Raw genomic sequence first — 115343 nt, 5'->3', positions numbered from 1 at the left:
TTTTACTAGAAAAAAAATAATTTTTTATGCATTTTTATAAGAAATCATTAATTGCTTTGTTGAAGCATCATGATTTGATGTTTTTACATCTTCAAAATCGCTAAGCACTTGTTTAGCAAGCTGTTTACCAAGCTCTACACCCCATTGGTCATAACTATAGATGTTCCAAATAACTCCTTGCACAAAAATTTTATGTTCATACATAGCGATTAATGCTCCTAAAGTCTTTGGAGAAAGCGCATCTATAAGATACGTAGTGGTAGGTTTATTACCTTCAAAAATTTTGAAAGGGGTTAGTTGCTCTATACGCTTTCGCGAAAGCGTACTTCCCTCAAATTCCGATAGTACTTGTGCTTCAGTTTTACCATTCATTAATGCCTCTGTTTGCGCAAAGAAATTGGCCATTAATTTATCATGGTGATCTGTATTTCCGTGTAAGCTTTTCTTAAATCCAATAAAATCTGCTGGAATTAATTTGGTTCCTTGATGAATTAATTGAAAGAATGCATGTTGAGAATTGGTACCTGGTTCGCCCCAAATAATATTTCCAGTTTCATAAGAAACAGGAGTTCCATTACGATCTACACTTTTACCATTACTTTCCATAATAGCTTGTTGTAAATACGCTGGCAATCTGTGTAAGTATTGTGTGTAGGGAATGACAGCTTCGCTTTCGGCTCCAAAGAAGTTGTTATACCAAACGCTTAACAATGCTGTAATCACTGGAATATTTTCGCCGAAAGGCTGTTCTTTAAAATGAACATCCATCTCATGAGCTCCTTTAAGCAGTGCTTCAAAATGATCATATCCCACTGCAAGAGCAATAGAAAGTCCTACCGAACTCCATAAAGAGAAACGGCCTCCCACCCAATTCCACATGGGAAAAATATTCTGTGAAGCAATTCCAAAATTCTGAACAGCTTCTAAGTTTGTAGACACCGCTACAAAGTGACGTTCTACAGCTTCTTCTCCTAATCTATCTACAAACCACGTACGTACTGTCGTAGCATTACTTAATGTCTCTTGGGTTGTAAATGTTTTAGACACAATAACAAAAAGTGTTGTTTCTGGATCAAGGTCTTTAATGGTTTCCATCACATGATCTCCATCTACATTTGAGATAAAATGCGTAGTGAGGTGATTTTTATAATATTGTAAAGCCTCTACAATCATCACTGGACCTAAGTCTGATCCTCCAATTCCTATATTTACAACATCGGTAATTGTTTTTCCAGTAGCGCCTTTGTGAGTGCCTTCTATAATGCTTTTAGTAAATGTTTCTATAGAAGAACGTACTTGTGCAACTTCTTCTTTTTGAAAAGCAGTACCTGAAAAATCTCTCAACGCTGTATGCATTACAGCACGATCTTCTGTCGCATTAATGGCTTCTCCTCCAAAATAGCTTGTAATAGCCTCAGCAAGCCCTACTTCTTCTGCAAGTTCTACTAAAAGCTCTTTTGTCTCTTCTGTGATTCTATTTTTACTATAATCTACAAGAAAATCCTGCCATTGTATTGTAAATGTAGCTGCTCTATTAGTATCTTTAAAAAGCGACGTAAGATGTGTATCCTTTATGGTTTCAAAATGCGCTTGTAATTTCTTCCACGCATTTGTTTGAGTTGGGTTGCTATTTTTCATGGGGTAGTTATTTACCGTAGATTATAAATCTTGTTCTTGTAATGTAGTAGAAGCATCTATATCTTCACTTTCTGAAGCGAAAGGAATTCCTTCAAGTTGTCTTTGCAAAGGTTTCATTATGCTATCATATATAGGTTTCAGATCTTCTGCCAGTGGTTCTGAAGCGGGAAGATCTTCTTTAAACGGATCTACTTGGCGTCCATTTTTCCAAAAACGGTAGCACACATGAGGTCCTCCCGTATTTCCTGTCATACCTATAGTACCTATAACCTCACCTTGTCTTACAAAATCACCTACTCTCGCTATACGTTTTTGCATATGTAGGTATTGCGTTTCATAGGTTCCGTTATGACGTATTTTTACATAGTTACCATTACCTCCGCGACGCTCTGATTTAGTAACTGTGCCATCTGCTGTAGCAAGAATTGGTGTGCCAATAGCACCAGCGAAGTCTGTTCCTTTGTGTGGACGTACTTTATAACCGTAATATTTTATACGTCTCTTTAAATTATATCGGGATGAGACTCTATTAAATTTAAGAGGTCCTTTTAAAAATGCACGTCTTAGATTGTCTCCTTTTTCATCAAAATAATCAGATCCTCCAGGCAATGAATCATTCTCAAAAAGATATGCGTATACAGGTCTTCCTTTATGTTCAAAAATACTTGCTTTTATTCTTCCTATTCCTGCAGCAATACTATCGTTAACATAACGCTCTTCATAAATTACTTTAAACCGGTCTCCCTTTTGTAATTTAAAGAAATCTATCGTCCATGCATAAATATCGGCCATTTTATAGGCTACAAGAACATTTGTGTCTAATTCATCAAATGTAGAAGACAAATTACTATTTATAACGCCAGATACTTCTCTTTCTACAATGGTAACTGGATGTGATTTTTCTTCGGCAATAACTTCATCTTGAAAGTCTACAACAACATAATCTTCTTTATTTTTTTCATAAATAAAAACCTTTGCTGTTTCTGTTGTGTCTTTTGATTTTAGTAAAACATAAGGTTTGCCTACTTGTATCTTACGCGTATCAAAAACTTCTTTTATAGTATCTGAAATTTGCTGAATAGTTCCATAGTCTACATGGGATTCAAAAAGTATTTTCCCAAAACTATCTCCTGATTTTACAGTGTCACGCTCTACAATATAGTCGTCAAGCACATACCCATAGACTTTACTTGGTGGTAACACCTCAACGGGCTCCACTTTTTGAACGGGTGCTTCTTTTTCTTCTTTGTCACCACAAGCAACAATGCTTATAGCGAGTAATGATATGGCTAATATGATTCTTACTCTCACAGGTTTTAGTGTCTATGCTTTATACATCTTGCCCCCAGTTTGCTAATTCTTCGGTTGTCCAAACATCTGGAAAGAATATTCTACGCTGATATTTAGGGTGCATATATTTTGTCCATTCACTCCCTCCTGTTGCTTCTACTACTTCCTTCCCATTATTTAAATAATGGTTTGCTGTATGGTAGTGTGACATCACCCAAGTAACGTTCACTGTATAATCATAATGTCGCATTGCTTTTCGCAAGGCTGGATCATTTTGATCTGCTTCTGGTAGGGACTTGAATTTAGCGTACAAATTTATAGTATTATATTCTTTTGTGAATGCGATAAACTCATTTTTATATTTTTCTTCAAAAGCATATAGTAAATAACTCTTTTTTCCTGTTTGGTAATTCTTTCCAGCTGCCTGCCAATACAAGTGTTCTAACGCATGTTCATAGGGAGTGTTTCTATCTATGGTTTCGCGAAAGCGCGCATCTATTAAATTAATTAAATCTGTACTCGCAAATTCTATCTTTCTATATTGAGCGCTTTGAAATCCACTAGCTGGCGTTAATGTTTTCCTGAATTTCATATATTGATCTAGATCCATACCGTCTTTCATAATGCTAAAAGACGAGGTAAGCATATCAAAATAGCGGCTTATGCGATCTAAACGCGATGCAAAAAATGTTGCTGTTAGGTTTTTATGATGTGCTATCTGTTCGATTTCCCATAATACCATCTTAAATAAAATCTCTGTGAGTTGATGATACATGATAAATACATTCTCATCAGGAAAATTTGTACGTGGTAATTGGAGATTTAATAAGGCGTCTGTATGTATGTAATCCCAATAAGTAATGGGTTTACTTTGTAATAATCCTTCCAGATGATCGTCAAGATCTTGATCTATTTTTTCATATTTATCATCAAGAGCGTCTATAATACGCTCAATATCTGGTTCGATTTTTTTCTTCATTAGTGTTTGGTTAATTATCTACTACAATTCTAAAAGAATGTTTGAGTCCTTTAAATGCTTCTAAATCTGCTTTAAGAGATCCTACAGCCAAGCTGGCTTTAATACGAATAGGCACTTTATTTTCATCATCGCTCACCCAAACAGTAAGACTTTCTTTTTCTTTAAATACTCGACCCGACTGTACCAAAGGTCTAAATTTAAGACATCTTATTTTACCAAATTCTGTATTCATCACTTCACGTCCTAAAAAACGAAGTTTAAAAGGGTAGTTTTCTTTATCAAAAAACATCGTTAAGGTAGTCTCATCTCCTTCCTTAAGATTTGTCGCATCTATATGATTACGTAAGTAATAAAATGCCGAAACCATATCTTGCACATTAATAGCTGTATCTACAGTATCACGGGTATTATGCTTTCTATTAAATATATGTGCTTTATGGTTTTGCTGATCAAAATCAATGACTTTATCTTTGGTATGCCCACCTTCATCTATTTTACGAATAAATTGATAGGGTAGGTCTGTATTCTTATCTATATAGCTTTCGTAATAATCTTCCACCTTAAAAAACCATCTAGATACACCACTTGTTTCTCCATATCCTTTTACGTGATATACTGGAATATCATTATACTTTGAATCTTCTACTGTAAGTGTTGCATATCCAGCTGTAATCAATCCATAATGTACTCTAAACTTAAACCACTCTCCTTCTTTATAGGCTGATTCAATCTCTTGTGCATTTACAAACGTAGTTACTAAGGTCAGGACTCCTATTGAGAGCAATTGTCTTATATGTTTTACCGATGTTCTCATTCGTGGTAAGATTTGGTTATTTAGTAGGAGTATTTACAATAGTTATTCCAAAAATACTATAATAAAAAACTTCGCCCTATAAAGGACGAAGTTTTTGTGCAAATATTGTGTTAAGTACTTTATAAAGTTATTATTGAGCTATCTGTGATTACCTATTAAAATAATTCTAAATCAGAATAACACTTACACTATAGAATCATTTTTTCAACAGTCTAATTTTTTAGAGTAAATAATCTTCGAATCAAGCTTATGAGGCATTCAACGGCTTCTCATTTTAAATCATTCACGCTTTACTAGCGGAGCAAAGCTCAAGGTATTAAACTCTCCTTAAATAAATAAAGTTAGTATTTTAGAAAACTAAATATGCATTCTAGAAAACATTTATATCTAATTCTATTTTATTTAAGATATTTGAGAAACTTATGAACGCAAAATGCCTACACGATATTTAATCTTCTTTTTTATTGTCTTTGTTCATACTACTGTGGTTTCACAACAGAAAAAACTAGATAGTGTTCTCGAAATAATAAATCCGCTACCTACTTCAGAAGAAAAATTAAAAGCACTTTTTGATGCCACAACATTTTACAGAGATCAATACCCAGAAATAAACAAATACTTTGCAGAATATGGCATAGCTGAAAGTAAGCGTAAAAAATCTAACACCTACAAAACATTTTTTAATAAAGAGCTAGGTATTTACTACAGAAGAAAAAACAACTTAGACTCTGCGTTATACTATTATAACCGTGCAAAAAATATAGCAATCGTTGCAAAAGATTCATTTAATATTTACGGACTCAAAGGAAGTATCGCAAATGTGCACAAAGCACAAGGAAATTACAAAGAGGCCATTCAAAACTTTTCTGAAATAATTTCCTATGCTCAAAAGAATAGTGACAATAAACAATTATTAATTGCACATGTTAACTTGGCGGCGTTATATATAACAATGAAAGAGTCTTCAAAAGCAAAATCTATACTTCTGAAAGGTCTTAACATAAAAAGTGAAGTTTCTAACATTGCAAATCCAAAAATATACAACAACTTAGTTGTCGTATATCTTGATCTCAAAAAAACAGATTCTGCTTTATTTTACGCGATAAAAGCTGAAAAACTTATTACATCAAAACGAAGTTTAGCAAATCTAAACACTAATAAAGGAATCATCTACAAAAGACAAAAGAAGTATTCTTTTGCTAGTGAATCTTATAGAACGGCATTAGATTATTACAAAGAACTTAATAGTAATACAGGAATTATCAAGAGTTATAATAATCTCGCACAAATAGCAATCATCCAGAACAATTTAGCAGAGGCAAAAGAATATCTTGACAAGTCATATTACCTTATCAAAAACTCAAAAGACATTTCTTACAAAAATTATTTTTACGAATCACAGATTGAATATTTCATAGCAAAAAAGGAATATAAAAAAGCACTAGAAACTACTCAAATATTAAACATATTAAAAGATAGCATTTTAGGAATTGAAAAACAAAATGCTATTTCAGATATTGAAATTAAGTACGAAACAGAGAAAACCAAACAAGAAAAAATCACAGCACAAAATCAAGCTGCCATTGCACAATTAGAAAGCTCTAAAAATCGAAATCTATTTATAGGTTCATCTATTATCGCCGCACTTGTACTAATTTCTTCTTTATTCTTTTTTGGAAGAATAAAGGCTCAGAAAAAAGCAGAGCTAATTACCGTAAAATTAAAAGAAACACAGAAACGTCTTGCTTTAGAAAAACAATATCGCAATAGCGAACTCAAAGCACTAAAAGCACAAATGAATCCACATTTTATTTTTAATGCACTCAATTCTATACAAGAATATATCATTCTCAACGAAAAAAACCTAGCGAGTGATTATTTAGGCAAATTTGCAGATCTTATACGTAAATACCTTGATCATAGCGATGCTGGTTTTATTACAGTACAAGAAGAAATAGAAAGTCTACAAATGTATCTTGATTTAGAAACATTGCGATTTGAAGACACACTAACCTATAAAATAAATATAGGTAAAAACATACAAACAGATATTGTAAAACTCCCTACCATGCTTATACAGCCTTATGTAGAAAATGCATTAAAACACGGATTGCTTCACAAAGATGGAGAACGTATACTACACATTTCTTTCACACAGTCTAAAAAGGAAATTATATCCTGCGCCATACAAGATAATGGGATAGGCAGGAAAGCTTCGGCGATTATGAAAGAACAACAAGGAGTCATGCATCAATCATTTGCTACACAAGCAAATGAAAACAGATTGCAACTCTTAAATTATAAAGAGAATAAAAAAATAGGTGTGGAAATTATAGATCTATATGATCAATTAGGTAATGCGCAAGGCACAAAAGTAACACTAGACATACCTCTTTTAAAATCGTAATACATGAAAGCAATAGTTATAGATGATGAGAAACGAGCTCGTAACCTTCTACACATACTTATTACAGAAAACTGCCCTAAAATAAAGGAAATATATGAAGCTTCTAATCTATTGGACGGTATTGATATTATTAAAAAAGAAGAACCTAATATTGTTTTTTTAGATATCGAAATGCCAAAACATTCCGGGTTAGAGATTCTCAATTTTATAGATAAAGACATCTTAAACTTTGAAATCATATTTACCACTGCATACAGTGAATATGCTATAAAAGCTTTTCAACTAGCAGCTATAGATTACTTATTAAAACCTATACGCCCCAATCAAGTTAAAGAAGCTGTAAATAAAGCAATTAAAGTAATTGGTAAGTCAGAAATTCATCTAAAATTAGAGGCCCTCAAAGAAAGTTTTACTAAAAAGTCATTTGAAAAAATTGCACTCCCTGTAGCAAATAGCATCAAATTTATGCCTTTTGACGCTATTATCATGTTACAAGCAGATGGTATGTATACAAAAGTATATACACGAGATGAAGGCACCATATTGATCACAAAACCTTTAAAACACTATGTAGATCTATTCAAAAACAATCATCTCTTTTATAAACCGCATCGCTCATTTCTAATTAATTTATCGTGTATTAAAGAATACGTCAAAAGTGATGGTGGTTATATTATAATGGATAATGAAGAAAATATCCCCATTTCTAGAGATAAAAAAGAAGAGTTCCTTACGCTAGTGACCAATCTCTAATAAAGATATTATACACTATCATACTTTTTTGATATATACGGGACTGTTTATAAATACGCTTTCGCGAAAGCGTATACTACAATCCAACCATTAAAGTAGTATTATGTACTAAAAAACGTTGTTTAGAAGTAAATTAAGTGATTCAGAAACTTCTTCAATATCTAGACAGGCTCTCCAAGTATTTTCGTGGTCAGAAAAACTAAAACCATTCTTTTAATCATGAAGACCATTAAATTCCTTTCTATCCTTTGCTTTGCTTTTATAATAATGCTTAGCTGTGAGCAAGACGATCTTATAGAACACGAAGAAGCTCTTATTACAGCAAATAGCACCACAACAACCAATGCTGTCATAATTGGAAATCGTAATAGACTTAAACAAAGACCAAGACGTAATTACAAAAGTGTCATTGTAGTAGACGATCCAACAAACTCTGTTACAAATGCGGTGGTACAATACACACCTATAGACGGAGAAAATCCATTTCCAGAGCCTTTTGAAATGGAAGTATCTAGCATACGTAAAAGCATCCGTAAAATGCAAAAAACACAATCCATGCTTAACGACAATCATTTGTTTCCAGTTGGAAAACCTTTTCAACAAACAGCTACTTTATATAATGAACTTGGAGAGCCCGTTGGAGATCAAAGTGAAACATGGGTAACGGCACAAGATAATGATGGGACCGATATAAATCGTATTGAAAGTCTTTACCTATCACCAAGCAGTGTATCAATTCCACTACGTTTACGTACAGATCAACCAGAAGGCATTACCGTATTTGCCCGTGTAGAGTTGTATGGTAGAATTCTCATTAAAGGAGAACCTTTAGAAATGGAGATGACTGCCTATGATGAAACAGATGGAAATATAGGGCTTACAGGAACTGTCATAGCACAACTCGCCGAGCTTACAGGAGGTAGTGATATCTTACCTGGTGACGAGTTGCAAATTTCTATTACTACAAAAGATGTAAATGGTCAAACCATTGATGAAGATTATTTTATAACTCCTGTAACCCTTTCACCCAATTCAAATACCATAAGAAACTCAGCGTCATTTGTTTTTGGACAAACCATGTATGTAGAAACACGAGTAACTGCTGAAACCGGTTCTAATATAGACAAATTAACGACTGTTGTCATGCCATTAGAAGGACAAGGTTTTGAGCCTTTTGAACTTGAATTATTTCCTGTTTCAGAAAATGAAAATACTATTAAGTTTAGATCTATTGGGCATGAAAATCCAACGTTTGTAGGTGCTGTAGAAGCCGCACAAAATGTAATACATCAAATGACCATTATAGATACTGATGGAAACATTATAGAAGAGGCCGTACAAAGTGCCGTTACACTACTTGAAGGAATTACTCGTAATCCTAAACACATTATAAGACCTAATGGAACGACTCGTATCCGTATGAGGCTAAAGAATCCTATTTCGCAAGACGTTGCCTATGCTACAATGCAGATTCCGTCAGGAATTATCTCTGGAGACACAGAAGAAATTGTTTTAGAAAGTCAAGATAATGGAGAAATAGGTATCGAAGACAAAATTTTTCGTATAGATGGTGATTTTGTATACACTTATGTAAGTAACAATCCCGACGGTACAGACTATACAACTCAGGTAACTACATATAACTCGGCAAATGAGCCTATAGGAGTAGAAGATGTGACTTTTACAATAGAAGATAGACAAACGCCATATGAATTTACTCAAACAGTGATTACTAAAAATAGTACAGGTGTTATTCGTATTAAAGGTCAAGTCGAAGCAAAGCCTACTGCTGGAGCACCAACTAATAGTTCTGGTCCAATAAATAGCCGTATTATCATACCAGAAGGAAATCTAGATGGTACTGCTTTAGAAATGACCTTAGTATTGCAACCTGATGCAAACAATCCAGATCTTTATAATTTTGATGGAATCTATGGAGATGTCAATACAGATGTATTGAGTACGCAATATGAAACCGAGGCGACACTCCTGAGTGAATCAGATGAAGTACTGGGCACCACAAATGTAGTTTTTGATGTTGAAGAAGGAGAAATCATAGGAATCACACAAGCATCTCTAACTCAAAACGATGATGGAGAGACATTCACGCTCTCCATGGAGGTATCTGGAAACAGTATTGAACTAATAGAACAAGTAGCTATCTTTCTAACGCCACAAGACGGTGGAAGTGATGCCGACCCTGAGGATTTCATCTTGGAATACATAGACAACACTTTTGATGGAAGGCTATATATCAACAATTTTGTAACCTTTGCAGACCCAGAAAGTGTTATAGATATGCTCTATGAAGCAGAAATTACTGTAAGCATTGAAGGCAATAATGGACCATATCTTCCTTTATTACTAATATACAATTTAACAGGAGAAGAATAACCAACGTATACATTAGAAACGTGTTGGGGGACACGTTTTTTTTAAAAGAAGGCTTACCTATAATGAGGTAAGTCTTTTTTATTTAATCAAATACGTTCAGATACTTTTTTGATTATACGCTTTCGCGAAATCGAACTTGCGAAACCTGCGGGCAGACAGGCAGGTTCACGACCAGAGGGAGAGTAAAACGGTAAAGCGTAAAAAAACAAATACTATATCATCAAAAGATACTCTTTAGAAGTAAATACGGTTACTCAGAAAGTCTCCATCTAATTGTTGTCCATTAGAAAATACTTTAGCCTCAAGAAAACAAAACCATAATACAATGAAAACAATTAATTTTTTAACCATACTCTTATCGTTTAGTATAACAGTAACTGCACAACAATCTTTTTTTGAAACTATAGATGCTCATGGACCAAATGCTAGATATCAAGTATATGGTGATTTGTATAAAAATGACAAAGGAGAACCAGCAGCACAAGAAGTGACGACTTATAAAAATACAATCGAAAAACATCAACACCAAGGGCTTCCTTCTGGATTCACTATTAACAAAGTTTTAGACAATGGTAAAACTGCATTGTCAAGTAACTACAATGGCATTAGTATAAGCGCCATCAAGTATGTAGGATTTCCAAACACTTCAATCCTTCACCATACAGGATACAATAGAGGATACGTTGCCTTTGATAATTATGTCTTCTTCCTTCATGGCATCTCTAAAGATCAAACCAGTTTTAGTGAAATACGATCTATCATGATTTTAGATGGAAGCGCATCAAAAACAGGAAAGAAGAAAAAGAAAGGAAAATTCTGGAAGCAACTTAAAGAAGCTGCACTTAACGAAAGACCCAATGGTGAAGGTAGCAGTCCTGAGTATAAAGAATTAATGGCAAAAGATCCTGAAAAATTAGTAAGAGAGTATCTAAAGAAAATGAAAGCAAAACAGGATACATATGTAATGACTTCTCAAGATGAAAAAAATCTTAAAATACTATATAACGGTGCAAAAGCAGACGATGCGTATGCTAAAAAGAAAAATGATGAATACTGGGCAAGTGAAGAAGGACAAGCCATCCTAAAAAACAGAGCAACTATAGACAAAATGGAAGCAGAGCACTTACGCACATGTAGACTTGCTGTTTGTGATAATAGTGCACATAATTAATAGTAATTACATAAGAAAATATCGATTGTTTTGAGGGAAACACCTTGATGCTTTAAAAAACTATTTCATTTAGAAATAGCAATAATTATGTCATCGCTTCAGACATCTATAAATAGAAGCATTTTATCTCACTAAAACAAAAGCGGCTACTTTTTCAAGTAGCCGCTTTTACTTTTTAAAAATATACGATTTCACGAAAGTAAAACTACAAGGTACCCCTTTGTTCTTGCTCACGCTCAATAGATTCAAAAAGCGCTTTAAAGTTTCCAGCTCCAAAACCTTTAGCACCCATGCGTTGAATAATTTCAAAAAACAGGGTAGGTCTATCTTCTAATGGCTTTGTGAAAATCTGAAGTAAATACCCATCTTCATCAGCATCTACAAGGATAGAAAGTTCCTGTAGTTTTTCTATATCTTCTTTCATCACCTTCATATGCTCTCCCAATCGTTGTGGGATATCATCATAATAGGTTTGTGGTGGTGGCGGTAAAAATTCGATACCTCTCGCTTTCAATTGTGCTACTGTTTTAATAATATCATCGGTAGCTAAAGCAAGATGTTGTACCCCTGCACCTTCATAAAAATCTAGATATTCTTCAATTTGTGATTTCTTAGCAGCTTCTGCAGGTTCATTGATTGGAAATTTAATACGTCCATTTCCATTACTCATCACCTTACTCATTAATGCAGAATATTCTGTATGGATTTGCTTGTCATCAAAAGACAAGAAGTTTACAAATCCCATCACTTCCTCATAAAACTTTACCCACGTATTCATCTGATTCCATCCTACATTCCCCACCATGTGGTCTATGTATTTTAATCCTGTAGGTTCTGGATTATAATCTGATTTCCATTCTCGAAAGCCTGGTAAGAAGGTACCCTTATAATTCTTACGCTCCACAAACATATGTACGGTCTCGCCATATGTATAGATTCCTGCGCGTACCGTTTCTCCATCTTCATCTGTTTCTACAAAGGGCTCGCAATATACCTTTGCTCCTCGTTTTGTAGTTTCTTCAAAAGCACTACGGGCATCTTCTACCCACAATGCTACTACCTTTACACCATCTCCATGTTTTACAATATGGTCATTAATGGATGATTTACTATTGAGTGGTGTAGTCAAGACAATTCTGATTTTGTCTTGCTTTAATACATAACTCACTTCTTCTCTAGATCCTGTCTCTAGCCCTTTATAGGCATAAGATTGAAATCCAAAAGCTGTTTTATAAAAATGAGCAGCTTGCTTAGCATTCCCCACATAAAACTCAACATAGTCTGTCCCTAATAAGGGTAAGAAATCTTGTGCGCCTTCAAATATTTTTTCCAGTCCGTAATTTACGGGTTGTATATCCTTACTCATACTATTGGTTTTCTATAATTTCTACTTCTTTTATTTCCTTAATCGTTGTGGTATCTATCATCAACGTATCTTTTTCTACTTCTTCTACTTCTTCTACTTCTATTTGTTCAATCTTATAACTATCTTCATAATCATAATTCAAACTATCTGATTCTTCATAATCATACGTAGTTTCATCAATATCAAATCCACCTCCCTCATCTATAGCATCATAAATATTATAAAAAAGAGTTCCAAAGAACAATAAGAATACTAAGAGAATCAAAACCACAATTCCATTAAATACTACAGAGATGATATTAAGTACCTTCCCCATAGAAACATTACTTCTACTACTTTCTGAATATCCTTCTGGGTTTTGACCGTATATTCTTAAACTCTTATTTGCCGTTACAATTCCTACAATAGAAACTACTAAAGGAACAATGGCTGTAATTCCAGAGGCAAAGCAACATCCGCCTACACCTACTATAATCCCCATAATTCCTAATATTAAGGCTAATGGATCTGCTGGTAATTTATTTTCTGACATGTATGTTTGTTTTTATACGCTTTCGCGAAAGCGTATACTTTATTTTTTATAATTAATTAATGATCTAACCATGATTTGTGATACCCCTCATCAGCAATTCCCATCGCTGCCTCACATACTTTTAAAGGCTTAAACGTATCGACCATAACTGCTAGTTCCTCAGTACCTTCTTTGCCTATACTTTTCTCTACTGTTCCTGGGTGTGGACCATGAGGAATTCCTGCTGGATGCAATGATATATGCCCAGCTTCCACATCCGAACGGCTCATAAAATCACCGTCTACATAATACAACACCTCATCACTATCTATATTACTATGATTGTAGGGTGCTGGAATACTCTGTGGATGATAATCGTATTTACGAGGTACAAAACTACACACAACAAAGGCATCGGTTTCAAAAGTTTGATGTACTGGTGGTGGTTGATGGATACGCCCCGTAATAGGTTCAAAATCATGAATGCTAAATGCATATGGATAGTTATATCCATCATACCCAACTACATCAAAAGGGTGAGACGCATAGACCATTTCAAAAATATCGTCTTGCTTTTTTACTTTGATTAAAAAGTCTCCTTTTTCATCATTGGTTTCTAATTCATATGGCTGACGCAAATCACGCTCACAAAATGGAGAATGCTCTAACAATTGCCCAAACCAATTGCGATAGCGTTTAGGCGTATAAATTGGCCTACGAGATTCTACAATAAACAGTCGGTTATCTTCTGTATCGAAGTCTATTTTATAAATCACACCTCGCGGAATTAATAAATAGTCTCCATACTTAAAATCCAAATTTCCTAGGTGTGTTCGTAATTTTCCAGAGCCTTTGTGTATAAAAATTAACTCATCAGCATCGGTGTTTTTGTAGAAATAGTTTTGTGTTCTTTGCTTGGGTGCTGCTAAAATGATTGTACAATCACTGTTGGTTAAAACAGGCTTGCGGCTCTCCAAATAATCTTGTTCGGGGGCGATTTGAAACCCTCTAAAACGATAGGATTTTATACTGTTTTCTAGCGCAACCTTAGGGGCTACAGAATACTGTTTGCGTATTTCTTTGACCTGTGTAGGTCGTTGCATATGATAACTATTGGTACTCATTCCATCAAAACCAATGGTTCCAAATAATTGTTCTGAGTACAGCTCTCTGTTGGGTTTACGGAATTGAGTATGACGTTTAGGAGGGATTTCTCCTAGTCTATGATAAAAAGGCATGGTATAGTAAAAATTTAGATTGCTTTTAAAGGTACTTAAAATCAGGCAATCAAAGACTATTCTGGATTTCTCTTAATGAGAAATTTCAGTAATAAAGGTAAGTATGTCCAACTTTTATTTGACATCGAGGTAAAGATACGGGTTTTTTATACGTTTTCAATAGGTGTTATATACGCTTTACCGCTACGCTCTCCTTTTCAGTCGTGAATCTCGTAAACTTCGATTTCGCACTTCGGCAAACTCAGTATAAACTTCTACGTCATAAATTCCTTGAAAGCGTATAAAGCATGATTATTTTTCTAAAACTCAAACCGTAATTGTACATCAATTTCCTTTTCTTCAGGTTCGGTTTTTGTTTTTTTCTTATCTTCTGTATTTAGATTAGAAAGTGAAATTCCCAACAAGCGAACACTATTTTTCATCTTTTCCTGATATAAGAGTCCCTTAGCAGTTTCTAGAATAATATCCTTAGACCGTATGTAATAATCAAGCGTTTTACTACGTGTCTGAAGTGTGAAATCAGAATATTTAATCTTAAGTGTTACCGTTTTTCCAGCCACTTTACTTTTTGATAAGCGCTTTTCAACTTCTTCTGCAATATGATCTAATCGTTCCATCATAAAAATTTCTGATGTAATATTTTCAGAAAAGGTACGTTCGGCGGCAAGTGATTTTCGAATTCGATTCGGTTTTACCTGACTGTATTGAATCCCTCTTACAATATCATAATAATAGGCACCACTTTTACCAAAATGTTGTTCCAGATATTCTCTGGACTTCTTTTTCATATCGAGTCCTGTAAAAATGCCTTTTTGATACATCTTTTCAGCTGTTACTTTCCCAACTCCATAAAATTTCCGAACATCCAATTCTTCTAAAAAAGGAATCACCTCTTCTGGAGGAATTGTTTTTTGACCATTGGGTTTATTAATATCACTAGCCACCTTAGCGATAAATTTATTGATACTTATACCCGCCGAAGCATTCAAGCCTGTTTTTTCTTTGATTTTTTGTCGTATCCATGTAGCAATTACCGTAGCGCTAGGCATTCCGACTTTATTTTCGGTTACATCTAGATAGGCTTCGTCTAATGATAGTGGTTCTACAAGATCCGTATATTCATGAAAGATTTCTCGTATTTGTTTAGAGACTTCATTATATCTAGCAAAATCAGAACGCACAAAAATAAGCTCAGGACATAATTTACGAGCCAAGACACCACTCATCGCACTTCGCACACCAAATTTACGTGCTTCATAACTCGCGGCACTTACCACACCGCGATCTCCACCACCACCTACAGCAATCGCCTTCCCTCGTAAACTAGGGTCATCTAGCTGCGCTACAGAAGCATAAAATGCATCCATATCTACATGAATAATCTTGCGTACGGGTAAGGAGGTTTCCATTACTTGCAAGGTAATAATTTTTGAAAATTGTTATACCTTGTAAATACCAATTTTCAGATATGAAAAAGTTATTATTATTACTATTACTATATAGTTATATGGGTTTTGCCTGTACTTGTAATCCTGTTAATAGAAAACCAATATTTAAAAAATTTAATGCATTTACTGAAATATTTCAAGGTCGACTTATTAAAAAAGAATTCAACACTTCTTCTCACTTAGTCAATTATTATCTCAAAGTAGAAGTAGCTTATAAAGGAGTCATCGAAAGTGAGATTTTTGTCATACAAACAGAAAGTAGTGCTGCAGCTTGTGGTCAATATATTGACGATGAATCTTCTTGGATCATTTATGCAACAAACGGATATACATCGGCTTGTGCTTTAAATATAAACATCACAAAACTAAAGGAAAAAACTAATTTTACAAGTATTGAAAAAACATACGATGAAATACACAAAAACCTTCTTGAGAATCTTTCTACTTTGAAAAACTCAAATATGATCGTAGAAACCAATAAAAAAGGAGATACTATAGCTTTTGGCAAACTTAATATTAATAAACAGCCAATAGGATGTTGGAAATATAACATAAGAGAGAATACACATACAACAACAAAAACCGAATACACAGAATATTATGATACTAATGGATGTTTAATAAAACATCCACCTTATAAAATTTGTAATTAATGCCAAAAACAGCTATCATATTAGGAGCAACAGGTCTTACAGGAGGCCTCTTAACAGGGCTTCTTATGAAAGATGCTAACTATTCTAAAATCAAACTCTTTACACGAAGACCTACGGGGTTTTCTGATCCTAAAATCGAAGAAATCCAATGTGATGTACTCGATCTTGAAGCTTCAAAAGACAATTTTACTGGCGATGTGATTTTTTGTTGTATTGGTACTACTAAAGCCAAAACACCAGATAGACACTTATACCATAAGATTGATTATGGCATCCCAATGGAAGCTGCCCAACTTGCAATAGAAAACAGCATAGATACTTTTTTAGTCATTTCTTCTGTAGGCACATCAGACAAAAGTACTTTTTTCTATGTACGTACCAAAGGAGAAATGGAACGTGACCTTTTAAAAATTGGAATTCCTCACACATACATTATGAAACCTGCTTTTATTAATGGTCGTCCAGATGAAGATCGAAAAGGTGAAAAAGGATTAAAACTTCTAATGAAGATTACCGACTTTTTTATGATGGGTCCGCTTAAAAAGTACAGATCTACCCACGCATTACAAATTGCAAGAGCCATGGCGTATCTAGGAATACATCCACATAAAAATGCCAACATTAGTAATGATCAAATCAAAACCTTAAGTCAACAGTATGAACCTTAATCAAGTCACTATCCCTTCGGTAGCTGTAGAAACGTCTGTAGCTTTTTATAAAAAAATAGGGCTTCACCTTATCGTACATGTGCCAGAACAATATGCACGTTTTGAATGCCCTAATGGAGAGAGTACTTTTTCTATTCATAAAGTAGAAAAAGTAGCTTTAGGCGAAGGGGTAATCGTCTACTTTGAAGTAGAAAATGTGGATAAAAAAGTAAAAGAATTAGAAGGACTCCAGCTACATGGAAACACAACAACTTTTGATCTTCTTCCTACTGATCAACCGTGGTTATGGAGAGAGGCTAGATTGAAAGACCCAGATGGGAATCAACTCATCTTATTTTATGCAGGTGACAATCGAAAAAATCCACCATGGAGAATAGAGGAAGATAAGGTTGAAACTATGGAAGATTCCCGCCTTCGCAGGAATGAAAGCAACTCTTTAGAAATCGAACGTAAATTTTTAGTGACTTTAGACGCTTTCAAAAAAGAAGCACATACCCAAACCCGTATCAAACAAGGATACCTCAGCACTGATCCTGAGCGTACCGTACGTGTTCGTATTAAGGGAGAGAAAGGATATCTCACCATAAAAGGAAAGTCAAACGAAACAGGTACGACACGTATTGAGGTTGAGGAAGAGATCGCTTTCGCGAAAGCGGAAACATTACTCAAACTTTGCCTTCCCGGAATCATAGACAAAACTCGATATGAAGTCTCCATAAATCAACATACTTGGGAAATAGACGAATTTTATGGGGATAATGCTGGATTACTACTTGCCGAAATAGAACTCTCTAATGAAAATGAATCGTTTACAAAACCCGCATGGATTGGAAAAGAAGTGACGGCTGATAAAAAATATTACAATTCTTATATTAGTATGCACCCTTTTAATACTTGGAATGAAAAATAACTAACATAACATCCTTCATTATGAAATCGCTTATCCTAATTTGTTGTCTATTATTTATGTGTATTTCTTGTGTTCAAAATACACCAGAGAAAGAAGATGTAATTCTTGAAGAAGAGATGGTTGAGAAAAAGGGTTCTGTCGCTTCTCAAATAGCGACATTAAAAGCAGATGGTTTTCAGATTTTTGATTATGTGGACCAAGCAACAGGAGATACGGTGATTATGCAACAGTATTTTATGGCGTTTTTAAAAAGCGGTCCCAATCGTAATCAATCGGAAGAAGAAGCAGCTAAATTACAAGAAGCACATCAAGCGCATTTAGGACGCATGTATGAGTTAGGATATGCAGATATTTCAGGTCCTTTTGGAGATGATGGAGATTTACGTGGTATTACTGTCTATAATGTTCCTACTCTTAAAATGGCAGATAGTCTAGCAAATCTAGATCCTATGATGAAAGCTGGAAGACTGATGGTTGAAATCAAACCTTGGTGGGCTGGAAAAGGGTATCCATTGCGGTAGTTATATGTTAAACCTAATTAAAGAATGACAAAAAACAAATACGAAAAGATTTTATTCAAATACCATAGCAATGTATTAGATGAATTGACCGTAGAAACGATGTGGGCAGAAGTAATAGATAAAAAGAGTGGTATTTATAAACTAGACAGTATTCCATTTTATGGACCAATGATTGCAACAGATGACGAATTTTATGCGGAATTTGACGAATCTGAACAAATGCTAACTTATCAAAAAACAACTAAATTTTCTGGAAATTCGATTGTATTAGTTGTTATCACTCAAGACGGATTTGATAAAGAAATCATTCGAGACCAATTTAAAGATTTGAATTGTACATCTGAAGGGCTAAATGACTCCTACTTTTCTATGGAGGTTTTGGAAAAAGTAGATTATTTTAGAATTAAAGAGATACTAACTGAATATGAAAAAGACGGAATTTTAGAATATGCAGAACCATGTCTTTCAGAAAAACATCAATTGGACGTAGCAAATAACTAGGTACAATATGGTTTACAATACCCTCATCACACCTCTTTAAGCAAACGCTTATCAAATATAATAGGAAGCTCATCTATGATTTTGACTTTAGAAAAATCTGGATGTCTTGGATTCAGCAACACATTCTCATCGATAGGATTAATTGCAGATGGCACCTTAAGACATAAAAATTCTGATTGTACTACAAATTGATCTCCAATATCTAAAACTGTAGGATGCTCTGATCTATGTACCCAATCTATTGGTAAATCATCTAATGTAATTTGTCCAATACTCATTGTATCAGGAAATTCTAGCACTGTAATTTTTAAATCTTTTGGAAATACATACGGCGGAATATGCACCAATTTTTCCAGCATCGCGAGTGAACTATTTCCAGCCGTATACAGCACTGAAGTCCCTCTACGATTCCATCTCCCTCCATAAAGGCGAGCGCCTTCTCCAGACAAATCCTGAGCATACTTCCCTTTTGCAATTCTATATACACGCATGCTACACTACAATACCATGAGCCATTCTATCCAATAGCGTTTCTACAGATGCTATCCCGTATTTTGTATCAAGCATAGACAATGGCGTTTGATTCTCAAAAGCGTAGTTAGGAATGTTAAGCCACTTTCTAAAATTTTCTTTGCTCTCAAAAAAGTCCCAACCTTTTTCAAATAAGATAGAAACTTCAAGAATGCGTTCTGTGTGAGGCGTAGATAATCGTTTTTTATCTTTATGTATACGTTCTAACGTACGTTCAGAAATATGAAGTAACTGCGCCAACTCTTGTTTTGAAAAATCAAATGCTTCTACGGCAAGTAAAAATTTTGGATACGATAATCCTTCTCTAGAAATATGAACTAATCGTAATGTAGAACGATCACTCAATGGATCATCACGCATCACTACTGCAGGTTCTGAAACTCCAGAAACTTCAATATCACTACCTGAAACCAAATTTTGAACAAGGTTTCTAGGTGTGTTATAAACCATATCATCACTCATGACATTTTCAATTTTATACAAATATATGAATTTTGTCGTAAATAAAACGACATTTTTACATATTTAAAATTTTGATATTTTTATTTGTTGTTTTAATTGATTCCCATCTGCATCCACCACAGTGATCATATAGTCTCCTTCTACAGGCAAAACAGCAAGTTCATGAAATGTTTCTGTATCTCCTATAAATGTATCGTTAAGGTACCAAAATACTTTCGTATCTGGATTACGATGTGCCAGTTTAAGAATAAGATCATTACGTTTACCATCAAAGTCCTTAGGCAGTATAACATCTTCATTTTTCTTTGGATATATAAAAGACATGGGTTGCTCTCCTAAAATAGTACAATCAGGATGCAGTGGCGGTAATTCTTTATAGTCAGGATGTTTATTTGCATAATAGTATGCTACAGCTGGGGACACCACAAATCGTATTTCAGATTTCATTTGATCCAATTCATAACACGCTGAATTGACACGGTAATTCCCAGAAGTAGTTACATAGATTTGTTTGTGATATGAGCAGGCTTCACTATGAATTCCCGCTTCTGGAGCTAAGATCATTTTTGTGTTTTGACAATAAATACTTGCTGCATCACCAGTATCTGAACAAACTTTAATTTCTGTAAGGGCATCATAAGGTGTAGCAAACCAACTTCCATCATTAGGTAGTTCACGTAATACATCAAAAAACAAAGGAGCCGCTGCTTGCATTCCTGTAATACCAGGTCTTCCTTCTCCATCAGCATTTCCTACCCAAACACCAATTGCATATTGAGGAGTCACTCCTACTGCCCAAGCATCTTTAAAGCCATAACTCGTTCCTGTTTTCCATGCAATAGGCTGTGCATCTTCATAAAATTGCCAGTTTTCTTCCCCAGTAGGTCTATTTACATTTCGTAAGGTTTCTAAAGTATTATAAATTGCTCCAGCATCATAAACAGGCGGATCCGAAAGAAGTTGAGTCGCTATCTCAGGATTCTTAGAGGTATATGAATACTCCTGAAAAGCAGTATGACTATACTCACTAGAAGAATTCGTGTATGTGTTTAAGGTATGCGCTAATCCAGCATAGGTTTTGGTCACTTCCCATAAACTACTTTCAGCGCCTCCTAAAATAAGTGACAATCCATAATAATTTGCTGATTTATCAATATGTGCCACTTCCATATCTTGTAAATCGCCATAAAATTTATCCAACCCATATTTCTGCAACATTCGAACAGCTGGTACATTAAGAGATCTTGCCAAAGCGCTACTCGCCGGAACTATACCCTGAAACTCTTTATCAAAATTTTGTGGTTGATAGCCATTAATATAGGTTGGAATATCAACCACTAAACTTTCTGGTAAAATGGTACCTGCATCCAACATTCCTGCATATAACAAAGGTTTTAATACACTCCCTGTACTTCTAGGACGTGTAACAATATCAACATCTTTATGATGCAACGCTGAAGTAGGCGCATTGCCCACATACCCAATCACTTCTTTTGTTTGCACATCCATCACAACAATCGCAAGGTTATAAATCTCATTTTGCTGTAATTGCAAATGATGTTCCTTCGCCAAACGATTCAATTGCAATTGCACATCACTATGAACTGTGCTTTTAATACGTTTTCCTTTATATTCTTTTCGTATACGCTCTGTAAGATGTGATGCTATTTGAGGTAATGGATAGGGTTTTCCAGGGAGTTCTTCTAAAATAGAAAGTTGATACGTAGCTTCATCAATAATCTCATTCTCCCATAACTTCTTTAAAAGTTGATTCCGCTTTCGCGAAAGCGTACCCTCATTTTTCCCAGGCCTAACCATCGCTGGATGATTAGGTAAGACCGCTAATGCTGCACTTTGCCCCCAACTTAATTGATGAGCAGGAAGTCCGTAATAACGCCAAGATGCTGTTTCTAGCCCTACGACATTTCCGCCAAAAGGAGCATACGTAGCATATAAATTAAGAATCTCATCTTTAGAATATCGTGTTTCTAAACGTGTTGCCTTTAGAAGTTCTATCAATTTTTCTGCATAGGTACGTTTTGTGTTTTTCCTAGAAAGCCGAATCACTTGCTGTGTAATCGTACTCCCTCCACGTCGCTTATCAGTCATGATATTACCATACAATGCTTTTCCCATGGCTACTGGATTAAATCCAGGATGTTTGTAGAAGTACTCATCTTCAAAAAGCAGCACACATTGCTCAAAACGATACGGTACACTATCTAATGCTGGAAATCGCCATTGCCCATCATCAGCGATACGGGCTCCCAATAATTCTCCTGTATGGCTTTCAACTACTGTAGATGTCGTTTCTTTAAATAGTGTTGTAGGCAAGCAAAACAACCAATACACAAACACCAACAAAAAAATCGAAAGCTTGATTTTATGCTTTTTAAGTTTTGTGATGATATGTTGTTTTGTGATTTTCACTTTTTATATAAACTATTTTTCATATTGTATTTTAGCCCCTTCCGATAATAGTTACGCTATCACTATTCTCTACTCCTTGTGCTACCCCTTCCGTCAATTGTTACGCTATCGCTTCTCAATCGCCACCTTCCCCTCACAGGGGAAGGAGCCACTTTCTAAGTGTTTTTTTTAGATCAGTTGTCAAATGCTATTTGCATTTGAATTCTAAAGAGCTCCCCTCCTTGAAAGGGAGGGGTGGCGTTCGCCTAAGCGAATGACGGGGTGGGTCCCTTCATAATCTTATTTTTCAACCTTTCTATTCTCTATAAAATGATCTTCTATATCTTTTAATACACTTTGCAACAAATCAAACACCATTTTATTTTCAAATCGAATCACTGTCAACCCTTTTGATTCTAGAAACTGTGTTCGTTTCTCATCTCTTTCTTCTGCAGTCGGATTTATATGTGGTTCTCCATCTAATTCTATAACCAATTTCTCAGAAGCACAATAAAAATCAACAACATAATGACCAACTCCGTGTTGTCTTCTAAATTTTCTACCAGACAATTTTCGCTCTTTCAAATGATTCCACAAAAACGCCTCTGCTGATGTCAGACTATTACGTAATGATTTCCTAAAATCTTTTGTATACACTGGATCATGAAGCTTTGATTTTTTACTTTTCAAAATTGTTCTTTATTCTTTTTAAATCTCACTTATCTCACTCTTCCTGTCAATTTACTGTTCTATCCCTTCCGTCAATTGTTACGCTATCGCTTCACTATTGCCACCCCTCCCTTTCTGGGGAAGGAGCTGCTTACAAATGTTATTTTGTTCTCAAACAGAAGTTATTTACTTCTGACTAAGCATTCTTTTTTAGAGCTCCCCTCCTTGAAAGGGAGGGCTGGCATTCGCCCAGGCGAATGACGGGGTGGGTCCCTTCATAACTATTTTACTTTTGAATAGTAACCCAAGCCCCTTTATTACGTGCATAATACGTGTTATCATACATCGCTTCCACTTGTGTGCCTGGCAAGTAATACCTTCCTAAATAGGACGCATTTAATCGCACAGTAAAGGTTTTAGTACTTGCCTTATTCATATCAAAATAGAAGTTAACACGGTCATCACGTATATCAGTATATCTAGCAGCGCCTTCTGTACCACCATTAGCATCTGTAAATCGTGTATTTACAATTTCCCATCCACTAGGGAAGATTTGTGTAAGTGCTATATTATCCACAAAATCACGACTATCATTACTAACACTGATTTTAGCAACAAATTCTTCTCCTTGCTTAAGGTTAGAGATATCAATACGGTCTCCATTTGTTCCTGCAAAAACTGTTGTTACTTTGAGTTTACTACTACTTGCTAACTCTTCTCCTAAAGGTAATTTGCCACTTTGTACAAGTCGTACAAATACTACATTATCTTTTGTGTTTTGAAGCGTTACTGTATTATTCCCGTCTTGTGTAGACAGTTCTCGTAAAGCAATAGCTTGTTGGGTTTCAATCGTCATTGCTTTTCCATCTTTGGTATATTGCAATTTAATAGACTTCCCTCCATTTTTAATGACCATTTTTGCCATGGCTAATAACGCATAACTCGTTTCTTGTGTACTTAACCAACGATCTGATGATAAGGTTTTAGCTATAGAAATAGCTAAGTCTTTTTGTTTACTATCTCCCATAGCCACCATGGTCTCTAATGCCATAGCACGATTACGGAATACAGAACCATAGGTATGGTAATTATATCTATTAGGCTGAAAGTCAATATTTGAAATAGACGCTAATTCTTCTGCTGCTTTTGCCTGACCTGCCAATGCATAGGCACCTGCAAGGCGCCATTTAGCATCATTACTTAGGTTTCTGTTTTCGCGTAAGCGGTTCATTGCAGCTAAGTCAGGTTGCCCAGCCAATGCCAGTGTATATAAGCGATAGGCTTGTATCAAGGTTGTATTATAAGCCGTTTGACCAGATCGCCACTCACGAGCGGCTTTTTTCTGAAAACGTAACCAATTACTCATAAATGTAAGTGGTAAGGCATATCCTTTTTTCTGCGCTTCAATCATAAAATGACCAGCATAATTGGTTCCCCATACATCAGCATTGGTTTCGCCTTGCCAATATCCTAAACCTCCATCTGCATTCTGAAAACGGCCTAGTCGCTCTATTCCTTTTTTGATATTTTCTTGTGCTTCTCGCTTTTGCTCATAGGTCAAATCAAAAATATCATCCATAAATAATTGTGGAAATGCACCCGAGGTGGTTTGCTCAACACACCCATGTGGATAACGTATCAAGTATTGCATACGTTTTGTGAAATCCATAGGAGGTAAGGTCGAAAATTCTATCGCCGACTCGTTAGATCCTGCAACGCCAAATGTTGTATAATCGATCGCTATGTTTCCTGAAGCAGGTAACTCATAATCAGTCATTTTTTGGGTGATCGGATTCGGATTCTCTACATCTATTTCGACTTGATAGGTCGCTCGTTCTCCATTTCCTTCGGCAATAATCTCTATGGTTTGGATATCAGTTACAGCCGTGACATCAAACTCAAAAGGAACAATTTGTTCTCCTATAGAAGCAAACCTAATAGTCTTGGTTGTGCCTTCTGTTGCTTTAAATGCTTCCGACGTTTTTACAGTGATTTTTGCTTGCTTCACTTTAGGCTCCATCGCAAATACCGTTACTGGTAATGTTACGTGTTCTCCCGGAGACAGTTTTCGCGGAAGCGAACCTAATACCATTAAAGGTTTACGTACAGGTACTGTTTTTTCTGAAGCTCCATAGGCTGATGCTTTATGATCGCCTGCAACGACCATTGCTCGTACCGAACCTACATAATTAGGCATTTGTAATGTATGTGTTTTGGTTTCATTTTCGCTTAAAGCGAAAGGGCCCAAATAGGTAACCACTGGTTTAAATCGTTCTGCTTTTCTATTTTTAGCAGCCGCAGCAGCATCACCTCCTCCAATCGCATAAATATTATCTACACTTCCAGAATAAGCACCAATCACATCATCAAACATATCGAACGTTTTTACGCCCAATGCTTCTCTACTATAAAAGTGTTTATGAATGGCAGGGGTTTTATAACGCGTCAAATCTAAGAGTCCTTCATCGACCACAGCAATAGTATAGGTCATCGCTTTTGCATTTGCCTCACTTACTTTTACCGTATAGGATGTTTCTGGTTTGAGCACATCTGGCATCGTTATTTTGGGCGTAAGGATCGTGTTCTGATCTTCTACCAGTAACGGAATCACTCCATACAAACGGATAGGCAAATCATTTTTGACTTGCTCATGCGCTTGTAGTAAAGAGATGTTTACATAGACATTAGGTGCCATTTCTGAAGTCACAGGAATCTTGAATTGTGTGTCGCCATTTTGTGTATCTACCCACCAACTGTCCAATACTTGAGTTCCATTTTCTAGGCTCACTAACGCTCGCGAACTATCACCTGAAGGGAACGTAATAGTTGCATCATCACCTACTTGATATTTTTCTTTATCTGAAGAAAACACGAGCATTTTTGCACTTTCTGAGTCGCTTTGCAATCCACTCCAATTACGATAGAAATAGGCTATACGACCCGTTGCATGTCCGCTTTCTGGATCGATTACTCGTATTAAGTAACGACCACTTTCTCTTTCTGGAATATTGACGGTAAAACTCGTCTTTCCATTACCACCCGTAGTTACTTTGAAATCTTTTACAGGTGTATGAATAGTTCCGGTTTCATATCGAGAATAGTTATCTCTCCCACGGCTCCACCACCATCGCCAACTCATTTTAAAGACTTTGACTTCTAAGGTTCTGTTTCCTGATGCTTTTCCTTGTGCATCTGTAGTCACAACATCAAACTCTGTATTGTCATCTGTAAAATAACTTCCATAGGCACGACCTTTAGGGGATTGTAATCCTACAAAATGATCAAAGGGTGCGATATCTTTACTCACCACATCTAATGAAAAATCCCCTCCACCTTCATAAGCTTTCGTCACAAACGTGGCTTTAAGCATTCCAGGCGCGCGTTTTCCTAAATCTAATTCTTTATTAATTTGTGTAACTCCTTCTTCATTTAATTGTCCATCCAATATGGTCAAATCAAACTGATCAAAACTGCGAATAGGATCAAAGAAATTATAGTTAGGATAGGTTTTAAATCCGCTATTAGAACTTCGTATCGTAGCGTCTGTTTTTATTTTTAGATTTCGTGCAGGAGCTCCATGTAACCATGCTACTTTTACACTCCCTTCTATATTATCACTAGCACTTATAATCTCATTTTCAAAGGCTAAATTGACTTTTAAGCGGTTGGGTTTTATCGTTTCAACTTTTAATGTCTTCGAGAAGCTAGCACCTCCCACACTAATCGTTGCATTCCAATTTCCTGTAGGCGCTGTGGGCGTAGTGGTAACAGGAAAATAATACACATTATTTACCGCCTTTCCAGTTCCGTTTTGTGAAGTTGTATTTGTACTTAATACTTTACGATAGGTGAGTTTTCCTCTCGCATCAGTGACTTCTAATTTTACAGGATGGTCTTTAGGTAATGGATTGTTAGCATCATTAAGGACAAACGAAAGGTGAATACTATCGCCTGGACGATGCACTCCGCGCTCTGCATAAATAAATCCTTTTAATCCTTTTTGTAATTGCTTTCCTGAGATGTCAAACTTACTCATAGAAAGTGCATTCCCATCTTCTATTTTAAGATAGGCGTAGTTTGCTCCTTTTTGAGCGACTGCAAATACCGCATATCCGTCGGGAGTTACTGTTGCAAGACCTGAAGCATCTGTCGTTACGGTTCCTATGGGTTGTTTTTGATAATTATATAAGGTAATTTTTGTATTGGCTTCTGGTGTGGTAGACACAATATCTGTCGCAGCAAAGTGATAGCTATTGTCTTTTCCTTTTTTAACGATCAGTCCAAGGTCAGAGCCTAAAATATTACTGCTTATAAATTTACTGTCTTGGTAGTATGCTGGATGACAAGGATTGTCTTCTTGTCTCCAATTATATACTTGATCTCGCCAACGATAGATTCGATTATCCCAATATTGCTCTTCGCGTTCATCTTCATCAGCACTCTCGGCTTCTACATAATCACCTTCATAATATTCATCTTCGTAATAATAATCGTCATAGGTATCTTCCTCTACCTGTGCATCATCATCTACACATTCATACGCCACATAGCTTTGCTTATAACTTATTTCTACACGATATAAAGCGCCTGGGTCTGCCTGAAACATGTTAGATAAATCTATTCCATGTACACGCCACTGACTATCACTGATATCTCCCGACTGAAAACTATTTTCTTGCAAGTTGATCGTTTGTTTGGCAACACGTCTTCCTACTTGTTTTAATCCGTAAGAATTGTTGCTACTCAAATTATTTTCTTGTAAATATTCTAGTACGTTATTCTCAAATATCTTAATAATACGCACATCAACATGGCTTAAATTAACCGATTCAAAATAGAACGGATTGCTACCTGAATTTGGTAAGATCACCCCATTTGTGATGGCACGTATGCCAGGTTTTAATTGCTCAAAAGAAACGGTTTCTGAAAAAGGTATTTTTAATTTATAGCCATCGGTACTTTTAATTCCTTGAAAAACTTCGACGAGTGATTTTCCTACAATCTTGTTTTCAGGATATACGTGAAGTACATTTCCATCTACTTCAAAGCGTAAGTCACCTGCGCGTTGTATCGCCACTAATCCTTTAAAGTTTTGATTTTCTTGTAAAGGATCCGAAAAATTAAGCGCTACCGAAGCATTTGCCCCTAACGTCTGATTAATATTTACAATTTTAAAATTATTACGTCCAGGAATCAGCACTTCATTATCACCTTCTGTCTCATCAGCACCAATCGATTTTCCACTCCATGAGACTTGAATCTTTGCATCTTCTTCTTCTCTGAGAATACTATCTATTTTAAATACGTGATATCGAGCTGCTTTTTTATCACTTAACCACGTTATGGATAATGGTTTTCCATTTTGAGTTGCGTTTATAAGTTGTTTTGCTTTCGCGAAAGCGATCACATCAGCACCCTCTATCTGACCTTCTAAATACTGATAACTTCTATCATACGACTGAAGCGCTCGAAGATCTACTTTAAAATCTGGTGTAATGGTTTTAAAATTAAAGGTATATGCACGCATCTCTTTTGGGAGATCATCATAGAGCTTGTCTAAAAGTAATGTTACCGAATACTCTGTATCAGGAGTAAGATGCTCATCGGGTATAAAAGTTAACGTACGTTGTCCAGAAACTCTCAATTTTCCTGATGTTTTAGGAATAATCTCAAAAACATCTGAAGGAATTTCTTGATCCAATTCAAACTGCGTTAATGCCTTTGCTACCTTTACATTAATTGGATTTGCTATAGATTGCCTACCACTCGTAGCATACGATATATACTCTTTGTATTTGAATAGGTTATCAGTGGGTTGATCAGCACCTTTTTTATCACAAGTGATCAAAAAAAGACTTAGTACTGCGGTGAGAAAAACATGGATGTTACGCATAATGATGGTGTTAGGTAGCCCTCTCTATCTTTTATTCTAAATTGAATAAAATTAGATAAACAGGTATTCAAAATATGCTACTAAAGATAACAGATTTTAAACGGATTAATATGAATTTAAAATGATGCTTTTTATAGATTGAGATTGGTCAATTCAACCTATAAAAAAAGGTATAGAAAATCGAGTGGTTTTTGAAATTATTTCTATTTTTTTTGATTCACTCCGAAATACTCCTTCCCATCCCTTTCTCATCTTTTTATTATTCCATAATACACACTATGAAATGCAAAAAATATTTTGAAATGAATAGAAATCAGTTATTTCTCATAGGAACCAAAAAAACAAAAATGATTTCATAGGGCTAACGTAACTGTTAAAATTTCTAGTATATGAATTTTAACATTTGTGACGGATTTAACAGTTTTACTTCCTCTGTCCTTTAACCAAGCGTTTATATAAGTACTTTAATGTGCCAAACTATTTCTATAAAACAAGAACACCTCTCTTAAACATATAAACGATTTACCTTTTAACTATAGCTATTAAAGTGCAGAAAAATCGTAGTGCCGTTCTACTTTACAAATACGTATGGTATACGCTTCATACCAAGTACTTTTTCCTTTGACTTGCGCTGCTTGATGATCTGTTTGAGCTTTCCATCTTGCAATATCTTCTAGGGTTTTCCAATAAGAAATCGTAATTCCTACTTCATTACGCGCATGGTCTATTCCTAAAAATCCAGGCATTCCTTGCGCAAGTTCTTCTAGATGCTGTGCAGCCATACTATAGCCTCTTGTGATACTTGTTTGCTCACTTGCAAAAATAACAGCGTAATAAGGGAGTTCTTGATGAAGTTTGGTTAAGAGTGAAGTCTTTAATGCCATACCAGATAGTTATCACCCAAAATTACTCTTTTATCTTGTGAATAAGTATAAAGTAAACTTGATTTCTTACTTTTAATACTAGCATAACGTAGGTATCCTTTCTTTTTAGAAACTTTGCATAAAACAACCCTCTATGAATCGTTCCATCTTCTCCTTTTTTGTCAGTGTTTTTATTTCAATATCCATTTTCCTGTCAACAGAACAGGCAGGCGCGCAAGCGGAACTATTACAATCAGGCCCTATGGTAGGGTATTCAGATTTTCGCGAAGCATTAATATGGGTCCAAACGAAGGCTCCTGCAGATGTGAAAATTGGATATTTCGCTCAAGGCGAAAAAGAGCGATTCACACAAACCGTCACTACCAATGTCGAAGGAGATCATATTGCAAAACTATATCCTAGCGAAGTAGCTTATGGAGTTACTTATACGTATAAACTATATATTAATAATCAATATATACCACGCCCGTATCCTTTAGAATTTCAGACGCAAACTTTATGGCAATATCGTATCGATCCGCCGTCATTTACCTTTGCCATTGGATCTTGTTTTTATAAAAATGAGCCTAAAGATGATCGTCCTGGAAGACCCTATGGTGATGCCTATGGAATCTTTGAAAGTATTGTTCAAAAAGACCCTGATTTTATGGTTTGGCTAGGAGATAATATCTATTTACGTACGCCCGATTTCCAAACCGAACAAGGTATACGTCATCGCAATAGAGAAGCTAGATCAACTAAAGAATTACAGCCTTTATTAGGAAGTGTGCATCACTACGCTATTTGGGATGATCATGATTATGGTCCAAACGATTCAGATCGTAGTTATGTACATAAAAAGATAGCCGAAAAAGCATTTAATGAGTATTGGGGAAATCCAAGTACCAATGCTACTGGAGAAGGAGGTATTACTGGTCAGTTTGTATGGAATGACGTTGAGTTTTTCTTGATGGATGATCGGTATCACAGAGCGCCTAATAGAAGTCTTGATTCGAGTAAAGATTATTTAGGAGAAGCCCAACTTACTTGGCTGATAGATGCACTTACCGCAAGCAAAGCTGCCTTTAAAATCGTATGCATTGGCGGACAAACGATTAGTGATGCTGCTGTATATGAAAACTATGTTACGTATCCAGAAGCACGCAACCGTTTATTAGATCGCATTGCTTCTGAAAAGATAGAAGGAATCGTATTTATGAGTGGTGACCGCCATCATACAGAGATTTCTCGTTTAGAACGTCCAGATGCATATCCGCTTATTGATATTACCTGTTCTCCACTTACCTCAGGAACTCATAAAGCACGTGATGAAGGCAATACACTTCAAGTAAAAGATAAAACCTATTATGATCGCAACTTTGGGCTTGTGAATGTTTCAGGTGCTTATGGAGAACGTACCTTACTTCTGACTATTTACGATGAGAAAGGGCAAAAAGTATGGGATTATAGTATCGCACAAGAGGAGTTAAGGTATCAAAAGTAAATCCGGAGCTTCGGTACAATTTTCGCTTCCGCGAAAATCACTCAGTCACCTTTGATAGTAACAATGATAAGACATTGAATGATACGCTAATTAGATTATATCGAAATACAGGTATAATACGTTTTCGCGAAAGCAAAAAATTATTCAGCCACCTCAACCTATTTTTACAACAGGAATTGAGGTGTCAAAAATAAATCTCTCCCCTTCACCTTCTACCAGTGAGAGAGAAAATTAATTGTTAGTTCTTCACCAAGAAATTACGACGGGTATCCGTAATATCTAGTGTAGCGGTATATTCTTTACCTTCTCTGAGGTAGCGTATGTTTATTTTATTTTCGTCTGCATGTGCACTTTTAGAATGCTCTAGACAGTCTACATGACACGTTACTTGTTTTCCTATTTGAAGAATAATATCGCCTCCAAATAAAATCTCTCTTCCTGCTACATTGGCTGAAATATAGCCTCCTCGTAAGCCAGCTTTTTCTGCAGGACTATTAACTGCTACACGTTGTATTAATAATCCACCATTTTGAATTGGGAGATTGAATAATCTTGCATATTCTTCTTGTGTCAGGAAAATACTTTCTACCCCTACCCAAGGACGGTCTTCAAAAGCAAGTAAATCTTTTGCTGTATTGATAGATACGACCATACCAATACCTTGAAACCCGCCAGATACTGTCAAAATACTGGATGCAATTCCCACAACTTCACCTTGCGAATTAAAAAGCGGACCTCCACTGTTTCCTGAATTAATTGCTGCATCTGTTTGGATGAATTCTACTCGAACGGTTCCGTCATACAATCGGTCGTCTCCCCTAAAGGCCGAAATGATTCCTGATGAAAAAGAATTTTCAAGACCATACGGACTTCCTATAGCATATACGTTTTGCCCTACCACGAGATTATCTGAATCTCCTAGCTTTGCATGAGCGAGTGTAGGATCTAACACCTTCAATTGTAATAAGGCAATATCGGCTGTTTTTTCACTAAAAAGGATAGTGGCTTTACGCATCTTTCCATCTTGTGTTTTTACTAAAATTTCAGAAGCGCCATCTACCACATGTGCTGCAGTAAGGATATAACAATCATGAGAAATAAGCACCCCAGACCCTTGACCTTGACTCTTAATAGCCCCTTTTTCTGTATAGTTATTTGAGGTTGTAAAAATAGTGACAACCGCAGGTAATACTTTTTTATAGATATTAGAAACCGTAGTTTCTTCTTGACTTAAATAGGTAGGCGTTGTTCTTTTTTTAGGACTAGCATGCGTACCTGTAGTTTGAGCTATCAAGAATGTAGAAACACTAAAAAGGCTTATCAATAAGAGAATATACTTTCTCATGACATAAAAGGTTTTTGATTTATAAAATGATTGTCAGTAAGCGTATAATAACTTACAACCGATTTGTCGAACAAAAATCAAAAACCTTATTTTTTTGTCATTTTTTCCTTTATAAATATTCTTTTACATCTTATAAGTATCTATATATACTTTCGCGAAAGCGTATACTTTTAAAACAAAAAAGGAATCACCCCTCACCTTCATCCTCTCCCTGAGGGAGAGGAAATAAACTATATTAATTAGGTGAAATTATATGGGTATAAAATCCTTTCTCCTTGAAGGATAAGACTAGGATGAGGAAAATTACTCCACTACCTCAAAAGCTTGGATGGCTGCATTGGGTTCCATAATGCTATATCCTGTCCAAAAATTAGGGTCGTACTTAGATAAATACGTTGCTTTTATATTTTCATTTTCAGAAGCAGCTTCATAAGCCGTGTCTGAAATATCTTCAGAGTTAAATACCACCATCTCATATTTAGATACGGAAGTTCCTTGTACATCTAACGCAAGTGAAAGCTCATTTTGCTTACGACGTCCTTTCACATGCTTGTTTTTTTCGATCACTTTTAAAGGACGATCTACACCAAAGTAATTTCCGTTTTCAAGTTCTAAATATCGCGGGCTATAACTACCGTTATTATTTTTTGCAAATAACATCTTCCCTCTATATACATTTTCTCCATATCTGATGCCTAATAATCCAAAGGTAAATAGTGGACGCACATTATCAAATTCTAATCGTACAATGGCAAAATCATTGGTATTTACAAAAGCAGTTCCTTTGAAATCTTTTTTGCCTTTCGGCGAAAAGTCAATAATATATACTGGCTCCTGATCGATAAATGTATAATCTCTGATCTCAAACTCATAGCGATTTGATTTTTCCAGAATATCAATTTTAGAATCTTCATTAAAAAATAGCTGGGTATACAATTCTGAAATACGATCCTTCATTTGCTTTTGAAAGTAGTTTTTTTCACTTGCATTTTCTACTTCTACTTTTACTTTATTAGCATCTTCATTAGCCGCTGTGATAGAATCTAATTGTACCTTCGTTCCAAATAATCCTGACTTGATTTTAAGGTATGAGTCTGGTTTTACGTTTTCTTTAAAAATCGTTTCAAGACGTTCACTAAGACCATCTACAGATATGTCTTTAGATTTATCATATAGTTCGGCAGCTTTATCAATATGAAACTTATGCTTCTTGTAATTTCCATAAAAATCACCCACCACTTCACGATAATACGAAGATTCACGTGGTACAAGTGTCGCAATACTATCTATGAGTTCTTTATTTAACTCTTCAATGGTTGATTTTTTAAACCCAAAATCCACTTTTTTCATGGTATTAAAATCCGATTGTCTAAAGAAAATCTTCTTTTTAGAGAGGTCTTGTACATAGTAGTTTTTATCTAGGTTTTCTTTTACTTTTTCAATCACTTCCTTTGCCGAAAGTGGATTACTTGAAAGAAACACTCCTTTTAACTCAAATGATTTTGGCGCCAAATGAATAATACTATCTGTAAGTGATGCTAGTAAAACTCCTTTACGCTCATATCCCATCGAAGAGATATAGACAGAATCTTTTATTTTTTTTAATTGCGCTTCGGTTATGGTAAAGATTCCATCCTCATTAGAAATAACACCTTGATTTTCTGAAAGCTCAATAGTAGCAAATGGAATAGGTTCTTGCGTTTTACCATCTATAAGAGTTGCCGACACCGTTTGTGCAGCCATACTAGAGACCCATAATCCTGTAAGTATTGTGATGATGTATTTGATAAGTGTTGTCATGATGAATGATTGTTTTTTTATAAAGACGCAAGATTTTTACAAATGGTTGCCTGATCTTTTTTTTCATGACGATTTTAAGGAGGGTGTGTTACTTTCTCCTCACCTTAATCCTCTCCCATAGGGAGAAGAAATGTTATTCTTTCTGAGCTTTGATTTTTTCATTCAGTGCTTTTAAACGTGCTTTATGCGCTTCTTTTTTTTCACGTTCTTTCTTTTTCTTTTGAGCCATGAGCTTAGAATGCTTGGCTTTATTTTTTGTGTTTTTAGTACTTCCTGCTTTTGCCATAGTTAAATATAGGAATAATTGAGTCGGCATTTCGATACATTTTGCTTTCAACAAAACACTCAATGTCCTTGCTTCTGGTTTTAATAGAAAGAGAATCGTAGGTCATTGGGTAATTATGCCTCGGGGAGAATGTTGAGATGAAGGTATTCCTTCAAAACCCTCACCTTCATACTCTCGCAGAGTGAGAGGAAATACTATTCTTACAAGCTCGATTTCGCGCCTGCCTATTCGACAGATAGGAAAGCGGATTGCATTTCTTTAAACGCTTGTACGGGATCAGGGGCATTCCAAACGCCACCTAGTGCGCCTACGCCTTTGAAACCGAGTTTGACGGCTTCTGGAGTGGTTTGTGCATTGATACCGCCCATGCCTGCTATAAATTTAGGGATGTCTCTCACATCAAATCCTCTGCCTTTCATATCACTCTTAGAAATGGCCGAAAATACAGGACTGAGCAGATGGTAGGCAAAAGCTACTGATTGCGCTGCGAGGTCTTCAGGTTCGTGATAGGAACTACTCACCACAAACTCTTTATCTGTAAAGGAGGTTACATAGCTTTCTAATTGATCGCCTTGTACACGCCATTTACGTTCTTCCAGATGAATTCCTTTTAACGGGAATTCAGCAGTGAGTTCGTGATGAAAATTATGTGTCATCATATATTGATAATACTGCGGATCGACTTGATCTAAGTAGGCACGATGCTGATCTAACGAAGCATTTGGTTTTCTAAAATGGAAGTGTTCTAATCCTGCTTCAAAGAGTTGATGTAGGGTTTTGATTTCAGTATTGCTGGTTTGTTCTGGAGATATAAGGAGGATCATAGTATGTTTGTCTTCATTCCCACACTTCGACTATGCTCAGCATAAACTCCGTTGGAAATCTCATCATAATGTAAAAATACGCTTTAATTTATCTATGAAGAATTGAATTGGTTTTATTAGGCTTATGGATTCTTTTTTCATTCCCGCGAAGGTGGAAATCCTAAGCTCTGAAACTTAATGTAAAAAAGAATCAGATTCCCGCCTTCGCGGGAATTAATTTGTTATTACTAACTAGACGTAATCACTTGCTTTAACTGTTCTTTTTGTACTACACCCGACTGTCGCCAGACTTGTTTACCGTTTTTGTATAGGATCATGGTTGGGACACCGCGCACTTGGTATTTGGTCGCTAGAGGTTGGTTTTTATCTACGTCTATTTTGATGATTTTAACGGCATCACCTAGCTCATCTTTGACTTGTTCTAGGATAGGCCCTAAGGTTTTACAAGGACCGCACCATGTGGCATAAAAGTCAACTAAAACAGTTGGTGAACTAGATATAATGGTTTGAAAAGAGGATTTCATTTTTTTGATGTAAAATTAAGGATATAAAAATAGTATAACAAAGTCGGCATTTCGGTGCATTTTGCTTTCAGCAAAACACTCAATGTCCTTGCATTTTGTTTTGTAATAAAAACATAGGACATTGAGTGATTTTAAAATCCTGAAAAAGGATTTTGAAATAGTACCGAAATGACCGGATAATCAAATAGACCAACATTCTAAAAATATAGTATATTGAACATCATGTAATTACATGAACTATGTCCAAAGAAAAGTCCTGGAAACAGCTCATTTTAGATCTTGCAAAAGCCATCTCTGAAAGTTTAAGTGGCACCTCACGAGCTAGAACTTGGCACCAACATGTCGTGCCGTATGAGGAGGGTTGGGCAGTACGCCGTGAAGGAAATAAACGGATCACCTCCAAACATCGAAAACAGAGTACGGCTATTACTAAAGCTAAAGTTATCGCTAAAAGAAAAAAAGCCGATGTGATTATTCATCGCGCGAGTGGTGGGATACGAGAGCGGATTGGGTATGGGGATTGAAAGATAAGTTTTTAGTTATTTATGTTTCTGAATATAATCGTCTTTAACTAGGGTTTTGTTTTATAATTTTAGAGTTTATTCTTCACAAACAATTCAGCATCAGTAATATGACAATCTGTAATAATGTAAATTTTTAAAATAATAAAACCCTAAAATTATAAGTAACAAAAAATAGATAGTCAAATGCCAATAGAAACTATAAGTAATTAAAACCGTAATAGAAGTAGAGATCATTATCAAATTAAAAATAGTTAATCTTAAAAAGTGAAATTTTAAGATACTACCAAACCTTCTCGTGTAATCATCTATCAGCTTAAAGTCATCAATAATAAAAAGAATAGAAAAATTCAGAATACTTAAGTATATACTTTGGTGACCATAAATAATAAACATTTCTGCTAATGCAAGATTCACAACATAAAATGATATTTGACAAAAGAAAAGTGTTTCACTATTATTTAAATTTATAACCGATTGCACATTATTTTCAATGTCATTTCTTACAGGTAAAATCGCAATTATAAGAAAAGAAAATAAGCTTTTATTTAAGACCTCTTTATATATATAAGACATTAAATAAAACAAAATAAGTATTGAAGATATCCTAATTGGTAATACTCCTAATACATTTTCCTTATTAACCCATTCAGAAAAACCAATATTTAAAAGATTATATATACCATTAAATATTGAAAAAAAACCAAAAAACAAACCTATTGCTAAGACTACAGATATAAAAAAATATTTTAAAAAACTCCATCTTATAATTCTATATTCAAAAAATGTGCTTTCCCTTTTCAAAAAAGCATTATTAAAAATAAAGAATATAAATACTGTGAGAATAAGAGAAAAATAAACTCCTTTATTATAATTGTCTACACTTCCTGTGTTTACTACAATCCAATCAAAAATTCCTAAATCCCTGATTTTAAAAGAAATTTCTAAATTTTTCAATGATCTAAACACAAAAATAAAAAGAAAAAAAACTAATGAAAATGAAACCAATCTGTAAGTTAAATATTGGAGATTAGAAAATAAAGTATTTATTTTTGAGAAATTTATATTTAAATAATAGTTTCCAAATTGTCGTGATATTGACTTAGAATTATAAAGAGTTATAAATATTGAAATAAAACCAGCTATTAATATACCATTAAGATAAAGGCCTATAAGAGGCACATCCAACGACTTGTTAATGTAATCTAAGGGAGGAGCGTCAAAAAGAAGCAACAATGCATAGAGAAGAAATATTAGTTTTAATATGTTAAACAATGACTTAATATTGATTAAATAAACTAATCGTTCGATTATTGAGCCATAATTTTTTATCTGAGTTTCAGAATAAAAATCTATAAATAAAAGAACTACCCCAACACAAATTGAACCTAAACCTATTACCATTTTATAATTTTAATTCAAATTAACATAAGTAATACTTTAACACAGCTATGCTTAGTAATACAATTTTACTTTGAATTTAGGGGGTGAATCTTGAAATGTGAAGATACGCTTTTCTAGGAAGAGTTATTTTACGGGTTTCCGTAAGAAGAGGTTAGGGAATGAGGAGACGGCATTTCGGTACAATTTATAAAGTGCTTTCCGCACTTTATAAATCACTCAATGTCCTGTGATACTAACTATACAAGCAACTCCACTTTATGAATCTACATGTAAGGCGGCTGAGTGATTTTCGCAGAAGCGTAAATTGTATCGAAGTCCCGAATTAGAAAACAAAACTTCTATTACAGAAAACTGTGAAGAGAAGCTTCTAAAAATGTATGATAGATTTATAATTGTGAAGAAAAATTAACTGGTAAACCTACATTAAATCCAAATCTCAAATTTTGGTCAGATCCATCTGGAGATTTTGATAAATCACTTCGATCTGCAAAGATTTGTAATGTCAATAAATTTGTCTTTTTTGATTTATTTTTTAAATTAAATAAGGTTCCTAAACGTAAATTATATCTTTCTGTACGGTCACTTATTTCTCCTTCTATTCCAAAACGTTTTCTATAACCTACAACCCCAAAAACACCTACATAATCATTATAAGGATACAAATAAACTTCAGCTTGACCTGCTATAGAAAAACCATAGTCATAGTCTATTCCATTAGCATTTGTATATCCTGTTATATTTTGTGTTGTTGTAATTGGGCTATCTCCTATCATATCTCCTGTCGGTAGAATAACTTGAAAATCTTGGCTCGTAAAATCTGAAAAGTTTGATGTGCGTTCTAAAGTATTACTTACTCTAAAATAAACTCTTCTAAAAAAAGAATCTGGAACTCCAGATTGACGAAAGTAATTATATGAAATTGTTGCTCCATATACATCTCCTCGTACTCTCTCTAGATTATCTGATAGTGATGTTGTTTCATTAAATTCATAGATAGGAAGACTTTCTCGTTTATAGAAAGGAGATATTCCTATAAAATGTGCTTTTTTTGTATTCCATAATTTTTGTGCAACTTCAATTTCTTTAGTTTTTAAAGCTGTCTCAATAGAATCTAATTGTACTAAAGAAGCTTTAAACTCTTGGATTACTTTTAATGCATTAAGCTTTGAGGTCGCTTTCGTTTCAGTTACAGCATACGCGATTTGTTCAGCCATATCCTTATCATCTTTTTTAAAGACTGGAACTTGAGTCGTTGTAATCTTTGTTTTTGAACGACTGGGTATAATACTATCTATTTCAACAATGCTATCTTTTTTTAAATATGTAATATTCGAAGTATTTGATACATCGGTTCCATATTTCTGAGAAAGGTTTATAGCAAGTGAAGAATCATCAATATGGTATCCAAATTTTTCTTTGATTGTTTTTTCAAATTTTTCGTAAATATAAAGGTGATTTCTTTTTTTAACTCTTTTTTCATCTATAGTATCTGCAATGGATACTGGGAGTTTTAAGAATTTCATTTTTGCTAATGCCGTTTTATATTCTTTTATAACTTTTTCTATAATGGCTCTCTTTTCTAGTTCATTTTGTAAAATAGCCAATTGTACATGTTCATTTTTTATAGAATTATACTTTCTACCTCCTCCAAATGGAATAAAGATATTAGTAGTTAAGGTGGCACTTGTACTTCCGTTATCATTATCAAAAAAATAAACCCCATCATCAGAAGTAAATTCTCCATCTACTGTGAGTAAAAACTTATTAAATACTTTAGGGATGGCTCCACTCAATGTAATTGTTGATTTATCATTACTTAGAGAATAGTCAAAACCTTGATTTGGAGTATTTTCACCTACAATCAAGTAATTTAAATCTCTAAATACTAGTTCAGTAAAAGAAAAGTTTGAAACTAGTTTGTTTGCATCAAAATAAACATCATCTATATTTTCAATACTCCCGTCTGATGTTAATTTTAGTGTCTTAGTTGTTGTATTGTTCGTTGGTGTTTGCTGCGCATGTATACTAGCTGTAATTAGTACTAAAAATAGATAGATACATTTTTGAAGATGTTTCATAATAAACAATTTATTTCATCTCAAAAATAGAATATCTAACCATATAAAATATACCCAATAAAGGGTATTCATCACAAATCCATTACTTCTCCAATACGTAATGCAATACTGTATGGGTATTTATTTGCATTGGGAATAGGATTTTCTGCATGTTCTTCTTCTTCATTAAGAAAATTAATTGCCTCTTTTAAAGCTTTACTTCGTTTCTTTTTCTGCTTTTTTAAATCGTCTTTACTAACAATTATTCTATTTTTAATACGATTAATAATTTCTAAGCTAGTAGGCTTACAACCCTCTTGTTTCTGATCAGTTCCAAGAAAAAAATTATATAGTTTTATATAGTCATATAGACTCATCGTTTTCTTCCCTTTGTACATAGGAACTTCTTTTCCTTCTTTAGTATACTGACCTTTAGGAAAATAATACGTCAACCACTTTGCAAATGTATCACGGTGTTCTATACCTATTTCTTCTCTTACTTTTGATATTGGAACTTTTGTTATTTTGAGTACATCAATTATTCCTATAATAGCTGCTCCTATAATTCCGAATACTGGAATTGCAGTCATCTTTCTCAAAATAGCTCCTAACTCTTCAAATTCCAATGTCTTATACATCATATTGCTTTTGTATAAATTAAGAAACACCTCTGACATATTATCAGCATTTTCAATAGGTTCTCCTATACATTTTATCTCTGACAGATAAAACTCTTCTCTCAATAAAATATCAAAAAACTGCTCATTAGTCTCTGAACGTTCCTTTACATTTTGAAGAACGGCTTGAACAGCTTCGGGTGTACCATGTTTAGCAGCCAAAAAAACTAAAGCAAATTCTTCAATTAAATGGATATTTTTTACGTAATAATTATGTATACTTTCAAATAATAATTTCATCATTATCTATTTAATGAGACGACTATGATATTACAGTCGTCTCATATAAATTCAACATCATTTTTTCTTCCCTTTATATAATTTATTATTAGGATTCAGGTGATTAGCGCGATTATCTAAATCTTGCTGTGTAGGTTTATAGCCATTTTTAAAGCCTTTCATAATTTTATAATTTATGAATTATTCTTACTCTTTAAAGGATTTTCAGAATCTCCTTTTGAACATTCAATCCAAAAATAGATATCAAAAAAAAGGGATATGTCAAATTTTAGGCGATAGATTATTTGTTATCAATATTCTACTTCAAAAATATGTAAATATCTAATAATAAATATTTTACATAAATTAATTAATTCAATCATTTCAGTTTCTAATTAAACTAAAAAGAAGAAAAATAGAGTAACACTCTAAATTAGAGTACTACTCTATTTTTGATTTAGAGATAAGAATGAGATTTTATTACATGAATAGATCACACACCCCTTACTCCCCTCTTCATAGAGGGGAAATCCATACATTTTAGTTTTAAAATCGAGCACTTCGATAGGCTATGTGTGACAATAGTACTTATAGACGAATAATAAGATACATTCGTCACCATTTCGCGAAAGCGAAATCACCAAAAAATCCCTTCTCTTCAAGGGAGAAGGCTAGAGCCTGTGCTAAACTTGTTTCAGTAATGAGGGATTACAATGCTTCCTGTATCACCGCTTCCACCACTTCAGGGTTGAGTAATGTGCTGATATCCCCTAGCTGATCGCTTTCGCCGTGAGCAATTTTACGAAGAATACGACGCATGATTTTTCCTGAGCGAGTTTTAGGGAGTCCTATGGTAAATTGAATTTTATCAAGCTTAGCGATAGGTCCTATTTTTTCAGTAATGACCTGATTGATTTCTTTACGAAGATTGTCGTGATTTCTAGTTTCGCCGGTTTCTTTTAGAATCACATATCCGTATAGTGCATTTCCTTTAATATCATGTGGAAAGCCTACAATGGCACTTTCGGCGACAGCGGGATGTTCATTGATCGCATCTTCGATGGGTGCAGTTCCTAGATTATGTCCTGACACAATAATGACATCGTCTACACGACCTGTGATGCGGTAATATCCTGTGGCATCTCTAAAAGCGCCATCACCGGTGAAGTACTTTTTCGCGAAAGCGGAAAAATACGTATCTATATAGCGTTGGTGATTTCCCCAAATAGTTCGCGCCATGGATGGCCATGGAAATTTGACACAAAGACGGCCGTCGACCTGGTTGCCTTCTATCTCCTTTCCATGTTCATCCATCAATGCGGGTTGAATACCGGGTAATGGCAAGGTTGCAAATGTAGGAATAGTAGGTGTTGCAAATGGAATAGGACTAATCATAATACCGCCCGTTTCGGTTTGCCACCATGTATCTACAATGGGACTTCGCTTCTTCCCGATGTTATCATTATACCAATGCCATGCTTCTTCGTTAATTGGTTCGCCTACGGTACCTAAAACTTTCAGAGAAGTGAGGTTATATATTTCGACAAATTCTAAATTCTCTTTGGCCAATGCGCGTATCGCTGTGGGTGCCGTATAAAATTGGGTGATCTTATGCTTTTGAACAATCTCCCAAAATCGTCCCCAATCAGGATAGGAAGGTACGCCTTCATACATCACGGTTGTTGCACCATTTGCTAAGGGTCCGTATACAATATAACTATGCCCAGTAATCCATCCTATATCAGCCGTACACCAATAGATATCTTCTTCTTCATACTGGAACACATTCTTAAATGTATATGCGCTATAAACCATATATCCTGCAGTGGTATGTACCATTCCTTTGGGTTTTCCAGTAGATCCTGATGTATACAAAATAAATAAAGGGTCTTCTGCATCCATGAGTTCAATAGGACAGTGAGCAGATGCTGCATCTACTAAAGGTTGTACCCAATGATCTCGTCCTTCTTTTATCATGATGTCTGAGTGAATTCTTTTGACAACAAGCACGTTTTCTATAGTAGGAGTCTCTTCTAGGGCTTCATCTACAATGCCTTTAAGGTCTATGGTTTTGCTTCCGCGAAAAGAGCCATCACTGGTAATTACCATGCTACACTTGGCATCATTAATACGGGTTGAGAGTGCAGTTGCCGAAAACCCTGCAAATACCACCGAATGTATCGCACCAATACGTGCGCAGGCTAAAACTGCAATAGCGAGCTCAGGAATCATCGGTAAATAAATACAGATACGATCTCCTTTTTTGATGCCTTTATCTTTTAATACATTGGCAAATTTACATACGCGGGTATGGAGTTCTTTATAGGTAATATGTTCTGCAGGATCCTTAGGATTATTCGGTTCAAAAAGAATAGCCGTTTTATCTCCGCGAGTTTCTAAATGCCTGTCTATACAGTTTTCTGTAATATTGAGTTGTGCTCCTTCAAACCAGCGAACTTCTGCGGTATCTGAATTCCAGTTTAAAACAGTATTCCATGGTTTTTGCCAAACAAAATTCTTTTTAGCAATTTGTTCCCAAAATTGCTCTGGCTGATCTACAGAATGGCGATATACTTGAAAATAATGTTCGAGATTTTGGATATGGTATAAATTCATATATCAATACTACATTTAGAATCATTAAAATTACCACTTTAAATGTATTCAAACAATCTTCGACACTATAGAAATCACGTTAATTTGATCTAAACAATTTTTATAAAAACACCTATTGTGCATTTTGAGTAATTTCATCGATTTTTACCTAATCCGAAAAGGAATATCGACGAAATCTTTAGTTCTTCCTTTAGCATTGAGGTAAAGGATTGAAAATTTTACTAGAAAATCAGAACAATAAACATCTAAATACACAACGGGTTAAAAACATATTATACATACGGTTTTCCTAAAAAAAGAGGTTTATATACTCAAAATCTGCATATCTTACGATTTTAGACAAAATATTAATACATATGCGTATCTATTTAAAGATAAAATAGTTATATTTCTGATCCCAAACTAATTTGATGTTTAAAACCCCGAATATCTTACTTGTTTTCTTTTGCCTGTTATGTCTTCCTATAACAGCGCAGGAATTGCAACATTCTGAAAATCTCACAGATATTCCGTATACCTATACCAGTGTTCAAATAGATTCTATGATTGCTATTTTACGTAATGACTTTTATAAAGCTAATTACGATAAGGTTATAGAAAAAGCCCCAGACCTTATTAATAACGCACGTGATATTGAATATAAAGCTGGAGAAAGAGGTCTTATATCTGTATTAGGAAATACATTTATACAACTAGACGATATAGATAAAGCAGATGAGCTTTTTAATAAAACGCTTGCAAGAGCTAAACGCGAAAAAGATACGCTTCTTACTGGAGTCTCCTATATTAATTTAGGAAACACCTATTTTAAAGAAGATCCTAAAAAAGCAATTTCATATTTCGAAAAATCCCTTAAAATAGGGCAAGAAGCAAAAGACGATCGTTTTAATTTTATTTCTCTAAATAATCTCTCTGAACTTTATATAGGTATTAAAGAGCCAGATAAAGCGCAATACTATGTCGATAAGACATTGCCTATGGCATCTAATTCTCCTATTTTAGAAGATCGTAAAGATGAATATATGGCTACTGTATATCACGTACAAGGAGCTATTTATTTACAAAAAAAACAATATGATAAAGCCATAGAGTATATCCAAAAATCTATGGAGATTGGGAAAGACAAATACCAAGAAGAAACATTATTTAACAACTACAAATACTTATTACAGGCGTATGACGAAACAGCACAGTATGAACAAGTAAATGTTGTTAGGAAACAATATGATTCTTTAAGAGACGAACGATATGAAGCTGATAAGATTTTACAACAACAAATTGCACGTTCCAAATTTAATTTAGATCAATATGAACAGCGATTAAAAGCTTCGGAACTTGAAAAGCTTCTAGCACAACAAAAAGCATCTAAGAGTAAACTACTCTCTACGTTCTCCTTAATAGCAGGAAGTATTTTATTACTTTTTATTGGACTTTTATTATATGTGCGACGTAAACGTTTTAAATTATTAAAAGATCTAAAAGCCAAAAACCAACAATATTTAGAAGCCAAAGAAAAATCTGAAAAGCTTACACAAGCAAAAACACAACTTTTCTCAACCATTAGTCATGAGCTGCGCACACCTCTATACGGTATCATAGGTTTATCTTCTATCTTACTTAAAGATCCAAAACTTCAGAGCCATTTAGAAGATCTTACCTCTCTTAAATTTTCTGCAGATTATCTTCTTGCCTTGGTAAATGATGTATTAAATTTAAACAAGCTAGAGTCTCAAACGGGACAAGTTATTCAAAATAGTAATTTTAAATTAGAAGCACTTATTCATAGTATTACACAGTCGTTTGAGTTTATTAATCAGCAAAATAACAACTCTGTTTATATTGATATAGACCCTACCATTCCTAAAACATTAGTGGGTGACCAAGTTAAAATCTCGCAGATATTAATGAACTTGGTAAGCAATGCCAGTAAGTTTACACAAGATGGACGTGTTGATGTTATTGTAAAAAAACAACGTGTAGATAATCAAAATGTATCGCTTCTATTTATGATTAAAGATACTGGTATTGGTATTCCAGAGGAGCAACAGGAAAAAATATTTGAAGAGTTTATTCAAGGCACCAATCTAAGTAAATATGAAGGTACTGGTCTTGGACTTCCAATAGTAAATAGAATTCTTACTATTTTAGGAAGTAAACTCATGTTTGAAAGTACTTATGGTAAAGGAACTACTTTTTCTTGTGTGTTGACTTTTTCGAAGAATGTATTCTCAGAGGAGAGTAGATCAGTAGAAGATGTATGCATAAAAAAGTTACAAGACAAGAAAATCTTAATCGTCGACGATAATAAGATTAATCAGTTGGTGACACAAAAAGTACTTGAGCAACACGGTATGTTACACGGTATTGCAGATAATGGACTCGATGCTATAGAAAAAGTAAAAGAGCAATCCTATGATGCCATTCTTATGGATGTAAACATGCCAGTAATGAATGGACTTGATTCTAGTAGAGAGATTCGTAATATTGGATTAAATACTCCTATTATTGCCTTAACAGCGATCAATGCGATCAACCCAGAAAAAGATTTTGGTTCTTATGGTATTGATGATGCTATTGTAAAACCCTACAAGACAGAGCAACTCTTAGAATTACTTCTTAAGTATATTAATTAGAATTTTAACGTATACGCTTTCGCGAAATTGAACTTGCGAGACCAGCCTGTCAGCAGGCAGGAGCGAAAACCAAACTTGCGCCATTCATAACCAAAGGGAGAGCAAAGCGATAAAGCGTACTAATGACTACTTGCTTCTCCAGCACCACTTGGAATTCTAATGGTTTCTACAATTTCTTGAACTTCTTCTGGTGGATCTGGTGTAAAACGATTTACAATAAGGGCTACTATAAAATTAACAATCATAGCAATACTTCCAAATCCTTCTGGTGAAATCCCAAACCACCACTCTTTTTGAAGTCCCGCTACTGCAGTTTTTCCTCCGTCAAAAACACCAAACTTAAACTTCAGCATATAAAAAATCATGAGGGTAATACCGACAATCATTCCAGCAACAGCGCCTTCTTTATTCATTTTTTTATAGAAAATCCCTAACACAATAGCAGGAAAGAAAGAGGCAGCAGCTAGTCCAAAAGCAAGCGCAACAACAGCAGCAACAAATCCTGGTGGATCAATTCCAAAATAACCTGCAATGACAACAGCAACTGTTGCAGCACCGCGTGCAATCCATAGTTCTTGCTTATCTGTTAAATCTGGTTTAAATGTTTTCTTTACCAAGTCATGCGATACTGAAGATGAGATTACAAGTAATAATCCTGCTGCTGTAGACAATGCAGCTGCGAGTCCGCCGGCGGCTACAAGGGCAATCACCCATGCAGGAAGGTTGGCAATCTCAGGGTTTGCTAATACCATGATATCTCTATCGACTGTAAGTTCATTTGCAGGTTGTCCATTTTCTGCTTTCGCGAAAGCGGTATACTGCACTTTTCCATCGCCATTTTTATCTTCAAACGTAATGAGTCCTGTTTCTTCCCATTTGGTAAACCATTCTGGCATTTCTGAATACGGTTGATCACTTACAGTAGTAATCATATTAGTCCTTGCAAATACCGCAACAGCTGGTGCTGTGGTATATAAAATAGCAATCAGCAACAAGGCAATTCCTGCCGATTTACGGGCATCTTTCACACGCTTTACCGTAAAAAACCTGACAATCACATGTGGTAATCCAGCAGTTCCTACCATTAATGCCAAAGTGATCATAAATACATCTACTTTTGATTTAGATCCATTGGTATATTGTGCAAATCCTAAGTCTTGTGAGAGTCCGTTGAGTTTATCTAAAAGATAGGTGCCATCTTCTACTGTGCCACCCATCCCTACTTGTGGAATTGGGTTTCCTGTCATTTGAATAGAGATAAAAATAGCAGGTACCATAAACGCAAAAATCAATACGCAGTATTGTGCTACCTGCGTATAGGTAATCCCTTTCATGCCACCGAGTACCGCATAAAACAGTACAATTGCCATTCCGATAATAACGCCTGTATTAATATCTACTTCTAGAAATCTAGAAAATACCAATCCTACACCACGCATTTGCCCGGCAACATAGGTAAACGAGACAAGTAACGCGCACAGTACAGCTACGACTCTAGCTGTTTTTGAATAATAACGATCGCCTATAAAATCAGGGACGGTAAACTTTCCAAACTTCCGGAGATAAGGTGCTAATAATAATGCCAGAAGTACATAGCCTCCTGTCCATCCCATGAGATATACAGAACCGTCATACCCTCCAAAAGAGATAATCCCTGCCATCGAAATAAACGAAGCAGCACTCATCCAATCGGCAGCAGTGGCCATTCCATTTGCCCATGGAGATACACCGCCTCCAGCAACATAAAACTCTTTGGTAGATCCTGCGCGAGACCATATCGCAATGCCTATATAAATGGCAAACGTGACGCCTACAAGTATATATGTCCAGGTTTGTACGTTCATTTGTGTAATGGTTTATGAAATGATTTTATATGTTTAACTCTCGGCATATATGAAAGCAATTTTCTAATTAATTTAATCCCACTTATTTATTAATGCCATTATTGTTTTTTCAGTTCCATCATAGAAATCTCCTTTTTTAAATGCTGGAATACTGATTTGATCAATAATGTTTTTACATATCTCATCTGTTAGAATTTTTTCAGTTCCTAATCCAGTTGAGATTCTAATTTTCTGAAGCTTTTTACTGATAACAATTAAGAGTCCATTGTTTTTTTCTTTTTTACCAATCCCCCAATGATTACTTATTGCTGTTGAAAAATCATCGATAGTATCATAAGGCAACATAGAATCTATAGTTATTACGACAAGCTCTTTTGTTGTCTTTTTTTCATAGCTAATTAGCCTGTTTTCAAGTGTTTTTAGTTGCTCAGTAGAAAAAATTCCTTCAAAATCATTAACATATCCCTTCGGATTTGGGAATTGCGAACTTTCCTGTTGGATTGAAGTATTCTCTACAATGGCAGTTTCATATAAATCTTCTTTTTTGTTATTGTATTGACAAGCGGTTAAGCTTATAATTAAAACTCCAAAGATTATTTTTTTTAGATACATTTTTAATGCCTTATACGTTATTGCATTATTCATCATACCCATGTTTTTTGTCTAATCGATTCATTAACCAGACATATACAAAAATGAGAATGACAAATACATAGATAGATCCTTGTTGTGCAAACCAAAATCCTAGCGGGAATCCTCCTAAGCGAATGGTGTCTAAAGTATCTTTAAAGAGAATGCCAGCTCCATATGAAACAGCAAACCATATCAGAAGTAATACAAAAAGGTATTTGAGGTTTTTTTTCCAGTACGTTTTTGGCGTGTTAGGTGATGGTGTCATAAAGATACATGTGGGTTAGGCTACGTAAATTAGTAAATTAATTTGATACCTATTAGATCAGACCTTTATAATAATCACATCTTACTTTACTAGTTGATGTGTTTTACTTCATATGACTTGTAATCATATTCAAAGTATTATCATTATTCCAAAAAAGTAACTTTTGAAATTTTACCATTTTCTATTTCATAGATAGCAACAACATCAGAGTATTGATCTCCAAAACGTACATGTTCTCTGTCTATCACCTTATTTCCGATAACGATACGTTTCTTGATCTCACAATAAAGGTTTGGAACACGCTTAAACATAGCATTAAATTGATTTCGTAAAGCCTCTTTTCCTTTTGATCCAGGTTCATTAGGAAAATTAAAGAACTCAACATCATCTGCATAGGTTGCTATGAAAGCGTCTATATCTCTTGCGTTATATGCATTGACTTGACGTTGTACAATTTGCTCTGGTGTTTCTTTTATAATATCAGAAACTTTTAAAATTGCTCCATCTTTAATAACTGATTCTATTGTAGTAAGGTTCTGAATATCTGTTATTGGGTTTTCATCAAGTATAATGATATCTGCTACTTTCCCTTCTTTAATACTACCTAATATGTTTTCTAAACCGAAACCACGCGCCGCATTTATAGTAGCTGCTTTTAATAATTGTAAACTAGTGAGCCCTCCTTTTTCCATGGCCTCAATTTCTTGTAGATAAGAAGAAGCATGCATCGTACCTATATTCCCTGCATCAGTGCCTGTAGCAATATTAACTCCTTGCTCTTGTAAGAATTTGAGATTCTTATTCATAAGAACTGTATTTGCATCATAATACTTTAGAAAACCATCTGTATTCCCTTGAAAACGTTTTAAAACAGCTGGCATTGTTTCTTTAGTATAACGTTGTACGTCTGTAAGAGAACGATATGTTTTAGGGTTGGCAAAATTTAAATCTTGCGCATGATTACTCGGTGTTCCTGTAAAAGAAGTAAAGTAATTTTTTGAGACAATTAATGTAGGTACATAGGTAACATTATTCTCTTTAAGTAATTGGGCAAATTCTTCTGTGACTTCTTTATCATCAACACTATGTACAAGAATATCTGCTCCTGCTTTTACTGCTAATATTGCTGTGTTGAGCTGAGTTGCATGCACTGCAAGCTTAAGACTATTATCATGGGCTAGTTGAGCAATATGTTTTACAATAGGGTAGGTCTTCTCTGCGGGTATTTCTGGGCTAGCAATGTACCAGATTTTAATAAAATCTGGTTTATAGGGTAACATTTTATTGAATAGTGCTGTTGCATCTTCTATCGAAGTGATTTTTGCGATGGGCACATCAGCTGTTTTTGCAAGCGCTTCTGGTTGATACGGAGAAAATAATGGTCCTGTAACATATACATTAGGAGATGTATTCTCTGCAGCAATAGTATCGCGAACTTTAAAATTAGAAAAAGGTCCACCTACATCCATTACGGTAGTGATTCCTAAGCGCAAGTAACGTTTAAAACTATCATTAACGAGTTCTTCTGCAAATGCAAGCTCTTCTTCATACGAAACGACACTGGTTAGATCAATTGCATCGGGACGTGTGTATAAACTTCCTGTTTGGAAAAAATGAATATGAGTATCTATCATTCCTGGCATTAAGTATTTACCATTTACATCAATGACCTGATACTTATTTTTATTTTTTAAGGCTTTTTTACTGATTTTAGTAATCACCCCATTTTCGATAAGCAACTGTTGTTTTTCTACTAATTCTCCAGTGTGCACATCTATAATTGTAGCATTATTAATCATCAGGTTTTGCGCATACAAAGAGTACGATAGCAAAGCCATACAAACAAGAAAACTATATTTCATAATTAATTTTTAAGACCTAAAGGTAAGAAATCCGTTTAAAGGATAAAGAGTCTTTTTTACTATCATTAAATTTTCAAAGAAAACTATTTTAATATAGTGTAGTCTCGAAATTTCCTGGCAGTGCTACTTCCAGCAGTTCTAAATCTTCAGAGATGTTTTTAAAGCAATATTTCATCTCCGGAGGGATGACAAAAGCGTCACCTTGAGTAAGTGATTGCGTTTCTTGATTTTCTGCTTCTAATGTCATCGATCCAGATAGGATAAAGCTAAATAGAATATCTGTGGTATGACTTACAGGTGGTGTTTCTCGTAATGCCTGAACGGCCTGTATTACCTGTACAGAAGCATCTCCTTGGGTTGCTTCTTTAATTCCGCTTTCGCGAAAGCGGAAACCCGATAAACGCCAATCGTCCCAAACGGCATCTTTTAATTGATGATGACAAAAACGTTGCCCCTGAAAAAGCCTATCAGGATTATAGGTCTTTGTTGGGAGTTCTAATTCGTGGTCAATGGTTGTCATATGCTCGGCGGGAACTCCTATCTCAATCACTTCTAGATTATCTGAAGCTTCCAATACACGATGCCGTATTTCTGGAGGTTGGGTGACACAATCGCCTGCGTGTAAAATAAATGGAGGACCTTGGTCTTCATATACCAATTTCACCCATCCGCTTTTACAGAATATTAATTGAAATCCAATGGTATGATAATGTACCATATCGGGTACCGGACCGCCATTAGGGATTCTAATATGAGAGGCGATAATACTACCACCCAATCGATCGGGGATAAGGTCGCGATATAACATTCCAGCACGACCAATCACCCAAGATTCGCCTTCCGTAAGTTTGCGTACTTCAAAATGATGTTTTGTACTTGGGGTTACTAGCGTTTGGGTTCTAGGTAAGATATGAATCACAGCACCGTTGGGTGCTGTGAGTTCTGTTTTTCCTTGTGCAATGGTTTCTGGATAATCTGTAATTATATTGATAACCGCAGGCGGGCTCACGACTCTTTTATCTAATACCATATGCATTCCAAATCCAGAAAGCATCGCTACCGCAGGATTGTCTGCTGGGAAGATTTTATCTAAGCGAAATCCGAGTTGGATAAAAAAATCCATATCAGCTGTTAGGTCTTCTGAAGGCAAACGCACCTGTGCGTAAGATTGGTTTGGATGGTATGTGCTCACTATTTTTCCTTATTTTTATAGTATGGAACAAAATACTAATATTATTGATTTTGATTATGTTGATGCTAGAAAAGCATCTTCTTCTTACATAAAATTCTTTGCTTTTCTAATAGTCTTCATTATCATATTTGTCCCTATGTATGAGTTCATTCCTGGTCATGGACCTACTATAGTTACAAGAAGTTGCTTTGTCATTGGGTAACACTATTTATCTCTAAAAAAGAAACAAACTCCCGCCCCTGCCTGCCGGCAGGTTCGCGGGAATGATTTTACTCAATATTAGGTTGTGGGGTGAGTCTAAGATACGGTTTTACTTCTGTATGTCCTTTAGGAAATAGTTCTGGGATTTGCTCATTGGTTACTGAAGGTACAATAACGCAGTCATCGCCTTGTTTCCAGTTGGCAGGTGTGGCAACTTTATAGTAGGCTGTTAATTGCAAAGAGTCTACGACACGTAACAATTCATCAAAATTTCTTCCCGTGGCTGCTGGATACGTAAGGGTTAGTTTTACTTTTTTATCTGGTCCAATTAAGAATACAGAACGTACTGTAAGGGTATTATCTGCATTGGGATGAATCATACCGTAAAGATTAGCTACTTTTTTATCCTCATCTCCTATTATTGGGAAGTTTACAGTGGTGTTTTGCGTTTCATTAATATCTTTAATCCATCCATGGTGTGACGCAACTCCATCTACACTTAGTGCAGCAACTTTTACATTACGTTTATTGAATTCGTCTGTATATTGTGCTACAGTTCCTAATTCTGTAGTACATACAGGTGTATAGTCTGCGGGATGTGAAAATAAAATCCCCCAACTATCTCCTAACCATTCGTGAAAATTGATATCTCCTTCGGTTGTAGGTGCGGTAAAATCTGGTGCGATGTCTCCTAATCTGATTGTGCTCATTTTTTTAAGTTTTAGTTTCTTTTATAGCTAGAAACTTGGTCGCAACAATCATTGAAAGTTATCAGAAATACGCAGATATATTTTTTAGTAAACTAGGATTAGTAACAGCCGTCTAACATTTTGATAGTCTGCTCAATATTAGACCATTTTTCATAAGAACGTTGATCGCCTCGATCTAATGAAAGATATTCATAACATCCTTTTAAGAGCGGTTCCATTAACGTTTTATATTTTGCTTTATAAATCACCGTTTCTTCTCCTGATTTTTTATTTAAAATAATCCATTCTTTATTATAAAGTCCTCCTTCGCTATTACGCACTTCATAACCAGCTAATGCAAGATTTAGTGCGTTTATATTATTTTTTAAGGATTCGTTATCGCTCTTTTCTTGAAGTTCTTCTGCAGTAGTATATCCGCTTAGTTTTACAAGGCCATCACGTATTCCTATTAAATCTTCAGGTGGTGAATTTGCAATGATACTATCCATACGAGTTTCGTAACCATTCTTTTTGGCATCTTTTTTTGCAATTCCTTGTGCAGCTGCATTTGTCCCTATGGCAACTGTTTCTTTTACTAATCCTGTTAAAAATTTATTGGTTGATGTAGGATAGGGGTTTCTAAATAGTTGAAACGTATCTCCAGAGAAATCTTCTTGGACAAACGTGTCTTTATACGCTACATATTTTTTGGTTTTTCCTTTTATCTCTTGAGAAAAAGAAGTTAATGTACTAGGCACATACTCGGTCATGGCGCCTTTGTCATCTTTAAAAATAATTTTATTACTATAAAATTTTTGATTGCTTACCGTTGATATTTCCCCTTCTTGCATTCCTGTTTTTGTTTGAATACTGCCAGGATAAAATTTATTTGCTTGTTTTTCTAGATTTTCTTGTACCACACTTTCTTCACTAACCGTATACCCATATCTTGCTACTTCTGAAATATCGCCTTTATACCTCTTATCTCCTTTTACCTGATAATTACTAAGAACACCATCTTTTCTTCTTAGTTTTAATAGGCCATCATAACGGGTTCCATTTTTTAAAATGACATAGCCATCTCTAGGTTGTGTGCTTGTAATCTTTTTATTCATAACCACTCCCATATCTCTCCATTCATACATACTCTCAGGGCTATCATTGATAGGTCCATTTGCTGAAGTACTTTGTCCGTTTGCATTTATTTTCCTAAGAAGTCCATACGATTTTAGTGCTGCAATAGGAAATTCTATTTTTTTTCCTTCTCCCTCAAAAATCACTTCTTCCACCGTATTCTCAGAGCCTTTTAACACAATGACTCCTTCTAATCGTTTCCCAGATTTTAGTACTACGTATCCATCTTCGGCTGCTGTTTTTCCTCTCTTCCAGGTATAGTCACTTAATGGAGTTGTACTCTCTTGCGCTAGTAATGGATTACTAAAAACAAAAAAGAATATGAATAAGGATAGTAGCTGTTTCATGGTTATATATATTTATTGCAAAATATATAAAAAATAGAAAACCTTATTTATGGCTCATATTCGTGATTTAGACAAGATTAAAAGCACGTTTACACCTATTATGTGCATATTTTCATTTTTACACCTGAATTCTGAATTTTGAGAATCTAGTACGAATTGGTATCCCTAATTTAGGATTTCCAGAGATTACAGTATTAAAAATAGTAGGTTGTTATTATACGCTTTCGCGAAAGCGGAATTAAAAAAATCACAACCCGTAATCTAATGGAAGAGCATCTCCTAAACGTTGTTGTCCCATAAGTCCACTAAAAACTAATGCATCTGGAGGGTAGAAATTTCCGAAGCCATCAATGGTGTAATGGGTATATTTAGGGCGTACATTAGAGCGTTTTTTATTGTCATATAAAATGGCAACGGGACCTGTAAGTTGTACTTTCTTAATGCCTAAGGTATCGCTTACTATAAAGTGTATTTTAGGATATGTTGGGAATCCTTTTTTATAAATAGCAAAGTCTTCTTCATCCCATTTTTCTGTTGCTACTGTTCGCATAAAATGCAAGGAAGAGCCTTCAAATACTTCTTGTCTTCTTTTCTTATATTTTCTGATGTCTTTTTTTTCATCAACAAAGAAGCTAGTACCTGCATAATAGGATTGTTGCACATCAAAAGGGGATATAGATTTTCTGAAATAGGAAATTTTACAGTCGTATAAACGGAAACGTATTTCATATCCTAGATATGGGTTTTTTACACGTAATACCTCATTGGAGCTTACTATTAATTGATTTTTAGAAGCATTATAACGTAATCTAAGTGCCTCTTCATTAAGAATTTTGCAGGATTTTCCAGCTTTTGTGGTTCCTAAAAATTGCCTACGAAAAGCTATCAATAATTGTTCTCTTGTAAATAATGGTGTAGCTGTCACGACCACCTCATCAAGAGATTCTTCTTTAGGAGCTAGATAGATGGTCAATGGTTTTTTTCCAGATGCATTTAGTACAACATCTGTATATCCCAGATAGGTGACTACCAGTTGTGAAGTACTCGTGATGTCTGTATATAACGAAAACTCCCCTTGCTCATTAGTAATGCCTCCTATGGTAGTGCCTTCAAAATATACAGAGGCTCCAAGCAAGGGTTCTTTAGTTACACTATCGTATACCGTACCACGTACTGTTTGTGCATATAGACTTCCATAAAAAAGAAAACAAAAAGTATAGAATAATGTTTTCATATAACTATCTAGGTTACACCTTACTGTTTAAGTTTGATAACTACCACTCCGTTTTCACCATCTTTACCATAGGTTGTAGTTGCTGCTTTGCCTTTTATAACGTTAACACTCTCTATATTGTCTGGAGAAATGCCTAATAATCCTTTTTGAGCTTCTCCATTCACAAATTTTTTCTCTCCATTTTTATCAATAATTACATACATAGGGCTTTTACCATCTTTTGAAGCGCTACCTCGTAATACGATTCTTGGATTTTCACTAATTGGAGTTGTTAATTTAAAGGTAGAAATATCACTATCTTTTCTAAGCTCTTTGAGTTTTGATTGTTGACTTGTCGTGAGTTCGTTTTTGATTTTGATGAGCATTTTAAGTCGTTGACTTTTTAGCTTTTGTTCCATAGCTGAGATTTTGTCCATGGTCTCAAGTGCTGTTTTCTCGTCTACTTTACTTTCTGAAATGAGTTTATTAAGAGCTACTTGCATAGCATCTAAATCCCATTTTGTAGCATTGAATAGGGAAATGTTATCATTATAAATCTTTTTAATAGTACTGACTTGAGCTTCTGAAAGTTCTAATTCTGATCGATATTTCAATACCGTTTCTACAGGGAATAATTCGCTTTGAAATGTATCTTGTGCTGAGATGTTTCCGTATCCAGCAATGCATATTAATAGTATCAATAGGTGTTTCATTGTATATAATTTAATCGTTAAAATCGTTTATTAATGAAGCCGTTGAAGACTCCCAAGTAAAAACAGAAACGTCATTAGAGAGTAATACATCTGTTGTTATTTCTTGGTTTTCTAGACTGATGACCAATGTATCTTGTTCTGGTATTGTTTCTAATTTTTTATTCCATATCCCAAATCCTAGTATCAAGGAAGCAGCAATTCCTACCGGAATCATATACCGTATTTTTGATTTCCTTTTTTGAGGGTATACTGCTTCAAATTCAGGAATTGTATTTTTTAAATCTTCTTTGCGCATATCGTCAAAAAAGGATTTGATCTCTTTATTCTCTGTGCTCATACGTTCTCTTTTAATACTAAGGTTTTCATGGTTTCTTTTCCTCTTTCATAATGGGTTCGAATAGTACCTATATGTAATTGAGTAATGGTTGCTATTTCTGCTAGGGTCATCTCATGATAGAATGCTAATAACAGTACTTGGTGTTGTCGTTCTGGTAATTTTTCTAAAAGCTTTTTATAATCAATTGTATGAATCTCATAAGGTGTGTCTTCTATTCCTATTTTCACATTTTCTAAAGATTCATAGGTTTTTTTCTTTTTTAAATAATCTATTGCTGTAAACCGAATCACAGAAAATAACCATGTTTTGAATGTTGATTTTTCTTTATAAATCGCTTTCTTTTCTGCTATTTTTAAATAAGTGCGTTGTAACACTTCTTTTCCTTCTTCTTGATTATAATGACAACAGTGACTAGCCCATAAAAAAGCATCTTTATGGTGTTTCTTTAACAACTTGGCTAGCTCTTTTTTATTCATTGTTATCTATTAGTCTAGTCTAATGAGGGTCTATATGACATGAAAAGTAGTTTTTTTAGATTTAGAAGTGGTTACCCTATTAGATGAAGAGTAACAAAAAGCAATTTTAGATAGTCTATGTCTTCCAGACTGTCAAGGAACACCTTCTTCCACAGCTCCTGAAAACTGTTATTAAATGTAGCGAATTTCGGTTCGTTTTAATAACGGCTCTCTGTTTATATACAAAACGTATTGTATATAAATTAAATAACCCTGCTAAAAAGCAGGGTTATACATAGGTTGATTATAAAGGTAATACAATTATCTCTTAATGAAATAAATGATTATTATGGTTAAAGAGCTTACCGTTAGTAAGCTCTTTAAAAACATTGAACACTACTGTTTTATTAATCGTATGGTAGCTGTGTTCCCTATTTCACTAGCTATTTGGCCTATATACATCCCTCTAGGCAATGTGTTCATGTTTATTGTAAATGTATTTTGGTTTTCAATAGATCTCGTTACGACTGCACGCCCTAAAAGATCATATATAGTCATTGTTACTTGAGCTTGATTTTCTCCTAAATTGACAGTAAGAATATCATGTACAGGATTTGGGAAAGCTGTAATTTCTGTAGTAAATGTAGTTTCTTCTACACTTAAGATATCCGTATTGATATAAGTACGTACACCACCAAAAGCATCATTATTATTAGTTGGATCATAGAATGGTCCTCCAGAGACAATCACAGCTCCATCTCCACTTATTGCTATATCTGTTCCTAAAGCTTCAAAAATAATCTCTCCAAAAAATTCATCATTTAATACCCAATCACCATTCTGAAAGTTATATATTTTTATATTTCCAACATTCTCTATTCCATCTCCTATGAGAGGAGCTCCAAAAGCAATCGTATTACCATCATCTGTAATACTTACAGATTCTCTATAGCCTTGAAATCCTAGTTCAGATTCTACTCTATTCCCTTTAAGCACAAAAACATCTCCTTCTCTTTGATACACTTCGATGTATGAAGGTTCTCCAATATCTAAATTTGCACTTGCCCCAACAATAAGTGTATTTCCATCAGGAGTAATTTCTAGATCGCTTCCTAAAAATGTTTCTAGATCACCAATGACTCGATTCCCTAATTGCATCCATGTGTCTGAAGTATCATCATATTCATAAATATCCATACCACCTTGAACAGCACTGTCAGTTCCTCTTTGAATTCCTACAATTAATATAGAACCATCTTCGTCTAAACTAACTGATTCTCCAAAACGTAAATCATTTGTAGTATTTCCGCCTAGTACTTGACCAAACTGCACCCAATCATTCCCATCGTATCTAAATGTATAAACCAAACCTTCATCGGCACCATTCGGAATTAAAAAAGGTCTTCCTACTGCGACAGTTGTTCCGTCTGAACTTATACTTACGCCTCCCCCAAAATAAGATCCAGATCCAGGATTTACAATATCTGTCCCTAGTTGCGTGTATGAATTATCTTCTTGTCTTTCATATACAGATACGATGCCTCTATTTTGAACTACATCAAAAGATAACTTTGGATTGCCTATAACTAGTCGACTTCCGTCATAGCTAAGTTCAATTTCTTCTCCAAATCTTTGTTCAAGATCTCCATCAGGAACCACTGGAGAATCTATACGATCAATCTCCGTCCAATTAACCCCGTTACGTTCATAAATTATAACAGGGGCAGGTAGGTCTGCATTTGCTGAGCTTCCTCTCGAAAACTGTCCAGCTGCCATGTAATTCCCATCTCCACTAATAGTAACTGATTCCCCAAAAAAGGCTAAAGGAGATTCTCCTACTATAATATCTCCAACTTCTGTCCATTGCGCAGAAGTCATGCCTGTAATTAACAAGCATATTGCTAAAAGTAATTTTGTTTTCATGATCGTCTTTTAAATATCAATAACCCTATTGACGGTTGACTTATCAAAAACTAACATTTCTCAATTATTTTTTAATTTTTAAATAACTGAATTTCAAAATTATAAACGATACAAACGACTACAAACATTTGTAAACGAAAGTAAGTGCTTAGTAACCGAATCTATGCTGATGCTCATCGTATGTTTGCCTTGTTCAAAATCAATACTACATTTGATAAGAACAATGAGCTCTTCAGAACAGGTCTGAAGATGTAGATATATAACTAATTTCTTGAGCAGATCTCAAGAAGAAAACACACACATTATGAACTTAAGAAACAAAGTACAGTTAATTGGAAACTTAGGAAACGATCCAGAAATCATCAACTTAGAATCTGGTAAAAAACTAGCTAAATTTTCGATTGCTACCAATGAGACGTATAAAAACGCTCAAGGCGAAAAAGTAACAGATACACAATGGCACAACATCGTCGCTTGGAACAAAACCGCCGATATCATTGAGCAATACGTTACCAAAGGAAGAGAAATTGCGATTGAAGGAAAACTAACCTCTCGTAGTTATGAAGATACAGAAGGTATTAAACGCTATGTGACGGAGGTGGTTTGTAATGAATTATTATTACTAGGAAATAAGGCATAAGCTGTTTACAAATATGAATAGAGGCACCATATCGGGTGCCTCTATTTGTTTTAGTGAGATAATTTGCTTCTAAATAATGGATATATGTCCGAAGCAAAACATATATCTTATTGACTTATTCTGTTTTTTGTTTTGGAATATTGCATCCCATTCCATTCCATGGATACAAACCAGCTGGCAATGCTTCTTCTACAGTGATTAATGGTAAAAAGACTTCTGCATCCATCGCAACAGCACCGCCTTGTAAATTCAATCCAAAAATACTTCTTAACTGATTGGCTCCTGTATTTGGAACTGTAACTGCAGCATCTACTGCAGCCCTACTTACTTCTTGACGTCCTGCATATATTTCTGCCCACCTCTCTGCAACTGCAATTTGAATAAGCAATCCTTGATTTCCATCACTCTCTGGCCCTAAATGCATCGCTTCATCCACAATATCTGCAACGGCCATTTTATCATTTACTTCTCTATAATCATACTTACTATTTCCTGTAAATAAATTATTCATCATCGTGAGTTTTGCTCCTTTGTTATAAAGTCCGCCCATATGACCGTATCCAAATACATTATTTTCTACAGTAGCATATAGATTCTGATCAAAGGCCATGGCATCACCTCCATAAGATGCAATCGCATCATGTTTCCAAGTAAATAATGACGTATTACGTCTAATGGTAAACTGCGGAATCTTTTTTTCATCAGAGCCTACATAGCCCGTTCTTGCATGAATCCCATAACCTGTATTATTTATTGTAAAATTATTTTCAATTACACCTTTTCCTCCAGCAAATACTCGTACAGAAATAGCGCCTTCAGTTGGTGCTGTATTCATCACTACACAGTTGCGAACATTAATATTTGTATAATGACTGCCTACAATGACAATGCCTCCAGATTCTGGCGAAGGGTTTTGTTGAGATTTTGGACTTGCCTTTCTACGTATGGCTAGATTTTCGTTTTTATGATATCTGTTACGAGGTCCGTTATCGATAATAATCCCATCTACGACAATGACAGATCCTGTAGATTTTTGTCCATTACTCTCCCGTTGTTGATCTGTTCTGATATAAATTCTTGGGTCTGTTAATTTCATGTATTCATTAACGCCTGTAAAAATTGTTTTATGAGCATCCCAAGGATCTCTTATAGAAAATGTCGTATCATAACCTCCATAGATTTGCACAGGAACATTAATTTCATCAGCGCCTCTTTTTCCTTTACTCATATAGATTCCTTCGGCGATATGAATACGGTCATTTGGTTTTAAATGATGAATGATATTTCCTAAATCTTTTGCGGGACGTTCTTTGGTTCCTAACTGTCCAGAGCCTGTGTTTTTACTCACATACCAATCTCTTCCTTGGTTTGAAAAATTACGAGATGTATTTTGAGCATGTATTGTTGAAATGGTAAAAATCGTTAGTAATAAAATGCTAAGAGATTGCATTATTCTTTTCATAACTTGATGGTTTTGTGTTCGTAACTCATCACGAAACTACTTTTAAAGTGTTAAAGATGCCTCTAAGAAAACGAGGAGCTCAAAAAAATATATGAATTCCCATAGACTGACGTGTATTCATAAAGCACCTCGTTATTATGCCTTTTTCAAGTTATTTAGTATTGCTGTTTTATACGCTTTCGCGAAAGCGTACAAAGCCACATTTGCTTTTTAATATTAACGGACCAACACGTTGCTATCATTATAGTATTGCAGCCGAAGAAAAACATTATTTATGAAGATCGTATTCTAATGACACTCGTACAAGACCTGCTGTATTTCTTGTACCTGTCTTGATGAGCATATTTCGTCTATGCGTTTCTACAGTTCCAAAACCAATAAATAATTTATCTGCAATTTCTTGTGTAGTATGTTCATTAATAATCAATAAGAGCACCTCTTTTTCTCTTCTAGATAGTTTTGGAAATAGGCTTTCGGAATCTTTATTCTTTTTAGAATTCGTCATGGTATTTATGACAATTTCATTAGCTGTTTTGTCTAAATACATCTTGCCCTCATTCACTGTTTTGATGGCAGTGATCAACTCTTCTTTACTCGCATTTTTAAGTACATAGCCTTTTGCACCATTACTCAACATCATTTTGATGAGGCTACTTTCTTTATGCATTGTAATGGCTATTATTTTTAAATCAGGATGTGATTTTTTTAATATTTTGCAGGTATCAATTCCATTTGTTCCAGGCATATTAATGTCCAGCAAAACTACATCAACATTATAGTTGTTTATATTTTTAATAGCATGATCTCCGCTTAATTCATGTCCAACAACCACAATATCCTTTTCAGGTTTTAATAGCAATTTAAATCCTTCTATGACCATTTCATGATCGTCAACAATTAAAACGTTAATCATACTTTTGGAATATTAATGGTTATTGTTGTTCCTTTTCCTATGCTTGTGTCCCAATCAATAACACCGTCTAAAAACTTTACTCTGCTATTAATACTTTTTAAACCTACCCCATCTTTTACAATAGCATCCTCATAATTAAATCCATGACCATCATCTTCAATAATTAATCCGATACCTTCATCGATTCCAAAAATCTGAATAAGTATGCTTTTGGCATTTGCATGCTTCCTGATATTTGATATAATTTCCTGAATTAATCGATACAACATTGATTGTTTTGCTTTAGGGACTTCGCTTGGAAACTTCTTTATTTCTAGCTCGACTTCAAATCCTTCCATTTGAAGAGTCTCAACCAAATCCTCTACAGCACCAGGAACCCCAGAAATAGTTAATGCATGCGGAATCATATTATGAGAAATACGTCTTACTTCTGTACAGGCTTCATCAATTAATTCATTTGTTTTCTGAGTAATATTAAGCTCTTCTATCATTTTAACCTCATTTTGCACAGCATTAAAATGTGCTTTTACAGTGCTTAATAATCCTCCTAAACTATCGTGTAAATCTTTAGCAATACGTATACGTTCTGTTTCCTGTCCTTCAATCATTCCATTTAAGGCAAGTAGTTTATTTTCTTGTTGTAATTCTATTACTTTTTGTTTGTGGATAGCTTCTTTCTGGGACGTCATCGTTTTTTGATAACGTAATCGTTTTCTAAAAAAAACACTGGTTACCAAGAGTAATATACCCAAAGCTACCAATCCTCCAATTAATTGTATTTTCTGACTGTTTCTTTTTTGAATATCTAATGCTTGCTGTGCAATTTGGTGGTCTTTTTTTTCAGCTTCAAATTTTACTTCAAGATTTGCAACATTCTTTCGCATTTTCTCAGAAAGGATACTATCACGTATTTGGACTTCTTTGTTTTTATAATAGAAAGCCCCTTCATAATCTTTAAGATCAATATGATTCTTTACGAGTGCTTGGTATATACCTATTAAAAAGTGAGGTTTCTGTACACCTAATATTTTATTTTCTGCATTTTTAAGATACTGGATACCTTCTTCATACCTGTTTTCTGTTGCATAAATTCTTACTAAGGTTTCTGTAGAATGATATAAAGAATTGATCTGATCTAAACTATCACTTAAATGCACAATTTTCTTGTATTTCGGGATGTTCTCTTTCTTAATTTCATCTTTAAAGAGACTTTTTACAGAGATGTGACCTGAAGGCACATCGGGATCTTTATTATCATAATGGGCAGATAATAATTCTATAAATTTGATTTGATCTTCAGGATAATTACCTGCTTCTGTAAAGAAATAGGCGATAGTGTATAAAGCAAAACCTTTTTGTTTAGGATTTGGAGTGTTCTTTATGTTTTCCCACATTAACCGATAATAATAAGCTGCAGCATCTAGATTCCCTAAAGATCCTTGTACCAACCCTCTATTGTAATATACATTCCAGAGCCAACCTCTGTTTTTCTCACTATTCTCAGCAATGGCTTCTGCAATATTTAAATGATAAGTTGCACTATCCAACTGACTCTTAAAGTGATGTGCCCCAGCTATAGAATTATGGTAATACACTACCATTCCTTCTATTCCATTTTTCTGAGCCAATTTGAGTCCTTTATTCCTATATGACAAAGCAGCATCCATTTGCCCTGTTTTTCCTAGATTTCTACCAAATCCTTTATACAAAAACATTCTAGCAAGCTCAGTACTGTCTCTAGAAATTGCATACTCAAAAATCTTTTCACCCTCTTCTCCAGAAGCTCTAGATATTAAATCAGATAAATCTTCATAAGCATTAAATACCGTATCCTTTTTTGCTGCTTTAATAAGACTATCTACTTGGGTTTTATAGACCTCTTGACCATAAACGATTGTAACGCTTAACAGCGTTAAAAGAATAAAAAATGTATGCCTTTTGGTTATCGTAAATATCATATATAAGTAAAAAGAAACAACATTTATGTACTAGATAGCTGTCATTCTTAGTTTTAAAGATAGTAATATCTTATTATTCCATATCTGGTCATGGATGATCTTCTTTGATTGCTATAAGATAAAGCAGTACATACGCTATGTGTTACTTGTATACGTATTTTGCAAGTATGCTCCAATAGTTTCTTCCATGGCTTTGTACTCTTTCTTTTTGATTTGCATCATCACAATTAAAAAAAGAAAGCCCGTAATTAAAAAGAAAGCCATTCCAATAATAAATGGAATAAATATGCGGAGGTCTAGCATATTCAAATTCCCTACACAAATCATTTTTTGATTTTTGAGTTGCCCTACCACCACTTGGTTCATTCCTTGGGTAATACGAAGTGTTTTTTTATTTAAAAAAGCATTTTTTACACTGTATTCTGGAAAGTTGTCGGCTAATTTTTGTTTTAAATCTTCTATAGCTATCGTTTGAGAAAGTGTTAATTCCATAATAGATAGGTTTTGAATAAAATGCTCTTCTATGCTTTACGATGAACACGCCCCTTTTACGAGCTTAATTCATTACATAAAAAACATGCTATTATATTGTTATTACAATATACCGACAGAAAAAAAAGAAGGTATCTATTAATACCCTTAGTAGAAAAAAATCTATGATTTCGTAGAGTGAAAAATCTTACTAATATGATATAAAGTTATTTTTATACGCTTTCGCGAAATCGAACTCGTAAGACCTGCCTGCCTGTAGGCAGGTTCAAGACCTTTGGGAGAACGAAGCGTTAAAGCGTATACATCTCATTAATCCTCTATATCAGTCTCCAATACTTCTTTAAACTCCTTTCCTATAGTAATAAACTCCTCTATGAGCAAGAATTTATTTTTCTCTTTTAGAAGTTCTGAATCTATATTTTTTGAAACACAGAAATCAATAAATAAAGGTTTGAACTTATAAGGAATTTTTACGGTTTCTATTAAAAACCTATCATTAAGTATAGGGTCTTCTTTAAAAAGACCTATATACTGCTCTAACTTGATGGGGACAAAAGGTGTTGGTTTTGGTTTATCCTTTTTAATGAGTTTCCAAAGGCGTTTTCCAATATTTACAAAGTTTAAATTATTATTAGGATTTGAATTAAACTCATACTGTTCTGGATATAGTTCTATATGTGTTTTCATTTGTTGGTTAAAACTATCCTGTAATTCTTTTTCTTCAAACACAAATTCGGCTTCTTTTTTTATGATCACCTCATCCAGCTGATTTACTTTTCGCGTAAGCTCAATAACAATAGCTGTATAAGAAACTCCATCTTTTAAAACAATTATTTTCTCCTCATGGGTAAACACCTGAAAAGAAATAGAATCTTGAACACTTGCTGCAATCTTAAAACGACCTTCTTCATTTGAGACTGTTGCCATTTTAGTAGTTAGATTTTTTACAACAACGCCTTCTACAATGGTTTTATCATCATAAATAGTGCCTATAACACTTTGTGCCGTGACACATTGAGATATAAAAAATAGGAAAAAGAGAATGCGTAATTTATGCAATGATCTTATGGTACTGGTTAGAAAAATCAAGATAGATCATATCATAAAGCTAAACCTAGAAGAAAAGGTTAAAACATGATAAGATTTTCTTAAACAGATAGCATCTTTACTATCCGTTTTATTATAATTCTATCCTAAGAGCAGAATTCTAGTTCCAAATTTTATAAGTTACCCTCCTATCATAACCGTTAGATCACCTATCAAAATAGTACCTCCATGTGCTGTTGTATCTCCCATTCTAGCGGCAGGCATACCTTCAATCATCACAGATGAAGATCCTGAGACAATACTATCTGGAGGTCCTACACAAACTGCTATATCACCTACTCTAGCAGCAGGCAATCCACCTATTAAAACAGTAGGAGCGCCAGGTCCACTAATAGGACCTCCCACATGTGGTATTGGAGGATTCCCAGGCGTACTCATAGGACATTCGTGAAAATCAGTTAATCGTGCTGCTGGTTTCATATACATATTTTAATTAATCATCACCATGGCTGCCTTAAGTGTAAGTTCACCACCACCTACTACTTGAGCCGTTGCATTCCCTTCTGCACTATATTGTACGGCGGCAGATTGCTTAATGTTTAAAGCCGTTGTATTTATATCACCGCCTGACGCATCAATAGCAATACCTGTTGCTCCTTTTAATGTGATATTTTCCTGAGCATCAAATACAATATTGCTTGCGCTTTTTATAGTAATTCCTTCTTCTGACATAACGATACTATTGTCATTTTGGTCTTTAAGTGTCATTGTTTTATCTTGATCACTTAACACAATGGTATTGTTATTAGGTGTCTCTATAGAGAGTGCTTTTTGTGTATCATCAAAGGCTAGTTTAATTCCAGATTTTGACACAATAGCTTTAATACTATTGTCAGCATTGGGTTCTAATCCTGCTGCAGGTTGATTGTTAGGCGTACTATATAAGCTCCCCAGAATCACTGGAAAACGAGTGTTACTATCTACAAAGCCTACAATCACTTCATCTCCTATTTCCGGAAAGAAAAAAGCACCCGCTCCTGAGCTCGCATAAAAATTAGATAATCGTGCCCATAATACTTTATTATCTGTGTCAGACGTATGCAACATAGGAATATGTACTTGTACTCTAAATTGATTCGTGGGATCTGAGTCTATTTTTACAACAGTTCCATTATACAATCCCTGTATACCATTTGAACTTGCGTCCATTGCATTTCCTATCGTATTCTTTTCTGGAGTCACCCACTTTGGATCTATACCGATAACAACATAACTAAACCAATTCCCATCTGAAATACTATGTTTTACTCCGGACACAAAATGATCTCCGTTAAAACGATCACCAACACCTCTAAGAGTTATATAAGATCCAGGAATCACTTTATCAGAACCTAGAAATTTAACCTCACCTCGTATTTTTGAATACGCGCTTTTAGCGATTTCTGCTTGTGATAAACTAGTGAGTTCATCACTTTGAAGTGATGCCGAAGTTCCTGAAGTATACGTTTCTAATCCAACGACCTCAGAAAGTGTTTTGGAAGATAAATTTCCTGGTCCTGCATGATTATTTAATGCTTCCTGAGCACCTACAGACTGTGAAGAATACTCCCAAGCTTCTGTAGTCGCAGACGCTAGTTGATTTACTGCATTTAATGAGGCATTAAACGCTAGTATAGTATCTCCATACGTTGCTGTATGCACTGATGTCGTATCTGCATCAGGTTTTGCAACACTTACTTTACCATCCTTTGCAATCACCAAGCATCCATTAACTTCTGCGCGATAGCGTATAAAATCCCAATCTGTATATTGATACTGTACCATTTCTGGAAAGACAATAGAAGTAGCGGTCACATCACTTGATAAACCAGCATATGTTCCAATAATAGATGATATAATAGCACTATCTGTTTTCTGAGTGTAGATCTTACTTTTCTCTCCCACCGTCATTTTAATAGCTTCGTCATAACAGTCAACAATCAACATAGAGCCCTTTTCGTCAACCGCTATCGTTTGCTCCGTAATAATTCCTTTAAAAATTTGCTTATTTTGAGTATCATAACCAGCTTCTATTACAACTGTATTCCCGGGAACAAAAGTAGATGAAGAACTTACTGGAAAGTCTCCAGTACTTGCATTTCCATCTAGAATTTCAATACGAGCATGAGGAATTTCATTTACGTTAGTATCAATTTTAATCGAGTGTACGAGAACTGTATCTGGAATAGAGCTTCCTCCTACTTTAATAGTAAATGTAACTAGACCTCCTGTTTCAATATTAGTTGTGCTACTCATACAAGTATAGAATTTATAATTTAGGACACGATTTTATATAAAACAATCTTACACATAATTATTCAGTAAACAATAGGGGTTTATACGGGTATTTCGAAAACGCATTTCTCAAAAATTTCCGCTTCTTAAAAAGTTAAAAAAAATAGTCATTTGCCACTGGTATACTTATATTTATATCATCATAATGTAAACGCATGAGTAAGAACTATAAAACGACCGTAAACCAAGAATTTGAGTTTGACATTTCACAAGAAGCTCTCTCAGCGTTAGATGCGGTCAAAACCACCACAGGATATCATATCCTACAAGACAACACTTCATATAAAACCGAAATTGTCTCATCAGATTTTACTAAAAAAACATACCAAGTCCTCGTAAATAATAGAGCCTATGAGGTAGCTATTGCAGATGCTGTAGACATCCTTATTAAAGACATGGGCTTCTCGGTAGGAGCTTCCAAACAATCAAATGCACTCATGGCTCCTATGCCAGGGCTTATTCTTGATGTTCAAGTCACTGCAGGACAAGAAGTAAAAGAAGGAGACACCCTTCTTATTTTAAGTGCCATGAAGATGGAAAACAGTTTTGTTTCTCATATGGATGGTACTATAAAAGCAGTACATGTCACTAAAGATGACGCTGTAGACAAAGGACAACTTTTAATAGAATTTGAAGAAATAAATAATTAAAAAATAGCCTTATTATTCTCTTCCTTTGGGAGAGATGCCGAAGGCAGAGAGGGATATGGAGATTAAAAAAATATTAGTAGCAAACCGTGGAGAAATTGCCATTAGAGTAATGACTACGGCTAAAAAAATGGGCATCAAAACGGTTGCCATTTATTCCACTGTAGACCGTAATGCACCTCATGTACGATTTGCAGATGAAGCCGTTTGTGTAGGAGAAGCCCCTTCCAATCAATCGTATTTATTGGGTGATAAAATCATTGCATTTGCTAAAGAACTAAACGTTGATGCTATTCATCCTGGATACGGTTTTTTAAGTGAAAATTCCGCTTTCGCGAAAGCGGTTACAGAAAGCGGAATTATTTTTATAGGGCCTGAGCCTAAAGCCATCGAAGTGATGGGAAGTAAGCTGGCGGCTAAAGATGCCGTGAAAGCATATAATATTCCAATGGTGCCAGGTATAGACAAAGCCATTACTGATGTAGAAAAAGCCAAAGCTATTGCAAACGATATAGGATTTCCAATTCTTATCAAAGCCTCTGCTGGAGGAGGAGGAAAAGGAATGCGTGTTGTAAATGAAGAAGCAGAACTCGCATCACAAATGCAACTCGCCATTAGCGAAGCAACTGCCGCTTTTGGAGATGGGTCTGTTTTTATAGAAAAATATGTAGCCTCGCCTAGACACATTGAAATACAAGTCATGGCAGATACCTATGGAAATACAGTTCACCTTTTTGAAAGAGAATGTAGTATTCAACGTCGCCATCAAAAAGTAGTAGAAGAAGCTCCTTCTGCTGTTCTTAGTCCAGAACTAAGAGAAAAAATGGGGAATGCGGCAGTTCAAGTAGCCAAAGCTTGTGACTATCGTGGTGCAGGAACTGTAGAGTTTTTACTCGATGACCAACATAATTTCTATTTCTTAGAAATGAACACACGTCTTCAAGTAGAACATCCCGTCACCGAATTAATTACAGGCGTAGATCTTGTTGAGTTACAAATACGTGTGGCAAGAGGGGAAAAACTTCCGATCACACAAGAAAGTCTTTCCATAAAAGGACATGCGCTAGAACTACGTGTGTATGCCGAAGATCCATTAAATGATTTCTTGCCAAGTGTAGGTAATCTATCTACATACATCCTCCCAGAAGGAGAAGGCATTCGAGTAGATAACGGTTTTGAACAAGGAATGGATATTCCCATCTATTACGATCCGATGCTTTCAAAATTGATTGTATATGGAGCCACTAGAGAAGAAGCTATCGAATTGCTTTCATACGCTATAGATCACTACAAAATAGAAGGAGCACAAACTACGCTTCCATTTGGAAAATTTGTATGTGAGCACGAAGCATTCAGATCAGGGAATTTTGACACACATTTTGTAAAGAAATACTACTCGCCAGAAGCATTAAAGAAACAATACGAAGAAGAAGCAAAAATTGCAGCACTTATCGCTGTCAAGCAACACATACAAGAACAACACATATTACGCTTACCAACTGCATAAACCTATGGATTCAAAAATAAAAGCACTCAACGAAAAAATTGAACTCGCTCATCTAGGAGGTGGCGAAAAGCGTATTGAGCGACAACATCAAAAGAAAAAATTAACCGCAAGAGAGCGTGTACATTATTTACTAGATGACGGTTCTTTTGAAGAAATAGGAATTCTAGTCACACATCGTACTACAGATTTCGGTATGGAAAAAGAAATCTATTACGGAGATGGTGTCGTAACAGGATATGGTACCGTAAACGGACGACTCATCTATCTTTTTGCACAAGATTTTACCGTTTTTGGAGGGGCATTATCTGAAACGCATGCAGAAAAAATATGTAAAATCATGGATCTAGCTATGAAAGTAGGTGCTCCATTAATAGGGCTAAATGATTCTGGAGGTGCTCGTATTCAGGAAGGAGTTCGCTCTTTAGGAGGATATGCAGATATCTTCTATAGAAATGTACAAGCTTCTGGAGTAATCCCTCAGATATCAGCTATCATGGGACCTTGTGCCGGTGGTGCGGTATATTCTCCTGCCATGACAGATTTTACGATGATGGTTCAAGATACCAGTTATATGTTTGTTACTGGACCCAATGTCGTAAAAACGGTTACTAATGAAGAAGTAACCTCAGAAGAGTTAGGAGGCGCAAGCACACATTCTGCAAAATCAGGTGTGGCTCATATTACCTCTGCAAATGATGCACAATGTCTTGAAGATCTTAAAGCATTATTGAGTTACTTACCTCAAAACAACACAGAGACTCCAAAAAAATTACCTTTTACACTTCAAGACGAAGTACGTGAGCAATTGGCGACCATCATTCCAGACAGTGCTAATAAACCATATGATATGCATGAGGTGATTACAGGGATTATAGATGAGGATTCTTTTTACGAAATTCATAAAGATTATGCCGAAAATATTATTGTTGGTTTTGCTAGATTAGGAGGTCGCAGTATTGGTATTGTTGCAAATCAGCCTATGTTTCTGGCTGGCGTATTAGATGTAAATAGTTCTAAAAAAGCAGCACGTTTTACACGTTTCTGTGATTGCTTTAATATTCCGCTATTAGTACTTGTTGACGTTCCTGGTTTCCTTCCAGGTACCGATCAGGAATGGAATGGAATTATCACACATGGTGCCAAATTATTATACGCATTAAGTGAAGCTACCGTGCCTAGAGTGACTGTCATTACAAGAAAAGCCTATGGAGGTGCCTATGATGTAATGAACTCTAAACATATTGGTGCTGATCTAAATTATGCATGGCCAAGTGCCGAAATTGCCGTAATGGGTGCTAAGGGAGCGAGTGAGATTATCTTTAGAAAAGAAATCAAAGCTGCCGATGATCCTGAGCAAAAACTATTGGAAAAAGAAAACGAATATGCCGAAAAATTTGCAAACCCATACCGAGCGGCACAACGTGGATTTATAGATGAAGTGATCCTTCCAGAGCATTCTAGACGTAAATTAATAAAAGCCTTTAGTATGCTAGAGAATAAAAAAGCAAAACTCCCTAAAAAGAAGCATGGGAATATTCCTTTGTAAAATAATAAATAGTGAATTTTAAAATTGAAGACGGTAAAAATATTATATCTGTTGAATTAAATTCTATAGTTAATTATTTTAGATATAATGATGATCCCTTATCTATTGTATGGAAAGAAATTCATCAAGAATCTGAAGATGTCTATTTCACATCATTAGCTTTCAATTTAAAATATAGAAATGAAGTCGAAAAAAAATTGCAACTAATTGATTTTAATACTGATTATGCAGAAAATATAAAAGATTTACATTCTCAATTAAAATCATTATTTCAGTTATTTAAAAATGGTAACTATTCTATGGGTTTTGTAAAAGATGCCCAATATGGAGTATATCGTAATTCAAAAGAGATAAGATATAAAAGCTTCCATATTGTATTTAACAAAATGATTAGCGCCATACAGATTACTGATAAAATCAAAAAAAAATATAAAGAGTATATAAAGGAAACCAAGAACGAAAACCAACATAAAGAGAGCATTTTAGAATATAGCTCTGTCACTTTAGGTGGTTTTTGGGAAATTGACACTTATGGCGAATGTTTTTTTTCAACAATCCCATACAATAATATTAATCATAAGAGAATCAAACACTATGTAAATAAAATCAATAAAGGAGAAAGACCTTTTGCCATTATTTACAGTGAAGACAATAATACAATGGAAAGCGGAGACTGTCCTTATTATATATTAGATGGACATCATAAGCTTTTAGCATATAGAAATGTAGGCATTGCGCCTAATATTATTTTTATTACGCGCCAAGAAAATGATATGACAAATTATACATTTGACATAAATAAGCTATCAACTATCCTTTTCCCTTGGCAGACAAAATCAATTTTAGAAAGTTTACATCAAGAAGGATTTAATTTTGATGAAGTATTAACAAAACCAAATAGTAATTTACGTACTTTTATTAAAGCCAATAATTTAGACGATCAATTCAAACAGGAGTCACTAAATAATTGGTCAAGATTATCTGATAATACCCAGTTAATCCTTTTAGCCTTATGTATAATTTTGGTATTGATTATAGTCAAAAGTTGTTTACCATAAACATATAACACATTTTAAAATACAACTGATTTTGAAAATTAAAAACGACGAACTTATTATAGATGGAATAGACAAGATCATTTTACGTCAGCTTATGAAAGATGCACGTAAACCTATTCTTGAAATTGCACGTAAAGTGGGTATTTCTGGAGCTGCCATCCATCAACGATTACGGAAACTTGAAAAATCTGGACTGCTTGCAGGATCAAAATTTATTATAGATCCAAAAGTATTAGGGTATCGCACCATGGCTTTTATAGGAGTATACCTAGATAGAGCTGCAAATAACGCACGAGCTGTTCGGCAGTTAGAAGATATTCCAGAAGTAATAGAATGCCATTACACCACTGGAAACTGGTCTATTCTTATTAAAATTTTATGTAAGAATAATGAAGATCTTATGAACTTGTTGAATAAAAAAATTCAAGCGATTGATGGAGTATCTAGAACAGAAACATTTATATCCTTAGATCAACAAATTGATAGGCAGATTAAAATCTAGCAAAAAATAGTTGAAACAAAAAGCCCCTTGAAAATTCAAGGGGCTTTTTTAAATATAATAAGGTGTGATTATAGTCCGTCCCAATTTCGCGTGAAGATGTTTATCCCATCAACAAGCCACCAAATACCTAATCCACCTAATGTAACGATGAATAAGATATTCCATCCTACTGGACTTCCTAAATACCATCTATGCGCAGCAAATCCTCCTAAGAAGAACCAAAAAGCACCAGCTACCCACATATCTCTACCAGCAATACCCGCCGCTGGAGATGTAATAGCCTCTGCTTCTTCATCTGCAGTAATGGTTACATTCACATTTTCTACAGTTTTAGGTACTGGAAAACCTGCATGCATGTTTGTTACTGCAAAAAGAAGCAACGCAAAAGAAAGAATAATTTTAATTTTCATAATAAATATTGATTAAATTAGACCCTTCTAAAATAGTCATTTTTTCCTATGAAAAAACTCCTTTGTTTCTTTTTTGTTTTCACTTCTATCTCGCAATTCCTTTTTTCTCAGCAAAATACCTATGAATACCTTGGACTTATAAAGCTTAGTGATTCTGCATTTATTTCCTATAAACTTGACTTTGAAGAATTAGATGGTGTCATTAATGGATACTCTATCGCTAATATGGGAGGAGCTCATGAAACAAAATCAAATATAGAAGGAATTTATAATGAAAAGACAAACGAGTTTTCTTTTAAAGAACTCAATGTTGTATACACCAAATCATCCTTAGATGAGTTTGATATTTGCTTAATTAATTTTAATGGTAAATTACGAAATTTAAAGAAGAACAGAGCGTTTAGCGGTGATTTTAAAGGGCTTCGCGAGAATAAGACTCCTTGTATAAATGGCATGATTATCATGACCAATGCCGAAAAAGTTCAAAAACGTGTCGAAAAAGCACAGAAAAAAATATTAAAATCTAAACTAGTAAGTAAAGAGGTAAAAGAGAAAATAAATCTAAAGCGCAAATTAGATACCCTCACCATGAGTGTTGTTAAGAGTAATGAGAATCTCAATATTTTTACTAAAACCAAAAATGTTATAGTCTCAATATACGATGCTGGAAAAGTAGATGATGACCGTGTTAATTTATACCTAGATGGTGAGTTGATTTTAGAAAACTATTCTATCACACGTGAAAAAAAAGAAATCCCAATTACGATTACAAAAGCATTAACCTCTATTAAAGTAACAGCGCTTAATGTTGGAGAATCTGCCCCTAATACAGTAAAAGTAGAAATTCTTGACGGCACAAATCTTATCACCACTCGAACAAGTCTAGATGCTAATGAAAGTGCAGAACTCACTCTCGTAAAAGAATAATATGTAGTATGAACAAAATAGTGGGAATATGCATCTTATTACTAGTGCTATTTTTAATTCATTCCTTAACATAAAAAAGCCTACACAAATGTGTAGGCTTTTTTATTATGATTGTGATATCCTCTTCTAATTACTGCACTGTATAATTTACATTAAATAGCGCTCCATTTGTTATTGAAAGGGTATCACTACTATCTATAGAGTTTACAACAGTAGCAGAAAAAGACCCAAAAATGGTCATTTCCTGTGTATTGAATTCTGATATCGTAATAGATCCCCCTAGCTCAGCATTGGAACTAAAATTAGCGTCTAAAGAAGATATTCTAATAGATGCATTCCCTGTATCATCTATCTGATACGTTCTATTTGTCACAAATGGCGAATCAGTAGCATTAGTCCCTAATGTGATCGTTAGAGCTCCAAAATCTGTTGGCGCAACTACAGTCAGTTGCCTTCCTCCATTAGACAATGTTGCAGTTACATTATCTGTACGTACATTTTGCCCTGCAACAGAAGCTCTAAATGCGACTGGTGCTGCTTCTTCGGGTCCACTATCATCGCTACTACAAGAAGCAACAAATACAAGTGCGAAGAATAAAAAACTACATTTCAAAAAAGCATTTTTCATAATACCTGAGATTGTTTAAAATTAAATAGTGTTTGTATAAAAACCCATACAATTGTATGGGTTTTTATATGATTTCGCGAAAGCGAGATTATATGTTTAATTCAGATTAGTATCTGTAATATTCTGGCTTAAATGGACCTTCTACCGTCACACCAATATACTCAGCTTGATCTGGGCGAAGTGTTTCTAACTCTACTCCAAGACGTGCAAGGTGTAATGCAGCTACTTTCTCATCAAGATGCTTAGGAAGCATATATACTTCATTTTTGTATTTATCACTGTGGTTCCAAAGTTCGATTTGTGCTAGCGTTTGGTTTGTAAATGAATTACTCATTACAAAACTTGGGTGTCCTGTTGCACAACCTAAGTTTACTAAACGACCTTCTGCAAGAACGATGATATCTTTTCCATCTATAGTATACTTATCTACTTGAGGTTTGATTTCATCTTTTGTAGCTCCGTGCGTTCCGTTTAACCAAGCCATATCGATCTCATTATCAAAGTGACCAATATTACAAACGATTACTTTATCACGCATTGCTTCAAAATGACGTGCTTGGATAATGTCTTTATTTCCTGTTGTTGTAATCACAACATCTGCATTTCCTACTACCGTTTCAAGTCTCTTAACTTCAAATCCATCCATAGCAGCTTGTAATGCACAGATAGGATCGATTTCAGTAACGGTTACAATAGATCCTGCTCCTTTAAAAGAAGCTGCAGTCCCTTTTCCTACATCACCATATCCACATACCACAACACGCTTTCCAGCAAGCATTGTATCTGTAGCACGACGTATAGCATCTACGGCACTCTCACGACATCCATATTTATTATCAAACTTTGATTTTGTAACAGAATCGTTTACATTGATCGCAGGCATAGGAAGCGTTCCATTTTTCATACGCTCGTATAAACGGTGAACACCTGTAGTTGTTTCTTCAGAAAGTCCTTTGATATCACCTACTAATTCTGGATAACGATCTAAAACCATATTGGTAAGATCTCCTCCATCATCAAGAATCATATTTAATGGCTTACGATCTTCTCCAAAGAAAAGTGTTTGCTCGATACACCAATCAAATTCTTCTTCATTCATTCCTTTCCAAGCATATACTGGAATTCCAGCATCTGCAATGGCTGCTGCTGCTTGATCTTGTGTAGAAAATATATTACAAGAACTCCAAGTTACCTCAGCTCCAAGAGCTTTTAATGTTTCAATTAACACGGCTGTCTGAATGGTCATATGTAAACATCCAGCAATACGCGCTCCTTTAAGAGGCTGCTCATCTTTATACTCTTCACGAAGAGACATTAATCCTGGCATTTCTGCTTCTGCAAGCTCAATTTCTTTACGACCCCATGCCGCCAATGAAATATCTTTTACTTTGTACGGTACGTACGGTGCTGTTTTTGTACTCATTATTAGTATCTTTGATTATAGCAAATTGCGTGCAAAATTACGTAATATCTTACAGTTCTCATGCCTCTTTACAAAACAATAACAATAAATCCGCAAACAACCGTCTATATCTGGAAGATAGAAGAGGATATTGCTACGCTTTCGCGAAACATAAAACTCACCGATCACTGCCAGCAACGTGTAGATGGAATGAAGTCTGAATTACACCAACGAGGCTTTATGAGTGTGCGTCATTTATTGGCTGAAGCTGGATATACAGATTTTGATTTGTATTACGATGCACAAGGGAAACCTCATCTTAAAGATGGAAAATGTATTTCTATTACACATTCTTTTACCTTTTCAGGAATTATTGTGAGTGATCAAGAAGTAGGAATTGATATTGAAATGCAACGTGATAAAATAATGCGCATTGCACATAAATTTACACCTCTTGAAGAATATAGAACGCTAGCAAATACCGAAGCGATCATTAGAAAACTAACGATTGTATGGGGTGCTAAAGAGTCACTGTATAAACTATATGCTCAAGAAGGGTTGAGTTTTTTAAAACATATCGACGTACACGATTTCTATTTTGACGATGCAAAAACAACCGCTAGCGTCACCTATGAAGCTGTAACATCTACCTATGCTATTTATTTCTTAGAATTTGAAGGATTCACCTGTGTGTATGGGTTTTGATTGGAGGTTTTAGTTGTTGAAATTTCAAAACAAAACTTCTTTAGTCAAATTAAATGTTAATTCTTTATCTCCTCGTAAGATTACTAATTCAATAGTATCACTGTTTTCATCAAACAAACCATTTTGTAATATATGACACCACTCTGATACTAAGACTTTATCAAAAAAAGTATTATTTATCCTAATGATTCTATCATTAATCTTTAAGCCCTCTTTTTCTGCCTTTGAGTTATTCAATAATTTATCGATCACAATATTATTATTACTATATCTATAACCGAATCCATAGGATGAAGTTTCTAACGTACTAGATTCTTTTTTCTTGATAAGAATGATTTCATAATCAGGCCAGTTTATAATTACATCATAATTCTCAAGAAACTCAGAACCGATAGTACTTACCTTATCATCCTCAGAGAATTTTACATGTGTGTCTTTGAGTGAAACTTCTCCAAAAGAAATAGTATTTGTCAAAACTTCATGAAATGTAGTTGTAATAAAATTATTCCCATTCAGAGCAGAAGACGACAGACCGTAACTAGATCTTTTTACCATAGCGGGATTATCGTTTACGAGAGCGTTATACGTATCCATTGATAATGAAAAACCTGCATTAGAACCTAAGTCTACAATTACGTTCTTTTCTTCTGTTTTATCAACAAGCAAATCTACAATTGGACTTCCTGTAAGTTCTGTAAACATTGGGATTTTTTTATTCCCATCTGGAACTTCAAAAGAATTAATGTCGTTTGATATTTGTATCATTTTAGTTGTATAATCAATTTTCCAGATTGACTTCTTCATCAAATTAGCACCAATTAATCCATCTATGTTCAAACAAGCAATATCATCAGATTCATCTAAATCTATAATTGCAGCTCCAGTATCCAAATAATTTAACTGACCAATACCTATTTTTTCAATGACAGTAAAATCAAAATCTGAAGATACTCCTTTACTATCTTCCACATTATTTTTGTTTGCACTCTGTAAATTTAATTTTTCAGCTAAATCTTTAGAAATCACATTGGACGAACCACTATCTAGCATAAATTTATAAGTACTCCCATCTATTTTAACATCTATAAATATCAAGCCTAATTTATACTCAAATGGTATTTGGATATTATATTCTTTCTGCTCAACAGTTCCTTTATTTAATATGAATAGGGTTTTTATTGTTGTCCAATTCATAACAGCTAGAACAATTACTATTAGAAATAAACCAGAAAAGAGTATTAGGATAATTTTTTTCATGTTTCAGTTTTATACGATGTATATACTATAAAGACGTAAATAATTAGTAAAAGGTTGCCTCACTATGATATTCTAATAGTATAGTATATGTGCTGAGTCTGGCAATATGGTTTCCCTTTATAAATTATACTTCTATAAATCTATATGTATATCAGAAACAAATGTGATGTAATGAGATCATTATTTCATTAAGACAACTCAAATCTGTATGAAGCTTATTCCGTATTTTCGCCGTAGATGAATCTGTACCAAGATATACATACTGCCCAATTACAAAAAAAACAATTGTTAGCCATTCTTATCGACCCTGATAAGTTTGTGGCTGAGTACGCTTTCGCGAAAGCGTATTTAGAAAAAGTTCCATCCCAAACCACCCATTTTTTAGTAGGAGGTAGTACGGATGCATCACAAAACATAGAGGCTGTCGTACGTATCATAAAAAAACTCACCACAGTTCCTGTGATTTTATTTCCAGGAGATTATACGCAAATCACTTCTGAAGCAGATGGTATTTTATTCTTATCATTACTCTCTGGGCGCAATCCAGAATACTTAATCGGTCAACAAGTAAAAGGGGCTTCTCATATTCAAAAGAGCCATTTGGAAGTCATTCCTACAGGATATATACTTATAGACGGCGGAAAAGAAACGGCTGTACAGCGTGTAAGTGGGACATTACCTATCTCTCAAAAAGAGATAGACACGATTGTACACACCGCACTTGCCGGGCAATATTTAGGTAAAAAATGCATCTATCTAGAAGCAGGAAGTGGCGCACAATATCCTGTATCTACAACGATTATAAAAGCCGTTCGAGAAGCCATCGACATTCCGCTGCTAGTAGGAGGAGGCATCCGTTCTCAAAAAGCAATGCAAGATGCCTATGACGCAGGAGCCACCATGGTCGTTATTGGCACTGCTTTTGAAGAGGATCGTTGGAATACCTGATAATCACATAGAAAATCCTATTTTTATAGTATGAAACTACAAACTGCCCTTTTACTCCTACTTATCTCCTTCACTACCTATGCGCAAAAATTTCAAGTAGTAGATGCCGAAACAAAAACACCTGTCTCCTTTGCTACCATTTCTTTTGGAGATGGCCGCGGGACTTTTGCTGGAGAAGATGGGATCTTTGATTTTCCAAAAGCAAAATATGCCGATATAGATTCGTTACATATTTCGGCTATTGGATTTAAAGAAGTAGGGTTTAGCACCAACGATATTCCTGAGATCATTACATTACAACCAGAAGCGAGTCAGCTTTCTGAAGTGATTGTAACCGCTCCCAAACGAGGAAAGTATAAAACCAAAAAGAAAAAATCTATCACCCATGAAGATATACACACGTCTTGGTTACCTACGGTAGAAAGTGAAGTCGCTGTTCTTTTTAATCGTTATGAAGGGAAATCTACACGTATTGCAAAACTCATGCTTCCTATAAATGCAGAGACACAATATAAATCTAGAGGAAAGGGGAAGTTTGCTACCATTTTTAGAATTCAGTTTTATGAAAATGATAGTGGTTTGCCTGGAAAACCGGTGATACATGAAAAAATCATCTTTGCCATTAATCAAGATGCTGAAAAGGTGTTTGAACTAAATATCCAATCCAAGCAAATCTTTATTCCAGAAGGAGGCATCTTTGCTTCGCTACAAGTATTGGGATATGCAGATGATAAAAACAAACTTATACAATCCAAAAAATACCGAGAAGTCCCAACAAAACGAGGGGTTAAAAAAATATCGACAGCCTTTAGACCATTACTTCCTTTTACCAATGAATTAAGCAATCAAAAAACCTATGTGCGTCGTATCTTCTTAAACAATAAGAAATGGCAAGTATTTGACAAGACCTATAATGAAAATTCAAATCTTATTTTATCTGGTTCTCGCAATTATGGAATGGGAGCTACGTTTCACGTATTTGAAGAAAAAGAATAGTTAACTAAAAACTTAAGTGTGATCGGGTGGGATTCCCGTTTTCACGGGAATACCATGAATATATCAGTAGAACTTACGTTTACGCCTTTACAAGACAATTACGAACCCCCTATTACTGCTTTTATCAAAAAACTAAGAGCCTCTGGTTTAACTGTATTAGAAAATCCATTATCCACACAAGTATATGGAGAGTATGATGCTGTGATGAACATGCTTACTAAAGAAATCAAGGAAAGTCTTTCTAGTATTGATATAGGATTATTTCAGATGAAAATTGTTAAAACAGATCGCAGTAATTATGTCGCAGATTTTTGATTACTTCTTAGCCCCATATGAAGGAGCTACGGTCTTAAATATAACACTGGAAATAATTGCTGTTATTTTTGGCGTGGTAGGTGTTTGGTTTGGGAAACGAGAAAACATCTTGGTATATCCACTAGGAATAATAAGTACCGTAATCTTTGTATATATCTGTTATATTTTTGAGCTTTTTGGTGATGTAATTATCAACATCTACTATACCATAATGAGTATTTATGGTTGGTATACATGGTTAAAAATCAAAAATGGAACGCCTCTAGCTATTTCTCGCATGTCTAAAAAAGATATCGGGAAAGCCATAATTATCTTTACCTCAACTGCGCTTCTTGTTATTGCAATTTATATTTATGAGAATAAATTTGACAAGTGGACAGACTATGTTGACACAATTACTACAGGTCTTTGTTTTGCCGCCATGTGGCTGATGGCAAATAAAAAGCTAGAACATTGGTCACTTTGGATTATTGCAAACATCATATCTATACCTTTATATTTTGTAAAAGGACTAGGCTTTACAGGTATTCAATTTCTTATATTACTAATCATAGCTATTCAAGGCCATATCGCATGGAAGAAACACTTAGACAACAGCCCAGTAATAGCATAAAGATCTGCCTTTTTGGTCCAGAGAGTAGTGGGAAGAGTACGCTTTCGCGAAAGCTATCCCAGCACTATAATGCTCCCCTAGTACCTGAATATGCTAGAGAATATCTTCAAAAACTATGGAATGAAGAACAAAAAATATGTAGACCCAAAGATTTACTCCCTATTGCCGCTGGACAAATGCAACTTGAAAATGAAGCCGTAGCCACACAGCCTCCTATCGTGATCTGTGATACTGATTTACTCGCCACAAAAGTATACAGCGAAGCCTATTATGATGGCTGGTGTCCTAATTTACTATCAAAATATGCATTAAAAAACACCTATGATTTGTATCTTTTAACCTACATTGACACTCCTTGGGATGCAGATGATTTAAGAGATCGCCCTGAACGAAGGCAAGAAATGTTTGATCATTTTAAAAATGCACTAGAACACAATAACAGACCCTATATCCTGTTAAAAGGTTCTGTAGAGGAGCGTATGCTACTAGCTACAAAAACTATAAACCTACTATTACATTGAATTTTACGCCAAAAGATACCGAAACACTCTTAAAAAAAGGAATTTCTCAAGAGCAAGTATACAGTCAAATTGAACTGTTTAAACAAGGGTTACCTTATATAGATTTAAGAGATCCTGCGATTATTGGTCACGGAATCTATGCATATACAAAAGAAGAAGAAGAAACATTTATCACTTATTTTGAAAAGCAAAGAGCGTCATTAGACTTACTCAAATTCATACCTGCTTCAGGTGCTGCAACACGTATGTTTAAGTTTTTATTTGAGTTTATAGAAGATTATGACTCTTCTAAAGAAACAGTAAACGCCTATATTAATAGAAAAAAAGCGCAAGACTTACGGCTGTTTTTTGTAGGCCTTGATAGCTTTCCTTTCTATAAGAGAGTTCGTAAAAAACTCAAAAAAGTATACGGAAAAAAAGACCAAACCAATGTAGATCTAAATCGCATTCGGTTTGTAAAAATGATGTTAGAAGAAGAAGGACTCAATTTTGGAAACAAACCCAAAGGACTCTTCCCTTTTCATAAATATAAATCTCATAATGCTTCTGCATTTGAAGAACACCTTTTTGAAGCAGCACTCTATGCAAAAACAAAAGATACTGCTCGATTACATTTTACCATTTCTAAAGAGCATTATCAAAAATTTGAAAAGCAGTTTTCTAAAACTCAAAAACGTATAGAAGAAAAAACAGCTACACGCTTTGATATCACCTATTCGTTTCAATCTCCAGCTACAGATACCATTGCAGTTACAGAAAATAACGATCCTTTTAGACAAGAAAATGGCTGTATGCTATTTAGACCTGGTGGTCATGGGTCTTTAATTCAAAATCTCAATGAACAAGAGGCTGATATTGTTTTTATAAAAAATATAGATAATGTTGTTGTTCACACATATGAAAAGGAAGTTGCGTACTATAAAAAAGTACTAGCTGGAAAACTTTTAAAACTACAGCAACAAGCATTCTCTTATTTAGAACAAATGGATGACCATGAAATTTCTGAATCTGAAATTTTAGAGATTGTTCATTTCCTACAAAATGAGTTTAGTTTAAAACTAGCAAGAGATTTTGAAAAATTCTCTCAGAAATATCAAATTGAATATCTTAGAGAACAACTCGATAAACCCATACGTGTATGTGGGATGGTAAAAAATGAAGGAGAGCCTGGAGGAGGTCCATTTTGGGTAAAGCATGAAAGTGGTCGTATTAGTCTTCAAATTGTAGAAAGTGTTCAAATAGATCCTGATAATCCGCATCAGCAAAGTATTGTTACAAAAGCGACACATTTCAACCCAGTAGATCTTGTATGTGGTATCAGAAACTACAAAGGAGAAAAATATGATCTCACTAAGTTTATAGATACAAAAGCTGCATTTATTGCGCATAAAACAGTGGCTGAAAAACCTATAAAAGCCTTAGAACACCCAGGACTATGGAATGGTGCTATGGCGTTTTGGAATACCATCTTTGTAGAAGTTCCTCTTATTACATTTAATCCTGTAAAAACAGTAAACGACCTTCTCAAGCCTGCACATTTGATGAAGTAATATAAACACTGTGGATAAAGAACTCCTCCGTAACGAACTCACCTTTAAAGCTACTAGAAGTAGTGGTCCAGGAGGGCAACACGTTAATAAAACAAGTACACGTATAGAATTATATTGGTCTTTACATGATTCTCACGCGTTTTCTGAAGATCAAAAAATACGCTTACGCGAAAAACTACACAACCGTCTTACCAAAGAGCAAATACTCATCCTTGCTTCTGGACAAACTCGAAGTCAATTTAAAAACAAAGAACAGGTCATCAAACGATTCTTTGAACTTTTAGAAGAAGCCTTAACGCCTCCTAAAAAGCGTAAAAAATCAAAACCTACCTATGCTTCAAAGGTAAAACGATTACAATCCAAGAAACAACATGCCGAAAAGAAGGCCAGTCGTAAAAAACCAGATTTTTAATCACATGAATATTTTTTTACGAATCGCTTGTCTTTTATTCTTTTTTACATCGTACTTTTGCATCATCTCAAAGGGGTGCTTACAGATTTGAGATTGGAGAATAACGATTGATGATTTCAGAACAAATATTTCTAAAATCTAAAATCCAAAATCAACAATCAATAATCCTGAAGCTGAGATTATACCCATTGAACCTAGAACAGATAATGCTGTTTAGGGACGGCCGAGTAAAAAATGTCTAGTAGACATTTTATGAGGAGCGAGCAGGCGCGCTGGCTTTCTTTTCATATACTTTGTCGGCGAGATGTTTCTCGCAAGAGAAACGACTCTTCAAATCCGTACGTTTGTATGGGGTATTGGCTATTTAAAAACCAGAATAATTACCTCTTTTATTCTTAACAAACCAACATTACGGATGAAAAAAATCCTATCTATTATTTTTGTACTATGTACAGCGATTAGTTTCGGTCAAACCTACACGATTTCTGGAACAGTAAGTGATCTAAATGGACCAATCCCTGGCGCTAATGTGATCCAAAAAGGGACCACAAATGGAGTAATTACAGATTTTGAAGGTAAGTATGCTATCCAATTAACAAGAGGTTCCCATACACTTGTTTTTAACGCTATGGATCAAGAAATTGAACATATTATTAGAGTTACTAAAGATGCCATATTAGATATTAATCTTGGACTTGATGGTAAACTTGACGAAGTGCTTGTACGTGCCGTACGTGTAAATGCCGACTCTCCGATTACCCACTCCAACTTGAGCAAAGAACAATTGGCAGAGCGTAACCTAGGACAAGACATTGCTACACAAATCAAATTCCTTCCTAATGTCGTGACGACTTCTGATGCAGGTGCTGGTATAGGATATACTGGTTTTAGAGTGCGAGGAACAGGAAATCAAGGAATCAATGTAACCATCAACGGAATTCCTTATAATGATGCCGAAAGTGCAACTAGCTTTTTTGTAAACCTTCAAGACTTTACCTCATCTGTAGAAAATCTACAGTTACAACGTGGTGTCGGAACTTCTACAAACGGACCAGGTGCTTTTGGAGCAAGTTTAAACATCCTAACAGATGCTGTTTCTGATGAAGCTTATGGAAGTACATCTCACTCGTTTGGATCTTTTAGCACAAGACGTCACAACGTAAAGTTCAGCACAGGTCTTTTAAATGATCATATCGAAATCTCAGGTCGTTTATCACAAATAAAATCTGATGGATTTATAGATCGCGCATCGTCAGATTTAAAATCATACTTCCTTCAAGCAGCTTATAAAGATGACAACACCTTAATTAAGGTAATTAACTTTGCAGGTTCTGAAGTAACCTATCAATCTTGGTTTGGTGTCGATGCAGAAACGGCAGCAAACAACCCAACATTCAATCCTGCAGGTCAATTTACTGATGAAAACGGAAACATCAGATTTCATGAAAACCAAGTAGACGATTATAGACAAGATCACTACCAAGTACACTGGAACCAACGATATAATAACAACTGGAGCACCAACCTAAGTTTTAACTATACCTATGGGCGTGGTTTCTTTGAGGAATATGAAGAAGATGACGATCTTGGGTTTTATGGCATCTCTCCTATTACAATTGGGGGTGAGACTATTGAAACCTCAGATATTATTCGTCGTCGCTGGTTAGACAATGATTTTTATGTGGTAAATGCCAATGTAAATTATAAAGACACACAGTGGGATTTTACATCAGGGTTATACTGGAGTCAGTATACTGGAGATCATTTCGGCGAAGTGATTTGGGCGCGTTTTGCAGGCGACTCAGAAATAGGAGATAACTATTATTTTGGAACAGGCGATAAGGGGGAATTTTCCGCTTTCGCGAAAGCTACCTACAAAGTAAACAATCAGTGGAGCGTATATGGAGATCTTCAAGGAAGATTTATCAACTACGAAACAGACGGGATTAATTCTGATGTACAAGAATTTATTGTAGACGAATCGTATAGCTTTTTCAACCCTAAAGCTGGGGTTACGTATAAACTTGATAACAAAAATCAATTTTACGGAAGTTATGCGAGAGCAAATCGTGAGCCTAACCGTACTGATTTTGAAAATGGCGCGCCAAGACCAGAACGTCTTAATGATTTTGAATTAGGATGGAGATATAATACCAATAAAGTAAAATTAAACATAAACGGATACTATCTAGACTTCCGTGATCAACTCGTTGTTTCTGGTATTGATGATGTAGGAGCACCTATACGTACCAACAGTGGTCAGAGCTATAGAGCTGGTGTAGAAATAGAGGCAGCTGTACAACTAACTCCAAAATTAAGTGTCTATCCAAATCTTGCTTTAAGTACCAATAAGAATAAAGATTTCTTATTTCAAAGAGATGGTGTATTACAGAATCTTGGAGACACAAACATCTCTTTCTCTCCTGATGTAGTAGCTGGTAATACACTTCAATATGTCCCTGTAAAAGGACTTACGCTACAATTCTTATCAAAATTTGTAGGAGAGCAATACTTAGGAAATATAGATAGTCCTACTTCGTTATTAGATAGTTACTTTGTAAACGATTTTAATGTAACTTATGAATTAGGTGAAGTTGCCTTCTTTAAAGGAATCACCTTAAATCTATTGGTTAATAATGTGTTTGATGAGCAATTCATCTCTAATGGATTCTTCTTTACATTTGATGATGATTTTAGCGTACCTGGAGAAATCACAACGGTTGAAGGCGCAGGCTTTTACCCGCAAGCAGGAACTAACTTTTTAATTGGAACTACGTTGAGGTTTTAATTAAATTTTAAAAACAGAAAAACCTGCTATTAAGCAGGTTTTTCTGTTTTATATAGAAGACATAAAGTTAATTAGAAACGATAATCACATCTCCGCTCTGTTCTACGCGATAAGGAATCATCGCAAAATCTAATACCTCTCCCGATGCTTGACCTGTAAAAAGATTATAAGTATGTGCATCATCACATTGGCATACAACCTCAATTCCATCTATCACCATTGTAGAGCACTCATTAGGACTATGATTCGGGTCTGATGCTTCCCACGCAAGTAAACCACTTCCCGTATTAATCACAAAAATACCTCGCACACCCCCATTAGGAACATACACAGGATTACTAGGAATTTGTAAATCTAACGCATCTATATTTCCTAATTGGATTGAAAAACCAATATTTACGATAAAAGGATTATTAGAACGTCTGTTATCATCTGAAGAACATCCTGCTAACATCAAAAGGATACAGCTAAAAAGTAAGGTAGTACGCATGTAAGTATTTTATAAGTATTTATTAAAGTTATGTACGCTTTCGCGAAAGCATACCCAGTAAAGTTTGCAATTTACTACAAAACGACGTACCCAGTAAAATATTTCGTATATTCGTAATACATGTCCCGTGAAAGTGGGATTTTTTTATTCCCGGCCTGTCGGGAATTCTTATATAATAAACTCATCTTGACTTTTTGTTTGGAACAGAGAAATATGGCTTTTTTGCCGTAATGAAGTAATTTATTAATTACATAGCCAAAGCTACGGAAGCAATAAATTCTGAAATTAGGGTGAAAAATGTATGTTTCGTAGGTAAAAGAAAAAATCAAGATGAGTGCAATACAATGACGCCTATCTAAAAAGGCATTAAAAATACAGAATATGGGTAAAGTAAATTATTACACTGCCGAAGGTTTACAAAAACTTAAAGACGAACTTAATCACTTACGAGATGTAGAACGTCCTAAAGCTTCTCAAGCTATCGCTGAAGCTAGAGACAAAGGGGATTTAAGTGAAAATGCCGAATATGACGCTGCCAAAGAAGCACAAGGAATGCTAGAAATGCGTATCTCGCAAATGGAAGAACTTGCATCTAATGCACGTATTATAGATGAATCTCAACTAGACACAAGTAAAGTTTTAGTACACTCTACCGTTAAGATTAAAAATCAAATCAACGGAATGGAAATGACTTATAAACTTGTTGCTCAAAATGAAGCCGACATAAAAACGGGAAAAATCTCTGTAGATTCTCCTATTGGAAAAGGACTCTTAGGAAAACAAGTAGGAGATGTCGCTGAAATTCAAGTGCCGAAAGGGGCTATGAAATTTGATATTATAGAAATTACTAGAGACTAAAATAATGGCAAGTATTTTTACAAAAATCATCAATCGCGAGATTCCTGGACATATAATTCATGAAGATGATCGTCATATTGCAATATTAGATATAAACCCTAATACTAAAGGACATACACTCTGTATTCCTAAAAAAGAAGTAGATCGTATTTTTGATCTTTCTGAAAAAGACTATTTAGATCTAATGTCTTTTTCTAGAAACATAGCTATTGCGTTAGAAAAAGCAGTGCCTTGTCAACGTATTGGTGTCAGTGTGATTGGACTAGAGGTTCCGCATGTTCATGTACATTTAATTCCGCTTCAAACGATGGAAGATGCACGTTTTGTAAATAAGGCATCATTTACTTCTGAAGATTTTACAAAACTAATAGAGGATATCAAAGTACATTTAGGATAAGATTCCCTGCAATTGTAAGTACTGTAATAAAATCACTGTCTTTGCATCTTTAATTTCTCCTGTTTGTATCATAGTATACGCTTTCGCGAAAGCGTACTCATGCACCAAAATATCTTCATTTTCTGTAGCAACGCCACCACCCTCACTTAGCTTGTCTTTTACAGTATACCCTGCAATAAACAAATGAACGGTTTCTGTCACAGAGCCCGGAGACATATATAAATCCATGACTTTCTCTACATCAGAGAGATGGTATCCCGTCTCTTCTTCTATTTCTTTTTTTATAGCCGTTTCTGGATCATAATCATCTAGTAAGCCTGCACATACTTCAATAAGCATCCCACTATCATTTCCATTAAAATAGGTAGGCATCCTGAATTGTTCTGTTAAAATAACAGTCTTAGATGCTTTGTTATATAATAATACCGCAGCCCCATTACCTCTATCATATACTTCACGCACTTGAGGCTCCCAATTTCCTTTAGAATCTCTGTAATCAAACGTAACTTTATGCAGTGTTGCCCAATTATCTGATAGTAATGTCTTCTTGATATTCTTTATATACTCAGGCATCATGTACAAGTTTTAGTTGAATTTGCATTGTAGTACCCTTGTCTATTTCACTTTTAAGAACCCCTATCTTACCATCATGATACTCTTCTACTATTCTTCTCGCTAGAGATAATCCTAATCCCCATCCACGTTTTTTGGTTGTAAAACCGGGTTCAAAAATGCTATTAAATTTATTTTTAGGAATTCCTTTCCCCGTATCTGAAATCAGCACTTTAGCATAATTAGCATCTCGAGTAATCACCACAGACAAATCTCCTTTTCCTTTCATCGCATCAATGGCATTCTTAAACATGTTTTCAATCGTCCAACCATATAACTGTTTATTGAGCTTTACAGGAAGTTCTCCCTCTGGAAGGTCTATAGAAAATTTAATAAGCTTAGAACTTCGATCTTCTAGATAATCAAAAGTAACTTTGGTTTCTTGTATAATATCAACTTCTTCCAAATCTGGTACAGAACCTATTTTACTAAAACGATCTGTAATCGTTTCCAATCGGTCTATATCTTTGACCATTTCTTTAATATAATCTGGATTGACATCTTCTGTCTTTAAAATTTCTGTCCATCCAACCAAAGAAGAAAGTGGTGTTCCTATTTGATGTGCTGTTTCTTTTGCCATGCCTGCCCAAAGCAAATTTTGCGCAGAAGATTTTGAGGTTAAGTAATAAAAATAAATAATAGCAATAAATAATATAACAATAAGAAGAAGTGCAACGGGAAAGTATTTAAGCTGATCTATAGTAGATGAATTTCCGTAATAAATAGTTTGTATAGCTATACCATCCCATACAATATCTATAGGTTCATTTGCGGTTGCATACTCTTTTGCGAGTTGTGCTAACTCTGCTTGAGATAATTTATCGCTATTGGAAATATTAATAGCATCATAGGTTTGTTCTTCTAGACCATATATAAGTGTGGGTATGGTTTTATTCTCAGAAAGGATTAATAAATATAAATTACTCAATGATTCACTTAGTTGTTTTGCTTGTTTTCCTCTAGGTAAAATATCTGAAGTTTCAGCAAGTGCTTTTTGAGCAGCAGCATAAACTTCCATTTTGTTACGCTCAGATTCTTTCAATTGTTCAAAAAACAAGAGTACATTCCACAAGATGAGTGTGGTAATTACTAAAGAAGATATGATCATAAACCACTTCGCATATTGAGGCTTTGGGCTAAAATTCATTTGAAAGTACTTTCATTAAATATAGAATTAAAGTCGTAAAAATACACCTTGAAAAAGGAAAAACTTCTCTTCATCTCAACAAACGAAAGAATTTAAGTTATAGTATACCTCGTTTTATGATAGCGTTTCCTCTTTTCCTACCTTTGAAAAAAACGTTTTATATGCAAACGATAAATCCGAAAGACCTCCCAATTTCTAAACTATTTGGACACCTTACAGGAGCCGTAGGACCGCGTCCTATTGCTTTTGCAAGCACTATAGATACACAAGGAAATGTAAATCTTGCGCCTTTTAGTTTTTTTAATGTTTTTGGTGCAAATCCGCCTATTTTAGTATTTTCTCCTTCTAGAAGCGGTCGTGACAATAGCACTAAAAACACCTTAGACAATGTATTAGAAGTTCCTGAAACTACGATAAATATTGTAGACTATGCGATGGTGCAACAAATGAGTTTAGCAAGTACAACATACCCAAAAGGTGTAAATGAGTTTGCAAAAGCAGGACTTACTGAACTTGCTTCAGAAACAATACAACCTCCTCGTGTAGCAGAGTCTCCCGTGCAGTTTGAATGCAAGGTAATTGAAGTAAAGCCACTAGGCACAGAAGGCGGCGCAGGAAATCTTGTGATATGCGAAATTGTTAAAATACATATAAAAGATGACGTTTTAGATACTAATGGCTCTATCGATCCGTTAAAAATAGACCAAGTAGCCCGTATGGGTGGTAATTGGTATAGCCGTGCTAACAAAGGACTGTTTGAAGTTCCTAAACCTATTGCAAAATTAGGAATAGGAATAGATCAAATTCCTGAATCTATTAGATTAAGTACTGTACTTACAGGAAATGACCTCGGAATGTTAGGTAATGTAGAACAACTTCCTACACCAGAAGAGATTTCAGATTTTGTTGATGAGACCCCAGAAATACTTAAATTAGTCCAAATGGGAGACCTAAAAAAGCTTCATATAAAAGCAAAGGAGTATCTCGTTGAACAAAATGTGAATAACGCGTGGAAAGTTCTTCTTGCAAAGCTTTAATTTTTAGCTACATTTACACCCTATAATTCTTATTTGAGAGATGGAAGTACAAGGAAAAGTAAAAATGATCGGAGAAACACAAACCTTCGGTAGTAATGGATTCAGAAAACGTGAAATCGTTGTAACAACAGAAGAGCAATATCCACAGCACATTATGGTGGAATTTGTTCAAGACAAAACAGATTTGCTTAATAACTATCAAGTTGGGCAAAATGTAAAAATTAGCATCAATTTGAGAGGTCGCGAGTGGGTAAATCCACAAGGCGAAACAAAATATTTTAATAGTATACAGGGGTGGCGTATAGAAAATTTACAAGCTGCAGCACCACAAGGAGCTCCAGACATGCCACCAGTACCACCAGCAGATGCTTTTGAACCTGCTAGCAACCTGAATACTGAAGATCATGATGATTTGCCGTTTTAGGTAATCATCTTGGAACCCCTAAAAGTTCCACTTCACCCGCAGTTATCCCCTTAGCTGCGGGTTTTTTTATTAGTGAAACATTATTTTAAAAAGTTGCATAGCAACGTATTAAAAATAATTAGTTGAACTAACCCCGCTTTTTCAGCGGGGTCTTTGACTTAACATTCCAATTCTCGTATTCATTTTAGATGGCATGCCTATCTCTGTGAGATAACTATTTCATAGTATTTAAAGAATATTATGAACTATGTAGCTTTATAAACATATAGTCATAAATCCTTTTTAGTATCTTTCTACTTTATGCACCTCATAATCGTGTAGTACTCATATGCCTATCACAAAAACTATAGAAACCCTTTTTCAAAAGTATATCCCATCTCCATTTGTAATTGCTATTTTACTCACGCTACTTACGATGGTATTAGCTTTAGTTTTTACAGAAAACCCCTCTGAAACAGCACACCTAATTGCTATTTTACAATTTTGGGAAGAAGGTATCTGGAATAACAACTTACTCGTTTTTGCCTATCAAATGATGCTTATTCTTGTACTAGGGAATGTCTTAGTCTTAAGCAAACCAATGAGTTGGCTCATTTCCAAACTCACCGTATATGCAAAAGATACGACTAGCGCTGTGATACTTGTAAGTATTACGACGATGCTTGTGGCTTTTTTTAATTGGGGGTTAGGGCTCATTTTTGGAGCTATTATGGCTCGTAAGATCGGAGAAGCTGCACTAGAAAAAGGATTTAAAATCAACTACCCACTGGTAGGCGCTGCAGGGTATATTGGTTTGATGGTTTGGCACGGAGGCATGAGCGGTTCTGCTCCATTAAAAGCCGCCGAAAAGAATCATATCCCAGATATGATGACTGGTATTCTCTCATCAGAAAATCTAGCAGCTATCCCAGAAATTATTACAAGTCAGCAAACTATTTTTAGCTGGTGGAATCTACTCATATTTGGAATTCTCCTTATTGTGGTCCCTTTTACTTTTTATTTGCTTTCGCGAAATGGAAAAACAACAGAACTCCCAGATTTCAACACACCAAAAACAACAACCGAAGATCAAGAAAAAAATGACAAACTAGACAACTCCAAATTACTAGCCATAGGGTTTGGCTTTATACTCCTTACTGCCTTTTTTGCACGATATTATGGAAAATCATTATCCCCTAACATGCTTAATTTTCTAATGCTAGGACTGGGTATTATTTTACACGGCAATTTCAAAAAATTTCTCAAAGCTGTCGAAGAAGCCATTGGAGGCGCTAGCGGAATTTTAATACAATTCCCTTTATATTTTGGCATTATGGGAATTATGAAAAGCACAGGCATGGTAACGATGATTAGTGATGCATTTATCGCTGTTGCTACAGAGACGACACTTCCTATATTCACATTTTGCAGCGCAGGTCTCGTCAATATTTTTGTACCAAGTGGCGGTGGCCAATGGGCGATACAAGGGCCCATTGTCATAGAAAGTGCCCTTTCACTTGGTGTTCCATTACCAAAAGCAATCATGGCGTTAGCCTATGGAGATCAGGTCACCAATATGTTACAACCCTTCTGGGCATTACCATTACTGGGTATTACGAAACTAAAAGCCAAAGAAATTCTTCCATATACCCTTATCCTGATGGTAGTAGGAAGTGCTATTTATATTTTAGGATTGTTATTGTTATGATTTTAGAACGTCGATTTTTGTAATTTGGAATTTTAAAAAATAAATGCACATTCTCACAGATCATATCGCTTTCCCACATCCTTCTCATGCTGAAGAAGATGGTTTGCTTGCGGTAGGCGGTGATTTACATCCAAATCGTTTGATGCTAGCCTATCATTCTGGTATTTTTCCTTGGTTTAATGAAGGGCAAATGGCCTTATGGTGGAGTCCTGACCCGCGTATGGTCGTGAAACCTGAAGAAGTACACGTCTCCAAATCGATGCGTAAAGTGTTACGTGATGACACTTTTAGAGTCACCTATAATCAGCGTTTTCTAGAGGTTATTCTCCATTGCAAACGCATGAAAAGAAAAGAACAAGATGACACCTGGATTACCAATGCTATGGTGGCTGCATATCTCAAATTACATGAAATGGGACACTGTATTTCTGTAGAAGTTTGGAAAAACGATCAATTGGTTGGCGGTCTCTACGGGATCGATTTAAAAGACAAAGGCATATTCTGTGGCGAAAGCATGTTTTCTAAAGTTAGTAACGCAAGTAAAGTGGGGTTTATTACGCTTTCGCGAAAGCTAACCCAGCAAAATTACCGTCTTATTGATTGTCAAATGTATACTGACCACCTTGCCACTCTCGGCGCTGCCGAAATTCCCAGAGAAGATTTTTTAAAGTACTTATCTTCCATCCCTACATCCCTTCCTCCTGAAGGGGAAGGAACGTTATAATATATGAATTCCTCTCCCAAAGGGAGAGGTTAAATGAGGATTAAGAAACTTAAGAAAGTGCTTGCACTTCTTTATAACGATAACACCCAACCGCATGATCATTCACCATCCCAATAGCTTGCATAAATGCGTAAATCACGGTAGAACCTACAAACTTAAAACCACGTTTCTTTAAGTCTTTACTAATCTGATCACTTAAAGGTGTATTTGCAGGGCAGTCTTTATAATGATTCCAGCTATTTTGAATGGGTGTATTATCTACATAATCCCAAAGGTATTTAGAAAAACTCCCAAACTCCTTTTGGATCTCCATATATAACTTAGCATTCGTCACCGTTGCTCGTACTTTCAATTTATTACGAATAATCCCTGCATCTTGAAGAAGATCAGCAATCTTATGCTCATCATATTGCGCAATACGCTTATAATCAAAACGATCAAAAGCCACTCTAAAATTCTCTCGTTTACGCAAAATAGTAATCCAACTCAAACCCGCTTGGAAGGTTTCTAATACTAAAAATTCAAACAGTAAATCTTCATCTTTTAGTGGAGTTCCCCACTCATTATCGTGATATGCTTCATATAGATCATCGCCTACACACCAGCCGCATTTATGTTTTGTCATTTTGCTATAATTAAAAGTGTGTTATAAAGATAATTTAAAACGGCTACTATATTCATATGAATCTAAAAACAGAGGATAAATAGACATAAATAAAACACAGACTTATGTTTCTATAACTATATACATCACTGCATTTATATGTAGAATATAATGATTGAGTCTCTTTTCTCTTTTTGACTTCAAAAAGTGTAATTTAGACAATTATAGAAATGTAAGTTCGTCTTTTCTTTGTCGACATACAGATTATGAAAACAATGGTAGAAAAATCAAGAGAACAAATTGTACAAGAAGCGCTTCCAAAAGCAATCTCGTATCAAGCATATAGGCAATTAGTAGATGACCATGCTGCCAACGAAACGAGCACAGGACCTAACCAAACAGAAGCATTAACAAATTATACGATGCTCAACCAACGACGTATGAAGCGTCTGGATAAAACCACAAAAATAAAAGAAGAAGACATTGCAAAAATTCAAGATTTTAAAGGCAATGTGACTTGGCTTGTGATTACAGAAAGTTGGTGTGGTGATGCTGCTCAAACAATGCCTGTAATACAAAAAATAGCAGACCTTTCTGATGGAATTGATGTAAAAGTTGTATTGCGAGATGAAAATTTAGAACTAATAGATGCCTTTTTATACAATGGAGGACGTTCTATTCCTAAGCTCGTAGCAATAGATAATACCTCTGGAAATGTAATTTCAGATTGGGGACCACGACCTTCTGAGGCTACCAAGATGGTAAATGACTATAAAGAAGCACATGGTAAGCTTACTCCAGAATTCAAACAAGATTTACAAGTTTGGTATAACAAAGACAAAGGACAAAATACAGTAGAAGATCTTTTACACTTGCTAGACTAAACCTCTTTACTTTTATACTATTTTAACCCGTTGTGCATTTAGAAAAAATAGAGTGGGTTTAGATGTTATATTTTCATTCTTTTCCTCAAATCCTAAAGGATGGAATGAAAATTTCTACTATTCACCCTTTAGGGTAGGGGAAAAAGTAGTAGAAATAGAATCAAATGCACAACGGGTTATTTTAATTAATGGTTATTCATTAGTTGTGTATTCACTATTTACGAATAACCATTAACAATTTATACGAACTCTTAAAGTTCCGTGGTTAAGTTATACTATTTCTAAGACTGAGCAGACAACTACTACCCCTGAAAATTAAACGTAATGGTTCCTTTTTGAGAAACTGTAGACGTACTATTAAATAGCGCATCAGAAGCATATGAAAGCGCCTGATCGATTAAGCATCCATTAGAAGAAGTGGATGCTTTTTTATTATATTCTTTCTTAATGATCACTCCGGTACTATTCACCTCTATATCTAGCACAATTTTTCCAAAAGCATCACAGGTATATACTGGATTAGGAATCACAATGGCATTTCTTTCTTTAAGATTATAAGATACCGTACTCTCTCTATTTCCTTTCTTACTATTACGTTCTTTCTCTCTGGCTTCAATTTGAGCTTTAACCAATTCGTTACGCTCTGCCATAGCAAGTTCACGAGACTTTTTGTGCTCATCCAATATCCTTTCATTTTCGGCTTCTAGATCTTCTACACTTTGCAATTGTTGTTGCTCTATTGCTTGACGTATAGGATCATCTTCAGAAAACAACGCTTTACTTTCATTGCGTAATTCATTCGAATTATAGGCTTGATGACTTTTTACTATCGATTTTTGAGTCGTTGTTTCTTTTTCTTCAAGCTCTTCTTCTGCCAGCGGCTCTTGAATTACAGGAATCTCTATAAACTCTTCCTCAGGATTTGGATTTTGATACGGCTTTACCCCTAAAAAGAAAAAAACGAGCACCAAAAAACTTGCGCCCGAAAACGTAATAAGCATGGATTTATCTTGTGAGCTCAATTTCATAAGGTGTCTAAAATAATCAAAATCTCCTATATTAAGTAAACGATTAACAGTCTTTAGCTATTATACTGAGCTGTAAAACTATTCTCAAATGTCACAATGTCTTGTGCATTATCTACGGAATAATCCCCTATTTTGGTTCTTTTGAGTGCTATAAGATGCGCCCCACTATCTAATCCTCTCCCCATATCATAGGCGAGTGAACGTATGTATGTACCTTTACTACAGCGTACTCTAAAGTCTACTTCTGGCATAGCGATTCGGGTGATTTCAAAATCGTAAATCGTAATTTCACGCGTAGGAACTTCCACCGCTTCGCCAGCTCTTGCAAATTCGTATAGGCGTTTCCCGTCTTTCTTCAATGCTGAAAATACAGGTGGGCGCTGTTGGATGGTGCCTTGGTACGCTTTCGCGAAAGCGTATACAGCATCTTCCGTAATATGATCTATAGAAAAGGTTTCATTTACTTCTGTTTCCAAATCATACGAAGGCGTTGTACCACCAAGCATCACAGTGCCCGTATATTCTTTTTCTTGCCCCATAAACTCATGGATACGCTTGGTAAACTTTCCTGTACAAATAATCATCAGTCCAGTAGCTAGCGGATCTAATGTTCCTGCATGTCCTACTTTAATCTTTTTAATATTCAGATTCTTTCGGATCAACCAACGCACTTTATTGACCAATTGAAAGGAACTCCATTCCAACGGTTTATCAAACAGTAATACTTGTCCGTCTTTATAATCTTGATCTGTGAGATTTGAGGTTTTAGACATCGTACTATCGATTATACAAACTAAATCCAATTGCGATCAGTCCAACAATCAAACAGTAAATCGCAAACCAAGACAGTTTACTTTTCTTTACCAATTTGATCATCCACGTACAAGCAACAAGACCTGCAATAAATGCAGCGAGAAAACCAATAATAAGAACAGAAACATTACCGCCCTCTGTAGTTAAGTCTCCTCCTAATATATCTTTAGCGATCTTTCCTAGGATTAACGGAATTACCATTAAGAACGAAAAACGAGCAGCTTTACTTTTATCATTTCCTAACAATACAGAAGTCGATATGGTAGCACCACTACGAGAGATTCCTGGAAGCATTGCAATCGCTTGTGAAATACCAATGACAAAAGCATTAGAAAAAGATACTTTTTTCTGAGTGTCTTTGGCTTTATCTGCCATCCATAACAATGCAGCGGTCACAATAAGCATACAGCCCACCAGAAGAATATTCCCTCCAAATAAGGCTTCTAATTGTTCTTCAAAAAACAATCCTACAATCACTGCTGGAATCATAGAGAGTATAATCTTTGTAGAAAATTGTGTCTCTTCATTCCATTTAAAGGATAACAGACCTCTTAAAATCTCCCAGATATCTTTTCTAAAAACAACAATCGTACTTAAGGCTGTAGCAAAATGAACTACAACGGTAAACATCAAACTCTCTTCTGGAACAGACGTGTCTCCAAGAATGGCTTTCCCTAATTCAAGGTGTCCACTGGAAGAAACAGGTAAAAATTCGGTAAGTCCTTGTATAATACCAAGTAAAAGTGCATCTAAATTATTCATGGATGCAAAGATAACCTAGTCACGTAAAGTGACAAACTACTATTTCCCTTTATTAGGATTTAAAAGAATGGCATATACCTCAATACCAAATCCTATTAAAACAACAGCTGGAGCAAGACGTATACGTCTCCAATGATATATTTCAGGGTTAAATACATTAGGGTCATCACTACCGCCTCCAGACATTAAAATAAAACCAAGTGCGATTACGCCTAGACCAATAAGCATCCATTGGTAATTTTTCTTACCAAAAATAAATTCTGTTTGATGCTTTTGTACTGCTACTGTTTTGCGTTTTTGTTCTCCCATGTTTTTATATTCTTATGTGGGTATCTTTTAATTATAACTCAAATATACGAGTATATTTAATTAAACTCAGTAAATAAAATCTCATCCCCCACAGTTAGTTGTGCAATATGATTAGATGAAGACCCTATTAGCGTACTCGCCAGATGCAAAGTAATACTTTTATTTAATACTTTCTTACGAACTCCTTCTATTGTATATCCTTGTTCTAAACCTCTATTGATGTAATAAATTCCTCCATTATCTTCTGCAAAGACAATATCTTGATCTCCTCCCTCATACACCCTTGCTACTGTAATTTGTTTGACATCACAGTCTTCTTTTTTAGGGTTCTGGATAAGACATGATACACATAAAAATGATACTAAAAACGAAAGAATAATGATACGACGCATAAAAAAGAATTTAATCTTTTAACGCATAGTGTATTAAAATATTTTATACGAAAGTATTGTTACTCAGCGATCACTGCATTGGTAATACCATCTAAAGCAGCATTTACTTTTTGAACCACTTCATCTTTATCAGTAATTCCATGACGATTGGTTAAGAAAGTAGCATCAAAATAAGACACGTATACTGCTCCATTCTCATCTTCATGTACAAGTATTTTTAAAGGAAGATCAATTCCTATACTCTGATTACTTTGCATTAATAAGGTCCCCACTTTTGGATTTCCAAAAATCAATACACGAGTAGGACGTAATTCTAGATCAACACTAGCAGCGGCTTTATCGTGAGGGACAACAGCCATGGTATGCAATCCTTTTGAAGTCACGACTTCTTGTAATTTTGCAAACGTCTCATCGGCAGTATGCGGACTCTTTTTTGTAATTAATTGATCAGTTATAGACGTTACGGAAGCGCCTTCTATTTGGGTATTTCCTGTAAATCCAGCAAGTGCTCCATTTACTTTGGCAATCACTGCTTGTGGCTCTGTAATCCCATAACGACTTGTCAAAGTAGTGGCATTGTAATAACTTACTTGGGTATCTCCAGCGGCATCTTCCCACATCATGAGTTTCAAAGGAAGGTCTAACCCTATACGCTGATCCTGCTGCATCAATAAGGTTCCTCCTTTAGGATTTCCAAAAATAATGGTACGCGTTGGACGTAATTCAAGCCCTACTTTTGTCGCTGCATTACTATGATCAATATTTGCAATGATCTTAAAGCCTTTCTCTTCTAGTTGTGGGATAATCGTAGTAGCAAGTTGTGATACTGTATCATCATTAGATACGGTAATAAATTCAGAAGTACGCATAGCTGGTGGTGTGATTGTATTGGATTTTTGTTGATTTTGAGCACAACCTAACATGAGTAGACTCAATACCAAAAAATAGATTCCATTTTTCATAACATTGTTTTTGTCGTAAGGAATGATGAATTTATACGGTTATCACTCAATTAATTATTTTATAATGTAGTATACGCTTTCGCGAAATCGAGTTCACGAGATTCACGACCGTAGGGAGAGCGTAGCGTTAAAGCGTAAGAAATAAATATCTAGATACAACTTCATCAAAAATCAAAATAAGATCTCGCTATTTCGCTGAATCAACCTACCTCCCGATAAAGGAAAGTTCAAGGTACAATCTTGAGTGCGTCTTGCAGACTTCTCAATAGTGGGTTTCACTAATAATACAACTCATCCGTACGTAGGTTCAAGAAACGTTGTGTTGCAAAATACGTACTGATCCATGTGATGAAAACACCTAGTAAAAACACTCCTAAGAAAAGAGCGCCTATTAACAATTTATCATCTAATAATGCCAAATCAGGAAACTGCTCATTGAGATAGTATAATATGGCTGCCATACCTATAAGTGCTAATAAAGCTCCTAACATTCCTAAACGTACACTTCTCCATACAAAAGGACGACGTATAAAACGTTTGGTCGCTCCTACCATTTGCATGGTTTTTATCGTAAATCGTTTGGCGTATACAGATAAACGTATCGAACTATTAATTAATAAAACGGCTATAAATGTAAATACAGCACTAATGATCAAAACCCATAGCGTGATTCGTTTTATATTATCCGTAAGTAACGTAATAAGTGGCTGGTCATAAGTAACTTCATCTACAAAATCTCTGGAAGCAATTTCATCAGAAATCTCTTTGGTTTTTACAGGAGATACATAATCTGCTTTTAGATATATATCAATACTATTTTGAAGCGGATTATACCCCAAGAAGTCCATAAAATTTTCTCCAATCTCTTCACTATGTGCTTCGGCAGCGGCATCTTTTGACACGAAAACGGAAGACTTGGTGTATGCTGCCATCGCAAGTGATTTTTGAAGCTGTTTAATCTCTACATCTTTCGCAGTATCTTTCAGATAAACAGACAATACTACTTTCTCTTTGACGTGATCTGCTACTTTTTTAGTATTTATCACAATAATTCCTAGTCCTCCTAATAGGAATAATACCAATGTAATACTTATGATCACAGAGAAATATGAGAAGACCAATCGGCGTTTTTGATACCGTTCAAATGAGGATGCCATAAATACAATTAAGATTGTTGTTGTAAAAATAACAATGATTTTTACATACTTCTATAAAACAACGTCTAAAGTTTCCATATTGTTATAAACGGGTTTGAAATCTACACTACTTTTATGTGTATCTTTTGTCTCACAAAATGGTAACGACATAAATTTTCTCAAAGACATAAAAATTTCTAGACCTGGATTATGGTTTCCTACTGTATGGATTTACCTAGTTCCTTTTAGTCTGGATTCCGAGTTTTGGCAACAACCTATTTTCTGGATAGGACTTTTCTTTGTGACCTTTCCGCTTAATTATTTAGTCTACGGACTTAATGACTATAATGATATCGCTTCAGACAAGCTGAATGATCGTAAAGGAAACTTCCTTTTTGGTGCTAAAGCTTCTCAGCAACATTTAGCTACAGTCCCAAAAAAAATAGCGATTGTACTCCTCCCATTCATTATCTATTTCACCTTTCTCTCAGGCATCTATATGCTACTCTTATTAGCATTTATGATAGTTATTAATATCATCTACAATTTTAAGCCGTTCCGAATCAAAGAACGCCCTCCATTTGAAATCTGTATTCAGATAGGCTATGTCTTTACTGCTTTTTTTAGCGTCTTACTGAATGATCTGACTATGATCCCGTGGCAAACGATAATGTATCTCACTTTATTTGCTTTTCAAGCCCATATTACAGGAGAAATCATGGATATAGAACCCGACAGATTAGCTGGCAAAAAGACAACCGCTACGCTCATAGGACGTAAAAATACCAAGTATCTCATGCTAGTTTTACTCTTATTAGAAACCTACATTCTCACTATATGGTTTCAAGATTATGTATTAGCAGGTTTTCTAGGAATTTTCTCTATATGGTTACTTCTAGATGTCTTTATTTTCTTTAAAGAAAAACCCTATTCCGTAGCGCAAATGAAACTCTTCGGTATTGCCATGAACCTATCTGCACTTGCATCTATGTTATGGGCATTATATTCTGGTAAATTATTACATCCTGTGTTTTAAAGCTTTCGCGAAATCGAGTTTACGAGATTCACGACCACAGGGAGAGCGAAGCGGTAAAGCATATAAAGAGCATAGAGAAGACAGCAAAAGAAAGACGTTATGCACTATCTCTTTTCTAAATTAAGTCTTGACTCTTGATTCCCTTCCATCGTGATTCTTTTTCGCGGAAGCGAAAAACCCCTATCTTTAATATATGAAAATTCTAATCTACGGTACTGGAGGTGTTGGTGGTTTTATAGGCGGAAAACTAGCCTTAACCCAACATCAAATTACACTTATCGCAAGAGATGCACATCTTAAGGCCATTCAAGAGCATGGATTGCAAGTACAAAGCATCACAGGTAATTTTACAGCGCATCCGCACCTAGCCACAGATGATCTTTCTAAAATAGACACGCCTGATCTTGTCATTTTTGCTATAAAATCATGGCAATTAGAACAAGCATCAAAAGATATATTGCAATATACAAATGATAACACATTATTTCTGCCTTTACAAAACGGAGCAGACAATACAGAAAAGTTAAATAAAGCCCTTCCAAAAAACCAAGTACTCTCAGGACTCTGTCGCATGATTAGTTTTATTAAAAGCCCTGGGGTGATTTCAAATCCTGATATTCCACCTTCCTTTCTTTTTGGTGAACAAGACAATACCCGCAGTCCAAGAATCGAAGCTATTTTAGCCGTGTTTAAAGAAGCAGGTCTTAACGCAAAAATTCCAGAAAATATTCAAGTTGCTATTTGGCAAAAGTTCTTATTCATCACTACCGTAAGTGCCATCGGTGGATTAACTAGAGTACCTATCGGAATCATACGAGACACTCCATACATCAAAGATTTGATGCTCAAAACAGCACAAGAAGTCTATGCGGTAGCACATGCCAAAGGCATTGCATTACCAGAAAACACAATAGACAAAGCCTTTGCCGCCATTGCACGACAAGCCCCTGAAACCACAGCCTCTACACAACGCGATCTCATGGAAGGCAAACCTAGCGAACTCGAAAACTTTAATGGTTTTATCGTAAAAGAAGGGAAAAGAGTAGGAATCCCTACACCTGTAAATGAGATGATTTATCAATTATTATTACCTCAGGAGAACATAGCACGAAGCCCCCTAACCCCCAAAGGGGGAACTATTGCAGTTTAATCTATTACGATATAACGAATAGCCAATTCCTTCTTTCGCTAAGAGAAGGGAGCTGTCATTCTATATTACTAAGTCGGTAATTTCGATACAATTCCTCGTTCCTCAGAATCACTCAGTCACCTAGACATAAAATAATGCTACAAAAAATTGGCAAACAAAAGCTCCTTCCCTCAGTGAGGGAAGGTGGCTATATTGAGGTACGAAATATAGACGGAAAGGAGCCATCACTCTAAGCCGGTAACTTCGATACAATTCCTCGTGCCTCAGAATCACTCAGTCACATATTATATTCACAAAATAGAGTACTACTCTAATTTAGAGTGTTACTCTATTTTTAAGAAATCCTTTAATTACTATAATCATTGTAAATTTAGTGACTAAAAAATTGAATTTTAAAATTACCTATAAACATTCATCACATCAAAATCATGGGAAACAAAAATCATTATGACAGATATGATAAAGTAGAAGAAGAGTTGATTCAATCAATAAACAACCATCTTTTTGAAAATGGAAATACAGAAAACATTAGTGCTATAAAAGCGTTAAAAGCTTTTTATAAGCATTATCAAGAGGTTTCATTAGATGAATTACTTTCTTTTAAAACAGAATACCCTCATTTTTCTACAGATTCAGAATTTTATTATCCTGATGGTGATGTATTTACGCATATTGGAAATACATATCATAGTATAAAAGGTCAAAATATGAGTATATACCTCCGATTGGCGTTTGAGCGTCATTTCTATTGGCATTTTGAACATGAAGTAGTCGAACTTAGACTTTATATGTTTTACAAACCCGAAGAGTTTTCTGAAGAAGATAAGGCATTCGGTCAAAGCAAGAATGAAAATCTACTTGATCTTCAAAAAAACAAATGGTTTGAAAAAATAAAAAATGACAAACCATTAGATTATAAAATTGATATCAATTTTAATGCCTGAGGCAACCCTTACAACTTGATATAAAATCGTAAATTTGCCGGCTTAAAACAGCGTAGCGCTGTAAATTATATATAAAAGTCGTGATTCTTGATTCCTTTTAGTCCTGAGTCATTTTCGCTACAGCGAAAAAAATAACGCATTATGAAATGAGCATAAACAAAATTAATTTTTTGCTTATCAACTAAAACAATTAAATTTTTTATGCGAAAGCGTAGCGGTTGATCTAAGCAGAAATTTTTTATTTGTTTCATTTTTAATGAAATTAAAAATTTTAAGTAGATGAAATACCATTTCAACGAAATAGAAGCCAAATGGCAAAAATATTGGGCAGACAACGGCACATTTCACGCCAGTAATACGAGCGATAAGCCTAAATATTATGTACTCGACATGTTCCCATATCCTTCGGGAGCAGGACTGCATGTAGGTCATCCATTAGGATATATTGCCAGTGATGTCTACGCGAGATACAAGCGTTTGAAAGGGTTTAACGTATTACACCCGCAAGGCTACGATTCGTTTGGATTGCCAGCTGAGCAATATGCGATTCAGACGGGACAACACCCTGCAACGACAACCAAAGTAAACATAGAAGGGGGTGTCGATAATCAAGGCAATGTCATTGCTGGATACCGCAATCAGTTGGATAAAATAGGATTCTCTTTTGATTGGAGTCGTGAGGTGCGCACTTCAGATCCTGCGTATTACAAATGGACACAATGGATTTTTACCGAGTTATATAACGCTTGGTATAATAATGATAATAATAAAGCAGAAGGCATTGATACGTTGGTGTCCGCTTTCGCGAAAGCGGGGAATGCAACCGTAAATGCCGTATGCGATGATGATATCACCATCTTTACAGCTGATGAATGGAATGCCTATTCTGACAAAGAACAACAGGCGATTCTTTTAAAATACAGATTAACCTACCTAGCCGAAACCGAAGTAAATTGGTGTCCGGCGTTAGGAACTGTACTAGCAAATGATGAGATTGTAAACGGCGTTTCAGAACGTGGGAGTCATCCCGTAGTACGTAAAAAAATGACCCAATGGTCGATGCGTATTTCTGCCTATGCAGAGCGTTTATTACAGGGACTAGAGACTATTGATTGGAGCGAATCTATCAAAGAAACCCAACGTAACTGGATTGGAAAATCAGTGGGCGCGATGGTCACGTTCCCCCTAATCCCCCAAAGGGGGACTACGCCTGGCTATATGACGGGTGGGAATAATTCACATATTTTGATTGAAAGAGCAAAAGAAATGCGTGAAAACCCTACGCCAGCTGAAGCTGCTTTATGGGAATCTTTAAAAGGAAAAAACTTAGAATATAAATTTAGAAGACAGCATCTTATCGATAATTTTATTGTTGATTTTGTATGCCTTTCTAAAAAATTAGTCATCGAAGTAGATGGAGATATCCACGATCACCAAAAAGAGGAAGACCAAGCTCGTACAGAAGTTTTAGAAGAATTAGGGTATAAAGTTATCCGTTTTAGAAATGAAGAAGTACTAGGAAACCTCGAATCTGTTTTATCAAAAATAAAACAGACATTAGACAATCGTGAGATTCCCCCTTCGGGGGCTAGGGGGATTAGTGTGTTTACGACACGTCCCGATACTATTTTTGGGGTTTCATTTATGACATTGGCACCAGAACATGAATTGGTGTCAAAAATCACAACGCCAGAGCAGAAAGAAGCCGTTGATGCGTATATTGAAGCGACTTCAAAACGTTCTGAGCGTGAGCGTATGGCCGATGTAAAAACCATTTCTGGAGTATTTACTGGAGCGTATGCAGAGCATCCGTTTACCAAAGAGCCCGTTCCTGTATGGATTGGAGATTATGTATTAGCAGGTTATGGAACTGGTGCCGTGATGGCTGTACCGTGTGGAGATCAGCGTGATTATGATTTTGCTAAGAAATTTGATATCCCCATTCCTAATGTATTTGAAGGCGTTGATATTTCGGAAGAAGCCTTTGCAGATAAAGCAGCAACGGTAATCGCAAACAGTGATTTCTTAAACGGATTAAAATATAAGAAAGCCGTAAAACTAGCGATTTACGAGCTAGAAAAAATAGGCGCAGGAACGGGTAAAACCAACTATCGTTTACGTAATGCGGTATTTAGCCGTCAGCGTTATTGGGGAGAGCCATTTCCAGTGTATTATGTAGACGGCATGCCACAGATGATTGCCTTAGAGCATTTGCCTGTTGAGCTTCCTGAAATTGAAAAATACTTACCTACCGAAGATGGAGCGCCACCATTAGGTCGCGCCGATGTTTGGGCATGGGATACGACTAAAAATGAAGTGGTTTCTAATGACTTGGTAGATAGGAAAACGGTATTCCCTTTGGAGTTAAATACCATGCCTGGATGGGCAGGAAGTAGTTGGTACTTCATAAAGTATATGGATAACACTACTGAGGATGGGTCTGTTCCTAAAGAAGCACTTGACTATTGGAGCAATGTAGATTTATACATTGGAGGTTCCGAGCACGGGACAGGTCACTTATTATACTCACGTTTCTGGGTAAAATTCTTATTTGATCGTGGATATATAGAGTTCGATGAGCCCTTCCAAAAAATGATCAATCAAGGGATGATTTTGGGAACGAGCGCTATTGCTTACAGAATAAGTGGTACAAACACTTATGTTTCTGCTGGTTTAAAAGATCAACATAAAACAGAAGGCATCCATATTGATGTAAATATGGTAAACGCCTCTGATGAAATTGATGTTGAAGCTTTAAAGAATTGGCAACCTCAATTTAAGGATGCAGAATTTATTTTAGATGAGGGTAAATTTGTTGTTGGACGCGAGGTAGAAAAAATGTCTAAACGTTGGTATAATGTTGTCAACCCAGATGACATCTGTAATCAATATGGGGCAGACACCTTACGTATGTATGAGATGTTCTTAGGTCCGTTGGAGCAAGCAAAACCTTGGAATACCGCTGGTATTTCGGGAGTACATAATTTCTTAAAGAAACTATGGAGATTGTATCATTCGGGGGCAGAAGAAGCATTTAACGTGACAGATTCTGAGCCTACAAAAGATAACTTAAAGACACTTCATAAAACCATCAAGAAAGTAGAGGAAGATATTGAGAACTTTAGTTTTAACACCTCCGTATCTACATTTATGATTGCTGGGAATGAGTTGGCGGCACAAAAATGTACATCTAGAGCAATCTTAGAGCCACTTTTGATTTTAATTGCGCCATATGCACCGCATATTGCTGAGGAGTTATGGAGTAAGCTCGGACATACGGAAAGTATCTCTGAAGCAGCCTTTCCAATTTTTGAAGAGAAGCATTTGGTGGAGAGTTCTAAGAACTATCCGATCTCTTTTAATGGGAAAATGAAGTTTACATTAGAATTGCCATTAGACTATAGTAAAGATCAGATAGAGGAAGTCGTGATGGCTCATGAAAAAACAAAACAATATCTAGGAGACCGCACCCCGAAAAAGGTGATTATCGTGCCTGGGAAGATTGTCAATATAGTGGGATAATAACCACACACAAACCCTCTCTTCGGAGAGGGTTTTTAATTTAAAATAAAGAGGAAATGTGCAGATATGCAATGACATCCTACAAACCGCACTATGCCTGCTTTGAATGTCGAAAGACATTCAAAAGACGGTTGTTGCACGATATTCTAGACGGATATCCTAAAGGGATTCAAGAAAAACCTGCTACCTGTCCAGAGTGTAGTAACGTGATGGCAGATATGGGGTTAGATTTTGAATCTCCTAAGAAAAAAGATATCAAAGCGTGGAATCATATCAAAACATTGTATCGTGTAGGTATCACGTTTCATTCGTGTGGATGTTCAGGACCAGGATACATTCCTAATGACACAGAACAATTAAAGGGTCATTTTGAAAGCGTCAAAAAGACCTATTTAGAACATCAGTATTTTTGGGCACGACGAAAAGAAGATCCTGAGACGCAAAGCCAAATAGCAAAAGATCAACATGAAAATTGGGGTTTTCTTGGTCGTATTCCTAAGGAATTAAAAAAGGGAACTAAAAACAAACCCCAATACAATGCAACAGAAGCATTAGTATTTTGGAGTAAAAAAGTTGCTGAGATCGAAAAGAAAATAAAGACACTAACTACATAAGATATGGACGGAATAGAAATTTTAGGTTTTGCAGCAGCCGTATTGACAACGGCTTCATTTTTACCACAGGTATATCAAACATGGAAGACCAAAGATGTATCTGCATTGTCGCTACCTATGCTTACCATGTTTCTTACTGGAATTACCCTTTGGTTTATTTATGGCATCTATAAAGATAGTCCTTCTCTGGTTATTGCTAATGGTATTACAATTGTCTCTGTGTTTTTGTTAGTGTATTTTAAATTGAAGTATAGGGGAAAATAATCCCTCTGTCTGCTTTGCAGACATCTTCCTTCTTGAAGGGAGAGACTTTTGTTTTCGGTTTTATACTACCAAATAGTTATAATGAGAATCTATTTATACATAACTCACGCTTTCGCATACTAGTAAGTGAAGCTTTTATTTAAAGCCTCATACATTCTATATAAAATATAAGCAAAGGCTTCTCCCTTTTGAAAAAGGGAGATGTCAAAAACAGGGTTTTTGACAGAGGGATTGGCGAAGCTGAAAGCTAGCCCAAAAACCAGTATATTTAAACAATGGTTATCCATTCTAGAAAATATTTAGAGACCTACCGAAAATCACTTCGCAATAATGCAACACCCGCAGAACGATTTTTATGGAAGCATCTTAAAAATAAGCAACTGGATGGAAAACGATTTTTAAGGCAACATAGCATTCTTAATTATATTGTTGATTTTTACTGTCCATCTGAACAACTAATTATTGAACTAGACGGAGAAGTTCATTTTAATGAAGAGGCACAAGAATATGATGCTAAACGGACAAAAGAGCTAGAAAAATTAGGATTTACAATCATACGATTTGAAAACAAAATGGTATTTGATCTCCTTCCAAGTGTACTAATAGAAATTAAAGAGCATTTCAAAAACAGGTAATTCTATTCTTTAAGACAACTATGAGCATTACTAATAAAAGAAAACATCAACTAGGGTTTTGCGCTGTTTGTTTACACAAACAATCAGGTTCTGATTTTGTAGTGAAATGCAAACTCACTCAAGAAGTTGCCAGTTTTGAAACAGAATGCCCTTCTTTTTTGTTAGATGTTCCTACCATCATAAAAAGACGCATTACTCAGGAGAAGAAAGTCCTAGATCGCTTTCATCCTACACTACATCCTGTAGAGAAATTTTTAAACAATACAACAACACAATTAACTAATAAAGAAGCATTTAATAGTCCCATTCATAAAGCAACAAAAAAAAATAGTTTTCAGAGAATCTGATGATTTAGATTTTATCATGTTAGTTTCTTCTCCAAATTGTAATATTTGTTTCTATATTATATTTTATCCTGAACCCCCAAGACCATATCGCATTATTGATTGCTTTTATAGCATTTATAGCGGGTTGTTTTTTTGGGTACAGAGTCTTGTCATATAATTATAAAGTACACTTAAAAATTACAGCATATGGTTTAGAAACACCTAGAGAAAATATACCGTGGAGTTCTATTATGGATTATTATTTATCTGAAATAAGACATCCTAAACAAGGTTCATCTCATACATTAGTGATTCTAACAACTTCTAGCGCTATAAAAACAATCCTTCTCAATCATCTAGAAGTATCACCTCAAATGATTATCAAGAAAATCAATCAGGAGCGGAAATTATATTACCACGACTCCTACTAAATTGCTTTTTATCGTTAAAAATTTATCTTACATCTGTCAAAATAGTATATCAGAAGCTCCATCTTATTATTGCTATACTTTTTGTAATTTTAGAATATTAAATAAAAAGAACTAAACCAAATCATATGTTAGGAGGATCTATAGGCTATTATATCATTGGAGGAATTATCGCCTTAATAAGTAGTTATGTGAGTTCTAAACTTAAAAAAAAGTTTGCTCATTACTCACAAGTTCATTTACGTAATGGAATGTCTGGAGAAGAGATTGCAAAAAAGATGTTGGCAGATCATGGCATTACAGATGTAGAAGTTATTTCTGTAGCGGGTCAGCTTACAGATCATTACAACCCAAGAAACAAAACCGTAAATCTGAGTGAAGTTGTTTTTCACGAGCGTAACGCTGCTGCTGCTGCTGTATCTGCTCATGAAGTAGGTCATGCTATACAACATGCCACAGCCTATAGCTGGCTTACGATGCGTTCTAAACTTGTTCCGCTGGTAGGTATTTCTTCCAAGTTTGGAATGATGGTCCTTATGGGCGGACTTATGCTTATGGCGACTACTGCCATAGGAGGTACTGTCGCTCTTGTCGGACTTGGTCTTTTTGCAGTAGGGACACTCTTTAGTTTTATTACCTTACCTGTAGAGTATGACGCGAGTAACCGTGCATTGGCATGGTTGAAGTCAGAAAATATAGTAACTCAAGAAGAATACGCTGGATCTAAGGATGCTCTTAAATGGGCTGCACGTACATATCTTGTTGCTGCTTTAGGATCACTCGCCACTTTATTATACTTTGCAGTAAAAGTATTAGGCAGTAGAAGAAGGTAATATCCTTACAAGACAAACCTGCGTGAGGGATAGCAGTGGGTACCCTGCAGGAGTGAAGAAAAGAACACTGAATGTTTCATGCGAAGCATACGATACAACCCTATTTCTTTTCTTCAGTACGAAGCGTATGAACGGATAGCCTGACCTTTAGCTCCTGAACTTGTTTCAGGATATAAAGGACACGCCCAAAATAGTATTTAAAAGCACGTAAGGACAAATTGACAAACCCAGTGGTATCAACTCATTCAATGGTGCCATAGCTAAAGTTGATACTTCGGCTGTAAGCTTTGGCAAAATATTTGACTAAGTTTGCATATCAAATTGGATTAAAACTTTAAAATTATATAGTTATGGCATTAGAAATCACAGATGCAACATTTGAAGAATCAGTATTAAACAGTGACAAACCTGTATTGGTAGACTTTTGGGCTGCTTGGTGTGGACCTTGTCGTATGGTAGGACCGGTAATCGAAGAAATTGCAGGAGAATATGAAGGAAAAGCGGTCGTTGGAAAAGTAGACGTAGATGCAAATCAGGAATTTGCAGCAAAATACGGCGTACGTAACATCCCTACGGTATTAATGTTTAAAAACGGAGAAGTTGTAGGACGTCAAGTAGGTGTTGCTCCTAAAAAAGTATATACAGACGCAATAGATGGTCTTTTAAACTAAGACTCTCTTAAGATTATATAAAAGGTTTGGTGTAGTGCCAAACCTTTTTTATTTTTAGCTATTAAGTAAATAGGGTTCGCTTTCGCGAAAATATACGCAGATTCATCCCTTTTTATCATTGAAATTAAATTAATATAGGAGATTTCCACCCCTATCTGCTAATAGTTAGGTTTGTGGAAATGAAAAGTTACCCGTCTTTACGGGCAGTAAACATGGAAAAAAAGACAAAAGTACAAGACGCAATAGATACTTCCCTTCTTGAACAACGTAAAATATTCCTTTGGGGAATGGTAGAAGATGGTAGCGCAAAGCACGTAATAGATCGCTTATTATATCTAGATTCTATAAATAATGATGAAATTCAGTTATTTATAAACAGCCCTGGTGGGTATGTTACTTCTGGATTTGCAATGTATGATACCATCAAACAAATCAAAAGTCCTGTCTCTACAATTTGTACTGGACTTGCTGCAAGTATGGGATCATTGTTACTCTCTGTAGGAGAAAAAGGACGTCGTTTTATACAACCACATGCTCGTGTAATGATACACCAACCTTCTGGGGGTGCACAAGGGCAAGCAAGTGATATTGAAATTACAGCACAAGAGATTATCAAAACCAAAGAGTTAAGTGCTCAAATCTTAGCTGATAATTGTGGGCAGACCTTTGAAAAAATCATGAAAGACTTTCAGCGTGACCATTGGATGGGCGCACAAGAGTCTGTAGACTACGGAATCGTAGACGGTATATACGAAGGGTAACTTCGATACGATTTTCAGATCCTCCTTTTAAGAGGATCTGAAAATCACTCAGTCACCTCGTATCTATAGTTTTTCATCATAAATTCGGATTCACAACCGATTTCGTTTTTCTAATTTCAACTTTCCTTCTGTGGACATCAAATCTGAATTACATAAAACTGCCGGTTTTGGCAATTTGGAACTTCTTGCAAAGCAAGTGGTAGAAGGTTTTATTTCTGGAATGCACAAGAGTCCCTTTCATGGATTTTCTGCCGAGTTTGCAGAGCATAAAGTGTATAATAATGGAGAAAGCACAAAACATATAGACTGGAAGTTATATGCCAAAACTGACAGACTGTATACAAAACGCTATGAAGAAGAAACCAATCTACGATGTCATCTTATTGTAGATAATAGTAGCTCGATGCATTATCCGTCTGTTTCTGAATATGGAATTGACCAATTAAATAAGATTAGCTTTTCGGCATTGGCAAGTGCTGCAATTATGAATCTTATGAAAAAGCAGCGAGATGCAGTAGGATTGAGTGTATATGGTGAGGATTATGAATTTTATGCTTCTGAGAAAGGGAGTGATCGTCATCATCATATGTTATTAGATCAATTAGGAGGTACGTTAGATCCCGCTTTCGCGAAAGCGGAAAAAAAGACAGCAACCTATGCGCACTTACATCTTATTGCCGAGAAACTCAAGAGACGTTCGTTGGTTTTTCTATTTTCTGATATGTTTCAGAGCGATGTAGAACAAGAACAACTCTTTGAAGCATTGCAGCATTTAAAATACAATAAACACGAGGTCATCCTTTTTCATACATATAGTGAGGAAAAGGAATATAACTTCTCCTTTTCTAACGCTCCTAAGCGTTTTGTAGATGTAGAAACGGGAGAACACATCAACTTATATGCAGATGCCATTAGAGATACGTATAAAGCATCTGTAGAGACGTATTTTAAAAACCTGCAATTACGCTGTGCTCAATATAGAATTAAATACATTCCAGCAGTGATTGAGAAAGGGTTTAGTCCTATTTTCACTACGTTTTTAGTAGAGCGACAAAAATTTGTGTAATTTTTTTTATTTTTTTGTTTGCAGATGTAAAAAGAGAGTGTATATTTGCACCCGCAACAGCGCAACGGTCTGGTAGTTCAGTTGGTTAGAATATCTGCCTGTCACGCAGGGGGTCGCGGGTTCGAGTCCCGTCCAGACCGCAAGTAAAGCCCTCAGTCCGAGGGCTTTTTTTATAAGAAGTTGTGTTGGCTACGTCACACGTAGTAGGCTTTGTAGTTGAAGCCGATGAGAAGCTTTTCCTGTCATAAGGAGAGGCTTTTTTTGTCACCTTTCCCATGACTATCAATTAGTTATTTTAAACTACATAAAAACAAGTTCTAATTGACATACGTTTCCAACAACTTAAAACTTGATTTCTTCTTTGAGTAATTTCAACACTTCAGGCGCATCTTTAAATTGTTCTTCCAGATTAAAGATAACTTGCTTATAAGGGTTATATCCTAGCTCAATGAGTTGTTCGTTACGGTATTGTTCTACAAACCTATAGACCATAAATGAGCGAGCTCCTTTTGTATCTTCAAGATATGCTTGTAACCTATTAGCCAATGGCTCTCGCCATTGCAAGGCTGTAAGCATATCTTCTGGAGTGACCTCATCAAGCCCTGGCATGGTATCTAATGACATGATCACCTCCTTACTATACCAATACCTTTTTCTGAGATCAATCCAGCTAGGTGTTTTTTCTGTGTTAAATTTTTTAATGACCTCCTGAATACTATTTCCAGAAACAATAGGCGTCATGGCTATTTTTTTTCCATCAATTGTTTTTTCAATATCAAGGATTGCATATGGTTCTTTTTTCCTTTTATTACGAACTACAATATGATTTACTGGTAGTTCTTTTTGTATATACATATATACGGTATCAATCCCTTTAGGATTCGTCGTATCCCAAGGGGATTTAAAAATCATTTTATCCTCGTGCAATGTCCAACTATTTACTTCTCCATAATTTGCATACACAAACCATTCTTCTTGAACATCATTTTGGCGATTATTTAATCTCTTTTGTGCTTTACAGGATAAGCATAGTAGTAGTATGCTAACACATACGGTAGTGTATATTTTTAATCTCATGGTCATTATTTTTTCTTAATGTTTAAACAACCAAAAAGGTTAACATAAATTCAGAAGTTCATAGCATATTCTTTTATTTACAGATAGTTATAAAGGATGATTTCTACTTCCAAAGTAATTGCTTTTTAGAGAATGCATATACTACCGAAAAAAAATATCGTAAAAATGTAAAATTCTTTTTGACAGATGTCAAAAATGTGTATATTTGCATCCGCTTACAAAAAGTAACACTCCTCCTTAGCTCAGTTGGTTAGAGCATCTGACTGTTAATCAGAGGGTCCTTGGTTCGAGCCCAAGAGGAGGAGCAAAAGCGCAAAAAGCTTTGACAAATGTCAAGGCTTTTTTTGTTTTAGTCGCCTAAACTCCTTGTGTTTACTATGGATAAATGAAACGAGTTCATCCAAAAAGGTGGTTCGATAACTGTTTTCTAAAAAAACGAGTTTTTCAGGAAATATCGAACCGATAATCTTTTTTTTCACAGGCTCCCCCTATTGGGACATGCATATAAATGAACAAGTTTATATCAGAAATAAGTAATTCAATATAAAGGTATTAATGAATTGGTGCAGGATGTAAGTCATTCTACAACAACCACTTCGAGTTTTCGAAGTAACCTTCTTAGAATTCAATTGCTTCCATATAGACAGTTTTCTTTGAAAAAAGATATATTTTAAGTGTGATTTCAAAGATGATTTTTCGAAGTCACATTTTATAAATGTTCATTGACATATTGAGAGAAAAATAAAATGACAAAGAGTCTTTTTATGTAGAATCTGAATATAATCTACCCTACTCTAGGCTGAGACTTTGCAACAGTAGTTTCTATTATTAGCTATACGCTCCTGATTGAAATTACCTATAACTA

Annotated in this window: 107 protein-coding genes and 2 tRNA genes; 51 read left to right on the top strand and 58 right to left on the bottom strand. The window is 35.2% G+C overall.

Annotation, left to right across the window (positions count from 1 at the left end; translation table 11 throughout):
• Positions 1 to 24 precede the first annotated feature (24 nt).
• From pgi to Q1A60_RS06860, 4 genes are read right to left on the bottom strand one after another with little or no spacing between them, the layout of a single operon-like run.
• The gene (gene pgi / locus Q1A60_RS06875) at positions 25 to 1638 is read right to left on the bottom strand and encodes a glucose-6-phosphate isomerase (protein ID WP_299764179.1); all 1614 of its coding nucleotides are present in this window, start codon (positions 1636 to 1638) and stop codon (positions 25 to 27) included.
• Between the two features lie 21 nt (positions 1639 to 1659).
• Positions 1660 to 2949: a peptidoglycan DD-metalloendopeptidase family protein gene (locus Q1A60_RS06870; protein ID WP_299764181.1), complete on the bottom strand. Its 1290-nt coding sequence runs from the start codon at positions 2947 to 2949 to the stop codon at positions 1660 to 1662.
• Positions 2950 to 2968: 19 nt separating this feature from the next.
• The gene (locus tag Q1A60_RS06865; RefSeq protein WP_299764183.1) at positions 2969 to 3907 is read right to left on the bottom strand and encodes a tryptophan 2,3-dioxygenase family protein; all 939 of its coding nucleotides are present in this window, start codon (positions 3905 to 3907) and stop codon (positions 2969 to 2971) included.
• Between the two features lie 10 nt (positions 3908 to 3917).
• A complete protein-coding gene (locus tag Q1A60_RS06860; protein WP_299764185.1) occupies positions 3918 to 4721 on the bottom strand; it encodes a DUF3108 domain-containing protein in 804 nt (267 codons plus the stop codon).
• Between the two features lie 433 nt (positions 4722 to 5154).
• Between Q1A60_RS06860 and Q1A60_RS06855 the strand changes: the two genes are divergently transcribed.
• The 4 genes from Q1A60_RS06855 to Q1A60_RS06840 all read left to right on the top strand — a co-directional run bounded on the left by Q1A60_RS06855 (position 5155) and on the right by Q1A60_RS06840 (position 11446).
• Complete coding sequence (locus Q1A60_RS06855) at positions 5155 to 7128, top strand: histidine kinase (RefSeq protein ID WP_299764187.1); 1974 nt, start codon at positions 5155 to 5157, stop codon at positions 7126 to 7128.
• A gap of 3 nt (positions 7129 to 7131) precedes the next feature.
• Entirely contained in the window at positions 7132 to 7881 is a 750-nt protein-coding gene (locus Q1A60_RS06850; RefSeq protein WP_299764189.1) for a LytTR family DNA-binding domain-containing protein, read from the top strand.
• A 219-nt stretch (positions 7882 to 8100) separates the two neighbouring features.
• Entirely contained in the window at positions 8101 to 10275 is a 2175-nt protein-coding gene (locus tag Q1A60_RS06845; protein ID WP_299764191.1) for a hypothetical protein, read from the top strand.
• Positions 10276 to 10600: 325 nt separating this feature from the next.
• Entirely contained in the window at positions 10601 to 11446 is an 846-nt protein-coding gene (locus Q1A60_RS06840) for a hypothetical protein (RefSeq protein ID WP_299764193.1), read from the top strand.
• Between the two features lie 205 nt (positions 11447 to 11651).
• Here Q1A60_RS06840 and hppD read toward each other — a convergent pair whose 3' ends face one another.
• The 4 genes from hppD to dinB form a co-directional block, all read right to left on the bottom strand.
• The gene (gene hppD, locus Q1A60_RS06835) at positions 11652 to 12812 is read right to left on the bottom strand and encodes a 4-hydroxyphenylpyruvate dioxygenase (protein WP_299764195.1); all 1161 of its coding nucleotides are present in this window, start codon (positions 12810 to 12812) and stop codon (positions 11652 to 11654) included.
• 1 nt (position 12813) lies between these two features.
• On the bottom strand, positions 12814 to 13344 hold the full coding sequence (locus Q1A60_RS06830) for a CCC motif membrane protein (protein ID WP_299764197.1): 531 nt from the start codon (positions 13342 to 13344) through the stop codon (positions 12814 to 12816).
• Between the two features lie 56 nt (positions 13345 to 13400).
• Positions 13401 to 14561: a homogentisate 1,2-dioxygenase gene (locus Q1A60_RS06825; RefSeq protein ID WP_299764199.1), complete on the bottom strand. Its 1161-nt coding sequence runs from the start codon at positions 14559 to 14561 to the stop codon at positions 13401 to 13403.
• A gap of 299 nt (positions 14562 to 14860) precedes the next feature.
• A complete protein-coding gene (gene dinB / locus Q1A60_RS06820; protein WP_299764201.1) occupies positions 14861 to 15970 on the bottom strand; it encodes a DNA polymerase IV in 1110 nt (369 codons plus the stop codon).
• Positions 15971 to 16029: 59 nt separating this feature from the next.
• Here dinB and Q1A60_RS06815 point away from each other — a divergent pair, with 59 nt between their 5' ends.
• Genes Q1A60_RS06815 through Q1A60_RS06795 form a run of 5 tightly spaced genes read left to right on the top strand, consistent with a single transcriptional unit; the run spans position 16030 to position 19262 of the window.
• The gene (locus tag Q1A60_RS06815; protein ID WP_299764203.1) at positions 16030 to 16662 is read left to right on the top strand and encodes a hypothetical protein; all 633 of its coding nucleotides are present in this window, start codon (positions 16030 to 16032) and stop codon (positions 16660 to 16662) included.
• The gene (locus tag Q1A60_RS06810) at positions 16662 to 17330 is read left to right on the top strand and encodes an NAD(P)H-binding protein (protein WP_299764205.1); all 669 of its coding nucleotides are present in this window, start codon (positions 16662 to 16664) and stop codon (positions 17328 to 17330) included. Before Q1A60_RS06815 ends, Q1A60_RS06810 begins: the two co-directional genes overlap by 1 nt.
• The gene (locus Q1A60_RS21605; protein ID WP_363322575.1) at positions 17320 to 18240 is read left to right on the top strand and encodes a CYTH domain-containing protein; all 921 of its coding nucleotides are present in this window, start codon (positions 17320 to 17322) and stop codon (positions 18238 to 18240) included. The genes Q1A60_RS06810 and Q1A60_RS21605 overlap by 11 nt, the downstream gene beginning before the upstream one ends.
• A gap of 20 nt (positions 18241 to 18260) precedes the next feature.
• Entirely contained in the window at positions 18261 to 18761 is a 501-nt protein-coding gene (locus tag Q1A60_RS06800; protein WP_299764207.1) for a YciI family protein, read from the top strand.
• Positions 18762 to 18785: 24 nt separating this feature from the next.
• Complete coding sequence (locus tag Q1A60_RS06795) at positions 18786 to 19262, top strand: DUF4265 domain-containing protein (RefSeq protein ID WP_299764209.1); 477 nt, start codon at positions 18786 to 18788, stop codon at positions 19260 to 19262.
• A gap of 26 nt (positions 19263 to 19288) precedes the next feature.
• On the opposite strand, the gene Q1A60_RS06790 is transcribed toward Q1A60_RS06795, so the two are convergent.
• The 6 genes from Q1A60_RS06790 to Q1A60_RS06765 all read right to left on the bottom strand — a co-directional run bounded on the left by Q1A60_RS06790 (position 19289) and on the right by Q1A60_RS06765 (position 30110).
• Complete coding sequence (locus tag Q1A60_RS06790; protein ID WP_299764211.1) at positions 19289 to 19753, bottom strand: RES family NAD+ phosphorylase; 465 nt, start codon at positions 19751 to 19753, stop codon at positions 19289 to 19291.
• A gap of 1 nt (position 19754) precedes the next feature.
• Positions 19755 to 20276, bottom strand: coding sequence for an antitoxin Xre/MbcA/ParS toxin-binding domain-containing protein (locus Q1A60_RS06785; protein ID WP_299764213.1), 522 nt, complete (start codon positions 20274 to 20276; stop codon positions 19755 to 19757).
• Positions 20277 to 20318: 42 nt separating this feature from the next.
• On the bottom strand, positions 20319 to 22685 hold the full coding sequence (gene pbpC / locus Q1A60_RS06780) for a penicillin-binding protein 1C (protein ID WP_363322574.1): 2367 nt from the start codon (positions 22683 to 22685) through the stop codon (positions 20319 to 20321).
• Positions 22686 to 22964: 279 nt separating this feature from the next.
• Complete coding sequence (locus Q1A60_RS06775; protein WP_299764215.1) at positions 22965 to 23354, bottom strand: endonuclease domain-containing protein; 390 nt, start codon at positions 23352 to 23354, stop codon at positions 22965 to 22967.
• 265 nt (positions 23355 to 23619) lie between these two features.
• A complete protein-coding gene (locus Q1A60_RS06770; RefSeq protein ID WP_299764217.1) occupies positions 23620 to 29226 on the bottom strand; it encodes an MG2 domain-containing protein in 5607 nt (1868 codons plus the stop codon).
• Between the two features lie 542 nt (positions 29227 to 29768).
• The gene (locus Q1A60_RS06765; protein WP_299764219.1) at positions 29769 to 30110 is read right to left on the bottom strand and encodes an antibiotic biosynthesis monooxygenase; all 342 of its coding nucleotides are present in this window, start codon (positions 30108 to 30110) and stop codon (positions 29769 to 29771) included.
• Positions 30111 to 30243: 133 nt separating this feature from the next.
• On the opposite strand from Q1A60_RS06765, the gene Q1A60_RS06760 reads away from it, so the two are divergent.
• Complete coding sequence (locus Q1A60_RS06760) at positions 30244 to 31593, top strand: alkaline phosphatase D family protein (RefSeq protein WP_299764221.1); 1350 nt, start codon at positions 30244 to 30246, stop codon at positions 31591 to 31593.
• Positions 31594 to 31831: 238 nt separating this feature from the next.
• Here the strand turns inward: Q1A60_RS06760 and Q1A60_RS06755 are convergent, their stop codons facing one another.
• The 5 genes from Q1A60_RS06755 to trxA (Q1A60_RS06735) all read right to left on the bottom strand — a co-directional run bounded on the left by Q1A60_RS06755 (position 31832) and on the right by trxA (Q1A60_RS06735) (position 36372).
• Positions 31832 to 32938: a trypsin-like peptidase domain-containing protein gene (locus Q1A60_RS06755; RefSeq protein ID WP_299764223.1), complete on the bottom strand. Its 1107-nt coding sequence runs from the start codon at positions 32936 to 32938 to the stop codon at positions 31832 to 31834.
• A 303-nt stretch (positions 32939 to 33241) separates the two neighbouring features.
• The gene (locus Q1A60_RS06750; protein ID WP_299764225.1) at positions 33242 to 34738 is read right to left on the bottom strand and encodes a carboxypeptidase-like regulatory domain-containing protein; all 1497 of its coding nucleotides are present in this window, start codon (positions 34736 to 34738) and stop codon (positions 33242 to 33244) included.
• 133 nt (positions 34739 to 34871) lie between these two features.
• Entirely contained in the window at positions 34872 to 35078 is a 207-nt protein-coding gene (locus Q1A60_RS06745; RefSeq protein ID WP_299764399.1) for a hypothetical protein, read from the bottom strand.
• Between the two features lie 170 nt (positions 35079 to 35248).
• Positions 35249 to 35848: a thiamine phosphate synthase gene (locus Q1A60_RS06740; protein ID WP_299764227.1), complete on the bottom strand. Its 600-nt coding sequence runs from the start codon at positions 35846 to 35848 to the stop codon at positions 35249 to 35251.
• A 227-nt stretch (positions 35849 to 36075) separates the two neighbouring features.
• Positions 36076 to 36372: a thioredoxin gene (gene trxA / locus Q1A60_RS06735; protein WP_299764229.1), complete on the bottom strand. Its 297-nt coding sequence runs from the start codon at positions 36370 to 36372 to the stop codon at positions 36076 to 36078.
• 239 nt (positions 36373 to 36611) lie between these two features.
• On the opposite strand from trxA (Q1A60_RS06735), the gene Q1A60_RS06730 reads away from it, so the two are divergent.
• Positions 36612 to 36896 carry a DUF2188 domain-containing protein gene (locus tag Q1A60_RS06730; protein ID WP_299764231.1) on the top strand — a complete coding sequence of 95 codons (285 nt, stop codon included), beginning with the start codon at positions 36612 to 36614 and terminating at the stop codon, positions 36894 to 36896.
• A 99-nt stretch (positions 36897 to 36995) separates the two neighbouring features.
• On the opposite strand, the gene Q1A60_RS06725 is transcribed toward Q1A60_RS06730, so the two are convergent.
• From Q1A60_RS06725 to acs, 4 genes are all read right to left on the bottom strand, one after another.
• Positions 36996 to 38297 (bottom strand): hypothetical protein, encoded by a 1302-nt coding sequence (locus Q1A60_RS06725; RefSeq protein WP_299764233.1) that lies wholly within the window; start codon positions 38295 to 38297, stop codon positions 36996 to 36998.
• 386 nt (positions 38298 to 38683) lie between these two features.
• Positions 38684 to 40375 (bottom strand): hypothetical protein, encoded by a 1692-nt coding sequence (locus Q1A60_RS06720; RefSeq protein WP_299764235.1) that lies wholly within the window; start codon positions 40373 to 40375, stop codon positions 38684 to 38686.
• Between the two features lie 71 nt (positions 40376 to 40446).
• Positions 40447 to 41274, bottom strand: coding sequence for a hypothetical protein (locus Q1A60_RS06715; protein WP_300007444.1), 828 nt, complete (start codon positions 41272 to 41274; stop codon positions 40447 to 40449).
• 684 nt (positions 41275 to 41958) lie between these two features.
• A complete protein-coding gene (gene acs, locus Q1A60_RS06710; protein WP_299764239.1) occupies positions 41959 to 43866 on the bottom strand; it encodes an acetate--CoA ligase in 1908 nt (635 codons plus the stop codon).
• 479 nt (positions 43867 to 44345) lie between these two features.
• Between acs and Q1A60_RS06705 the strand changes: the two genes are divergently transcribed.
• Complete coding sequence (locus Q1A60_RS06705; protein WP_299764241.1) at positions 44346 to 46499, top strand: response regulator; 2154 nt, start codon at positions 44346 to 44348, stop codon at positions 46497 to 46499.
• Positions 46500 to 46618: 119 nt separating this feature from the next.
• Here the strand turns inward: Q1A60_RS06705 and Q1A60_RS06700 are convergent, their stop codons facing one another.
• From Q1A60_RS06700 to Q1A60_RS06645, 12 genes are all read right to left on the bottom strand, one after another.
• On the bottom strand, positions 46619 to 48343 hold the full coding sequence (locus tag Q1A60_RS06700; RefSeq protein WP_299764243.1) for a sodium:solute symporter family protein: 1725 nt from the start codon (positions 48341 to 48343) through the stop codon (positions 46619 to 46621).
• A 72-nt stretch (positions 48344 to 48415) separates the two neighbouring features.
• Entirely contained in the window at positions 48416 to 48991 is a 576-nt protein-coding gene (locus Q1A60_RS06695) for a TPM domain-containing protein (protein ID WP_299764245.1), read from the bottom strand.
• A complete protein-coding gene (locus tag Q1A60_RS06690) occupies positions 48981 to 49241 on the bottom strand; it encodes a DUF4212 domain-containing protein (protein ID WP_299764247.1) in 261 nt (86 codons plus the stop codon). Before Q1A60_RS06690 ends, Q1A60_RS06695 begins: the two co-directional genes overlap by 11 nt.
• 143 nt (positions 49242 to 49384) lie before the next feature.
• Positions 49385 to 51103 (bottom strand): amidohydrolase family protein, encoded by a 1719-nt coding sequence (locus tag Q1A60_RS06685; protein WP_299764249.1) that lies wholly within the window; start codon positions 51101 to 51103, stop codon positions 49385 to 49387.
• 88 nt (positions 51104 to 51191) lie between these two features.
• Positions 51192 to 52295: a cupin domain-containing protein gene (locus Q1A60_RS06680; RefSeq protein ID WP_299764251.1), complete on the bottom strand. Its 1104-nt coding sequence runs from the start codon at positions 52293 to 52295 to the stop codon at positions 51192 to 51194.
• A gap of 269 nt (positions 52296 to 52564) precedes the next feature.
• Positions 52565 to 53206, bottom strand: coding sequence for a peroxiredoxin (locus Q1A60_RS06675; protein WP_299764253.1), 642 nt, complete (start codon positions 53204 to 53206; stop codon positions 52565 to 52567).
• A 98-nt stretch (positions 53207 to 53304) separates the two neighbouring features.
• Entirely contained in the window at positions 53305 to 54666 is a 1362-nt protein-coding gene (locus tag Q1A60_RS06670) for a hypothetical protein (RefSeq protein WP_299764255.1), read from the bottom strand.
• 247 nt (positions 54667 to 54913) lie between these two features.
• Entirely contained in the window at positions 54914 to 55900 is a 987-nt protein-coding gene (locus Q1A60_RS06665; RefSeq protein ID WP_299764257.1) for a carboxypeptidase-like regulatory domain-containing protein, read from the bottom strand.
• 20 nt (positions 55901 to 55920) lie between these two features.
• Positions 55921 to 56592, bottom strand: a complete 672-nt coding sequence (locus Q1A60_RS06660) for a TonB-dependent receptor plug domain-containing protein (RefSeq protein ID WP_299764259.1) — start codon at positions 56590 to 56592, stop codon at positions 55921 to 55923.
• A gap of 10 nt (positions 56593 to 56602) precedes the next feature.
• Entirely contained in the window at positions 56603 to 56929 is a 327-nt protein-coding gene (locus Q1A60_RS06655) for a hypothetical protein (RefSeq protein WP_299764261.1), read from the bottom strand.
• Positions 56926 to 57405 (bottom strand): sigma-70 family RNA polymerase sigma factor, encoded by a 480-nt coding sequence (locus Q1A60_RS06650; RefSeq protein ID WP_299764262.1) that lies wholly within the window; start codon positions 57403 to 57405, stop codon positions 56926 to 56928. The genes Q1A60_RS06655 and Q1A60_RS06650 overlap by 4 nt, the downstream gene beginning before the upstream one ends.
• 375 nt (positions 57406 to 57780) lie before the next feature.
• Positions 57781 to 59307, bottom strand: coding sequence for a T9SS type A sorting domain-containing protein (locus Q1A60_RS06645; RefSeq protein ID WP_299764264.1), 1527 nt, complete (start codon positions 59305 to 59307; stop codon positions 57781 to 57783).
• Between the two features lie 304 nt (positions 59308 to 59611).
• Between Q1A60_RS06645 and ssb the strand changes: the two genes are divergently transcribed.
• Positions 59612 to 59947 carry a single-stranded DNA-binding protein gene (ssb, locus tag Q1A60_RS06640; protein WP_299764266.1) on the top strand — a complete coding sequence of 112 codons (336 nt, stop codon included), beginning with the start codon at positions 59612 to 59614 and terminating at the stop codon, positions 59945 to 59947.
• Between the two features lie 115 nt (positions 59948 to 60062).
• On the opposite strand, the gene Q1A60_RS06635 is transcribed toward ssb, so the two are convergent.
• A complete protein-coding gene (locus Q1A60_RS06635; RefSeq protein WP_299764268.1) occupies positions 60063 to 61409 on the bottom strand; it encodes a hypothetical protein in 1347 nt (448 codons plus the stop codon).
• Positions 61410 to 61500: 91 nt separating this feature from the next.
• Here Q1A60_RS06635 and Q1A60_RS06630 point away from each other — a divergent pair, with 91 nt between their 5' ends.
• Positions 61501 to 61623 carry a hypothetical protein gene (locus Q1A60_RS06630; protein ID WP_299764270.1) on the top strand — a complete coding sequence of 41 codons (123 nt, stop codon included), beginning with the start codon at positions 61501 to 61503 and terminating at the stop codon, positions 61621 to 61623.
• A gap of 54 nt (positions 61624 to 61677) precedes the next feature.
• Here the strand turns inward: Q1A60_RS06630 and Q1A60_RS06625 are convergent, their stop codons facing one another.
• The 6 genes from Q1A60_RS06625 to vgrG form a co-directional block, all read right to left on the bottom strand.
• Complete coding sequence (locus tag Q1A60_RS06625) at positions 61678 to 62322, bottom strand: response regulator transcription factor (protein ID WP_299764272.1); 645 nt, start codon at positions 62320 to 62322, stop codon at positions 61678 to 61680.
• A complete protein-coding gene (locus Q1A60_RS06620) occupies positions 62319 to 64280 on the bottom strand; it encodes a sensor histidine kinase (RefSeq protein WP_299764275.1) in 1962 nt (653 codons plus the stop codon). The genes Q1A60_RS06625 and Q1A60_RS06620 overlap by 4 nt, the downstream gene beginning before the upstream one ends.
• Before the next feature lie 135 nt (positions 64281 to 64415).
• On the bottom strand, positions 64416 to 64772 hold the full coding sequence (locus tag Q1A60_RS06615) for a hypothetical protein (RefSeq protein ID WP_299764277.1): 357 nt from the start codon (positions 64770 to 64772) through the stop codon (positions 64416 to 64418).
• Between the two features lie 309 nt (positions 64773 to 65081).
• Complete coding sequence (locus Q1A60_RS06610) at positions 65082 to 65831, bottom strand: hypothetical protein (RefSeq protein WP_299764279.1); 750 nt, start codon at positions 65829 to 65831, stop codon at positions 65082 to 65084.
• A gap of 168 nt (positions 65832 to 65999) precedes the next feature.
• The gene (locus tag Q1A60_RS06605; protein ID WP_299764281.1) at positions 66000 to 66299 is read right to left on the bottom strand and encodes a PAAR domain-containing protein; all 300 of its coding nucleotides are present in this window, start codon (positions 66297 to 66299) and stop codon (positions 66000 to 66002) included.
• 9 nt (positions 66300 to 66308) lie between these two features.
• On the bottom strand, positions 66309 to 68114 hold the full coding sequence (gene vgrG / locus Q1A60_RS06600; protein WP_299764283.1) for a type VI secretion system tip protein VgrG: 1806 nt from the start codon (positions 68112 to 68114) through the stop codon (positions 66309 to 66311).
• A gap of 194 nt (positions 68115 to 68308) precedes the next feature.
• On the opposite strand from vgrG, the gene Q1A60_RS06595 reads away from it, so the two are divergent.
• The 5 genes from Q1A60_RS06595 (at position 68309) to Q1A60_RS06575 (ending at position 73413) form a co-directional block, all read left to right on the top strand.
• Positions 68309 to 68803 (top strand): biotin/lipoyl-containing protein, encoded by a 495-nt coding sequence (locus Q1A60_RS06595; protein ID WP_299764285.1) that lies wholly within the window; start codon positions 68309 to 68311, stop codon positions 68801 to 68803.
• 61 nt (positions 68804 to 68864) lie between these two features.
• Positions 68865 to 70307 (top strand): acetyl-CoA carboxylase biotin carboxylase subunit, encoded by a 1443-nt coding sequence (gene accC, locus Q1A60_RS06590; protein WP_299764397.1) that lies wholly within the window; start codon positions 68865 to 68867, stop codon positions 70305 to 70307.
• 4 nt (positions 70308 to 70311) lie between these two features.
• Positions 70312 to 71853, top strand: coding sequence for an acyl-CoA carboxylase subunit beta (locus Q1A60_RS06585; protein ID WP_299764287.1), 1542 nt, complete (start codon positions 70312 to 70314; stop codon positions 71851 to 71853).
• Between the two features lie 11 nt (positions 71854 to 71864).
• Entirely contained in the window at positions 71865 to 72911 is a 1047-nt protein-coding gene (locus tag Q1A60_RS06580; RefSeq protein ID WP_299764289.1) for a hypothetical protein, read from the top strand.
• Between the two features lie 31 nt (positions 72912 to 72942).
• Complete coding sequence (locus tag Q1A60_RS06575; protein ID WP_089370008.1) at positions 72943 to 73413, top strand: Lrp/AsnC ligand binding domain-containing protein; 471 nt, start codon at positions 72943 to 72945, stop codon at positions 73411 to 73413.
• Between the two features lie 68 nt (positions 73414 to 73481).
• On the opposite strand, the gene Q1A60_RS06570 is transcribed toward Q1A60_RS06575, so the two are convergent.
• A complete protein-coding gene (locus tag Q1A60_RS06570) occupies positions 73482 to 73823 on the bottom strand; it encodes a TM2 domain-containing protein (RefSeq protein ID WP_089370009.1) in 342 nt (113 codons plus the stop codon).
• Between the two features lie 48 nt (positions 73824 to 73871).
• On the opposite strand from Q1A60_RS06570, the gene Q1A60_RS06565 reads away from it, so the two are divergent.
• Complete coding sequence (locus Q1A60_RS06565) at positions 73872 to 74750, top strand: hypothetical protein (protein WP_299764293.1); 879 nt, start codon at positions 73872 to 73874, stop codon at positions 74748 to 74750.
• Between the two features lie 130 nt (positions 74751 to 74880).
• Here Q1A60_RS06565 and Q1A60_RS06560 read toward each other — a convergent pair whose 3' ends face one another.
• The gene (locus Q1A60_RS06560; protein ID WP_299764295.1) at positions 74881 to 75378 is read right to left on the bottom strand and encodes a DUF6252 family protein; all 498 of its coding nucleotides are present in this window, start codon (positions 75376 to 75378) and stop codon (positions 74881 to 74883) included.
• Between the two features lie 106 nt (positions 75379 to 75484).
• A complete protein-coding gene (gene ahcY, locus Q1A60_RS06555; protein WP_299764297.1) occupies positions 75485 to 76801 on the bottom strand; it encodes an adenosylhomocysteinase in 1317 nt (438 codons plus the stop codon).
• A gap of 60 nt (positions 76802 to 76861) precedes the next feature.
• Here ahcY and Q1A60_RS06550 point away from each other — a divergent pair, with 60 nt between their 5' ends.
• Positions 76862 to 77485: a 4'-phosphopantetheinyl transferase superfamily protein gene (locus Q1A60_RS06550; protein WP_299764300.1), complete on the top strand. Its 624-nt coding sequence runs from the start codon at positions 76862 to 76864 to the stop codon at positions 77483 to 77485.
• A gap of 24 nt (positions 77486 to 77509) precedes the next feature.
• Here Q1A60_RS06550 and Q1A60_RS06545 read toward each other — a convergent pair whose 3' ends face one another.
• Complete coding sequence (locus Q1A60_RS06545) at positions 77510 to 78679, bottom strand: aspartyl protease family protein (protein WP_299764302.1); 1170 nt, start codon at positions 78677 to 78679, stop codon at positions 77510 to 77512.
• 300 nt (positions 78680 to 78979) lie between these two features.
• Between Q1A60_RS06545 and Q1A60_RS06540 the strand changes: the two genes are divergently transcribed.
• From Q1A60_RS06540 to Q1A60_RS06505, 8 genes are all read left to right on the top strand, one after another.
• Complete coding sequence (locus tag Q1A60_RS06540; RefSeq protein ID WP_299764304.1) at positions 78980 to 79690, top strand: geranylgeranylglyceryl/heptaprenylglyceryl phosphate synthase; 711 nt, start codon at positions 78980 to 78982, stop codon at positions 79688 to 79690.
• A gap of 30 nt (positions 79691 to 79720) precedes the next feature.
• A complete protein-coding gene (locus tag Q1A60_RS06535; RefSeq protein ID WP_299764306.1) occupies positions 79721 to 80686 on the top strand; it encodes a carboxypeptidase-like regulatory domain-containing protein in 966 nt (321 codons plus the stop codon).
• 54 nt (positions 80687 to 80740) lie between these two features.
• Positions 80741 to 81001 carry a hypothetical protein gene (locus Q1A60_RS06530; RefSeq protein WP_299764308.1) on the top strand — a complete coding sequence of 87 codons (261 nt, stop codon included), beginning with the start codon at positions 80741 to 80743 and terminating at the stop codon, positions 80999 to 81001.
• On the top strand, positions 80985 to 81614 hold the full coding sequence (gene pnuC, locus Q1A60_RS06525) for a nicotinamide riboside transporter PnuC (protein ID WP_299764310.1): 630 nt from the start codon (positions 80985 to 80987) through the stop codon (positions 81612 to 81614). Before Q1A60_RS06530 ends, pnuC begins: the two co-directional genes overlap by 17 nt.
• Entirely contained in the window at positions 81575 to 82135 is a 561-nt protein-coding gene (locus tag Q1A60_RS06520; RefSeq protein ID WP_299764312.1) for an ATP-binding protein, read from the top strand. The genes pnuC and Q1A60_RS06520 overlap by 40 nt, the downstream gene beginning before the upstream one ends.
• Positions 82132 to 83685: a DUF4301 family protein gene (locus Q1A60_RS06515; protein ID WP_299764314.1), complete on the top strand. Its 1554-nt coding sequence runs from the start codon at positions 82132 to 82134 to the stop codon at positions 83683 to 83685. The genes Q1A60_RS06520 and Q1A60_RS06515 overlap by 4 nt, the downstream gene beginning before the upstream one ends.
• Before the next feature lie 10 nt (positions 83686 to 83695).
• Positions 83696 to 84097, top strand: coding sequence for an alternative ribosome rescue aminoacyl-tRNA hydrolase ArfB (arfB, locus tag Q1A60_RS06510; RefSeq protein ID WP_299764316.1), 402 nt, complete (start codon positions 83696 to 83698; stop codon positions 84095 to 84097).
• A gap of 415 nt (positions 84098 to 84512) precedes the next feature.
• Positions 84513 to 86885 (top strand): TonB-dependent receptor, encoded by a 2373-nt coding sequence (locus tag Q1A60_RS06505; RefSeq protein WP_299764318.1) that lies wholly within the window; start codon positions 84513 to 84515, stop codon positions 86883 to 86885.
• Positions 86886 to 86952: 67 nt separating this feature from the next.
• On the opposite strand, the gene Q1A60_RS06500 is transcribed toward Q1A60_RS06505, so the two are convergent.
• Positions 86953 to 87375, bottom strand: coding sequence for a hypothetical protein (locus Q1A60_RS06500; protein WP_299764320.1), 423 nt, complete (start codon positions 87373 to 87375; stop codon positions 86953 to 86955).
• A 381-nt stretch (positions 87376 to 87756) separates the two neighbouring features.
• Between Q1A60_RS06500 and greA the strand changes: the two genes are divergently transcribed.
• Both greA and Q1A60_RS06490 read left to right on the top strand, forming a co-directional pair.
• Positions 87757 to 88233, top strand: a complete 477-nt coding sequence (gene greA / locus Q1A60_RS06495) for a transcription elongation factor GreA (RefSeq protein WP_299764323.1) — start codon at positions 87757 to 87759, stop codon at positions 88231 to 88233.
• A 4-nt stretch (positions 88234 to 88237) separates the two neighbouring features.
• Entirely contained in the window at positions 88238 to 88630 is a 393-nt protein-coding gene (locus Q1A60_RS06490; RefSeq protein WP_299764325.1) for an HIT family protein, read from the top strand.
• Here the strand turns inward: Q1A60_RS06490 and Q1A60_RS06485 are convergent.
• Complete coding sequence (locus Q1A60_RS06485; protein WP_299764326.1) at positions 88622 to 89206, bottom strand: NUDIX domain-containing protein; 585 nt, start codon at positions 89204 to 89206, stop codon at positions 88622 to 88624. The genes Q1A60_RS06490 and Q1A60_RS06485 overlap by 9 nt on opposite strands.
• Complete coding sequence (locus Q1A60_RS06480) at positions 89196 to 90389, bottom strand: HAMP domain-containing sensor histidine kinase (protein ID WP_299764328.1); 1194 nt, start codon at positions 90387 to 90389, stop codon at positions 89196 to 89198. Before Q1A60_RS06480 ends, Q1A60_RS06485 begins: the two co-directional genes overlap by 11 nt.
• Before the next feature lie 161 nt (positions 90390 to 90550).
• Between Q1A60_RS06480 and Q1A60_RS06475 the strand changes: the two genes are divergently transcribed.
• The 4 genes from Q1A60_RS06475 to aat all read left to right on the top strand — a co-directional run bounded on the left by Q1A60_RS06475 (position 90551) and on the right by aat (position 94261).
• Positions 90551 to 91426, top strand: coding sequence for a flavin reductase family protein (locus tag Q1A60_RS06475; RefSeq protein WP_299764330.1), 876 nt, complete (start codon positions 90551 to 90553; stop codon positions 91424 to 91426).
• 40 nt (positions 91427 to 91466) lie between these two features.
• Positions 91467 to 91850 carry a DUF3127 domain-containing protein gene (locus tag Q1A60_RS06470; protein WP_299764332.1) on the top strand — a complete coding sequence of 128 codons (384 nt, stop codon included), beginning with the start codon at positions 91467 to 91469 and terminating at the stop codon, positions 91848 to 91850.
• Positions 91851 to 92178: 328 nt separating this feature from the next.
• On the top strand, positions 92179 to 93537 hold the full coding sequence (locus tag Q1A60_RS06465; protein ID WP_299764334.1) for a TIGR00366 family protein: 1359 nt from the start codon (positions 92179 to 92181) through the stop codon (positions 93535 to 93537).
• Positions 93538 to 93580: 43 nt separating this feature from the next.
• Positions 93581 to 94261, top strand: coding sequence for a leucyl/phenylalanyl-tRNA--protein transferase (gene aat, locus Q1A60_RS06460; protein ID WP_299764336.1), 681 nt, complete (start codon positions 93581 to 93583; stop codon positions 94259 to 94261).
• 49 nt (positions 94262 to 94310) lie between these two features.
• On the opposite strand, the gene Q1A60_RS06455 is transcribed toward aat, so the two are convergent.
• Positions 94311 to 94886, bottom strand: a complete 576-nt coding sequence (locus Q1A60_RS06455) for a DNA-3-methyladenine glycosylase I (protein WP_299764338.1) — start codon at positions 94884 to 94886, stop codon at positions 94311 to 94313.
• A gap of 245 nt (positions 94887 to 95131) precedes the next feature.
• Between Q1A60_RS06455 and Q1A60_RS06450 the strand changes: the two genes are divergently transcribed.
• Positions 95132 to 95749 (top strand): thioredoxin family protein, encoded by a 618-nt coding sequence (locus Q1A60_RS06450; RefSeq protein WP_299764340.1) that lies wholly within the window; start codon positions 95132 to 95134, stop codon positions 95747 to 95749.
• A 302-nt stretch (positions 95750 to 96051) separates the two neighbouring features.
• On the opposite strand, the gene Q1A60_RS06445 is transcribed toward Q1A60_RS06450, so the two are convergent.
• From Q1A60_RS06445 to Q1A60_RS06415, 7 genes are all read right to left on the bottom strand, one after another.
• Positions 96052 to 96777 (bottom strand): hypothetical protein, encoded by a 726-nt coding sequence (locus Q1A60_RS06445; protein WP_299764342.1) that lies wholly within the window; start codon positions 96775 to 96777, stop codon positions 96052 to 96054.
• A 53-nt stretch (positions 96778 to 96830) separates the two neighbouring features.
• The gene (gene truB, locus Q1A60_RS06440) at positions 96831 to 97550 is read right to left on the bottom strand and encodes a tRNA pseudouridine(55) synthase TruB (protein WP_299764344.1); all 720 of its coding nucleotides are present in this window, start codon (positions 97548 to 97550) and stop codon (positions 96831 to 96833) included.
• Between the two features lie 4 nt (positions 97551 to 97554).
• Positions 97555 to 98352, bottom strand: a complete 798-nt coding sequence (locus Q1A60_RS06435; RefSeq protein ID WP_299764346.1) for an undecaprenyl-diphosphate phosphatase — start codon at positions 98350 to 98352, stop codon at positions 97555 to 97557.
• Positions 98353 to 98391: 39 nt separating this feature from the next.
• Positions 98392 to 98661, bottom strand: coding sequence for a DUF3098 domain-containing protein (locus Q1A60_RS06430; RefSeq protein WP_299764348.1), 270 nt, complete (start codon positions 98659 to 98661; stop codon positions 98392 to 98394).
• Positions 98662 to 98717: 56 nt separating this feature from the next.
• A complete protein-coding gene (locus tag Q1A60_RS06425) occupies positions 98718 to 99053 on the bottom strand; it encodes a hypothetical protein (RefSeq protein WP_299764351.1) in 336 nt (111 codons plus the stop codon).
• A 59-nt stretch (positions 99054 to 99112) separates the two neighbouring features.
• Positions 99113 to 100015: a DUF302 domain-containing protein gene (locus Q1A60_RS06420; protein WP_299764353.1), complete on the bottom strand. Its 903-nt coding sequence runs from the start codon at positions 100013 to 100015 to the stop codon at positions 99113 to 99115.
• A gap of 278 nt (positions 100016 to 100293) precedes the next feature.
• Positions 100294 to 101172: a permease-like cell division protein FtsX gene (locus Q1A60_RS06415; protein ID WP_299764355.1), complete on the bottom strand. Its 879-nt coding sequence runs from the start codon at positions 101170 to 101172 to the stop codon at positions 100294 to 100296.
• A gap of 94 nt (positions 101173 to 101266) precedes the next feature.
• On the opposite strand from Q1A60_RS06415, the gene Q1A60_RS06410 reads away from it, so the two are divergent.
• The 14 genes from Q1A60_RS06410 (at position 101267) to Q1A60_RS06345 (ending at position 113541) form a co-directional block, all read left to right on the top strand.
• Positions 101267 to 102187, top strand: a complete 921-nt coding sequence (locus tag Q1A60_RS06410; protein ID WP_299764357.1) for a UbiA family prenyltransferase — start codon at positions 101267 to 101269, stop codon at positions 102185 to 102187.
• Positions 102188 to 102380: 193 nt separating this feature from the next.
• The gene (locus Q1A60_RS06405; RefSeq protein WP_299764359.1) at positions 102381 to 103337 is read left to right on the top strand and encodes a 2-dehydropantoate 2-reductase; all 957 of its coding nucleotides are present in this window, start codon (positions 102381 to 102383) and stop codon (positions 103335 to 103337) included.
• 428 nt (positions 103338 to 103765) lie between these two features.
• Positions 103766 to 104281 carry a hypothetical protein gene (locus Q1A60_RS06400; RefSeq protein ID WP_299764363.1) on the top strand — a complete coding sequence of 172 codons (516 nt, stop codon included), beginning with the start codon at positions 103766 to 103768 and terminating at the stop codon, positions 104279 to 104281.
• Between the two features lie 279 nt (positions 104282 to 104560).
• A complete protein-coding gene (locus Q1A60_RS06395; RefSeq protein WP_299764365.1) occupies positions 104561 to 107803 on the top strand; it encodes a DUF559 domain-containing protein in 3243 nt (1080 codons plus the stop codon).
• 56 nt (positions 107804 to 107859) lie between these two features.
• Complete coding sequence (locus Q1A60_RS06390) at positions 107860 to 108417, top strand: hypothetical protein (protein ID WP_299764367.1); 558 nt, start codon at positions 107860 to 107862, stop codon at positions 108415 to 108417.
• 3 nt (positions 108418 to 108420) lie between these two features.
• Positions 108421 to 108681: a SemiSWEET transporter gene (locus Q1A60_RS06385; protein ID WP_299764369.1), complete on the top strand. Its 261-nt coding sequence runs from the start codon at positions 108421 to 108423 to the stop codon at positions 108679 to 108681.
• Between the two features lie 275 nt (positions 108682 to 108956).
• The gene (locus Q1A60_RS06380) at positions 108957 to 109316 is read left to right on the top strand and encodes a DUF559 domain-containing protein (RefSeq protein ID WP_299764371.1); all 360 of its coding nucleotides are present in this window, start codon (positions 108957 to 108959) and stop codon (positions 109314 to 109316) included.
• 20 nt (positions 109317 to 109336) lie between these two features.
• The gene (locus Q1A60_RS06375; RefSeq protein ID WP_299764373.1) at positions 109337 to 109663 is read left to right on the top strand and encodes a hypothetical protein; all 327 of its coding nucleotides are present in this window, start codon (positions 109337 to 109339) and stop codon (positions 109661 to 109663) included.
• 146 nt (positions 109664 to 109809) lie between these two features.
• Entirely contained in the window at positions 109810 to 110073 is a 264-nt protein-coding gene (locus Q1A60_RS06370; protein ID WP_299764375.1) for a hypothetical protein, read from the top strand.
• 125 nt (positions 110074 to 110198) lie between these two features.
• Positions 110199 to 110903 carry a zinc metallopeptidase gene (locus Q1A60_RS06365; RefSeq protein WP_299764377.1) on the top strand — a complete coding sequence of 235 codons (705 nt, stop codon included), beginning with the start codon at positions 110199 to 110201 and terminating at the stop codon, positions 110901 to 110903.
• Positions 110904 to 111253: 350 nt separating this feature from the next.
• The gene (gene trxA, locus Q1A60_RS06360; protein ID WP_299764379.1) at positions 111254 to 111574 is read left to right on the top strand and encodes a thioredoxin; all 321 of its coding nucleotides are present in this window, start codon (positions 111254 to 111256) and stop codon (positions 111572 to 111574) included.
• Positions 111575 to 111786: 212 nt separating this feature from the next.
• A complete protein-coding gene (locus tag Q1A60_RS06355) occupies positions 111787 to 112335 on the top strand; it encodes an ATP-dependent Clp protease proteolytic subunit (RefSeq protein WP_299764381.1) in 549 nt (182 codons plus the stop codon).
• A 130-nt stretch (positions 112336 to 112465) separates the two neighbouring features.
• On the top strand, positions 112466 to 113401 hold the full coding sequence (locus tag Q1A60_RS06350; protein ID WP_299764383.1) for a DUF58 domain-containing protein: 936 nt from the start codon (positions 112466 to 112468) through the stop codon (positions 113399 to 113401).
• Between the two features lie 66 nt (positions 113402 to 113467).
• Positions 113468 to 113541, top strand: a tRNA-Asp gene (locus Q1A60_RS06345).
• Positions 113542 to 113743: 202 nt separating this feature from the next.
• On the opposite strand, the gene Q1A60_RS06340 is transcribed toward Q1A60_RS06345, so the two are convergent.
• Positions 113744 to 114478 (bottom strand): hypothetical protein, encoded by a 735-nt coding sequence (locus tag Q1A60_RS06340; protein WP_299764385.1) that lies wholly within the window; start codon positions 114476 to 114478, stop codon positions 113744 to 113746.
• A 231-nt stretch (positions 114479 to 114709) separates the two neighbouring features.
• Here Q1A60_RS06340 and Q1A60_RS06335 point away from each other — a divergent pair.
• A tRNA-Asn gene (locus Q1A60_RS06335) sits at positions 114710 to 114783 on the top strand.
• Positions 114784 to 115343 lie beyond the last annotated feature (560 nt).

Origin of the sequence: uncultured Dokdonia sp. (genome assembly GCF_947492535.1) — a bacterium.
In the GTDB taxonomy this organism is placed as follows: Bacteria; Bacteroidota; Bacteroidia; order Flavobacteriales; family Flavobacteriaceae; genus Dokdonia.
Note: the sequence above shows the minus strand (reverse complement) of the source record. Positions and strands in the feature narration are given on the sequence as shown.

Excerpts from the sequence above, each read along its gene's own strand:
- pgi (WP_299764179.1), bottom strand. The coding sequence starts at position 1,638 with ATGAAAAATAGCAACCCAACTCAAACAAATGCGTGGAAGAAATTACAA.
- Q1A60_RS06865 (WP_299764183.1), bottom strand. The coding sequence starts at position 3,907 with ATGAAGAAAAAAATCGAACCAGATATTGAGCGTATTATAGACGCTCTT.
- Q1A60_RS06860 (WP_299764185.1), bottom strand. The coding sequence starts at position 4,721 with ATGAGAACATCGGTAAAACATATAAGACAATTGCTCTCAATAGGAGTC.
- Q1A60_RS06855 (WP_299764187.1), top strand. The coding sequence starts at position 5,155 with ATGCCTACACGATATTTAATCTTCTTTTTTATTGTCTTTGTTCATACT.
- Q1A60_RS06850 (WP_299764189.1), top strand. The coding sequence starts at position 7,132 with ATGAAAGCAATAGTTATAGATGATGAGAAACGAGCTCGTAACCTTCTA.
- Q1A60_RS06845 (WP_299764191.1), top strand. The coding sequence starts at position 8,101 with ATGAAGACCATTAAATTCCTTTCTATCCTTTGCTTTGCTTTTATAATA.
- Q1A60_RS06840 (WP_299764193.1), top strand. The coding sequence starts at position 10,601 with ATGAAAACAATTAATTTTTTAACCATACTCTTATCGTTTAGTATAACA.
- hppD (WP_299764195.1), bottom strand. The coding sequence starts at position 12,812 with ATGAGTAAGGATATACAACCCGTAAATTACGGACTGGAAAAAATATTT.
- Q1A60_RS06830 (WP_299764197.1), bottom strand. The coding sequence starts at position 13,344 with ATGTCAGAAAATAAATTACCAGCAGATCCATTAGCCTTAATATTAGGA.
- Q1A60_RS06825 (WP_299764199.1), bottom strand. The coding sequence starts at position 14,561 with ATGCCTTTTTATCATAGACTAGGAGAAATCCCTCCTAAACGTCATACT.
- dinB (WP_299764201.1), bottom strand. The coding sequence starts at position 15,970 with ATGGAAACCTCCTTACCCGTACGCAAGATTATTCATGTAGATATGGAT.
- Q1A60_RS06815 (WP_299764203.1), top strand. The coding sequence starts at position 16,030 with ATGAAAAAGTTATTATTATTACTATTACTATATAGTTATATGGGTTTT.
- Q1A60_RS06810 (WP_299764205.1), top strand. The coding sequence starts at position 16,662 with ATGCCAAAAACAGCTATCATATTAGGAGCAACAGGTCTTACAGGAGGC.
- Q1A60_RS21605 (WP_363322575.1), top strand. The coding sequence starts at position 17,320 with ATGAACCTTAATCAAGTCACTATCCCTTCGGTAGCTGTAGAAACGTCT.
- Q1A60_RS06800 (WP_299764207.1), top strand. The coding sequence starts at position 18,261 with ATGAAATCGCTTATCCTAATTTGTTGTCTATTATTTATGTGTATTTCT.
- Q1A60_RS06795 (WP_299764209.1), top strand. The coding sequence starts at position 18,786 with ATGACAAAAAACAAATACGAAAAGATTTTATTCAAATACCATAGCAAT.
- Q1A60_RS06790 (WP_299764211.1), bottom strand. The coding sequence starts at position 19,753 with ATGCGTGTATATAGAATTGCAAAAGGGAAGTATGCTCAGGATTTGTCT.
- Q1A60_RS06770 (WP_299764217.1), bottom strand. The coding sequence starts at position 29,226 with ATGCGTAACATCCATGTTTTTCTCACCGCAGTACTAAGTCTTTTTTTG.
- Q1A60_RS06765 (WP_299764219.1), bottom strand. The coding sequence starts at position 30,110 with ATGGCATTAAAGACTTCACTCTTAACCAAACTTCATCAAGAACTCCCT.
- Q1A60_RS06760 (WP_299764221.1), top strand. The coding sequence starts at position 30,244 with ATGAATCGTTCCATCTTCTCCTTTTTTGTCAGTGTTTTTATTTCAATA.
- Q1A60_RS06755 (WP_299764223.1), bottom strand. The coding sequence starts at position 32,938 with ATGAGAAAGTATATTCTCTTATTGATAAGCCTTTTTAGTGTTTCTACA.
- Q1A60_RS06750 (WP_299764225.1), bottom strand. The coding sequence starts at position 34,738 with ATGACAACACTTATCAAATACATCATCACAATACTTACAGGATTATGG.
- Q1A60_RS06740 (WP_299764227.1), bottom strand. The coding sequence starts at position 35,848 with ATGATCCTCCTTATATCTCCAGAACAAACCAGCAATACTGAAATCAAA.
- trxA (WP_299764229.1), bottom strand. The coding sequence starts at position 36,372 with ATGAAATCCTCTTTTCAAACCATTATATCTAGTTCACCAACTGTTTTA.
- Q1A60_RS06730 (WP_299764231.1), top strand. The coding sequence starts at position 36,612 with ATGTCCAAAGAAAAGTCCTGGAAACAGCTCATTTTAGATCTTGCAAAA.
- Q1A60_RS06725 (WP_299764233.1), bottom strand. The coding sequence starts at position 38,297 with ATGGTAATAGGTTTAGGTTCAATTTGTGTTGGGGTAGTTCTTTTATTT.
- Q1A60_RS06720 (WP_299764235.1), bottom strand. The coding sequence starts at position 40,375 with ATGAAACATCTTCAAAAATGTATCTATCTATTTTTAGTACTAATTACA.
- Q1A60_RS06715 (WP_300007444.1), bottom strand. The coding sequence starts at position 41,274 with ATGATGAAATTATTATTTGAAAGTATACATAATTATTACGTAAAAAAT.
- acs (WP_299764239.1), bottom strand. The coding sequence starts at position 43,866 with ATGAATTTATACCATATCCAAAATCTCGAACATTATTTTCAAGTATAT.
- Q1A60_RS06700 (WP_299764243.1), bottom strand. The coding sequence starts at position 48,343 with ATGAACGTACAAACCTGGACATATATACTTGTAGGCGTCACGTTTGCC.
- Q1A60_RS06695 (WP_299764245.1), bottom strand. The coding sequence starts at position 48,991 with ATGATGAATAATGCAATAACGTATAAGGCATTAAAAATGTATCTAAAA.
- Q1A60_RS06690 (WP_299764247.1), bottom strand. The coding sequence starts at position 49,241 with ATGACACCATCACCTAACACGCCAAAAACGTACTGGAAAAAAAACCTC.
- Q1A60_RS06685 (WP_299764249.1), bottom strand. The coding sequence starts at position 51,103 with ATGAAATATAGTTTTCTTGTTTGTATGGCTTTGCTATCGTACTCTTTG.
- Q1A60_RS06675 (WP_299764253.1), bottom strand. The coding sequence starts at position 53,206 with ATGAGCACAATCAGATTAGGAGACATCGCACCAGATTTTACCGCACCT.
- Q1A60_RS06670 (WP_299764255.1), bottom strand. The coding sequence starts at position 54,666 with ATGAAACAGCTACTATCCTTATTCATATTCTTTTTTGTTTTTAGTAAT.
- Q1A60_RS06665 (WP_299764257.1), bottom strand. The coding sequence starts at position 55,900 with ATGAAAACATTATTCTATACTTTTTGTTTTCTTTTTTATGGAAGTCTA.
- Q1A60_RS06660 (WP_299764259.1), bottom strand. The coding sequence starts at position 56,592 with ATGAAACACCTATTGATACTATTAATATGCATTGCTGGATACGGAAAC.
- Q1A60_RS06655 (WP_299764261.1), bottom strand. The coding sequence starts at position 56,929 with ATGAGCACAGAGAATAAAGAGATCAAATCCTTTTTTGACGATATGCGC.
- Q1A60_RS06650 (WP_299764262.1), bottom strand. The coding sequence starts at position 57,405 with ATGAATAAAAAAGAGCTAGCCAAGTTGTTAAAGAAACACCATAAAGAT.
- Q1A60_RS06645 (WP_299764264.1), bottom strand. The coding sequence starts at position 59,307 with ATGAAAACAAAATTACTTTTAGCAATATGCTTGTTAATTACAGGCATG.
- ssb (WP_299764266.1), top strand. The coding sequence starts at position 59,612 with ATGAACTTAAGAAACAAAGTACAGTTAATTGGAAACTTAGGAAACGAT.
- Q1A60_RS06635 (WP_299764268.1), bottom strand. The coding sequence starts at position 61,409 with ATGAAAAGAATAATGCAATCTCTTAGCATTTTATTACTAACGATTTTT.
- Q1A60_RS06630 (WP_299764270.1), top strand. The coding sequence starts at position 61,501 with ATGAATTCCCATAGACTGACGTGTATTCATAAAGCACCTCGTTATTAT.
- Q1A60_RS06625 (WP_299764272.1), bottom strand. The coding sequence starts at position 62,322 with ATGATTAACGTTTTAATTGTTGACGATCATGAAATGGTCATAGAAGGA.
- Q1A60_RS06620 (WP_299764275.1), bottom strand. The coding sequence starts at position 64,280 with ATGATATTTACGATAACCAAAAGGCATACATTTTTTATTCTTTTAACG.
- Q1A60_RS06615 (WP_299764277.1), bottom strand. The coding sequence starts at position 64,772 with ATGGAATTAACACTTTCTCAAACGATAGCTATAGAAGATTTAAAACAA.
- Q1A60_RS06605 (WP_299764281.1), bottom strand. The coding sequence starts at position 66,299 with ATGAAACCAGCAGCACGATTAACTGATTTTCACGAATGTCCTATGAGT.
- vgrG (WP_299764283.1), bottom strand. The coding sequence starts at position 68,114 with ATGAGTAGCACAACTAATATTGAAACAGGAGGTCTAGTTACATTTACT.
- Q1A60_RS06595 (WP_299764285.1), top strand. The coding sequence starts at position 68,309 with ATGAGTAAGAACTATAAAACGACCGTAAACCAAGAATTTGAGTTTGAC.
- Q1A60_RS06585 (WP_299764287.1), top strand. The coding sequence starts at position 70,312 with ATGGATTCAAAAATAAAAGCACTCAACGAAAAAATTGAACTCGCTCAT.
- Q1A60_RS06570 (WP_089370009.1), bottom strand. The coding sequence starts at position 73,823 with ATGAAAATTAAAATTATTCTTTCTTTTGCGTTGCTTCTTTTTGCAGTA.
- Q1A60_RS06565 (WP_299764293.1), top strand. The coding sequence starts at position 73,872 with ATGAAAAAACTCCTTTGTTTCTTTTTTGTTTTCACTTCTATCTCGCAA.
- Q1A60_RS06560 (WP_299764295.1), bottom strand. The coding sequence starts at position 75,378 with ATGAAAAATGCTTTTTTGAAATGTAGTTTTTTATTCTTCGCACTTGTA.
- ahcY (WP_299764297.1), bottom strand. The coding sequence starts at position 76,801 with ATGAGTACAAAAACAGCACCGTACGTACCGTACAAAGTAAAAGATATT.
- Q1A60_RS06550 (WP_299764300.1), top strand. The coding sequence starts at position 76,862 with ATGCCTCTTTACAAAACAATAACAATAAATCCGCAAACAACCGTCTAT.
- Q1A60_RS06545 (WP_299764302.1), bottom strand. The coding sequence starts at position 78,679 with ATGAATTGGACAACAATAAAAACCCTATTCATATTAAATAAAGGAACT.
- Q1A60_RS06540 (WP_299764304.1), top strand. The coding sequence starts at position 78,980 with ATGAATCTGTACCAAGATATACATACTGCCCAATTACAAAAAAAACAA.
- Q1A60_RS06535 (WP_299764306.1), top strand. The coding sequence starts at position 79,721 with ATGAAACTACAAACTGCCCTTTTACTCCTACTTATCTCCTTCACTACC.
- Q1A60_RS06530 (WP_299764308.1), top strand. The coding sequence starts at position 80,741 with ATGAATATATCAGTAGAACTTACGTTTACGCCTTTACAAGACAATTAC.
- pnuC (WP_299764310.1), top strand. The coding sequence starts at position 80,985 with ATGTCGCAGATTTTTGATTACTTCTTAGCCCCATATGAAGGAGCTACG.
- Q1A60_RS06520 (WP_299764312.1), top strand. The coding sequence starts at position 81,575 with ATGGAAGAAACACTTAGACAACAGCCCAGTAATAGCATAAAGATCTGC.
- Q1A60_RS06505 (WP_299764318.1), top strand. The coding sequence starts at position 84,513 with ATGAAAAAAATCCTATCTATTATTTTTGTACTATGTACAGCGATTAGT.
- Q1A60_RS06500 (WP_299764320.1), bottom strand. The coding sequence starts at position 87,375 with ATGCGTACTACCTTACTTTTTAGCTGTATCCTTTTGATGTTAGCAGGA.
- greA (WP_299764323.1), top strand. The coding sequence starts at position 87,757 with ATGGGTAAAGTAAATTATTACACTGCCGAAGGTTTACAAAAACTTAAA.
- Q1A60_RS06490 (WP_299764325.1), top strand. The coding sequence starts at position 88,238 with ATGGCAAGTATTTTTACAAAAATCATCAATCGCGAGATTCCTGGACAT.
- Q1A60_RS06485 (WP_299764326.1), bottom strand. The coding sequence starts at position 89,206 with ATGATGCCTGAGTATATAAAGAATATCAAGAAGACATTACTATCAGAT.
- Q1A60_RS06480 (WP_299764328.1), bottom strand. The coding sequence starts at position 90,389 with ATGAATTTTAGCCCAAAGCCTCAATATGCGAAGTGGTTTATGATCATA.
- Q1A60_RS06475 (WP_299764330.1), top strand. The coding sequence starts at position 90,551 with ATGCAAACGATAAATCCGAAAGACCTCCCAATTTCTAAACTATTTGGA.
- Q1A60_RS06470 (WP_299764332.1), top strand. The coding sequence starts at position 91,467 with ATGGAAGTACAAGGAAAAGTAAAAATGATCGGAGAAACACAAACCTTC.
- Q1A60_RS06465 (WP_299764334.1), top strand. The coding sequence starts at position 92,179 with ATGCCTATCACAAAAACTATAGAAACCCTTTTTCAAAAGTATATCCCA.
- aat (WP_299764336.1), top strand. The coding sequence starts at position 93,581 with ATGCACATTCTCACAGATCATATCGCTTTCCCACATCCTTCTCATGCT.
- Q1A60_RS06455 (WP_299764338.1), bottom strand. The coding sequence starts at position 94,886 with ATGACAAAACATAAATGCGGCTGGTGTGTAGGCGATGATCTATATGAA.
- Q1A60_RS06450 (WP_299764340.1), top strand. The coding sequence starts at position 95,132 with ATGAAAACAATGGTAGAAAAATCAAGAGAACAAATTGTACAAGAAGCG.
- Q1A60_RS06445 (WP_299764342.1), bottom strand. The coding sequence starts at position 96,777 with ATGAAATTGAGCTCACAAGATAAATCCATGCTTATTACGTTTTCGGGC.
- truB (WP_299764344.1), bottom strand. The coding sequence starts at position 97,550 with ATGTCTAAAACCTCAAATCTCACAGATCAAGATTATAAAGACGGACAA.
- Q1A60_RS06435 (WP_299764346.1), bottom strand. The coding sequence starts at position 98,352 with ATGAATAATTTAGATGCACTTTTACTTGGTATTATACAAGGACTTACC.
- Q1A60_RS06430 (WP_299764348.1), bottom strand. The coding sequence starts at position 98,661 with ATGGGAGAACAAAAACGCAAAACAGTAGCAGTACAAAAGCATCAAACA.
- Q1A60_RS06425 (WP_299764351.1), bottom strand. The coding sequence starts at position 99,053 with ATGCGTCGTATCATTATTCTTTCGTTTTTAGTATCATTTTTATGTGTA.
- Q1A60_RS06420 (WP_299764353.1), bottom strand. The coding sequence starts at position 100,015 with ATGAAAAATGGAATCTATTTTTTGGTATTGAGTCTACTCATGTTAGGT.
- Q1A60_RS06415 (WP_299764355.1), bottom strand. The coding sequence starts at position 101,172 with ATGGCATCCTCATTTGAACGGTATCAAAAACGCCGATTGGTCTTCTCA.
- Q1A60_RS06405 (WP_299764359.1), top strand. The coding sequence starts at position 102,381 with ATGAAAATTCTAATCTACGGTACTGGAGGTGTTGGTGGTTTTATAGGC.
- Q1A60_RS06400 (WP_299764363.1), top strand. The coding sequence starts at position 103,766 with ATGGGAAACAAAAATCATTATGACAGATATGATAAAGTAGAAGAAGAG.
- Q1A60_RS06395 (WP_299764365.1), top strand. The coding sequence starts at position 104,561 with ATGAAATACCATTTCAACGAAATAGAAGCCAAATGGCAAAAATATTGG.
- Q1A60_RS06390 (WP_299764367.1), top strand. The coding sequence starts at position 107,860 with ATGTGCAGATATGCAATGACATCCTACAAACCGCACTATGCCTGCTTT.
- Q1A60_RS06385 (WP_299764369.1), top strand. The coding sequence starts at position 108,421 with ATGGACGGAATAGAAATTTTAGGTTTTGCAGCAGCCGTATTGACAACG.
- Q1A60_RS06380 (WP_299764371.1), top strand. The coding sequence starts at position 108,957 with ATGGTTATCCATTCTAGAAAATATTTAGAGACCTACCGAAAATCACTT.
- Q1A60_RS06375 (WP_299764373.1), top strand. The coding sequence starts at position 109,337 with ATGAGCATTACTAATAAAAGAAAACATCAACTAGGGTTTTGCGCTGTT.
- Q1A60_RS06365 (WP_299764377.1), top strand. The coding sequence starts at position 110,199 with ATGTTAGGAGGATCTATAGGCTATTATATCATTGGAGGAATTATCGCC.
- trxA (WP_299764379.1), top strand. The coding sequence starts at position 111,254 with ATGGCATTAGAAATCACAGATGCAACATTTGAAGAATCAGTATTAAAC.
- Q1A60_RS06355 (WP_299764381.1), top strand. The coding sequence starts at position 111,787 with ATGGAAAAAAAGACAAAAGTACAAGACGCAATAGATACTTCCCTTCTT.
- Q1A60_RS06340 (WP_299764385.1), bottom strand. The coding sequence starts at position 114,478 with ATGAGATTAAAAATATACACTACCGTATGTGTTAGCATACTACTACTA.